91 protein-coding genes, 5 pseudogenes and 1 riboswitch (1 of these 97 cut by a window edge) are annotated in these 115,343 nt (G+C 49.6%); of the genes and pseudogenes, 20 read left to right on the top strand and 76 right to left on the bottom strand.

Annotated elements, in window-relative coordinates; genetic code table 11:
• Positions 1-60: 60 nt before the first annotated feature.
• Entirely contained in the window at positions 61-642 is a 582-nt protein-coding gene (locus BN1247_RS09250) for an LOG family protein (protein ID WP_054950124.1), read from the top strand.
• 240 nt (positions 643-882) lie between these two features.
• Here the strand turns inward: BN1247_RS09250 and BN1247_RS09255 are convergent, their stop codons facing one another.
• The 4 genes from BN1247_RS09255 to BN1247_RS09270 form a co-directional block, all read right to left on the bottom strand.
• Positions 883-1,269, bottom strand: coding sequence for an OsmC family protein (locus tag BN1247_RS09255; protein WP_054950125.1), 387 nt, complete (start codon positions 1,267-1,269; stop codon positions 883-885).
• Positions 1,270-1,672: 403 nt separating this feature from the next.
• On the bottom strand, positions 1,673-3,178 hold the full coding sequence (locus BN1247_RS09260; RefSeq protein WP_054950126.1) for a sodium:solute symporter family protein: 1,506 nt from the start codon (positions 3,176-3,178) through the stop codon (positions 1,673-1,675).
• Positions 3,179-3,300: 122 nt separating this feature from the next.
• Positions 3,301-3,549 (bottom strand): hypothetical protein, encoded by a 249-nt coding sequence (locus BN1247_RS09265; RefSeq protein WP_390622040.1) that lies wholly within the window; start codon positions 3,547-3,549, stop codon positions 3,301-3,303.
• A gap of 220 nt (positions 3,550-3,769) precedes the next feature.
• Positions 3,770-6,271 (bottom strand): NEW3 domain-containing protein, encoded by a 2,502-nt coding sequence (locus BN1247_RS09270; protein WP_054950128.1) that lies wholly within the window; start codon positions 6,269-6,271, stop codon positions 3,770-3,772.
• 531 nt (positions 6,272-6,802) lie between these two features.
• On the opposite strand from BN1247_RS09270, the gene BN1247_RS09275 reads away from it, so the two are divergent.
• From BN1247_RS09275 to argH, 5 genes and pseudogenes are all read left to right on the top strand, one after another.
• Positions 6,803-7,915 (top strand): extracellular solute-binding protein, encoded by a 1,113-nt coding sequence (locus BN1247_RS09275; protein WP_054950129.1) that lies wholly within the window; start codon positions 6,803-6,805, stop codon positions 7,913-7,915.
• Positions 7,916-7,938: 23 nt separating this feature from the next.
• Positions 7,939-8,856: pseudogene (locus BN1247_RS09280) on the top strand (ABC transporter ATP-binding protein); the annotation flags it as partial.
• Positions 8,857-9,090: 234 nt separating this feature from the next.
• The gene (locus BN1247_RS18570) at positions 9,091-9,237 is read left to right on the top strand and encodes a hypothetical protein (RefSeq protein ID WP_390622068.1); all 147 of its coding nucleotides are present in this window, start codon (positions 9,091-9,093) and stop codon (positions 9,235-9,237) included.
• Between the two features lie 5 nt (positions 9,238-9,242).
• On the top strand, positions 9,243-10,973 hold the full coding sequence (locus tag BN1247_RS09285; RefSeq protein WP_054951587.1) for an ABC transporter permease: 1,731 nt from the start codon (positions 9,243-9,245) through the stop codon (positions 10,971-10,973).
• Between the two features lie 123 nt (positions 10,974-11,096).
• Positions 11,097-12,623, top strand: a complete 1,527-nt coding sequence (gene argH, locus BN1247_RS09290) for an argininosuccinate lyase (RefSeq protein ID WP_054950131.1) — start codon at positions 11,097-11,099, stop codon at positions 12,621-12,623.
• A gap of 308 nt (positions 12,624-12,931) precedes the next feature.
• Here the strand turns inward: argH and BN1247_RS09295 are convergent, their stop codons facing one another.
• A complete protein-coding gene (locus BN1247_RS09295; protein WP_054951588.1) occupies positions 12,932-14,218 on the bottom strand; it encodes a YjiH family protein in 1,287 nt (428 codons plus the stop codon).
• 322 nt (positions 14,219-14,540) lie between these two features.
• On the opposite strand from BN1247_RS09295, the gene BN1247_RS09300 reads away from it, so the two are divergent.
• Positions 14,541-16,802 carry a GDYXXLXY domain-containing protein gene (locus BN1247_RS09300; protein ID WP_054950132.1) on the top strand — a complete coding sequence of 754 codons (2,262 nt, stop codon included), beginning with the start codon at positions 14,541-14,543 and terminating at the stop codon, positions 16,800-16,802.
• 185 nt (positions 16,803-16,987) lie between these two features.
• On the opposite strand, the gene BN1247_RS09305 is transcribed toward BN1247_RS09300, so the two are convergent.
• The 11 genes from BN1247_RS09305 to BN1247_RS09355 form a co-directional block, all read right to left on the bottom strand.
• Entirely contained in the window at positions 16,988-17,716 is a 729-nt protein-coding gene (locus tag BN1247_RS09305; protein ID WP_054950133.1) for a sensor histidine kinase, read from the bottom strand.
• Between the two features lie 17 nt (positions 17,717-17,733).
• A complete protein-coding gene (locus tag BN1247_RS09310; protein ID WP_074011312.1) occupies positions 17,734-18,105 on the bottom strand; it encodes a response regulator in 372 nt (123 codons plus the stop codon).
• A 29-nt stretch (positions 18,106-18,134) separates the two neighbouring features.
• Complete coding sequence (locus BN1247_RS09315) at positions 18,135-21,548, bottom strand: hypothetical protein (protein ID WP_054950135.1); 3,414 nt, start codon at positions 21,546-21,548, stop codon at positions 18,135-18,137.
• A complete protein-coding gene (locus BN1247_RS09320) occupies positions 21,548-22,966 on the bottom strand; it encodes a glycosyltransferase family 2 protein (RefSeq protein WP_390622041.1) in 1,419 nt (472 codons plus the stop codon). The genes BN1247_RS09315 and BN1247_RS09320 overlap by 1 nt, the downstream gene beginning before the upstream one ends.
• Before the next feature lie 41 nt (positions 22,967-23,007).
• On the bottom strand, positions 23,008-24,003 hold the full coding sequence (locus BN1247_RS09325; protein WP_054950136.1) for a HEAT repeat domain-containing protein: 996 nt from the start codon (positions 24,001-24,003) through the stop codon (positions 23,008-23,010).
• On the bottom strand, positions 24,003-25,616 hold the full coding sequence (locus BN1247_RS09330) for a GGDEF domain-containing response regulator (RefSeq protein ID WP_054950137.1): 1,614 nt from the start codon (positions 25,614-25,616) through the stop codon (positions 24,003-24,005). Before BN1247_RS09330 ends, BN1247_RS09325 begins: the two co-directional genes overlap by 1 nt.
• Positions 25,617-25,939: 323 nt before the next feature.
• Complete coding sequence (locus BN1247_RS09335) at positions 25,940-27,292, bottom strand: GGDEF domain-containing protein (protein WP_054950138.1); 1,353 nt, start codon at positions 27,290-27,292, stop codon at positions 25,940-25,942.
• A gap of 121 nt (positions 27,293-27,413) precedes the next feature.
• Positions 27,414-28,565: a dihydrodipicolinate synthase family protein gene (locus BN1247_RS09340; RefSeq protein WP_054950139.1), complete on the bottom strand. Its 1,152-nt coding sequence runs from the start codon at positions 28,563-28,565 to the stop codon at positions 27,414-27,416.
• 3 nt (positions 28,566-28,568) lie between these two features.
• Positions 28,569-29,585, bottom strand: a complete 1,017-nt coding sequence (locus BN1247_RS09345; protein ID WP_054950140.1) for an NAD-dependent epimerase/dehydratase family protein — start codon at positions 29,583-29,585, stop codon at positions 28,569-28,571.
• Positions 29,586-29,880: 295 nt separating this feature from the next.
• Positions 29,881-30,438, bottom strand: coding sequence for a dCTP deaminase (gene dcd / locus BN1247_RS09350; RefSeq protein WP_054950141.1), 558 nt, complete (start codon positions 30,436-30,438; stop codon positions 29,881-29,883).
• Between the two features lie 27 nt (positions 30,439-30,465).
• Positions 30,466-30,813: a DUF3139 domain-containing protein gene (locus tag BN1247_RS09355; RefSeq protein WP_054950142.1), complete on the bottom strand. Its 348-nt coding sequence runs from the start codon at positions 30,811-30,813 to the stop codon at positions 30,466-30,468.
• Between the two features lie 240 nt (positions 30,814-31,053).
• Here BN1247_RS09355 and BN1247_RS09360 point away from each other — a divergent pair, with 240 nt between their 5' ends.
• Positions 31,054-31,755: a GerMN domain-containing protein gene (locus BN1247_RS09360; RefSeq protein WP_054950143.1), complete on the top strand. Its 702-nt coding sequence runs from the start codon at positions 31,054-31,056 to the stop codon at positions 31,753-31,755.
• 89 nt (positions 31,756-31,844) lie between these two features.
• Here BN1247_RS09360 and BN1247_RS09365 read toward each other — a convergent pair whose 3' ends face one another.
• Entirely contained in the window at positions 31,845-33,134 is a 1,290-nt protein-coding gene (locus BN1247_RS09365) for a homocysteine synthase (RefSeq protein WP_054950144.1), read from the bottom strand.
• Between the two features lie 142 nt (positions 33,135-33,276).
• Positions 33,277-33,384, bottom strand: a riboswitch (SAM riboswitch).
• Between the two features lie 128 nt (positions 33,385-33,512).
• On the bottom strand, positions 33,513-34,325 hold the full coding sequence (locus BN1247_RS09370; RefSeq protein WP_147675214.1) for a helix-hairpin-helix domain-containing protein: 813 nt from the start codon (positions 34,323-34,325) through the stop codon (positions 33,513-33,515).
• A gap of 111 nt (positions 34,326-34,436) precedes the next feature.
• On the opposite strand from BN1247_RS09370, the pseudogene comER reads away from it, so the two are divergent.
• A pseudogene (gene comER, locus BN1247_RS09375) lies at positions 34,437-35,282 on the top strand (late competence protein ComER); the annotation flags it as partial.
• A 100-nt stretch (positions 35,283-35,382) separates the two neighbouring features.
• Here the strand turns inward: comER and leuS are convergent.
• Positions 35,383-37,962: a leucine--tRNA ligase gene (gene leuS / locus BN1247_RS09380; protein WP_054950146.1), complete on the bottom strand. Its 2,580-nt coding sequence runs from the start codon at positions 37,960-37,962 to the stop codon at positions 35,383-35,385.
• Between the two features lie 499 nt (positions 37,963-38,461).
• On the opposite strand from leuS, the gene BN1247_RS09385 reads away from it, so the two are divergent.
• A complete protein-coding gene (locus BN1247_RS09385) occupies positions 38,462-39,508 on the top strand; it encodes a helix-turn-helix transcriptional regulator (RefSeq protein ID WP_054950147.1) in 1,047 nt (348 codons plus the stop codon).
• A 120-nt stretch (positions 39,509-39,628) separates the two neighbouring features.
• Here the strand turns inward: BN1247_RS09385 and BN1247_RS09390 are convergent, their stop codons facing one another.
• The 48 genes and pseudogenes from BN1247_RS09390 to BN1247_RS09620 form a co-directional block, all read right to left on the bottom strand.
• Positions 39,629-41,800 (bottom strand): S9 family peptidase, encoded by a 2,172-nt coding sequence (locus BN1247_RS09390; RefSeq protein WP_082416040.1) that lies wholly within the window; start codon positions 41,798-41,800, stop codon positions 39,629-39,631.
• Positions 41,801-42,124: 324 nt separating this feature from the next.
• Complete coding sequence (locus BN1247_RS09395) at positions 42,125-42,901, bottom strand: enoyl-CoA hydratase/isomerase family protein (RefSeq protein WP_054950148.1); 777 nt, start codon at positions 42,899-42,901, stop codon at positions 42,125-42,127.
• Positions 42,902-42,939: 38 nt separating this feature from the next.
• On the bottom strand, positions 42,940-43,935 hold the full coding sequence (locus BN1247_RS09400; RefSeq protein WP_054950149.1) for an NAD(P)-dependent oxidoreductase: 996 nt from the start codon (positions 43,933-43,935) through the stop codon (positions 42,940-42,942).
• Between the two features lie 232 nt (positions 43,936-44,167).
• A complete protein-coding gene (locus BN1247_RS09405; protein WP_054950150.1) occupies positions 44,168-45,361 on the bottom strand; it encodes a thiolase family protein in 1,194 nt (397 codons plus the stop codon).
• A 123-nt stretch (positions 45,362-45,484) separates the two neighbouring features.
• On the bottom strand, positions 45,485-46,636 hold the full coding sequence (locus BN1247_RS09410) for an acyl-CoA dehydrogenase family protein (protein WP_054950151.1): 1,152 nt from the start codon (positions 46,634-46,636) through the stop codon (positions 45,485-45,487).
• An 18-nt stretch (positions 46,637-46,654) separates the two neighbouring features.
• Complete coding sequence (locus BN1247_RS09415) at positions 46,655-47,509, bottom strand: 3-hydroxyacyl-CoA dehydrogenase (RefSeq protein WP_261796064.1); 855 nt, start codon at positions 47,507-47,509, stop codon at positions 46,655-46,657.
• Positions 47,510-47,839: 330 nt separating this feature from the next.
• On the bottom strand, positions 47,840-48,493 hold the full coding sequence (locus BN1247_RS09420; protein WP_054951592.1) for a 3-oxoacid CoA-transferase subunit B: 654 nt from the start codon (positions 48,491-48,493) through the stop codon (positions 47,840-47,842).
• A gap of 4 nt (positions 48,494-48,497) precedes the next feature.
• Complete coding sequence (locus BN1247_RS09425; protein WP_054951593.1) at positions 48,498-49,193, bottom strand: CoA transferase subunit A; 696 nt, start codon at positions 49,191-49,193, stop codon at positions 48,498-48,500.
• Positions 49,194-49,489: 296 nt separating this feature from the next.
• On the bottom strand, positions 49,490-51,625 hold the full coding sequence (locus BN1247_RS09430) for a sigma-54-dependent Fis family transcriptional regulator (protein WP_054950152.1): 2,136 nt from the start codon (positions 51,623-51,625) through the stop codon (positions 49,490-49,492).
• A gap of 218 nt (positions 51,626-51,843) precedes the next feature.
• Complete coding sequence (locus tag BN1247_RS09435; protein WP_054950153.1) at positions 51,844-52,380, bottom strand: sodium:solute symporter family transporter; 537 nt, start codon at positions 52,378-52,380, stop codon at positions 51,844-51,846.
• A 274-nt stretch (positions 52,381-52,654) separates the two neighbouring features.
• Positions 52,655-53,857, bottom strand: a complete 1,203-nt coding sequence (locus BN1247_RS09440; protein WP_054950154.1) for an ornithine--oxo-acid transaminase — start codon at positions 53,855-53,857, stop codon at positions 52,655-52,657.
• 138 nt (positions 53,858-53,995) lie between these two features.
• Positions 53,996-55,474: an aldehyde dehydrogenase family protein gene (locus BN1247_RS09445; protein ID WP_054950155.1), complete on the bottom strand. Its 1,479-nt coding sequence runs from the start codon at positions 55,472-55,474 to the stop codon at positions 53,996-53,998.
• A gap of 321 nt (positions 55,475-55,795) precedes the next feature.
• The gene (locus BN1247_RS09450; RefSeq protein ID WP_054950156.1) at positions 55,796-57,799 is read right to left on the bottom strand and encodes a TRAP transporter permease; all 2,004 of its coding nucleotides are present in this window, start codon (positions 57,797-57,799) and stop codon (positions 55,796-55,798) included.
• A gap of 91 nt (positions 57,800-57,890) precedes the next feature.
• The gene (locus BN1247_RS09455) at positions 57,891-58,898 is read right to left on the bottom strand and encodes a TAXI family TRAP transporter solute-binding subunit (protein ID WP_054950157.1); all 1,008 of its coding nucleotides are present in this window, start codon (positions 58,896-58,898) and stop codon (positions 57,891-57,893) included.
• Positions 58,899-59,084: 186 nt separating this feature from the next.
• The gene (locus tag BN1247_RS09460) at positions 59,085-60,509 is read right to left on the bottom strand and encodes an aspartate aminotransferase family protein (RefSeq protein ID WP_054950158.1); all 1,425 of its coding nucleotides are present in this window, start codon (positions 60,507-60,509) and stop codon (positions 59,085-59,087) included.
• Positions 60,510-60,666: 157 nt separating this feature from the next.
• Positions 60,667-61,527, bottom strand: a complete 861-nt coding sequence (locus tag BN1247_RS09465) for a MurR/RpiR family transcriptional regulator (RefSeq protein ID WP_074011108.1) — start codon at positions 61,525-61,527, stop codon at positions 60,667-60,669.
• Between the two features lie 371 nt (positions 61,528-61,898).
• Positions 61,899-62,966, bottom strand: a complete 1,068-nt coding sequence (locus BN1247_RS09470; protein ID WP_054950160.1) for a class I fructose-bisphosphate aldolase — start codon at positions 62,964-62,966, stop codon at positions 61,899-61,901.
• A 107-nt stretch (positions 62,967-63,073) separates the two neighbouring features.
• Entirely contained in the window at positions 63,074-63,607 is a 534-nt protein-coding gene (locus tag BN1247_RS09475; RefSeq protein WP_054950161.1) for a gamma carbonic anhydrase family protein, read from the bottom strand.
• A 55-nt stretch (positions 63,608-63,662) separates the two neighbouring features.
• Positions 63,663-64,352 carry a DUF1266 domain-containing protein gene (locus BN1247_RS09480; RefSeq protein WP_054950162.1) on the bottom strand — a complete coding sequence of 230 codons (690 nt, stop codon included), beginning with the start codon at positions 64,350-64,352 and terminating at the stop codon, positions 63,663-63,665.
• 12 nt (positions 64,353-64,364) lie between these two features.
• Positions 64,365-65,783, bottom strand: coding sequence for a tetratricopeptide repeat protein (locus BN1247_RS09485; protein WP_054950163.1), 1,419 nt, complete (start codon positions 65,781-65,783; stop codon positions 64,365-64,367).
• Positions 65,780-67,486 carry a molecular chaperone HscC gene (locus BN1247_RS09490; protein WP_054950164.1) on the bottom strand — a complete coding sequence of 569 codons (1,707 nt, stop codon included), beginning with the start codon at positions 67,484-67,486 and terminating at the stop codon, positions 65,780-65,782. The genes BN1247_RS09485 and BN1247_RS09490 overlap by 4 nt, the downstream gene beginning before the upstream one ends.
• A 330-nt stretch (positions 67,487-67,816) precedes the next feature.
• Positions 67,817-68,353: a GNAT family N-acetyltransferase gene (locus tag BN1247_RS09495; RefSeq protein WP_054950165.1), complete on the bottom strand. Its 537-nt coding sequence runs from the start codon at positions 68,351-68,353 to the stop codon at positions 67,817-67,819.
• A 55-nt stretch (positions 68,354-68,408) separates the two neighbouring features.
• Complete coding sequence (locus BN1247_RS09500) at positions 68,409-68,594, bottom strand: hypothetical protein (protein WP_054950166.1); 186 nt, start codon at positions 68,592-68,594, stop codon at positions 68,409-68,411.
• A gap of 47 nt (positions 68,595-68,641) precedes the next feature.
• The gene (locus tag BN1247_RS09505) at positions 68,642-71,935 is read right to left on the bottom strand and encodes a glycoside hydrolase family 2 TIM barrel-domain containing protein (protein WP_054950167.1); all 3,294 of its coding nucleotides are present in this window, start codon (positions 71,933-71,935) and stop codon (positions 68,642-68,644) included.
• A 92-nt stretch (positions 71,936-72,027) separates the two neighbouring features.
• A complete protein-coding gene (locus tag BN1247_RS09510) occupies positions 72,028-72,921 on the bottom strand; it encodes a response regulator transcription factor (RefSeq protein ID WP_054950168.1) in 894 nt (297 codons plus the stop codon).
• Positions 72,914-74,725 (bottom strand): sensor histidine kinase, encoded by a 1,812-nt coding sequence (locus tag BN1247_RS09515; protein ID WP_054950169.1) that lies wholly within the window; start codon positions 74,723-74,725, stop codon positions 72,914-72,916. Before BN1247_RS09515 ends, BN1247_RS09510 begins: the two co-directional genes overlap by 8 nt.
• Before the next feature lie 17 nt (positions 74,726-74,742).
• A complete protein-coding gene (locus tag BN1247_RS09520; protein ID WP_054950170.1) occupies positions 74,743-76,071 on the bottom strand; it encodes a right-handed parallel beta-helix repeat-containing protein in 1,329 nt (442 codons plus the stop codon).
• A 158-nt stretch (positions 76,072-76,229) separates the two neighbouring features.
• Positions 76,230-77,114 carry a carbohydrate ABC transporter permease gene (locus BN1247_RS09525; protein WP_054950171.1) on the bottom strand — a complete coding sequence of 295 codons (885 nt, stop codon included), beginning with the start codon at positions 77,112-77,114 and terminating at the stop codon, positions 76,230-76,232.
• A gap of 21 nt (positions 77,115-77,135) precedes the next feature.
• The gene (locus tag BN1247_RS09530; RefSeq protein ID WP_054951594.1) at positions 77,136-78,029 is read right to left on the bottom strand and encodes an ABC transporter permease; all 894 of its coding nucleotides are present in this window, start codon (positions 78,027-78,029) and stop codon (positions 77,136-77,138) included.
• A gap of 112 nt (positions 78,030-78,141) precedes the next feature.
• Positions 78,142-79,815, bottom strand: coding sequence for an extracellular solute-binding protein (locus BN1247_RS09535; RefSeq protein ID WP_054950172.1), 1,674 nt, complete (start codon positions 79,813-79,815; stop codon positions 78,142-78,144).
• A gap of 388 nt (positions 79,816-80,203) precedes the next feature.
• Entirely contained in the window at positions 80,204-80,731 is a 528-nt protein-coding gene (locus tag BN1247_RS09540) for a GNAT family N-acetyltransferase (RefSeq protein ID WP_054950173.1), read from the bottom strand.
• A gap of 299 nt (positions 80,732-81,030) precedes the next feature.
• Entirely contained in the window at positions 81,031-82,416 is a 1,386-nt protein-coding gene (locus tag BN1247_RS09545; protein ID WP_054950174.1) for an extracellular solute-binding protein, read from the bottom strand.
• Between the two features lie 93 nt (positions 82,417-82,509).
• A complete protein-coding gene (locus BN1247_RS09550) occupies positions 82,510-83,382 on the bottom strand; it encodes a carbohydrate ABC transporter permease (protein WP_054950175.1) in 873 nt (290 codons plus the stop codon).
• A gap of 16 nt (positions 83,383-83,398) precedes the next feature.
• Entirely contained in the window at positions 83,399-84,337 is a 939-nt protein-coding gene (locus BN1247_RS09555) for a carbohydrate ABC transporter permease (protein ID WP_054951595.1), read from the bottom strand.
• A 434-nt stretch (positions 84,338-84,771) separates the two neighbouring features.
• Positions 84,772-85,800, bottom strand: a complete 1,029-nt coding sequence (locus BN1247_RS09560) for a serine hydrolase domain-containing protein (protein WP_054950176.1) — start codon at positions 85,798-85,800, stop codon at positions 84,772-84,774.
• A 572-nt stretch (positions 85,801-86,372) separates the two neighbouring features.
• Positions 86,373-90,389 (bottom strand): discoidin domain-containing protein, encoded by a 4,017-nt coding sequence (locus BN1247_RS09565; protein WP_054950177.1) that lies wholly within the window; start codon positions 90,387-90,389, stop codon positions 86,373-86,375.
• Between the two features lie 145 nt (positions 90,390-90,534).
• Positions 90,535-92,040, bottom strand: coding sequence for an N-acetylglucosamine-specific PTS transporter subunit IIBC (gene nagE, locus BN1247_RS09570; RefSeq protein ID WP_054950178.1), 1,506 nt, complete (start codon positions 92,038-92,040; stop codon positions 90,535-90,537).
• 357 nt (positions 92,041-92,397) lie between these two features.
• Positions 92,398-93,216 (bottom strand): PRD domain-containing protein, encoded by an 819-nt coding sequence (locus BN1247_RS09575; RefSeq protein ID WP_054950179.1) that lies wholly within the window; start codon positions 93,214-93,216, stop codon positions 92,398-92,400.
• A gap of 181 nt (positions 93,217-93,397) precedes the next feature.
• Positions 93,398-93,883 carry a PTS sugar transporter subunit IIA gene (locus BN1247_RS09580; protein ID WP_054950180.1) on the bottom strand — a complete coding sequence of 162 codons (486 nt, stop codon included), beginning with the start codon at positions 93,881-93,883 and terminating at the stop codon, positions 93,398-93,400.
• A gap of 297 nt (positions 93,884-94,180) precedes the next feature.
• A complete protein-coding gene (locus BN1247_RS09585) occupies positions 94,181-95,080 on the bottom strand; it encodes a 3-hydroxyacyl-CoA dehydrogenase (RefSeq protein WP_054950181.1) in 900 nt (299 codons plus the stop codon).
• Between the two features lie 576 nt (positions 95,081-95,656).
• On the bottom strand, positions 95,657-96,178 hold the full coding sequence (locus BN1247_RS09590) for a hypothetical protein (RefSeq protein WP_054950182.1): 522 nt from the start codon (positions 96,176-96,178) through the stop codon (positions 95,657-95,659).
• Entirely contained in the window at positions 96,168-96,737 is a 570-nt protein-coding gene (locus BN1247_RS09595) for a pre-toxin TG domain-containing protein (protein WP_054950183.1), read from the bottom strand. Before BN1247_RS09595 ends, BN1247_RS09590 begins: the two co-directional genes overlap by 11 nt.
• A gap of 250 nt (positions 96,738-96,987) precedes the next feature.
• Entirely contained in the window at positions 96,988-97,329 is a 342-nt protein-coding gene (locus tag BN1247_RS09600; RefSeq protein WP_054950184.1) for a hypothetical protein, read from the bottom strand.
• 65 nt (positions 97,330-97,394) lie between these two features.
• On the bottom strand, positions 97,395-97,973 hold the full coding sequence (locus tag BN1247_RS09605; protein ID WP_054950185.1) for a suppressor of fused domain protein: 579 nt from the start codon (positions 97,971-97,973) through the stop codon (positions 97,395-97,397).
• A gap of 72 nt (positions 97,974-98,045) precedes the next feature.
• Positions 98,046-98,150: pseudogene (locus BN1247_RS17130) on the bottom strand (GH-E family nuclease); the annotation flags it as partial.
• 45 nt (positions 98,151-98,195) lie between these two features.
• Positions 98,196-98,621, bottom strand: coding sequence for a hypothetical protein (locus BN1247_RS09610; RefSeq protein ID WP_054950186.1), 426 nt, complete (start codon positions 98,619-98,621; stop codon positions 98,196-98,198).
• Positions 98,622-99,208: 587 nt separating this feature from the next.
• Positions 99,209-99,580: a Rossmann-fold NAD(P)-binding domain-containing protein gene (locus tag BN1247_RS09615; protein WP_054950187.1), complete on the bottom strand. Its 372-nt coding sequence runs from the start codon at positions 99,578-99,580 to the stop codon at positions 99,209-99,211.
• A 379-nt stretch (positions 99,581-99,959) separates the two neighbouring features.
• A complete protein-coding gene (locus tag BN1247_RS09620; protein ID WP_054950188.1) occupies positions 99,960-101,033 on the bottom strand; it encodes a sodium/glutamate symporter family protein in 1,074 nt (357 codons plus the stop codon).
• A 690-nt stretch (positions 101,034-101,723) separates the two neighbouring features.
• Here BN1247_RS09620 and BN1247_RS09625 point away from each other — a divergent pair.
• The gene (locus BN1247_RS09625) at positions 101,724-102,134 is read left to right on the top strand and encodes a helix-turn-helix domain-containing protein (protein ID WP_054950189.1); all 411 of its coding nucleotides are present in this window, start codon (positions 101,724-101,726) and stop codon (positions 102,132-102,134) included.
• Positions 102,135-102,318: 184 nt separating this feature from the next.
• Here BN1247_RS09625 and BN1247_RS09630 read toward each other — a convergent pair whose 3' ends face one another.
• Complete coding sequence (locus BN1247_RS09630) at positions 102,319-102,531, bottom strand: helix-turn-helix transcriptional regulator (RefSeq protein ID WP_054950190.1); 213 nt, start codon at positions 102,529-102,531, stop codon at positions 102,319-102,321.
• 296 nt (positions 102,532-102,827) lie between these two features.
• Here BN1247_RS09630 and BN1247_RS09635 point away from each other — a divergent pair, with 296 nt between their 5' ends.
• The 3 genes from BN1247_RS09635 (at position 102,828) to BN1247_RS09645 (ending at position 105,053) form a co-directional block, all read left to right on the top strand.
• Positions 102,828-103,142, top strand: a complete 315-nt coding sequence (locus tag BN1247_RS09635; protein ID WP_222705239.1) for a helix-turn-helix domain-containing protein — start codon at positions 102,828-102,830, stop codon at positions 103,140-103,142.
• A 163-nt stretch (positions 103,143-103,305) separates the two neighbouring features.
• Positions 103,306-103,488 (top strand): antitoxin VbhA family protein, encoded by a 183-nt coding sequence (locus tag BN1247_RS09640; RefSeq protein WP_054950191.1) that lies wholly within the window; start codon positions 103,306-103,308, stop codon positions 103,486-103,488.
• 239 nt (positions 103,489-103,727) lie between these two features.
• Positions 103,728-105,053, top strand: coding sequence for a tetratricopeptide repeat protein (locus BN1247_RS09645; RefSeq protein WP_054950192.1), 1,326 nt, complete (start codon positions 103,728-103,730; stop codon positions 105,051-105,053).
• Positions 105,054-105,502: 449 nt separating this feature from the next.
• Here BN1247_RS09645 and BN1247_RS09650 read toward each other — a convergent pair whose 3' ends face one another.
• On the bottom strand, positions 105,503-105,970 hold the full coding sequence (locus tag BN1247_RS09650; RefSeq protein WP_231633234.1) for a hypothetical protein: 468 nt from the start codon (positions 105,968-105,970) through the stop codon (positions 105,503-105,505).
• Positions 105,971-105,999: 29 nt separating this feature from the next.
• Here BN1247_RS09650 and BN1247_RS17715 point away from each other — a divergent pair.
• Positions 106,000-106,335 (top strand): annotated as a pseudogene (locus BN1247_RS17715) (transposase); the annotation flags it as partial.
• A gap of 169 nt (positions 106,336-106,504) precedes the next feature.
• On the opposite strand, the gene BN1247_RS18575 reads toward BN1247_RS17715, so the two are convergent.
• On the bottom strand, positions 106,505-106,930 hold the full coding sequence (locus BN1247_RS18575) for a TipC family immunity protein (protein WP_147675218.1): 426 nt from the start codon (positions 106,928-106,930) through the stop codon (positions 106,505-106,507).
• On the opposite strand from BN1247_RS18575, the gene BN1247_RS09660 reads away from it, so the two are divergent.
• From BN1247_RS09660 to BN1247_RS17720, 3 genes are all read left to right on the top strand, one after another.
• On the top strand, positions 106,876-107,583 hold the full coding sequence (locus tag BN1247_RS09660) for a tetratricopeptide repeat protein (protein ID WP_054950195.1): 708 nt from the start codon (positions 106,876-106,878) through the stop codon (positions 107,581-107,583). The two genes, BN1247_RS18575 and BN1247_RS09660, sit on opposite strands and share 55 nt — an antisense overlap.
• 5 nt (positions 107,584-107,588) lie before the next feature.
• Complete coding sequence (locus BN1247_RS18405) at positions 107,589-107,714, top strand: hypothetical protein (protein ID WP_261796035.1); 126 nt, start codon at positions 107,589-107,591, stop codon at positions 107,712-107,714.
• Positions 107,715-108,116: 402 nt separating this feature from the next.
• Positions 108,117-108,515, top strand: a complete 399-nt coding sequence (locus BN1247_RS17720; protein ID WP_187119761.1) for a hypothetical protein — start codon at positions 108,117-108,119, stop codon at positions 108,513-108,515.
• Between the two features lie 299 nt (positions 108,516-108,814).
• Here BN1247_RS17720 and BN1247_RS09670 read toward each other — a convergent pair whose 3' ends face one another.
• Together BN1247_RS09670 and BN1247_RS09675 are read right to left on the bottom strand one after the other, a co-directional pair.
• The gene (locus BN1247_RS09670) at positions 108,815-109,963 is read right to left on the bottom strand and encodes a DUF6119 family protein (protein ID WP_054950197.1); all 1,149 of its coding nucleotides are present in this window, start codon (positions 109,961-109,963) and stop codon (positions 108,815-108,817) included.
• Positions 109,964-110,034: 71 nt separating this feature from the next.
• Positions 110,035-111,738: pseudogene (locus BN1247_RS09675) on the bottom strand (type I restriction endonuclease subunit R); the annotation flags it as partial.
• Positions 111,739-111,981: 243 nt separating this feature from the next.
• Here BN1247_RS09675 and BN1247_RS09680 point away from each other — a divergent pair.
• Together BN1247_RS09680 and BN1247_RS09685 are read left to right on the top strand one after the other, a co-directional pair.
• Entirely contained in the window at positions 111,982-113,004 is a 1,023-nt protein-coding gene (locus BN1247_RS09680) for an Rpn family recombination-promoting nuclease/putative transposase (RefSeq protein WP_054950198.1), read from the top strand.
• 242 nt (positions 113,005-113,246) lie between these two features.
• Positions 113,247-113,618 carry a hypothetical protein gene (locus BN1247_RS09685; RefSeq protein WP_054950199.1) on the top strand — a complete coding sequence of 124 codons (372 nt, stop codon included), beginning with the start codon at positions 113,247-113,249 and terminating at the stop codon, positions 113,616-113,618.
• 98 nt (positions 113,619-113,716) lie between these two features.
• Here BN1247_RS09685 and BN1247_RS09690 read toward each other — a convergent pair whose 3' ends face one another.
• From BN1247_RS09690 to BN1247_RS09700, 4 genes are all read right to left on the bottom strand, one after another.
• On the bottom strand, positions 113,717-114,133 hold the full coding sequence (locus BN1247_RS09690) for an OsmC family protein (protein ID WP_054950200.1): 417 nt from the start codon (positions 114,131-114,133) through the stop codon (positions 113,717-113,719).
• A gap of 150 nt (positions 114,134-114,283) precedes the next feature.
• The gene (locus BN1247_RS09695) at positions 114,284-114,727 is read right to left on the bottom strand and encodes an 8-oxo-dGTP diphosphatase (protein WP_390622042.1); all 444 of its coding nucleotides are present in this window, start codon (positions 114,725-114,727) and stop codon (positions 114,284-114,286) included.
• 124 nt (positions 114,728-114,851) lie between these two features.
• Positions 114,852-115,058 carry a hypothetical protein gene (locus BN1247_RS17725; protein WP_147675221.1) on the bottom strand — a complete coding sequence of 69 codons (207 nt, stop codon included), beginning with the start codon at positions 115,056-115,058 and terminating at the stop codon, positions 114,852-114,854.
• 165 nt (positions 115,059-115,223) lie between these two features.
• Positions 115,224-115,343 carry the final stretch of an IS3 family transposase gene (locus BN1247_RS09700; RefSeq protein WP_054948914.1) on the bottom strand. 807 nt of this gene lie beyond the right edge of the window, so 120 of the gene's 927 nt are visible here — the last part of the coding sequence; the start codon falls outside the window, past its right edge; it ends in the stop codon at positions 115,224-115,226.

Genomic DNA, 115,343 nt, shown 5'->3' on the forward strand with positions numbered 1-115,343 from the left:
CGTGTGTGGTGGACGTTTAATTTACTACGCGTATGTGATTGGAGATAGGAGTTGTTGAGAGTGAAACGCATATGTGTATTTTCTGGTTCCAATGTAGGCAATAAAGCGGAATACGAGCAACTGGCGGTCGCCCTCGGGAATGAAATCGCGACGCGCCAATACGGACTCGTTTACGGTGGCTCCCAAGTTGGGCTCATGGGGCGCCTCGCGAATGCAGTACTTACCCAAGGTGGTGAAGTGATCGGCGTCATGCCGCGGGGCTTGTTTCGCGGCGAAATCGTGCACGACCAATTAACTGAACTCATCGAAGTAACGACGATGCACGAACGAAAAGCAAAAATGAGCGAATTAGCCGATGCGTTCATCGCTTTACCTGGTGGCTACGGCACATTCGAGGAACTATTCGAAGCAATTTGCTGGTCCCAAATCGGCATTCACCAAAAACCGATTGGCCTGTTAAATATCGCCGGCTTTTACGATCCGCTCGTGCAGATGGTTTCACAAGCAGTGGCGGCAGAGTTCATCCATCCGGAACACGCCAAACTTTTCGTCGTCGCCGCCGAGCCACAGTCACTAATCGAAAAAATGCTTCACTTCCAGCGGCCACAGCAAGTGAACAAATGGCGTGAGTTGGACGATTGACGGCGATTAACGACGATTGACGGCATGGTCAGCCAGTGCTCTGTGCCCTATTCATTATGACGTTGTACAGAGTACTGTGCCCTCCACTTCTTTACCAAATCCGCCCTCATCCCCCAAAAAAATAGTTCCACCCTACATAAGAGTGGAACAGGCTGTTTCCCGACTCCAGCTTATCTTCGCGATCTTTACATCGGCGCGACACGGCACTTCTACGTCGCACGTACGCATGACGCTTCCCCATCACGCTGAAACGACTTCGCACGTCTCCGTCACGACGATCCTGCCACTCACCGACTGCACCATCGCACAATTTTTTTTCGCCACTTCCATCGCCTTAACGACTTTCTCCTGCTTTAACTGTTCACCTTTGACGACGAAGTGGAGGTGGATCTTCTCAATGCGGTTTGCTTCCGCTTCGTTCCGCGCAACGTCGACCGACACGTGAATGTCACTCACCGACAGTCGCATTTTCTCTAATACTTTTCTTAACACGCCGGCGCTACAACCGGCGATCGACGCTGCCATTAGTTGAAAAGGGCGGAAACCGTACGCCTCGTCCCCCGAAATCGCCAATTCCCCGAATCCCGTCTCCGTCACAAACCCGTTTTCCTTCATCCTCAACTTCACGTAAGCACCACTCCTACAGTCTACAGTTGGTTGCTTCTTGCGGACAGTGACCTTTAAAAGGGCTAACTGCGAACACTGTCACCAGACGTCAAACGATTAAGCAACACCTTAGAAATAGACACACAACGTGGCCTATCATTCGGATGCGACTTAACCTCCTGTCGGTACAATTATACGAAACCGCGACGCTGACGTAAACGATAAAACACTTACACGGAATGTCACCACGAAGGAACAGTTGAAATCGCTACCGTCATGTGTTGACTGTAAACATACGCTAAACATACGCAGCAAATCGTAAGATGATAGGCGACGTCGACAGCTTTCCGCTACATTAGTTACGGCTGGTACTGATTCCGCTCGCAACTACGTGTAGCCTAAAGTTGGGGGGATTATTAAAAAACTATCGCTCCCCATCCATCGTGACTAACGCGTGCACGTGCCGCTGTTGCTCGCGGGACACCGATACGAGATACGAACCGACGACACAAATGAGCACATTCAACAGCAATCCCAAGATACCGCCGTGAATTCCGGCGAACGTCTTAATTTTGGCGATCGTCATAAATCCGGCGAGCGCTCCCCCCGCTAACATCCCCCAAAAGACCGGTCCCGCCGCCAGTCGCTTCCAATATAGACCTAAAATGAAAGCAGGGGCAACTTGAATGAGCAATTCGAGCTTTAACACGAAGATATCGTACAGCGTCGCCGGCGGGTACCACGCAATCACAAGTAACACGGCGACAGCGACCACGCCCGTTACTTTACCGACCATAATTTTTCGCTTTTCTGAAGCGTCAGGGTTAATAAAGCGCGCATACACATCTTTCGAAATCATCGACGAAAAACTGAGCAGCGCCGAATCGGCTGTCGAGACAATTGCGGCAATGATCCCGCCAAACAGGAGCACCATCATCCAGTAGAAAAAGCCGTTAATTCCGGCAACTTTGTTCGCAATTAAGCCGACGAGTTGTTCTGACCCCTCTTGATCCAACCCAGGAAAGAGGACGATGCCGATTAGCCCGACCAAAAATACTAAACCAGTCGTAATGAGCGGCATCCACGCCATGCGAGCAAAAGAGCGTTTCAACGTGCGCTCGCTTTCCGCCGAGTAAATGCGCTGGATCGCGTGCGGGTACATCGCCGCACCGAAGCCGACAAGGAGCAACATACTGAGCCAGTTGACGGAAGCCTCGAGCGGTGGCACACTCGCTTTTTGCGGTTCGTGTGCGACGATGTACGACGTGACGCTGCTGAAGTCACCGCCAACTAAGTACAAACCGCCCACGAGCAAGACAAAGATACCGACGAGCAACGCGATCCCTTGCATCACGTCTGTTAAAGCGACCGCGCGCATGCCACCCATCCACTCATACGCGAGCATGACGAGCACAAAGGCGACGACGGCAATTTGGTACGGAATCGTATTCCCCGTTAACCCCGAAATGCCCTGGCCGATCGCGACGAGCTGTTCGAGCAAGTAATTGCCGAGCCCCCACAACATGAAAAAGATTGCGAGAATCGAAACGCCTTTAGATCGGAAGCGGTGGTCGAGCCATTCCGTCGGCGTGACAAACTGCCGCTTTTTTGAAATGACGTACAGTCGCGGCGCAAACAGCAAATAAATTCCGATAATTATTGTCATAAAAGTGACCGACTGCCACCAGGAGAAGCCCATCCGATAAGCAGTTGGCGCATAGCCGACGACGTTGTTTCCGCTGTACTGCGTCGCAAATAACGTAAAAAAGAGCGCGATAATGCCGAGATTTTTACCGGCTAAGTAATAATTCGTCATACTTTCGTGGAGATCTGACTGCCCCCGCCCCGAGAAAAAACCGATGAGCAACATCACGACGGCGTAAGCAACCAATATCATAATGGCGTCGATGCCTGAAAACGCGAGTTCCATTCTATTCACACCTTCTTGCTTTACTAGTGTAAGTATTGTTGGTAAGTCTAATTGATGTAAATTTGCTTGATGATCATTCGCATACTAGATTTGTCACTAGATTTGACAGCAAAAATGTCCTGTCAGTTTCCGGTTTCTTCTTCGTCTTCGACGATGTGCCACTGCGTTAAGCAGAGCCAACTTAAATAAGCGGATAAAACGACTGAAAAAACGATCGAAATAAACGCCCAGTACGGAAAACCGAGAATAAGTGGTTCAATCGTTCCCGTCGGCAAATACCACGGCACACCTGCAAGCAAAATGAGAGCGAGTACGATCCAAATCCACTTCTTGCGGATCGGTTCTTTTATTTTACGACTAGACACAACCATCCTCCTTACATTAATCACACAATGATTTCATCTATTTTAGCAGAGTGTCGCCTTAAAGTGCAACAGTACCGCCAGAAAATGTCCGGATCACGTCTCCAGAAAGCGTCCGTATAGTGTCTAATGTGAGTATTCGACAAAAAAGCGGATAGGGAACCTTCCCCATCCGCTTTTCATTAAATCTTACTTCATAGCATCTTCATTGTATCTACATTCATCGTCCTTACTGCACATGCGGGTAACTAATCAAGTTAACGAACATGCGATAGCCACCAGGAATTTGGCTTTGAATTTGTCGGTACCACACTAAGCTCGTATAGACGTAACTGCCTTCCCCGTAATTGGCGGTGAGCAATCCACCGGTAAACGGCTCTTCGCCGGGATCGGCCATCGACAACAGCGGTGTGTACGCCTTATCCCAACTCGACGGGAAGTAAAGTCCGCGCTCTTGGACCCAGCCGTTAAAGTCGGCTTCCGCAATCGCATTAGGAGCGTGGAAAACAGGGTGTTCTGGCGCCAAAATCGTCACCGGTGCTGTTTCATCGGTCACGCGCCACTGGATTGACGGTTCGCCAGGTTGCAGCGGGAACGGGGACAACTGTGGCGACCAGTTGTCTCCCGGTTTATGGTATTGCATGACGACGTGACCGCCCCGTTTGACATAGTCGAGCAAACGATCGTTGTGCGCCCGCAAATCGTCGCGACTTAAATAAGCGCGAATGCCGACGACGATCGTATCGTAGCGTGACAGATCGCCACTTGCAAGATCCCTCTCGGAGAGGAGTGTAACGTCCATGCCCGCTTGCTTAAGCGCCTCAGCTACGCCGTCAAAGCCGCTGTCTACGTAGCCTACTTTTAACCCTTCCACCATCTTCAGCGGGAAAGCCTCGACAGTTACTTGGCTGTCTCTCAACCAATAGCTCCTCCCGATGTGATCGTACTGAATGGGTTGCACTTGCGCAGAAAAACTGCTGCCCTTCGCATTGTGCGCCGTCACGTCGATTGTATACGTCCCGGGCGTCGTGTCTGCTGTTGGCGTGAGGACAAAGCGCACATCCTTTTGCTCCCCTTGCTTCTTGAACGCGACATTTATTCGCTCCGGTGCGACACGCCAACCGTCGGGCGCATTGACCGCGATATAGCCGTCGTTTCGTCCGTTCACATAGTTCGTCACTCGCGCCTGTACGGAAAGTGACTCACCGTTTTTCTCCGAGTTGAACATCGTTTTCTCGGGGGTGAGCTGTAAACCGAAGTCCGGTAATACGGCGACCGTATTCGCGGGATTGACTTGTTCGGCGATGCGCACACCTTTTAACGAATAACTGACTGTCGCCCGTAAAACCGCATCGTCGTAGGGGCGGAAAAACGAGGCATCCTTCGCCACTTTCACTCTAAAGGAAAGCTGTCGTTTTTCACCAGGCTTCACCCGGGCAATTTTTTTGACACGTGTCACTTCCCACCCTTTCGGTACGATCGGCTTAACTTGCACATTCGTTAATGCGTAGGCACCTTTATTGTGAACCGTAAACGTGACGTCTGTTTCCGCGCCACGCGTCAGTTGCATGTTTTTTGGCTGTAAGGTGAGCTGTACATCGGATGCGACAGCACTTGCCCGTTGCAGCTGTTGCTCTTTCACTAGCAGTCGATGCATTAGGTCTACCCGCGTATCCTCAGGCAATTGCCGGCGGTCTTTGTCGACGGCCTTCAACAAAGCTCGCGTCTCTTGCAATGCCTTTCGCCCCTGCTTAACGATGTTGTCTTTATTCGGATAAGCCGCAACGACGCGATCCAACTGTCGTTGATACGCCGGGAGCGCCTTTTTCCACTTCTTACTAGACAACCCTTTCCCATAGTCGGCAAAATCGTACGGCAACGCGTCAAAGATCGTTCGTTCGCGACCCGAGTTGACGACACTGTCAGCCAAATAGAGCGACACATAGTAGTCTTCTACCGGTAGATCGCGACCCATGCCTTGGCTTTTGTGTAAGTAGCGCGAGTCCTCGCCCAGTTGCGGATACGTCTTTCCGTAGACGGCATCGACGGTACCAATATTAAAGCGCAACGTTTCTTCTTCCTTCGTTCCCGGTAAGTACAGTTTGCGCGGTTGCCAAGGGCTTAGTCCTTCCGCCAACTGTTCCGGAAATACAGCTGGATCTGCCGCATCGCGAAACGCGCGCACCGTCAGTTGATTCATGGCGCGATGATGGCCGTGCTGGGATGGGACATCCCTAAATGACGGATACAATATGTCTGGCCGCTGTTCGCGGATCTCGCGAACGAGCCGTTCGTAAGTCACTTCCTCGCCCCATTTTTCTAGCGTTTCTTCCGGGGATTTGGAGAATCCGAAATCGTAAATGGCATCATCCAGCTCACGACTCAGTTGCGACAAATGGATGTTCGTCACTTTCGACGCTTCTTGCAACTCGAGTGAGCGAACGATTCCTAAGCCGTTCCCTAACTCGTTGCCGATCTCGTTTTGCCCACCTTCGCCGCGGTTGGCAATCACGCTGCTCGTACGTACCCCTTTTCCGAGGGAAAGGTACGCTAACAGGGCACTAAACTCGTCGTCTGGGTGCGCGCCCGTATTCATAAAGCTCACAATGGTGTCAAGGGGCCGCACGACTTTCCATAGCTCAACTTCTTCATTCGTCGATGCACGCTTACCTGTATCGTCCCTGTTCATCTCGGCTTTCACGACGTTTGCGCTTTCAACGGAAGACGACATCGACCACCACGAGCTAGCGACAAGTAAACACACCACAAGACATAGTGATACGACTGTTTTAAATTTCATCGTTCTACCCAAATTTAACCCCTCCGCTGCGTGCTAGTTTAATGTGGGCGTTATGTATCCCTATACAACTATATAAAAGTGAAACACCACGGTGTCTACTGTCTCATACTAGCATGTGCATACCCTTAAAAAAAGCGCTTCCACGTTATATTTAATGACTTAGGTCAGGCCCAATGACTTAGGTCATCCCTAATTCTTCATATCATTTTCGCAACATTACGCAAAACCTAACAGTGAACATAATGAAAAAAGACGTAAAAGTCCTTTACCTTTTCCGGGAAACCGATTACAATAACGAATACCGATCATCAGGCAACTCTCCCCGTTAACCCCACATATTTGTACGAGTAAGCTCGGCGACCTCGCCAGCGTCATAGGAGGTGTCGTACGCGTGTTACAAGCACACGACAGTGTGTGAAAAGGAATCGTATAAAAAGGAATCGTATAAAGGGGGCATTTTCCTTGAAAACAGTCAAATGGGTCGTGCTGCCACTCGTGCTCGTCTTAGTTTTTGGCAGCTTACTGGGGTGCATGGCACCGAGCGATCACAGCGGTCAAGCAGACAAAAGAGGTACAGAAACAGGTTCGAAAGGAAAAGGAACGAAGGAATTAGAGGAAAAAGTCGTCGTCTACTCCCCACACGGCAAAGATATATTGAGCGACTTCGAAAAACAATTTACAGAGGCGCACCCAGGCGTAAAAGTCGAGTGGCTCGATATAGGTTCCCAAGAAATTCTCGATCGGGTGCGCTCGGAAAAAGATAACCCGCAAGCAGACATTTGGTGGGGGGCGCCTTCGGTAATGTTTGACCAAGCAAAAGAAGAAGGGCTGTTAGAGCCTTACAAACCTTCCTACGCAAGTGCGCTAGCGGAAGAGTTTCACGCACCCGACTTCTCTTGGAGTGGGACGAGCCAAACGCCGGAAGTCATTATGTACAACTCCAAACAACTATCTGCGGAAGAAGTGCCACAGGACTGGGACGATTTATTAGATGCGAAATGGAAAGATAAAATCGTCATCCGCTACCCACTCGCTTCCGGTACGATGCGCACGATTTACTCAGCGATGATCTGGCGAACGTATAAAGACACGAACGACCCACAAGAAGGCTACGAATGGCTGCAAGCGTTAGACAAAAACACGCGGGAGTACTCGGCCAACCCGGAAATGATGTACACGAAAATCGCCCGCGGCGAAGGAGTCCTCACGGTGTGGAACATGCCAGACACGGTCATGTTGAAAGAAGAGAAAAACTACCCGTTCGACTTCGTCATCCCTAAAAGTGGCACGCCAGTGTTGACGGAAGGGATCGCTCTCCTCAAAGGGGCGAAACACCCCGAGGCGGCGAAGGCCTTTTACGAATTCGTCAACACGCCGGAAGCTACTAAGTTGCTTGCAGAAAAATATTACCGCATCCCAACCCGGAACGACGTCACCGATCTGCCAAAGTGGATTACCGAAACCGAAATTAAACCGATGGCTATCGATTGGGCGACATTTCAGGACAAAGAAGACGAATGGATGGACTATTGGGATACGAAAATTAAAAGCGGCAGCAAGGAAGTGAAGGAGTAATTGATCGATCGGAGTGAACACGTATGAGTTCTGTTCAACTAACAGATGTCGTCAAACAATTTGGTACAGTCACCGCCGTCGACCGGCTAAATTTAAGTATTGAGAACGGCGAATTTTTTACTTTACTCGGTCCGAGCGGCTGCGGTAAAACGACGACCTTGCGAATGGTGGCCGGTTTTTACTATCCTACGGCCGGCCGCGTCTTCTTTAACGCGCGGGACATGACGTTAGTACCACCTAACAAGCGCAATACGGGCATGGTTTTTCAAAACTATGCCCTCTTTCCACACATGACCGTGTTTGAAAATGTCGCCTTTGGATTGAAAGTGCGCAACGTCAGTAAGCATGAACTTAAGCGACGGGTGTACGAAGCGCTAGAGATGGTTCGCCTCAGTGCATACGGCGCAAGGCGCATCGGACAGTTGAGCGGCGGCCAGCAACAACGGGTGGCGTTGGCACGCGCCCTCGTCATCCGCCCCGATATTTTGTTGCTCGACGAACCGCTATCGAATTTAGATGCGCGTTTGCGCGACGAAATGCGCGGTGAAATTCAAAGCTTACAGCGGGAACTCGGCATTACGACGATTTACGTCACCCACGATCAAGTGGAGGCGCTTACGATGAGCGATCGCATGGCCGTGTTTAACGAAGGGGTGTGTCAACAAATCGGCACGCCGTCCGACATATACAATTACCCGCGCAACGCGTTCATCGCGCGCTTCGTCGGGGAAACAAGCTTACTGCCCTGCACGATTACCGATGTATCCGCTGACCGCGTCACCGTGCGTACCGACAGTGGACATACGTTAATCGTCCTTCGCTCAGGCGAAACGATTGGCGACGTCGACTTGCAGCCCGGGAACGACAACGTTTCCTTGTCGATCCGTCCGGAAGCGGTAGAGCTAGCGTTTAGAAACGGTGAAGGGACGATAGAGCTGACGAATAAGTCGGTGGACGAGGAACGGCCGAAGGGGCTTGCGAATGAGTCGGTTGGGAGAGGACTGGCAAACGACGCAAACGGAGGCACAGTGAGCGAACATGTGGTACGAGGAAACTCGCGTTATAGAAATACGTCGAACGCGAACACGTCTAACGATAATACATCGTACGGGCATCCGTCACTCGCGAATACCGTACAAGGGCGCGTGAAACGCGTTCAGTTTACAGGCTCGGCGGTGAACTGCATCGTCGAACTAGACGGCGGTGCCTCTCTCCGCGCGATGATGTTGAACTGTCGGCATTCGGTTGCGCAAGTGAAAGAGGGTGACACGACGTGGTTTCAAATTCCGAGCACAGGGCTGCGTCTCATTCCAAACAGTTAAAGCTCCTGCCACAGCTCGACCCTGGACGCCCTCCCGTTTGGAACTATTTATGTTCTGATCGCGCGCTCACGTACGTCTTGCTCCTGCCCGTCTTATACGTACTCGTCGCTTTCGTCCTCTACCCTTCGTTTAAAACGTTGTGGGAAAGTTTCTTTACGAAGGATGGCGCGTTTGGCCTGACGAATTATGCCCATTTTTTCGGTGCAGAAACGGGAACGTATTTAGAAGCGCTCTGGAATAGCGTGTACATCTCCGTCTTGAGTGTCATCTTCAGCGCTTGCGTCGGTGTCCCCCTCGCCTTCATTTTTAACCGGTATCAATTTCCGGGGCGCTCTTTTTTTGCGACTGCGGCGATCATGCCGATCGTCCTACCTTCCCTCGTCGGGGTGATGTCCTTCATGTTTTTATACGGGGAAACCGGACTAATCCCGAGTGCCTTAAAAGATTTGTTTCACCTCGATAACGTGCCGTTCAGCATTGGCGGCGTTTCCGGTATTTTACTCGTCCACACGTATACGATGTACGTGTACTTTTACATGACGGTCTCTGCGACGATTAACAACATTGACCCTGCACTAGAGGAGGCGGCATACAATTTGGGCGCCAACCGGGTCACCGTCTTTTTTAAAGTGACGTTACCTTTACTCACGCCTGCACTCGTCGCCGGCTCACTGCTCGTATTTATGACCTCGATGGCGTCGTTTAGCGCACCGTTTATGCTCGCCGGCGGGTACCGCGTGCTCAGTTTGCAAATATATTTTGCCAAAATGAACGGCGACTTGGAGATGGCAGCGGCACAATCGGTCGTCCTTTCGGTCATCTCGATCAGCTTTCTGCTGTTCATGCGCTGGTATCAAGGCTTGCGCGACTACCAAGTGACGACCAAAGGGGTAAGCGGCCACCGCAGCGAAGTGTCCAATCCGTGGCTGAAGTGGAGTCTCGTCACATTCGGCATCGTCTTGCTCGTCGTGCTGCTCCTTCCGCACCTAACGATCATCGTATTGTCACTCGTTCCCGAAGGTACGTGGACGTGGCAAACGTATCCGACTGTGTTTAACTTCGACAACTACCGCTCGTTAATGGAAGACCCGACCATTTGGGAACCAGTCAAAAATAGTTTGTGGATGGCGACTATAGCCACCGTCTGTAACTTCCTATTCGGGCTGCTCGTCTCCTATTTGTTAGTGAAGCGTAAATTTGTCGGTAAGAACGCCGTCGACATACTGGTCATGCTGCCGTGGGCACTTCCAGCAACCGTCGTAGCGATGAATTTGATTTTCGCCTTTAACACGAAAACGCCCTTCGCCCTCGGCAACGTATTAGTCGGTACCTTTTGGATTTTGCCACTCGCCTACTTCGTCCGCCACATCCCACTCGTCGTCCGTTCGACGAACGCCGCGCTCGAGCAAGTCGACGATTCGCTCGAAGAGGCAGCCCGCAATTTAGGTGCCAAATGGTTTTACACCTTTCGACGCGTCATTTTTCCGCTCATCTTGCCCGGATTAATGGCAGGAACGTTGCTCGCGTTCGTCACGGCGGTCGGTGAGTTCGTGTCATCCGTGTTGCTGTATACGATTTCTAACCGCCCGATCTCGATTGAAATTATGAACCAATTGCGGATGTCTAATTTAGGTCAGGCTTCTGCCTATGCGGTGTACCAAATAGTGTTAATCGCTGCAGTACTATTCATTTCCAACAAATTTTTTGGCGTCAAGGGCGAGCAACCTCTGTTATAAAGATATAAAAAAGACTTTGTGTGGACAGACGACGATGAAGGGAACCAAGTGTAGGGACACGAAGTAACGCGTTCATGCCCTTCACTTTTTATAAAAAAACACTTCTTTAGAAAGGATGATTCAATGGCTCCCGACCGAAATCCCAACCGAGACTCCACCGCAGGTGAAGGGGCAACATTTCCCGGGAAAACATATGCGGAGCACGTACTCAAACACGTCTTTAACGACCAGCGCGACCATTTATTCGCAGCCATGTTTGCTGTACACCGCGCCCACGTGTTAATGCTCGGCACACGCGGCCTCATCTCCCGCGCCCATACGACCAAATTGCTCCAAGCGATTGAAGAAGTTGCGACAAACCCGCAGGCCGCCTGGCAATACGACCCGCAATACGAAGATTTATTTTTCATGGTAGAAGCTAAGATTACGGAGAAAGTCGGTCCAGAAGTCGCTGGAAATATGCACATCGGGCGCAGTCGTAACGATTTAGGCGTTGCGATGTACCGCCTCGTTTTACGGGAAAAACTGCTACACGTCATCGACAGTGTCCTTCAATTGCGGGAAGCACTCTTACAAAAAGCACACGAACACATACACACTGTCATGCCCGCCTATACGCATACACAGCCTGCCCAACCGACGACGTTTGGACACTACACACTGGCGATGTTCGACGTGCTCACACGGGACACAGAGAGGCTCAAACACGCCTTTCTAACCGTCAATCAAAGCCCGCTCGGCGCTGCCGCCCTAACGACGACCGGATTCCCCATCTCCCGAGAACAAGTAAAAGCGTTACTCGGCTTCGACGGACTCGTCGAAAATTCGTACGATGCCATCGGCGGCGCCGACTATTTACTTGAGACAGCAACTTCCGTTGCAACATTAATGACGAATATCGGTCGCTGGGTACAAGATCTGCTCCTTTTTTGTACCCGCGAGTTCGCCGCGGTTCGCGTCGCCGACCCGTATGTACAAATAAGCAGTATTATGCCGCAAAAGCGCAACCCGGTCTCCCTCGAACATTCGCGCGCCCTAGCCAGTAGCGCCATCGCCGACGCGCAAGGGGTTGTGACGATGGTGCACAATACGCCCTTCGGGGACATTGTCGACACAGAGGATGATTTACAACCACACCTTTACCGCGCCATGCATAAAGCGGTGCGCGTCTTATCGCTCCTGAATGTCGTCGTGCGCACGTTACACATCGACAAAGCGCTACTCGCAAAACGGGCGAAAGAAGGCTTTATTACGATTACGGAGTTGGCGGACACACTCGTTCGCAACTACAGCATTCCCTTTCGTAGTGCCCACCACATCACGAGTGCCGTCGCTAAGGAAGCGTGTGCCCGCGGATTAGAAATGTATGAGTTAACTCCCGTCCATTTGACACCGATCTTCGAAAAGTTCGGGTACGGTGACGTTGCCATGACATCGACCGAATTGGCCCGCCTAAGCGACCCGGCCTATTTCGTGCATGTGCGAAACCGACCAGGCGGACCAAATGCGAAAGAAGTGAAACGCATGCTCACCCAACGTAGGCAATCGTGGGAAAAGGACACCGCGTTTTGGAAACAGAAAAAAATTGAGCTCGCTGAGGCCGCAACGTCGTTGCAACAGCGTGTACGATCGCTTATTCGCTCACGCTAGCGGGGCTCGGCCGGGTATGGACACGGTCTTCATACGATCGCAGATTCGTAATTTATGCCAATATTCATAATCGACAGGGTGCTGTCAGTTACATTGCATAACTGTTAGGATAAAAAAAGAAACACGCGTTCACTTCACAGATACAGCCACGAACACGTGTTTCTTGTAAACTTTATAGACCGATTGACCGTAAGATAGATGCGAAGACCTATCATAAAACGTATATTAGGGGTCTACCGTAAGACAGGGTCTACCGTAAGACGTAATATTGGTCGACGGTTAGTTAAGAATTGTTCGTTTAAGACGCCCTATAGTAAAAGGTACGCCATCAGGACGATGATCGGCAATGTAAGGAGCGTCCGTTCAAAAAAGATAATAACTAAGTCCTTAAAGTTGACCGGAATTTTCGACCCGAGCAACAATGCACCCACTTCCGACATGTAAATGAGCTGGGTCACCGACAAACAGGCGATGACGAACAAAGTAAATTCGTTCGCAATCGTCTTCTTAGCGATGACGACGGGCAGAAACATGTCGGCAAACCCGACGATGACCGTTTGTGCAGCAGCCGACGCTTCCGGGACATTTAAGAGCGATAAGATCGGAATAAACACCGCCCCAATAAACTTAAAAACCGGTGTGTGCTCGGCAATAATGTTTGCTAATGCCGCCAACGCCATCACGAACGGTAGCACCCCGACCCACATGTCGACCACGTTGCGCATCCCTTTTTGGGCGACGGTCGCCACACTGCTCTGCTTGGCGCGCGACGCGGCTTGGCGCATCCCCCATTGAAACAAAGACATATTTTCTGGTACGACTTCGGAGTTTTGTTGGCTCGCCGCTTCGTAATACGTGTCCGGCTTGCGCGACAACGGCGGAATGCGCGGCATAATTAAAGCGGCGATGACCCCTGCAACGACGATGGTCAAGTAAAACGGCACAAACAAATGCTCCAACCCGACGTAACCGATAATGACGATACTGAACGTAATCGATACGAGTGAGAACGTCGTGCCGATCACCGCTGCTTCCCGCTGCGTATAGTACCCTTCCTCATACTGCTTGCTCGTAAGCAAGACGCCGACCGTGCCGTCTCCGAGCCACGATGTCAAACAGTCGATCGCCGACCGCCCTGGTAACGTAAACAGCGGCCGCATCACTTTCGTCATTAACACCCCGACTAACTCCAAGAGACCAAAGTCGAGTAACAGCGGTAATAATGAGCCGGCAAATAAAAAGATAACCGTTAAAAACGTCACAAGGCCAAATGCGTCGTCTGCCCAAAAGATTTCTGGACCGATTTGAAACAATGTCGTCAGCGCAAAAAACATCCCTAACACGCGTGCCGTCAACCAAAACGGTCCGACGTCAAACAGCCCTTTTAAATAGGCGTTGTTCGCGATGAACGACGGTTTAGCTACCTTCGCAATTAACGATAACATTCCCGTGACGAGCAAAAAAAAGACCGAAATGTACGGGAGCGTCTCCGCGATCGTCCCTTCGACCCAATTCGCTACCAAGGCGACTGGAATAGAGACGTCCCCTTTCCATGAAATAGGGATCATAAATAAGAAAATCCCAAGCATTGACATGACGATAAACTTAGTAACATTTTTTGCTGTATAGTCTTTAGCGACAGCAAGTGTACGACTGTCCGCACTGTGTAACGGCTGTGCGTTGTTGTCCATTTTCCTCCCCCAGATCCAAACGAATCTAAGTGTATACGAATCGATTTCGTATCACCTTACATCAATATGCATAATTATACACACTCTCACTGCAGCTGACAACTGTGTTTATTTACCTTTTTTATTCATACTAGCAAAAAACAAAGAAAGCACTTTCATTTAAACGCACCGTATGTTAGACTATGATAAATCCTACAAATAGATTCAAAATAAGGAGGAAAGGTGAATGGAGGAAAGGCGCGCACATACGACTTACTTGTTAGGTTTAATTTTTTTAGTCGCCGCCATTATTTATTTTTTTGCTACGAACTGGCCGCTTATGGATCGTCCGACGAAGATTTTATTGAGTTTGCTGTTGATCGTATGCGGCTACCTTGCTGCATGGGTGTATGAGCGAACGAACGACATGCGTTATTTGTCCCGCTGGTGGCTCGTCTTTGCTACCATTTCTTTCGGGGTAAGCGTTGCCTTGCTCGGACAAATGTACAACTCGCACGCTGACTCGTATGTCTTGTTTTTAATCTGGTTAGTACCGGCATTAGTTATGGCGCTATGGACGCGATACACACCCTTTTATTGGTTGTCCTTACTACTGCTGGAGTGCACGATATGGCTAAAAGTATATCCGAGCGGCTTCTTCTTTATTTACGACATCTGGGAAGACACGTACATATTTAGTGCCATTGTGTTGTTTCATTTATTGCTTTATTATGGCAGTCAGCGGGTACAGTTACAGCACATATCGCACGTTTTGTTAGCGGTCGCACAGTTGAGTATCGTTAGCCGCTTGGTGAAGCATCCATTTTATGACGTGTTAGCGAACTGGGAGGGGTCTTTCGCTACTCCTGATCAATTCGCCCAAACGATTTTTCCGCTGTTCCACCTATTATACATCGCTGTCATGGTTCTCATCGCACGTCATTTGTTCCGTACGAAAAACTTCCATCCGCTCGTGTTCGCGGTTCACCTCTTATTTTTCGATGTTTATGTCGTTTACAACGTGTTTTATATATTTTACCAATTTTTTGGTGACTCGCTGTTTCTACGTATACTTATGCTTGTCGTACTGTTTACGTTGAGTCGGTTTAGTTTAAAGGTACTTAACCGAACGAAGTCGACTAAGTCGCAAGGACAGTCGAACAAATGGGTGAACGCGACGTACTATTTTTTCGTCACTGTATTTTCTTTGCTTGGAACGATCGTGGCACTGCTTATAATAGCTGCATTTATTTTGTTGTTTTTAGGTGCGGACAATTTATCGATGTTTTTCTTGCTGCTCGGGATTGTGTCGATCAGCGGTTCGTTACTTATTACGCACCCGTTGCTGACGGTTGTAAGGGCAACACTCGCCGCAAGCGGCAGTTGCTTATTGTATCTGTACGCACTAGAATTTTCTGTTATCTCCTATCTCGTAACCGTCGTCATCTTCGCTGCCTTTTCCTTGGCGATACTCAAATACAAATGGGCAGTGATCTTTTACGTTGCCAATCAATGGACACTGATCAAGTTTATTTATTCTCTTTTTATAACAATCAATGTGCCGCTCGTAATCGCCGATCTGTGTGTCATCGCGTTAGTCGCTTGGAACGTATTCATTTGTTACAAATTCCACACGATGAGTTTACGTTTAGTCGCTTACGTCCTCTCAGTTGCCATGTTATTTGATCTCGCATTCTTGTCTTTCCAACCGTCGCTATGGCTCACCGTTGTTTACCGTTTGCTCGCTGTCGCTTTTTTATTGTGGCAACTGTATAAACCGTTCACCGCGTCACGCATGTTACGTTGGTTTACTTGGGCAGCGCTCGCCACGTTTATTATGTGGATGTACTACGAATACTTATGGTCGCTACTGCATAAATCGCTCACTTTACTTTTGCTTAGTGCGATTTGCTTTGCCCTCTTTTTCATCTTGAACAAAAAGAAAAATACCGCCGTAACTGTAGCGCGCATCCGTTGGTGGGGAATCGTTGCTGTACTTGTCGCACAACTTGTCTTCGTCGGGGTGACCGTTTACCAGAAAGAAACTTTACTAAAAGAAGGAACAAGCATCGCATTGAAATTAGCGCCGGTCGATCCCCGTTCCATGTTCCAAGGTGACTATGTCAACTTAAGCTACGACTTAGGGAGAGCCCTACCCTACTTTAATGAAAATGGCGCCGTTCACGTCATGTTAACAGCGGACGATGCACAATCTGTGCGTTACAACGGCGAGTATATTCCCCTGTATACAGGATCGGCAATCATTCCGCGTGCGAAGTGGCGCAAAGGTTACAATGTGCGTGCAGAGCGACAGGGCGGCGACGATGACGATGCGCCGATTTTCCTACGCGGGGAAATAAAGCACGGACAACTCGTTTTAGGGATCGAGCATTTCTTTGTTCCGGAAGGGACAGGGCGTAAGTGGGAGCAAATGAACGTCGCGATTGTCAAAGTGGCAAAAAACGGGGATGCACTTTTAGAAACGTTAGTAAGGTATCCGCTGCCGTAGCGGAAAAGGAAAAAATGATCGACAAAAGCGCTCGCTCTCCGAATTCAAGGGGGGGCGGGCGCTTCTTTCTTTCGGTACAATGTTGTTTTTTCGTAAAAATCACGCGTATGACGCGTGTATCACAGTGATGAACTTTTCCGCGATTTATCGCGATAAGTTTTTGACAGGCGTTTTTTTAAGTCGGTTTAAATTGGTAGTTTCACCGTGAACGTACTTCCCTTGCCCCATTCAGACTTAACGTCGATTCTACCACCGTGGGCGGCGACAATTTCACGCGCAATAGCCAAACCGAGGCCGGTGCCAGCAATCCCTTTATGTGCGGCATCGGCGACGCGATAATATTTGCGGAATAGGAGTGGGAATACGTGCGGTGGAATCCCGATTCCTTCATCGGCTACGTCGACGCACATATGACGATCGTCCTTGTACAGTCGCACCAAAACGCGCCCGCCGTCGGGAGAGTACTTGATCGCGTTACTGAGTAAATTGTATAACACTTGCTTGATCTTAGAGGGATCGGCTGTTACGTTCGCATCTTCCGTTCTTCGCTCGAGCAGTAGCGTATGCCGATTCGTGTACAAATTTAACGGTGTCATGGCCTCTGTGACAATATCCGCCATGTCGATGCGCTGCTTTTGTACTATCGGTTTTGCTGCCTCTATCTGCTCGACGTCGAGTTGTTCGACGTCGAGCAAATCGTTCACGAGTTGGACGAGACGGTGTACCTCTTTATAAATCGCTGCGAGGTACTTCTGCTGCCTTTGCGCAGGTAGCGATTGATGCAACATTAACTCGGTCAACCCTAACACACCCGTGAGCGGCGTCTTTAATTCGTGGCCGAGCGTATGCATTAGGTCGAGCTTTACACGGTACAGTTCTTCTTTATACGTGGACTGATCAGTGTAACGTGCCATTTTTACGCATATTCCTTTCATTCACCTGATGATAACATTCTCCCGATTTGCTGCAGTAGTTTTAGCGGACTAAACGGTTTAGGCAGAAAAAAATCGACGCCGTACGCAAGAGCCCGCTGTCGGTGTTGCGGCGTGTGCTCGGCGCTAATCATAATGACTTGCGGTGTATTGCGGCTGGACTGCGCTTTAATTTTCGCGAGTGCGTCGAAACCGTTCATGTCTGGCAACACGTAATCGAGTAGCACGAGGTCGTACGCCTCTCGTTCAATTGCCGCTAAAAAAGCCTCCTTGCCACTGGCGACGTCGATCGCGTAACCGGCGTCTGTAAGCATGTCGCGCATCAGCATTTGTAAAACCTCTTCGTCTTCTACTACTAAAATTTTTGCCAAAGGCACGATTACCCCCTTTATATCAGTTGTTAATGCTTGGCGAATTCCCGCTGCACGATCGCGTATGATTGCTTCAACCGCTCATGGGACGACGGTGCTTCCCACGCCGGCCATTTGTACGGCTTCGCGGTACGGAGCGGCAACGTATCGCCGTCGATTGCCGGCAAGCTATCGGTGACGTTAACGATGCGCTCGAGGTCTTTAGCCTTGCCGTCTTTCGTCGGCTTGTACGTCACCGCCGCGATTTTGAAACCACCCGTTTTTTGTGACGCGCCAATGCCTTTTTGCCAGAAATCGCCCATAATTTCGCCGCGGCTCGGGTCTTTCACGTTAAGTAGTGCCCACGGCAGGCGAATTTCGACGATGTCGTTCTTCTCGCTGATGATAAAGTCACTGAGGGAATGGAACGATGCCGCTTGCGGATCGCCGTTACCGTGCTGCAATTTCCCCGTCTCTACCGCTTGAAACGGAATAAAGCGGTTTTCCGGTGCAATGTACAATTTACGGCTAATTGCGAGCCGAATCGGGTTGAACGCGTCACTATGTTTGTCGGTGGCTGCGCGCTGCCGGGGAATCATTTTTAACTCCTCGCCGTAATGGTAATAAAACGAATCGTAATGGCTGTGTACGAGGAGGCGACTTTCTTTCGTCCCGTTTAAGTGAAGTATGAAGTCGACTCCGCTATCGGTCTTTAGGTTCGTCTGAAACGGCAACTCGTTACTCCCTTGCCCGGGAATCGTATCGAACAAGCGGAGCGTGTGGCTCTTTTTCGGATCGTATCCTTTTAGCGAACGATAGTCGAGGCGCAAGTACAAGTAAGCCTCGTCACTCGTCGCATACAAGCGCTCAAGCGTGCGCATGTCGTCGGCGCCGTCGCCTAAAGCAGCGAGGGGACGACTCTTTTTCTCGTGCAACGGTTCAAGCGATTGCTCCTCCCAATCGTCTGCCTTTCCGTCTAGTCGGATCTTAAGTTTGTCCGTCCCCGGGTCAAAACTGAGCAGTCCGTAATGCTGTTCACTCGTTTGCTTGTTAGACCAAAGTGGGCGCCGGTCGGCGTTGTCGTAATCCATCGTGTTCCACGTGCGTTTAAACCACTCGTCTTGCCACGAAAAAATCAGTCCACCGGCTAGCCCTTCTTGAACGATCGTGCGAAACTGCTTGGCCACCATTTCCCCTTGTTCTTTTTCCGTGAGCCCACCTTGATCCATCCCGTGTACGCTTTTGTGCGTGATACCGCGCGACGACGGGACACCAAATTCGGCGACGAGGATCGGCATGCGGTGCGCGCGGTGTAAGTCGCGCAAGTAGCCGGCGTAATTGTTCTTCTCGCCTTCTTTGTCTACGAAATTTGTGTAAGCCGGGTCGACATTTAAATTGTCTGGATAGTACGGATACACGTGGTACGACGCAAATTGACCGGCTAAGTGACGCTTCGTCGGCGCGATCACATGCGGATCGACACTCACTAAGTCTTCCTTGTCGTGCGGTTCATACGGGTGCTCCAGTAAATCTGTCGTCACCCAGTTCGTAAAACTGATGGGCCGTTGCCAGCGATACCTCTCGGTCTCGTAAGCTGCGGCCGCCTCCATGCGCGCTGCCACCCAGCTTTCAAACGGATGCGCGCCGTGCGCCCTAAAATACTTACCTTGAAAGTCAGCCATCCCGCGATGTTTTTTGATCGTTGCCTGGACGACGTCTGGATCCCACTCAATCCCTAAAATCCAGCCGAGGACGTACGGCGATACGTCCGCCGTATACTTGCCGCTCGCGTACCCTTTGCGCACGGGTAAATCTGCCTTGCCGTGTACGACGTCGATCGTCTCTTGGATCGCTTGGTCTACCTGCTTCACGACATTGTCGGCATAGGCGTCTTTGGCGGCGAGCAGCGGCTCTTCATCGACCCACACGCCGTGGAACAAGTAGAGCGGTGCTGCAGCCTGTTCATTGTACGCCTTAAGTGCCTCGTAAAATTCAGGGGGGTGGAGCGTATACACTCGCACCGCGTTGGCGTTCATCGCGCCAATTTGCTTAAACCAGCGTAAGTACTCTTCTTTCGTAATCGCCATTTCGCCGGGAAAGTGACCAGGCTTGGCAATCCCCATGTTGACCCCTTTAATTAACAGCTCCTCCCACTTACCATTTTTGTAAACTTGCAGCTTTTCCTTGCCAACGGTGCCCGCAAGGGAGAGACCATCTACTTTTTTGATCTGAAAGGTCTTAGTCGTTTCCTTCGCTGTAGCCCCGGCGTGATCGTGCGCCGCAACGGTCCGCGCCTCGTGCGTTTCGGCCAAAATCGCCTGCATCATCGGTACGTACACTTTCCAATAAAACGCCTCTTGCCCGACTTCGTCACTCGCGGCAAGCCATTTTTTTACGGTAGTGATCCCGGTGTACGCGTGCACCTCGGGAACGTTCTCCCCACCCGCAAAATCTCCAGCAAAATAATATGTATGTGTGCCGCGGACAACCGCTGGCGCGGTCGTTGGAAGGCCGTGCTGACGCAATTTTTGTTTGCCGCTTTCCTTTGTGTCGATGACATACTCGGCGAGCACTTCTTTCTCTTTCTCTTTCTCTTCCTCTTTCTCTGCACCTGTGCCATCTGTGTCATCTGTGTCGAGCGGCTCGACCACGTCAAACCACCCGTGGTAGCGTACCTCTTCGTCTAAGCCAAACGCGTCTCGCCCTTTTTCTGTAAAACGAAGTTTTATGTCACCTTCGGCTAAGTCGCGTGCGGTGAGGACGACGATGTCATCCCGTTCGCTGACAAACAGCGCGCCTTTCCCTTGGTACGCCCACTTCTCGCCCGTCTGTGCTTCGTATTTGTCGACGACCCATGCGGGAACTTTTCCGCCACGGGCGAGTTCATCGTAATAACGGCCGATCCACCCGCTCCACTTCACGCCGAGCAAGTTATACATCGTCTCTTTAGCCGTTTGTTCGGTCGGGTTGCCAAACGAATTAAATTCGGCGACGACCGTCGTCCCATTTGCTGCCGCTTCGGCAATCGCCGCCGCTTCGCGCCGCTCCAGTCCGCCGTAAATGAGCGCGGAACGCTTTCCGCTTTTCGTTCCATCGCGCTGCTCGTCCGCATAGACGCCGTAAGCGTCGGCTAAGTAAATCAAATCTTGTTCGTCAAACACTTGAGGTAGCTCTTTAATTTTGTAATCGCCGTTGCTTTTAGGGTGGTAGCCGTAATAGTCACTTTCTCCGTCATACGGTTTCCCCGTCTCGCGCTGCACGAACTTTTCGTTATTCAACACCCACGCAAACCCTTTATGTCGCTCTTGCCCGCGTTCTGGCACGGTTTTGTCTACAATCGCCACATTTAGGCCACGTTCTGGAGATAATAACCAAACAATTTTCGGGAGGAAAAATAACGCCGCGACAATCGCGGCGACTCCCACAAACCAGATCAGCCCGCGGTAATTGCTCCATCTTCCCATTACTGTGATACTCCTTTTCGCGTCATTTTTCCCCACGACCGCTTGCGGCTCAGCAACTGTCCGAACGCTTCCACGCGCCAAAAGACGGTGAACAGACGGTACCAAAACGGTTCAGACAACGAATACACCGTAAGAGACGCCATATCTCTAATGCGTGGGTATTTGCGCAGGCTCCACTCTTCTAGCAATACGGCACCGACTGACAACAGCGCCCCGTACAAAAACGTCAACAAAAATAGTAAGAGTGAAAAAGTCATGTACACGCCACCGAGAAACGGTCCGATGAGCATGATCAAGTAGCCAGCTAACTCGACGAGCGGTCCGAGCAATTCGAGAAAGACGTAGTACGGCAGTGAAAGCATGCCGACGGCGCCGTATGTCGGATTGAAAATCATCCGCTTGTGACACCACAAACTTTCAAACAGACCGCGATGCCAGCGGTTGCGCTGTTTGCGCAACACGGCGAGCGATTCCGGCGCCTCTGTCCAACAGACGGGGTCGGGGACGAAAACGATGCGCTTCTTTAACTTATTTTTGCGAATGTGGCGATGTAAACGCACGATCAGTTCCATATCTTCCCCGACTGTATCGGTACGGTACCCGCCGACGTCTTTCACCGTCTGCTTGTGGAACACGCCGAACGCACCGGAGACGATCATCAAAATGTTAAAGCGACTGAGGCCTACTCTTCCGACGAGAAACGCGCGTAAGTATTCGATCACTTGCATGACGACGAGCGGCCGTTTACTTAAAGCAACTTTCACAATTTCCCCGCGTTCGATGTGACAGCCGTTCGCGATGCGCACGCTGCCACCGCTAACGACTACTTCGTCCTCTGCGTCGATAAACGGCTTCATCACTTTTAAAAAGGCGTCGCGCTCGATGATCGAGTCCCCGTCGAGCGAACAAAAATATGGGTAGTGGGAAAAGTTGATCCCCGCGTTTAACGCATCTGCCTTGCCGCCGTTCTCTTTGTCGAGCACGTATAAATGGTCGAGTAACTTTGAGCGGTACACTTTCTGCACTAGTTTCGTTTCCAGATGTCGTTCATAAGGAATTGTCGTTTCTACGAGATGAAACGCATCGATCAGTTTTTGCAGTGTACCGTCGTCGGAACCGTCGTTAATGACGATCACTTCGTACGTCGGATACGATGTGCTCAGTAAAGAACGGACGCTCGCAACAATCCCTTTTTCTTCATTATACGCTGGAACGAGAATCGATACGGGTTTCGTCTCCGTCGCTGTCGACATCTCCCGGTAGACGGATGGCTTGTGTACGCGCGACTCGCGCTTCAGCTGTACCGCGGCGACGACGAACATGACGAGGTAAAATAAAATATTAAACGCTGTCAAAACTAAAGCGACATAACCAAGTATTTTAATGCCGTAGACGAACGCGCTAACGAACGCTTCCACTTCTGTCCTCTCCCATCTTTTCTTCCAGTTAAATGATACGGTTAAACCGTTAAACGCTGCCGCGCTTCGCGAGATTCTTCAGCTTGACGCTGATTGGTGCGCGCTCGCGCATCCAACACGTCTGTCGCCACTTGCCGTACGTGCCAACACGCGTCATTCGCAAGGCGATTGAGTAACAACTGGCTTTCTTTATCGTTCACGGTCGCTAATAATTTAGCCGCAAACAGACGCTCTTCCCACACTTCCGAACGGACCGCGCGGGTCACGATGCGCACATCCGGTAAGTACTCTAACTTACTTAGCGCCTTTAACGCTCGAATTCGCGTTTCGGCGTCCTCTGCTTGCGCAAAAGCGATTAACCGCTCCGCGTGCGTCAGCCGCTTTTGTGCACCGATGACATCGATGAGGGCATAGCGTACGCGCGACGTATAGTGGGCACTATCTTCTAACAGGCGGGTGAATAGCGGTTCCTGTAACCGATTAAAGATCGTCTGATAATAAAACGACGGCAATTCGTGCGGTAACGTTTGCAAATACGTCAACAACTTTTCTTGCTGTGCATCTGCCGCGATTTTTAACAGTTGAATCGCTTCCGCTTCGGTTTGTTTGCGCCGCTCCCAAAGTGTCGCCAGTTCTTCGCTTAGAGTCGACATACGAAGCTGTTCGATTCCGTACAGCGCATTCATGCGGGTCCCCCAATTGGAACTGCGCAAACATTTACGGTAGTAGTCCGTTAAATGACCTTCGGCAAAACGGGTTACCCGCTCGAAATCGTCGCCTTTGAGTACAGCGCTATAGCTGATCAAAATTTCCGCGAGTCCGTCGTAAGTGTCTGCCGACTGCAACACTTTTTCATTCAGCGGTTCGCCAGTCGTTATGTGCGTAAAAACGCGGCCTCGATGTGCTGCTTTAAACTGCTCTTTTTGTGCCGTGCGACGATTATTGTGCCATTTTTTAACGATAAGGCCGACGAATAATAGGACGAGGGCACCCGACAGCACAAAAATGATGTTTACGAGCAATAACACGGTATCCATCACTTTTCTCCTCCCGCTGCTTGTTTTAGCCATTGCCCACTACGGGCGATTAACCGTTCAATGCGCGCCTCCAATTCAACTAAATGAAACGGTTTGACCATGTAATCGTCGGCGCCGAGTTTTAGGGCGCGAGCGATGTCCCTTTCACTCTGTCGCTTGGAGAGCATCGTCACGATATATTTTTGTGAGGCATACTGCTGCCGTAGCCGGTGAAGCACTTCTAATCCGTCCATGCGCGGCATGATCCCGTCTAAAACGACGAGGAACAAACCAGGTTCTTTGTGCCACGGGTCGTTGAAAAACTGCTCACCGTCGCGAAACGCACGCATGTCCACTTCGAACGGCGGGCACTCCCAACGAGCGAAATGTTCGCTAAGAATCGCACGTACGATGTCGTCATCGTCGACGAATGCGAGGTGTAACCGCTGTTTCGCTTGCTTGAGTGGCTGTTCCCAATTGAGAACAAATTGGCAGCCCTTTCCGTTTTCTTTAGCACAGTATAGGGCGTAATCGACAAGGTTCAACCACTCTTCTTTGTCCCGCACCTCACCTTCTGCTTCCACGATCCCTGCAGAAAATGTCACCGGGAACGGTTCGCTCGGCGCGGCCTCGACTTCGGTCGCGAATGCCGCAACCATTTGCTCCACGAGTGCACTCGCTCGTTCGGACGGTGTGTCCGGGAGCAAAAGGACGAATTCGTCGCCGCCGTAACGGTACGTATGCTCGGGAAACGGATGGTGCGTACGAATCACGTGAGTGAGTCTTTTTAACACTGTATCGTCGATCGCGTGCCCGTAATCGTCGTTTATTCGCTTGAAGCGATCAATGTCGAGCATGACGAGCGAAAAGCTGTTTTGGCTATTTACGAAGTGTTCCAGCTCCTGTAGTAAATATTTGCGGTTGTGAACGCCGGTCAACTCGTCGTGCCACGCGTGCGTCGCAAAGGTGCGCTTTTTCGCCAGCTGCTTTTCCAGTCGCACAATCAATTCACTATCGTCCACCGGTAGGCGAATGAGTTCGTCGGCTCCCGCCTCGTAGCAAGCGATGCGAAAAGGGCTATCCGTCCGTTCACTGACGACGACCACCGGTGTTAAGTAGTTTTTCGCTTGTTCGGCAAGCGTGCGAATGCGCTTTAATTCATCGTCTGCACTAACTCCTGCGGTGACGATCACTAAGTCCGGTTTTATCGTATAGAAAAGTTCTTGCGCCTCCGCCTCACACACCGCCGAGGCGACGATCCATCCTTGTTCCGACAACAGTTGCTGTAAGGTCGCCTCTTCCCCGACTGCCAGCAGTGTCGGTTTTAAATCGAGACAGGACGGTTCACCAGTCGCAAGTACCTCTTCATCGAACTGGGCGACGTAAGCGGTTACATCTTTTAACAGGACGTTAATTTGTGTATTCGTAAATTCTCTGTGACCGTTTTCATCGAGCTGCGCAAGCAACGGGGATAAATACGTCGACAGTGTGCCTAGCCCGATAGATCCGGCCGTCCCGTGAATAGAGTGTAAAAAGCGATACACTTCTCGTTCATCGATTACTGTCGGGCGGTTCATCCACTTACACACTTGCTCCTTAATCCGTCTTATGAACATATTTTGGTACTTATTCATAATTATGACATCCCCTTTGTAAAAAAGTGACGGTACCTTTCGCGGAACGATTTGCTACCGATAAGTGTTTTTCCCTCGGTAATACGTAGAAAAAGTACCCTCGCTATTTTTTACATTAAATATGCTTATATAATGATTTGCTTGTCTTATATTTTACCGGACGGTGATCGTCCCGCTCAAGAGATAAATATTAATAAACTGTGTCTAACATATTGCAAATTGGTAGCGGATACATAACTAATAGTGATTATCACTCAAAACAGTGAAAAAAGGCAGGAAAATCTCCCGCCATTCTTCCGTCTTCGTTACAGCTATTTTTTTGCCTACCGCTCTTCATCAAACATGACGAAGCGGTAAACTTGTCGCGGACGGCCTTTTGCCGCTAACTTCTCCTCCCCGACGATTTCGACGAGCCCAGCGTCGAGCCACTGTAGTAAAATGCGGTGTGTACTGCGAATTGTCACCCCTAGCACGGGCGCCAACTCGTGTGCCGTATATTCGACCGTGCCAAAACGCGTCGCTTGCGCCAACAGCTTGCGCATATACGTCGCGCTCATCCCTGCTTGCTCCGCTTTTTCCAACAATTTTTCATCGGTTACGGACAACTCGTACACGACTTGCGGCCCCATTTCGACGGGGCCGATGACGCACTTGTCTTCGCGCACGATGAAGCAGACGTCGCCACCCGCTTCTTTCGCCTGCCGCAACGCGATGCGCGCATGTGTCCCCGCTTCGTTCGCCGACTTGCCAAAGCCGATGCCGACGCTGAGGGTGTGACCGAACGACTTTTTACTTTCCTGTAGCAGTGGAATAAACTTATACCCACGCGTCTCGCGTTCAAAAATGCCGCGCGTCGTGAAAAATAAGTACTCGTCCCCGCCGAGGCTCGTCAAATGCCCTTCTAACGACTTCACGTAATCGAGGAACATACCGTGCAAGTCGAGCTTTAGCTTCTGCACGTCGTGTTCAGACGCGCTGTTGGCGACTAAGCGGCTAAATTGATCGACATTAATGAGCCCGACGACGATTTGTGCTTCTTTACTGCGCCGCGTCTCTGTCGACAACAGTGCCCGCTCCAGGGCGCCAATGATATCTTGATGAGTCGGCGTGACGTACTCGTTCGGAATGTTTTGGGCGGTGAGCGCTTCCGCCACAGCCTCATCGCCTGTCAACACGGCGACACCGTTTGCATCCTTTACCGCCTGTGCCTGTTGCCCGTGAAAGTGCACGAGCTCCTCCGGAGAAGCGAGTAGTGACCCGGGAAAGAACACTGTCTCCACAGCTGCCTCTCCCAACTCGAGGAGCGCCCGCTCAACTTCTCGCTCGGTGAGGCAGTCGATCGACAGCTTTTGTAGTCCACTCCGCTTTTGCAGACGGTAAAGCGCACTGTACAATCCCGCCCCCGATAGCGGCACATAGTGAACGGGAACGCTAACATCCAGCCGCGCCGTCGCTTGCCGAAAGGCGCGATAGGCGGCAAACATCATCACTTCCACTTGCGGCGCGAGCTCTGCGACGATGACCGGTATTTCCTCTTCACAAGTGTACGTGCAGACGATCGGCCGAAAGTTGGGAAAGGACTTTAAGGCGGCCAAAATCTTCTCGGCGATTACCGTAGTGCCGATAACTCCGATCGCGATTCCTTTCTCTTGCACGGTCCGATTTTGTTCCGCCATAACATCTCCCCCAATCGATCGCTCAAAACAACATTAAACATACTGTCGTATCTAGCATGCGGCATTCAGTAAACCCATGCAGGACATCCATGCAGTACAACGCCGTTAACCCGCTTCGCCGTTAAGCAAGCCACTCTGACAAATGCTTCGCCACGAACGCATCGTCGTTTAAATGCGGGTACGCCCGGTAGACTCGGTCAATTTCTTCCAATTGCCCTTCGGACAACTGTTCGTCGCGATTTAAACACCACAATCCTTCCAGTAGCCCTTGCCGCCTTAGCACTTCGTGAATGCCGGGAATACAGCCGGCGAAATCGTGTGCCGGGTCGAAAAAGGCGGCATTCGCATCCGTCACTTCGATACCGCGCAGGAGTAGTTCACGTACATCTACATCGCGTGAGTCCGCAGTACGCGTGTCCGCCGCGCATCTATGCGCCGTACGTGCATCCGCCACGTGCACGTCCGCCGTCCGCCCATCGGTCGTCTGATCGTCTCGCACGCGCTTAATCTCCTCTAACAACTGCACCGCTTTTTCCGTCCAGACGGCCCAATGGCCGAGTAACCCGCCGACGATCCGCTTCTCGACCGTCTCTCCGCCGACGTCGAAGCGATACGTCGTGAGTAGATCGGCGACGATGTTGTCATCGTTTCCAGTGTACAAAGCAATTTCATCGCGGCGCGACGATTCACAGACGGCGCGCACGACGTCGAGCGTCTGGTAGCGGTTGAACGGCGCCATTTTAATCGCCATGACGTTCGGAATGTCGGCAAAAGCTTTCCAAAACTCGTAACTGAGCCGTCGCCCGCCGACCGACGGTTGCAAGTAAAAACCGAATATGGGAATGACGTCCGCAATTTTTTCTAGCCGTTCCAGCAGTGCTGCTTCGGTCCAGTCGGCGAGACCACCCATGCTCACTAACCCGAGGTGGTAGCCTAAATCAGCGGCAATTTTCGCTTCCGCCAACGCTTGCTCCGTCGGACCACAAATACCGGCGACGCGAATAAACGGGCGCTCTAGCTGTGCGTCGTCGATCGTCTCCGCCGCAAGGCGCAATACCGGTTCAAACAAACCGATGCCGGGATCGCGGATTTCGAACTGCGTCGTATGCACGCCGACAGCCACCCCGCCAGCACCGCTCGCCATGTAATAGCGGGTTAAGGCGCGTTGCCGCCGTTCGTCGAGGGTACGGTCTTCGTGCAGTGCGAGGGGGTGAGCCGGAATGACGACACCTTCGTGTAACGCTTGTAGCAAATCTGAACGTAAACCTTTCATCGTTTAAAACGCTCCTTGTCTTTCTTGGAAATGGGTCGGTTTATCGTGTGTCGGGCCGTCAGCTTGCACCCATGCGGCGACCCAGTCGATCATCTGGCGGAGCGTAACCCGCGGATAACCGAACAGCTGGTGTGCCTTAGACGCGTTGTTTAAGAGGGCTGTCTCCTGCTCTTCATTGACGAAGTGAGGTTTCGTTCCGAAGTGGTTGCCGAATTGTTCCGCCAACCAGCGAACAGAAATCGTTTCCGGTCCAGCGATGTTTAACACACACGGCGGCGTGTCGGCTACGGTTAACGCCCGCAGCGCCATTTCGTTCGCATCTCCTTGCCAAATGACATTGACGTGTCCCATACTGAGGTCGATCGGTTGCCCGGATTTGACGGCTTTAGCCACTTCTAATAAGACGCCGTAACGCAAGTCGATGGCGTAGTTGAGGCGGAATATCGTCAGTGGCGTGCCGTATTTACGTGAAAAGTGTTCAAAGATACGCTCCCGCCCTAAGCAAGACTGTGCGTATTCGCCGATCGGCCCCGTCGGGTCGTCTTCCGTCGCACCGCCTTGTTTCACCGGTGTGAGCGGATAAACGTTTCCGGTAGAAAAGGCGACGATGCGGGAGTTCTTGTACTTTTCCGCGATTTTTCCCGGTAAGTACGTGTTCATCGCCCAGCTAAAATGTTCGTTGCCAGTCGTGCCAAATTTGTTGCCAGCCATATAAATCACATTTTTTACGTCGGGTAGAGCGGCAAGTTGTTCGTCGTCGAGTAAATCTCCCATAATCGCTTCAATGCCGCGCGCTTCCAACTTTTTCATTTCACTGTCATCCGAAAAACGGGACATCCCGATGACGCGCTTGGCGACTCCTGCCTCCTGAAACGCTTTCTTCGCTAACACCGCAAGACTCGGGCCCATTTTTCCACCGGCACCTAAAATGAGAAGATCACCGTCTAATGTCGCGAGATCGGCGACGAGTGCCGCAGACGGTTCCGTTAAGACTTCTTCTAATTGTTGTAAAGATTTCATGCGATAACCCCTCTCCATCGACCGCCATTTTTAAAAAGTGGTCCCCACTTTCACGCGGTCACCCCCATTGTAAGCAGCCAGCCATTAAGAGACAAGTCCATTAACTGTCTTTAAATCGATTCAAACTGAAAGCTGTTCGTTTATCCACAGCAACTGTCATTCTTCTTGCTGATCAATTGGTTCGTGACCGTTAAAAGGGCAGTTGTCACAAGGAACAATTGATCACAAAAAAACCGCCTTTCGGCACGACATGCAAACTGTGCAAACCGTGCAAAGCGGTGCTAATGAACATAACCTAAACGCGCGGCAACGTAATACCTTGCTGGTTTTGATATTTTCCCTGCTTTTGTTTATAAGAAATTTCGCAATGTTCGTCGCCCTCTAAAAATAACACTTGACATAATCCTTCGTTAGCATAAATTTTAGCCGGTAACGGGGTCGTGTTGGAAATTTCTAACGTCACATGGCCTTCCCAGCCAGGTTCGAACGGGGTGACGTTCGTGATGATCCCGCAGCGCGCATACGTCGATTTCCCGACGCAGATCGCCAGCACGTTTGTCGGAATGCGAAAGTACTCCACTGAACGCGCTAAGGCAAACGAATTCGGTGGGATAATCGCTACGTCGCCTTTAAAATCGATAAACGAATCAGAACTAATTTCTTTCGGATCGATCACTGAACATAACGCGTTATGAAAAATTTTAAATTCATCAGCAACGCGCAAGTCATACCCGTAACTGCTTAGACCGAAACTGATCGCTTCCCCTTTACCGACGTTGCGGTCGATAAACGGATCGATCATTTTATAGTCGCGCGCCATCGTACGAATCCATTTGTCCGATTTAATGCTCACAGTGTCTTCCCCCAAATGATTAAACTTTTACTCTTTATGCTTAAAGCTCGCTCGTTTGTTCACTGACGTATCTTCAATCCCTTTTTGCGAGATTTTGTCGTCTTTGCGCCAGTATAAGTAGTGTACGTCCGGTTCATCGCGAAAAACGACTTCGACGTGGTAACCTTTCGCTATTTTATCGTTGTAACCAGCTTCTACTTTGAGGAGCTCATCTTTTTTATACGATTTTTCCTTCGTTAAATATGTGGTAACTTCCTTCTCTAACGCACTTAATTCTGTCGGGTCGCCATTCAACATAAAATAAAAGCCGTACCCAAACACCGCAACTACCGTAATCCCTACTAGGACGACGGAGATAACGACACTTTTTTTCAAGCTATTTCAACCCTTTCCGCACGCGTACTAAAGGCGGGCGAGAAACAAGTTACTCACCCAAGCCTCTGTTACTTGCCGCTCAGCACCCTCTGACATTATTATACCGATTTTTTATCAATTTGCACACGCAATCTAGAAACTTTAGCGCCAACGGATCCCATCCGTTAGCCCCTAATAGTAAAAACCACCACTAATTGTTATTATAATAAGTACCATCTTACACTTAGGAGGCGCTCGTTCTTGAAAAAAATTGTCAAATTCGTGTTCGCGTTATCGCTCGTCGCACTCGTCTTAGCTGCATGTAGCGCACCGACGGGAACTGATCCTGGGAACAGCGTGAACGAAGACGAAGCAAACCGTCAGGAAGAAACGACGGGGGATCGTACGGGAAAAACAGAAACTAATCGTACAGAGAAAAATGAAAGTAATCGTGTGAAGGAAAACGAAAGTAACCGTACGGAAAAGGACAAAAGTAACGGAGAATCGACTAGTTTAGAAAAAAATGCGACTAAAGCAGCCGTCAAACGCGGGGTCACTTTGTACTTTTCGGACGATCAGTTGATGGAAATGTACGGAGAAAAGCGGCAAATCGAAGCAAAGACAGAGGATGACCTGCCGAAAGCGGCTCTTACAGCGTGGCTTCGAGGTCCCGAGCACGAGCAGTTAACGAGTATTCTGCCGTCAGATGTCACCGTGCTAGACGTTGCCATTGAAGGTGAAACGGCGACAGTCAATTTGTCTAAAGCGATCCAAAACGCGAACCTCGGCTCGGGTGGCGAGCAGTTCGTGTTGGACCAAGTCGCATTAATTATGCTGCAGTTTGGCGCATCGCACACGCAACTTCTCATTGATGGACAAATCGAACAAACGTTAGCGGGTCATATGACAATCTCCGAGCCATACAAGGCACCAGATCCGGCTCAATTTAAAATCGTCGAATAGAGGATGTTTAAGAAACCCCGCTCCACGTGACATGGTGAAGCGGGGTTTCTTTTACCTAAATGCCGACTGCTTTCGCTAATGCTGACTGCTTACGCTTGGCTCCGGTTTAGCGCTTGATCCAAATCGGCAATAATGTCATCGACATCTTCGATGCCGATCGAGAGGCGCACCATTTCCGGCGATACGCCGCTTGCCGCTTGTTCTTCCGGTGTCAGCTGCTGGTGCGTCGTGCTCGCCGGGTGAATGATGAGCGACTTCGCATCGCCGACGTTCGCCAGGTGGTAAAACAACGCCACGTTGTCGATCAACTTCTTACCGGCTTCTAAGCCACCGTCGATGCCAAACGTCAGGATGGCGCCTTGCCCTTTCGGCAAGTATTTTTGTGCTTTCTCGTAGTTTGGATCGCTTGGCAGGCCGGGGTAATTTACCCAGGCAACGCGATCGTGGGCGGCGAGGAACTGCGCAACTTTGAGCGCGTTGGCGCTATGGCGTTCCATGCGCAAATGCAGCGTCTCTAACCCTTGTAAGAATAAAAACGAGTTAAACGGCGACACGGCTGCGCCTAAATCGCGCATTAACTGCACACGCGCCTTAATAATGTAGGCGAGCGAGCCAGCGGCTTCGGTGTATACGAGTCCGTGGTAACTCGGATCCGGTTCTGTCAGTTCGGGGAATTTGCCATTCGTCCAATCAAACTTACCGGAATCGACGATCACCCCGCCGATCGACGTGCCGTGCCCGCCGATGTACTTCGTCGCCGAGTGGACGACGATATCGGCGCCAAACTCGATCGGCCGCAGTAAGTACGGCGAAGGAAACGTGTTGTCGACGATGAAAGGAATGCCGCTCTCGTGAGCGATCGCCGCTACCGCTTCGACGTCTAGTACGTCAATCTTCGGGTTGCCGATCGCCTCCGCGTAGACGAGCCGCGTGTTGGCGGTAATGGCGCGCCGGAAGTTTTCCGGGTCCGACGGGTCGACTAAGCGCACCTTAATCCCTAACCGCGGCAACGTATGCACGAACAAGTTGTACGTGCCGCCGTACAAGCTGCTCGCGGACACGACTTCATCGCCTTGTTTGGCGATGTTTAAAATGGCGTACGTAATCGCCGCTTGCCCCGACGCCGTCGCCAGCGCGGCTGCGCCTCCTTCAAGGGCGGCAATACGCTGCTCAAACTTGTCGTGGGTCGGATTCATAATGCGCGTATAAATGTTGCCCGGTTCTTTCAAGGCGAACAAATTAGCCGCGTGCTCCGTATCGTTGAATACGTAGGAAGACGTTTGGTAAATCGGTACGGCGAGAGCGTTAGTCGCCGGATCAGGTTGTTGCCCGGCGTGCACCGCCAGTGTGTCAAATTTGTACTGTTTTTGCTCACTCATCGTCAGGTTCCTCCCCCATTATAGAAAACATGTTAGAAAAATAAAAAACTCCTCCGTATTAACTGTTCGCTCAAAAAGGGACAGCGTATCCCAGGTTTTTGAACGACATTTAAGGAAGAGTTACGAAACGTACATTTAACCTTCCCCATCTCCCAGGATCACTTCCTGCAGGAATTGGCACCTCACTGCAAAAATCGCAGCAGGTTGCCGGGTTTCATAGGGCCAGTCCCTCCACCACTCTCGATAAGGATTGCGTACAATATGTTATTCTCGCGTTTCATCGATTGTTAACATTATAAGGATACCTTTCCGATTCGTCAACTGTATTTTGTTTTTTGATTAGTACCCACTACCAGCGGTCGTAGCCGTTGAATCTCACTAATTGACTGTCAGTTGATCACGGATATTTTCTAACGTTTTTGCCCCGATTCCGCTCACGCGCGTCAAGTCGTCCACCGATTTGAACGGCCCGTTCGTCTCTCGGTCTTTCACGATGGCTGCAGCCTTCGCGGGGCCGATGCCGGTAATCGTCTGTAGCTCTGCTTCGGTCGCGCGATTAATGTTCACTTTACTTGTTGCCGTCGCACCTTGTCCCGGTGCTTTGCCCTTGCCATCGTTCCCGCCTTGCCCTACCGCCCCGTCTAAGTAACCACCCGCCGGCGTCGATTCTTCCTCCCCTTTCCTCGGGACGTAGACAGCCATCCCGTCTACCAAAAAATCAGCTAAATTGAGTCGTTCCATGTCGGCTTCCTCCGTCGCCCCGCCCGCCGCCTTTAGCGCATCGTGAATGCGCTGTTCCGACGACAACCGATAGATGCCCGGTTTTTTTACCGCACCTTTCACGTCGATGACGACCTCCGACTGCCCCGACTCGGCTTCGCCTTTTGCCTCCCCCACCGCTCCATGCGCCGCCTCGCGACCGTTACTGTCGGGTCCTGTAACTAACCCTTGCTGTTGCAGTTGCTCTGCAGTAGCCGACAGTGGAGATCCTTTATCTTCTCCTGTCCCTGCGCCTGCAAATAAGGTGTAGTAACCGACGGTACTAACGAGTAGTCCGGCACTCACCGCCAGTGCGATCAGCAGCTTTTTCTCACGACTTGTCCACATGTCGAACATCGCCAACCCTCTCCCCTCTGTCCCTCCCCTTTCTCCTACCTTCTTCTCTCTTTCGCACGCTTGAATGTCGTACAATTGTCGCTACCTCTATTGTGTCAGAAAAGAGCGACGACAGCAAGCGCGTTTCTATACTGTGGTGGGTGGTAGGAAGTATAGACGCGTCATAAGCTAACACTAGCAACTCATTCACTTGGGGGGATTCGTTTGACAACGGTAGGATTTATCGGGGTTGGCAGCATGGGGAAACTGTTAGTAGAAGCGTTACTTAAAGCGGGTGCGTTAGAGCCATCTGACGTCGTTGTCAGCAACCGTACCGTGCGCAAAGCGGAACGGTTTGCCGAACATTATCCCGGCATGCGCGTCGCGCCAAACAACGTCGACCTCGCCAAAGAATGCGATGTGATCGTACTTTGTGTGAAACCGCTCGAATACGGTTCTGTGCTTGCAGAACTTAAGCCGTACGTAGCGGATAACCAACTCGTCATTTCGATTACGAGCCCAGTACTATTAAGCGACATCGAGCAAAAAATAAGCGCAAAAGTCGTAAAAGTGATCCCGAGTGTGACGAATTTTGCCCTTACTGGCACATCGCTCGTCATGTACGGCAGTCGCCTCGAACCACGGGAACGCCAAAACGTATCGCGCCTATTCGGTTACATTAGCCGTCCGGTCGAAATCGACGAACGCGATGTGCGCGTTGCCTCCGACTTAGCCAGCTGTGCCCCGGCGTTTCTCAGTTTTCTCATGCAGCGACTCGTCGAAGAGGCGACTGCAGTAGCCGGCATATCTACGGAAACGGCAGCGCTAATTGTCGGTGAGATGATTCGCGGCGTCGGTCAACTCGTGACAGATGGTGGTTTCACCCTCACGTCTCTCCAAGAGCGGGTCGCTGTCCCCGGTGGGGTGACGCGCGAAGGGATTGACTTACTCGAACGGGAGGTTGGAACTGTTTTTGCCCAGCTGTTACAACTGACACAGCAAAAACACGCACATGACATTAGCGCCGTGAAACAGGTGCTAGCTGACGTATGAATAGCTGATCGTATGGATAACGACGTAAAAAACCTTACCACAGCCGATGAACGGTGCGGTAAGGTTTTCCATTACACATTAAGTAAGCGGGGATCGGCCTCTACTTGGCGACGATGTTCACCAGTTTTTTCGGCACGACGATCACTTTGCGCACCGTTTTACCTGCGAGCTGTTCCTTTATTTTTGCTTCGGCCAGCGCCATCTCTTCCACTTCTTGGCGCTCGGCCGCCGCAGGTATGACGAGTTTGCCGCGTACTTTTCCGTTAATTTGTACCGCGATCTCCACCTCGTCTACCGCGAGCGCCGCTTCGTCGTACGCGGGCCAATTTTGCTCGTGTACGCTGTCTGTATGACCGATCACTTGCCACAGCTCCTCGGCGATGTGGGGCGTAAACGGCGCTAACAACATGACGACGTGTTTGACTGCTTCGCGCAGTGTGCCCCGGTCTGCCGTTTCCGGATAGCTGTTGATCGCGTTGACGAGCTCCATGACGGCACTAATCGCCGTATTGAAATGGTACCGTTCGCCGACGTCTTCCGTCACTTTTTTAACCGTGTAGTGCATCGTCCGGTGCAGCGCCTTGCTGTCCGGGCACGCATTCGCACGCACTGCTGCCTGCTCCGTACCGAACAAATCGCGGTTGCGGTACACCATGCGCCAGACGCGATTTAAGAAGCGGTATGCCCCTTCGACACCCGCGTCGTTCCACTCTAAGTCGCGCTCCGGCGGCGCAGCGAACAAAATAAACAACCGCCCCGTGTCTGCCCCGTATTTTTCCACGATTTCGTTCGGACTGACGACGTTCCCTTTCGACTTGGACATTTTTGCGCCGTCTTTGAGCACCATGCCTTGTGTCAACAAGCTTTGGAACGGCTCTTCTACCGACACCATTCCGGCATCGTACAGCACTTTTGTAAAAAAGCGCGAGTACAACATGTGCAAAATGGCGTGTTCCACCCCGCCGATGTACTCGTCGACCGCCATCCATTGGTCCGCCTTCTCTTTGGCAAAAGGCAGCTCCGTGTTATGTGGGTCAGCGAAGCGCAAAAAGTACCACGACGAGTCGATAAACGTATCCATCGTATCGGTCTCGCGCCGCGCCTTACCGCCACACTGTGGACACGTCGTCTGTGCATAGGTCGGGGACGTCGTCAGCGGGTTGCTATGGCCGTCGAACTGCACGTCTTCTGGCAACAGTACCGGCAATTGTTCTTTCGGCACGGGTACGACGCCACACGAGTCACAGTAAACGATCGGAATCGGTGCGCCCCAGTAGCGCTGCCGCGACACGAGCCAGTCGCGCAAGCGGTAACTGATCGTCTGTTTCCCTTTTCCTTCCGCTACTAATGTAGCACTAATTTTTTCCATCGCGTCACGGTTTGGCAACCCGTTGAAATCGCCCGAGTTGACGAGTACGCCGTCTTCAACGAACGCCTCAGTGAGCGGTTCAGGAAGCGGCTCAATCGTACGCTCGATCACCTTTTTCACCGGCAGTCCGTACGTTGTCGCAAAGGCAAAGTCCCGTTCGTCGTGTGCAGGAACGCCCATCACTGCACCAGTCCCGTAATCCATTAGTACGTAGTTGGCCACCCATACCGGAATGCGTTCACCAGTTAGCGGGTGGACGGCGTATGAGCCAGTGAAGTAGCCAATTTTTTCTGCCTCGGCAGACGTGCGGTCAATTTCCGACTTCGTGCGCAACTCGGCGATGAAGTCGCGAATTTTTTGTTCGTTCTGTTTACCGCGGATGAGCCGCTCGACGAGCGGGTGTTCCGGGGCAACGACCATGTAAGTGACGCCGAACAGTGTGTCGGGACGGGTCGTAAACACCGACACCGTCGGCACGTCGCCCGCATCGCTTGTGGAGGCAGACGCATCAACGGCGTCTACTACGTTTGCTCCTTCGCCAACGTCTGCCCCTGCTACCTTAGCCACTTCCGCATCTGATCCTTTCGTCCCCGCCAAATCGGGCAACGTAAACGTCACTTCGGTTCCGTAGCTGCGGCCGATCCAGTTGCGCTGCATCAGCTTCACTTTTTCTGGCCAGCCGTCGAGCCGGTCGAGGTCGTCGAGCAAGCGGTCGGCGTATTCTGTAATGCGGAAAAACCACTGCTCCAACTCTTTTTTCTCCACGACCGATTCACAGCGCCAGCAGAGTCCGTCTTCGACTTGCTCGTTCGCCAGCACCGTATGACAGCTAGGGCACCAGTTGACCGCCGCTTTTTTGCGATACGCCAAGCCGCGCTCGTAAAAGAGCAAAAACAGCCATTGCGTAAATTTATAGTAGTCTGGCTCACACGTCGTTATTTCGCGGGCCCAATCGTAGCTGACTCCCAATTGCTTTTGCTGCGCACGCATTTGCGCAATATTGTCCAACGTCCACTTCGCCGGTTGCGCCTTATTTTGAATGGCCGCGTTCTCCGCTGGCATTCCGAAAGCGTCCCACCCCATCGGATGTAGTACTCGGTAGCCGTTCATCCGCTTGAAGCGGGCGACGACATCGCCGATCGAATAGACGCGCATGTGTCCCATGTGCAGTTTTCCCGACGGATACGGGAACTGCTCCAACGCGTAAAATTTCGGACGGTCACTCGCCTCGCGCGTCCGATCGACCCCTTTTTCTTCCCAAAACGCCTGCCATTTGTGTTCAATTGCTTTCGGGTTGTATTGTTCGTTCATTCCATCTTCCTCCTTAAACGACGCTTGGCACCAAACGCCACTACACCACCTGTAAATATAAAAAAACCCCCCGTCCCATAGTGAACCACACTAGGGACGGGAGGTTCCTAACGTCTCCCGCGGTACCACCCTACTTAGTACCTGTAAACGACAAATACTCACTTCCGATCCGTTAACGAGGATTACTCGGCAGAAAGGTGCCATCCCTTTCCGCAACTTTCAAGGCGAGTTCGACTGCTCGTTCCATCGGCTCGCAGCATCCGCCGACTTTCTGCAGGAACGTGTACACTCTACTACTCCTCGACTGCGCTATTACGGCTATCCGATTATTACTACCGATTATATGCAATGTCGCCAAGCAATGTCAACTACATCTGTAGTATTTCCAACGGATGTAAACGCAATACCACCGTTTTTTTTCACAGTTGCGGCGAGAGAAGTGTGGTATGTTTAAAGAAGTGTCAGCCGTATCGTTGAGTTGAAAGGAGGAGCAGTCACTATGGCCAAAGTAAAAAGTAAAAAAGAAGAGAAGAAAATCGTCACGTTGATTCGCATGATCAACTTAATCCAACAATCCCCCGGCATTCGTCCAAAAGAGCTCGCCGAACGGCTCGACATTAACGAACGCCAAGTGTACCGTTACAAAAGCGACTTAGAAGCAGCCAACATACCGATCAAAAGTGACGGCTACGGCAAAGGCTATACATATACGAGCAACTTCGCCATGTTTCCGCTCGATCTCACCGAAAAAGAACTCGTCGCTTTTACCGTCTTTCCAATGGCGATCCAACAGTTAGGAGACCAAGTGCCAAAAGATTGGTTGCTCGCCTATGAAAAAATCGCCGCGGCGATTACGAAGGGGAAAGAGACGACAAGGGAAGCGTGGCACAAACTGAGTGAGCACATTTTGCTCGGGACGACGGTGCAACCGCCGACGGAAGAAGACACTTCAGAGGAAATTCACGACGAGTCGGGTACATACGGCATTTCCGAAAAAACGTCTAACAATTTAGCTGACCTATTAATCGCCATCGGCGAGCAGCGCACGATTGAAATCGTCTACCATACGTACAGCCGCAACACGATCAACCGGCGGAAAGTCGACCCGTACTTCATCATTCCACGCAACAACCGCCTGTACGTCATCGGGTACTGTCACTTAAAGGACGCCGTGCGCACGTTTCGATTCAACCGCTTCCGCGAAATGAAGTTGACGGAGGAAACGTTCGATCGCGGAAATTTTGACTTGCACAAGTACTTGGCAAACGTGTGGGTGATTGACAAACAAGACGACAACGTCCGCTTCGTCGTCTGGTTCAGTCCAAAAATCGCCCGTTACGTGCTCGAGGCAGAAGTATCGGTGAAGCCGAAAATTACGATTGACGAAGATGACGATAGCGTGCTGATGGAAGTGACCGTCTCGAGCGGCGATGAATTTTTGCGTTGGTTGTTACAATTCGGCCCCGAAGCAGAAATTATCGAACCTCCGTCCTACCGCGAAAAAATGCGCCACTACGCGCAAAAGTGGCAACAAATGTACAGCTGATACTGGGCCCTTAATACGCAGACCGTGAATGATGGCGGTCATACATGCGGCACACCCTTCAGCGCAAGGTGTGCCGCTTACGTTGAAAGCCTAGCAGTTAGATCGGTGCAAGCCTAGTTTTTATTGTATGTCTGATCCACGACCGACACCTTGGGCTTGTACGACAGCATCCTTTTCTTTACCAGAAGCATTTTCACTCAAATATTGAGTAAACCAGTCGGCAATGTAGTTCAAGCGGGCGACGCGCAAGGACGGCTCGCCGCTGCGCGACAGTTCGTGATTCGCCTCCGGAAAGCGAACGAACTTCACTGGTTTACGCTGCAGCTTCAAGGCGACGAACAGCTGCTCTGCCTGTTCAATCGGACAGCGGTAATCTTTTTCCCCGTGTAAAATGAGGAGCGGTGTCTGTACGTTTTTCGCCAACCGCAGCGGGGAATGGTGCCACATTTTTTCCGGATCAGCAAAAAAGTCGGCTTTCAACTCCCACTCGGAAAAGTAGTAGCCGATATCGCTCGTTCCGAAAAAGCTGAGCCAATTGCTTATGCTGCGCTGCGTCACTGCCGCTTTAAAGCGATCGGTGTGCCCGACGATCCAGTTCGTCATAAATCCGCCGTAACTGCCACCCGTTACGCCCAACCGATCCGCATCGATAAAATCGTATGTCGCGAGGGCGAAATCGACGGCCGCCATTAAGTCCGTGTAATCGCCACCGCCGTAATCGCCACGGCAGGCGTCGACAAACGCTTGCCCGTACCCTTCACTGCCGCGCGGGTTTACGTAAAGAACAGCAAATCCTTTCGCCGCCAGCAGCTGAAATTCGTGGAAAAACGAATGGGCATACATCGCGTGCGGTCCACCGTGAATTTCAAGAATGAGCGGATATTTTTTTCCTTGTTCAAAGCCGACTGGCTTTATGAGCCAACCGTGAATCTGCTTCCCGTCTTCCGCTTTATACGAAAGTGGCTCCGGCTGTGAAAGAGTAATATTTTCCAGTAAGGGCGCATTTGCTGCCGTTAAACGGCGCACTCTCGGCAGCGGGCGATTGAACGCGTCACTCGCAACCTCTTGGCGATTGTGGTCGTCACTCTCTTGATGGCCGTGCCCGTCGCTAGACACGCAAGAAGAAATGTCCAAATAATACAGATCTCCCGGCGTCTGCCAGTCGCTCACCGCGACGACCGCAGCGGTACGCGTATTGTCCATCGCCAAACCGTACACGTGGCGCTCCCCGCCGTAAACGAGGCGAACGTCCCCATCCACATGGACGAAGTATACGCCGGTGTTCCCGCAATCACTCGCCAAAATGTAAACGCCGTCCCCAGTAGGTGACCATAAAGCGCCTGCAAATGGGTGCCCGGAACGTAGATCGCTAATTGCCACGTCTGCCGTTACGACATCCCAATCCATCGTCAGGCACGTCTTTTCCTTAGTCGCCAGATCGAGCAGCCACACCCTCTGTAAGGTCGCGCTTCTGTATTCGAGTTGGTGGCCAAAACAAGCGAGGCGCTTACCGTCCGGCGCCCACGACGGGCTGTGGAACACGCCACTGCCGTCCGTAAGTTGCGTCAGCTTGTCGTCGGCTAACGAGTAAATAAACACGTCGGAAACGAACGTCTGATCCGGATCGTCACTGCAGTTGGCACAACAGGCGATCGCCTTTCCATCCGGTGACCAACTTCCCCCACTGTAGTGAAAGGCGCCTTCCGTCAGCTGTCGCAAACCCTTTCCGTCAACGTTAATGACGGCTAACTGCTCGTATTTTTCATCAAGAAAACCTTTTCCGTCCGCTTTGTATCTCAACCGTTCAATGACGAGAGGTTGCAATTTTTTCTTGCTGTCCACCTGATTATTTGTCGCATCGTCTGTCGTAGTTCCTACCGCCGCCTCCTCTACTTCACAGTCGGTCACTCGCTCTTCTGGACCGAGCGAGGTTGTAAATAAGAGCGATTGCCCATCCGGCGACCAGACAGGATTGCCTACCCCATTTTTACAAAACGTCAACTGGCGCGCCTCTCCGCCGTTCGCCGCCAGCAACCAAATTTGCTGTTGCCCCGAACGGTCTGATAGAAAGGCGAGCGTTTCGCCATCGGGTGACCATTTCGGCGACGTATCGTGCCCTTTGCCAAACGTCCACTGCACCGGCTCGCCGTCTGGCACTTGTTGGACAAAAAGGTGCGAGCGATAACGCCGTTCGTTGTCGATCATTTTTTGCACATAGGCAACTTTTGTACCGTCGGACGAAAGATCCGATTCGCCGACGAACGACAATTCGTACAAGTCTTCCGCGGTCATACCGCGCTTACTATAAGACAAAACAAGCACTCCTTTTTTAATAGATTACACACATTTACTCTTAGTAACGTTAATCCGTAGCTGTTCTCCTTCAAAATTTGCGTCAAATTTAAAGTCGGGTCGCATGAGAATGACTAGGCTCTATTTTATATTTTATCAATGCGAACGGTCGTTGTCTCGAGAGACACAATAAACGGCGCCATCAGCAGGTGGTGGGCGAATTATTTTTCTCGCTGATATAAAAAAACGAGGCAAACAGCGTATTTTCCCGCTACACCGTTTACCCCTTAAAAACTACTTTCCTTTAAACTACTTCCCTTTAAACTACTTCCCTTTAAACTGCGGTTGGCGTTTTTCAAGAAACGCCAGTGTGCCCTCCTGTTTATCTTCCGATCCCATTAAAATCGTTTGCGACAGTTTTTCTAAGTAGAGTGCTGTTTCCATGTCAAGATCTGTACCGCGGTTGACGGCTGTCTTGGCCAAACGTACGGCAAGCGGTGCCTTCGCGCTAATCTTACGCGCAAATTCAGCAGCGACCTCGCGTAGTTGCTCTAGCGGTACGGCGCGGCTGACGAGGCCGACCGCCACCGCTTCTTCCGCAGTGACGATCGCCCCGGTCAGTATCATCTCCATCGCGCGTCCTTTGCCGACGATGCGCGCTAGCCGCTGTGTCCCACCTGCTCCTGGCATGATCCCTAAGTTTAATTCCGGCAAACCTAGTTTTGCGTGCGATGCAGCGACGCGGATGTCGCAAGCGAGAGCCAACTCCAAGCCGCCACCGAACGCATAGCCGTTAATAGCTGCAATTGTCGCTTTGTCGTACGCTTCAATGTAGCGGTACGTCGCGGTCATGTTCGGCGCGAGCGCTTCAAGCATCGTCCGTTCGTTAAGCTGGGCGATGTCGGCACCGGCAGCGAATGACTTCTCACCCGCGCCAGTAAATATGACCACCCGCACCTGATCGTCCGTGCGCCACACGTCGAGCGCCTGTTCAATTTCCTGCAACGTCTGTAAATCGAGTGCGTTGCGTACGTCGGGTCGGTTAATCGTAATCGTGCCAACACCGTCCGCTACTTCCGTCACAATGTGTGAAAAATCCATCGTTACCTCCCACTATTAATTAGGTTTATCTCCCACTATTAATTAGGTTTTTTTTGATCCGATAAAACGTGCGGATTGGCGATGTACTCCGGCTTCTCACCGCGCAAGGTGCGAAGCACGTTCCGCGCCACCGTCGTCGCGGTAATGTAATTCGCTTCTTCCGTTATTCCGCCGATGTGCGGCGTGACGACGACGTTAGGCATGGTTAACAGTGGCAAGTCGGGGGGCGGCGGCTCCGGATCAAACACGTCCAGCCCCGCTCCGGCAATCGTCCCGTTATTAAGCGCTTCAATTAAATCGTCTGTATGTAGGACTGCGCCGCGAGCCGTATTGATCAAATAAGCCGTCGTCTTCATCAACGAAAAATGTTCGCGGCCAAAAAAGTGTCGCGTCTCGTCCGTTAACGGAATGTGCAGCGACACGACGTCAGCTTCTTGCAACAGCACGGTCAAGTCTGTCGTTAACCGTACGTCAAACGCAGCGGCAGCCCGTTCTTTATCCTGATCTATACGCCTTACGTAAGCAACGACCTCCATGTCTAAGCCGCGGCGACACCGTTTCGCCAATTCGCGCGCGATTTGTCCAAACCCTACCAATCCGATTGTTTTCCCGCGCAGTTCGTGTGTCAAAATGACGTTGCGCGCTGCGAAATCGCCGAGCGCCATTTTTGCTTGAAACGGTTTAATTTGCCGCGCGAGCGCCAGCATTAAAGCAAGCGCCTGTTCGGCAGTCGAAACGGCATTCACACTCGGGGCGTGTAGCACCGGAATGCGGTACGCACTCGCAGTGGCGACATCGATATTGTCCAACCCGACACCAGCGCCGGAAATGACTTTCAATCGTGGGTTGGCGGCAATAATTTCTCGCGTCAAACGGGCCGGCGCACGTAAGACAACCCCATCCACTTGGCGCACCATCTGTTGCAAATGTTCCGCCTCTAAGTTGTCCGTGCGCACGACATCCGCTCCTGCCTGTAAAATCGCTTCCCCTGCCTGGTGGTACATCGGCAATATTTGCAGAATTTTTGCTCGCATACGCGTTTCTCCTCATACCTTAGATCCAAACGGCACAACCCATAACGCCAAATACTACGTACATGCGTGAAAGGAACCGTATGTGCTGTGCTACGTGATCGGAATCGTATGTGCTCCGTGATAGGGATCGTATGTGTTCTGTGATAGGGATCGTATGTGTTCTGTGAAAGGAACCGTATGTGTTCCATGATAGAAATTGTATGTGCTGCATCAATTTCAACGTTTTCTACTACTACGACTCTAATCGCTCGACAATGCACGAGATACCTTGCCCCCCGCCGATACAAAGCGTCACTAAACCGTAACGCACCTCGCGCCGCGCCATTTCATAAACGAGCTTCGTTAGCAAAATTGCGCCCGTCGCACCGATCGGGTGACCTAAAGCGATCGCCCCGCCGTTCACATTCAGTTTGCGGCGGTCGATACCGAGTTCGCGCACGACAGCGAGCGCTTGTGCCGCAAACGCTTCGTTCAATTCAATTAAGTCGATGTCGTCTATCGTAAGCCCAGCCATTTTTAACGCTTTTTCCGTCGCGGGCACCGGTCCGATGCCCATAATGTCAGGGCGTACGCCGGCTGCTGCCTGAGCGACGATGCGCGCTTTCGGCTGAAGCCCGCACTTGTCAGCCGCATCGCGCGACATGAGGACGAGGGCACTAGCGCCGTCGTTGCGGCCACTGGCGTTGCCAGCTGTCACCGTTCCCCCTTGTTTGAAAACGGCGGGCAGCTGTGCCAACTTTTCCAGCGACGTGCGGCGCGGGTGCTCGTCCGTGTCGAATGAGACCGTTTCTTTTCGCCGCCGGACCTCGTAAGAAACGATCTCCGGCGCAAACCTTCCCTCCCGGATAGCGGCAGCTGCCTTTTCTTGGCTTTCTAAGGCGAATTCATCTTGCTCACTGCGGCTAATGCCGTATTGCTCCGCCAAGTTTTCCGCCGTCAGCCCCATTGTCAAGTTGCCGTACTGTTCCATCGGCTGAGCGCGCGGTTGACTCTCCGTATTCGGATCGACGATATCTCCGTTACCGGCGACTAACCCGTAGCGAGCGCCGCGAATGTAGTACGGCGCCGTACTCATACTTTCCGCCCCACCGGCAATGACCGTGTCGGCTAACCCGCACTGAATTTGCTGCACCGCGTTGTGTACGGCTTGTAGCCCTGAACCGCATTGACGGTGTACGGTGTAACCGGGGATTTCTACCGGTAGCCCCGCGCGTAACGCTGCGAGCCGCGCCAAATTAGGCGAGTCGGAACTTTGTTTCGCATGGCCAAATACGACTTCGTCGACTGCCGTCGCCTCCACGCCCGTGCGCGCCAAAATTTCGCCGATAACGTGTGCCGCTAAATGATCGACTTCCACGTCGCGTAACGTGCCGCCCATGCGTCCTATTGCCGTGCGCACCCCGTCAACGACAACTACTTCTTTCATTCACTGTCACTTCCTTCTCATGCGCTCATGCGTGATCGTCTACGAATGCTACACTTCTTTCGTCCCTTTCGTCTGACGAGGACACCCATAAATGTTCATGTCCTGCCCACGCCACCTACGCTTCTACTTGCCGTACAACTTGCGCAGCTGATTTGCGATAATATTTTTCTGAATTTGGTTCGTTCCCTCGTAAATTTTCGTAATACGCGCATCGCGGTAGTACCGTTCGATCGGGTAGTCGCGCATGTAGCCGATGCCGCCGTGCACTTGTACCGCCAAGTCGGCGACGCGGTTGTACACTTCTGAGCCATACAGTTTTGCCATCGCCGCCTCTTTAATGACGTTCTCCTTTTGGTCGACCAACCACGCGACGCGATACGTCAAGGCGCGCAACGTTTCGATGTCGAGCGCCATGTCCGCTAACATGTGCTGCACCGCTTGATGTTCAAAAATCGGCTTGCCAAACTGCACCCGTTCGAGCGCATACGCCATGCTCATGTCGAGCAACTTTTGTGCCGAACCGAGGTTGCGCGCCGCGAGACCTGCTCGCCCGTTCGATAAAATTTTCAACGCGTTGATATAACCTTCCCCTTCTTTACCGAGTACGTTTTCCGCGGGCACCTCCAAGTCTTCAAAAAACAACTCCGCGGAATGCGAACCGCGCAGCCCCATTTTTCGTTCAACCGCACCGAGTTTGAAGCCGGGGAAGTCTTTTTCCACGATAAACGACGTAATACCCTTCGGCCCTTTACTCGCATCGGTCACCGCCATGACGGTAAAAATATAGCCGTCGACTGCGTTCGTAATGTAATGTTTTGAGCCGTTAATCACGTATTTGTCGCCTTTTTTCACCGCGTTCGTCTTTAAATTGTACGCTTGTGAGCCGGCGCTCGGTTCGGTGAGGGCAAAACCGCCGATCCACTCCCCAGACGCCATGCGCGGCAAATAACGGCGCTTCTGTTCCTCAGTACCCATTTCGACGATGCCGACCGAACCGATGCCAGTGTGTGCGCCGACGAGGGTCGTGTACCCGTTGTGCGTTTTGCCGAGCTCTTCGTAAATCGCACACTTACTCACCATGTCTAACCCGAGCCCGCCGTACGCTTCCGGAATCCCTAATCCGAACAGCCCGAGCTCTTTCGTCATCGCGACGATCGGTTCGGGGATGCGGTCTGTCTCCTCGATTTCCATGGCGACCTCTTCCACTTCGTTTTGCACGAAGTCGCGCACCATCCGCTTCATCTCTTCTAACTCGCTACTTAAGCGAAAATCCATCCGTCGACTCTCCTTTAGTCAATTTCCTTTATAATCGTAAAAACCTTTGCCGCTCTTCCGTCCGAGGCGCCCCGCCTTTACATATTTCACTAACAGCGGCGCCGGGCGGTACTTTTCCCCTAACGTTTGGTGCAAGTACGCCATGTTGCGCAGGCGCGCATCCAGTCCGACCAAATCTGCCAGTTCGAGCGGGCCCATCGGGTGTTTTAGGCCAAGCTTCAACGCTTTGTCGATGTCGGCCGCTGAGGCGATCCCTTCTTGCAACATGAGCATCGCTTCATTGCCGATGAGACAGTTAATGCGACTCGTCACGAACCCGGGAAACTCGTTTACCTCGACCGTCTCTTTGCCCATCTTCGCCCCGACCGCCTGAGCCACTGCGACCGCCTCGTCCGTCGTGTCGAGACCGCGGACGATTTCGATCAACTTCATTTTGTGTACCGGGTTAAAAAAGTGCATCGCCAACACTTTCCCAGGTCGTTTCGTCGCCGCCCCAATTTCCGTCGGACTCATCGTCGACGTGTTCGTCGCCAACACGGCGTGCGGCGGACACCGTTCGTCTAATTGCTGAAACACCTTCACTTTTAGCGCCATCTGTTCGAGCACTGCTTCGACCGCCAAGTCGGCATCCGTTGCCGCTGCTGTGAGCGACGGCGTGTAACTGAGCGACGCCTGCGCCAGCTCCACTTGTCCGTCCGTTAAAAAACCACGCGCCGCACTGCGCTGCATTTCTCTCTCAATGTACGTGCGCGACGCCGCTAAAGCTGCCTCGCTCACATCGGTGAGGGCGACGCGATACCCACTGATCGCAGCTGCATAAGCGATGCCGCGCCCCATCGTTCCCGCTCCGACAACCGCAATTTTTTCTACCACTTTTTCCTCCGCCTCCTCTTCCACATTTTTTCCTGCCCTTTCCTCTTCCTCTGCTTCCATCTTTTCCTCTTCCTTTGCTTCCATCTTTTCCTCTTCCTTTGCTTCCACTTCTTCTTCCGCTCCTCCACCACCAGAAGCTGCATCCTTACCCTGTTCCTGTTTTGGTTCCACCTTTGCTCCCGACGTTCCCGAGACTTCGCTTTTACCCTCTACTCGTTCCACGCTTTGTTCTTCACCCCGCTCTTGACGCGTGCCATGCTTGATGCGCGGCCTGCTTGACGCGTGCCATGAACGGTCCACCTATCCACACCACTGCCTCTCTTCCTGGATCTATTCCTCAACCGTTAGCGGCTGCAACCGCTCAGACACGATAAACGACGCCTCCGTCATCGTGCGTAGTTCCTCCACTGTGACCTCAGGCGCGAGCTCCGTCAGCACCATTTGCCCAACGGAAAAAGTGAAGACCGCATACTCGGTAATGACCATTTCCGCCGCGCGCACGCCGCTTGTCGGGTAGGTCAGCTGTTTCACTAATTTAGCGGCCCCCGTCTTCGTACAGTGCGTCATCGTCACAATTAGTTTTTTCGCCCCTGCGACTAAGTCCATCGCCCCGCCGACGCCGAGAATGTTTTCACCGGGGACTGCCCAATTCGCTAGTTTCCCAGCCTCACTGACTTGTAGCGCCCCCATTACTGCGACGTCGATGTGCCCGCCGCGAATCATCCCGAAGGAAAAAGCGCTATCAAAAAGCGACGCGCCGACCGCTTTCGTGATCGGTTGTTTACTGGCGCTAATCAAGTCCATGTCCACCGCGTCTTCCACCGGCGTCGGCCCGATGCCGAGTAAGCCGTTTTCCGATTGCAAGTACACGTTTTGCTCTTGTTTTAAGTAATCGGGGATCATCGTCGGAATACCGACGCCGAGATTGACGACTTGCTGTGCGCGAAGTTCCCGCGCCGCCCGCTTGGCGATCCGTATCCGCATCGGATTAGTTGTCTTTGGCAACGTAATGTCCCCCTTTTTTCTCATACCGTTCGTTCAACACGACGACGTCGACGTACATGTGCGGCGTAACGACGCGGTCGGGCGGAATGGAGCCAGCAGGGACGATCTCTTCTACTTCGGCGATGACGATCTCCGCCGCCGTCGCCATGAGCGGATTGAAATTGCGCGCCGTTTCGCTGTACGTTAAATTGCCCATCGTATCTGCTTGGTGCGCTTTTATGAGCGCGATGCGCGTCTTAATCCCTTTCACAAACATATACGCCTTTCCGTCGATGTCGCGGATCTCTTTCCCTTGCGCGAGCCTCGTCCCGACAGCTGTCGGCGTATAAAAACCGCCGATGCCCGCCCCTCCGGCGCGAATAGCTTCCGCCAATGTCCCTTGCGGCATCAATTCGATCGCTAATTCTCCCTTACTCCACGCTTCGACGGCATGGTAATTCGTCGTAAAGTAAGAGCCAACTGCTTTCTTCAAGTGACCGGACAACAACAGCTTGCCTAAACCTTTACCCGGTTCTCCTAAATTGTTACTGATGACAGTTAAATTTCTTGCCTGCTGTTGTTCACAGAGCGCGTCGATGAGGCTGAATGGCGTCCCGCACAAGCCGAAACCGCCGACGAGTAACGCGTCGCCGTCTTTAACTAGTGCCACCGCCTCCGCCAATGAGCGTAACTTTTCCATCGCTACTGTCAAAGCTGTAACTCCCCCTTCACAAGAATAGTATGCAAGGAACGTGCCAAGGATTAGGTAAGTAACACAGGACGGCTGACTAGCAGGCAGACATGATGGAAAACGGTTACATTTCTGGTCAATCGGAAGAACAGACAATGTAAAAATGCATTATTTGCCCCGTTTACTTGCAAAAAATCATTAAGCTGGATATAAAGTCATTAAGTCGGACGTAAAGTCATTAAGTCCCTAAGTCCTTCCTACATCATAAGATAAGGCGCCAATGGGTATTGCGTCCAACCCATTAACTAATGCAACGGGCGATTGTTGGCGACACCTTGCACGCTACGATGCTCTTGTGCAAATTTCTGATGCTGCTTCAATTTGCGCACGATCGTCGACTGATCGACTTCCAGCACTTCCGCCGCCTTATACGTCGTCCCGTACAAACGCAACGCTTCGTTAATGAGTTGAATTTCCACCAAGTAACGCGCTTGCTTCAGCGGGAGTAACCCTTTGACCCTAATCTGTTCATCCACCCGCGGCTTCGTAAACAACACGTCCGGCAAATCGTCAACCTCAATCGTCTCACCTTTCGTCGTCACGACACACCGTTCGACGACGTTCATCATTTCCCGCACATTACCCGGCCAGTGGTAGGCGAGTAGCTGTTTCAACGCCTCGGGAGAAAACGTTTTTTGCAGCGCATATTTTTCACAAAACTGCTGGCGAAACTTATGAATGAGCGGCAAAAGATCGGCGCGCCGTTCGCGCAACGGCGGGATGACGACCGGTACAACGTTGAGGCGGAAAAATAAGTCTTCGCGAAACGCGCCTTTGTCCACTTTCCGTAACAGATCTTTGTTCGTTGCCGCCACGATGCGCACATCGACTTTTTTTCCTTGCACGCTACCGACGCGGGTGACGATACTATCTTGTAAAAAACGCAACAGTTTTACTTGTAAGTGAAAGGGCAAGTCGGCAATTTCGTCCAACAACACCGTTCCCTTGTGCGCAATTTCGAGCAACCCCGCTTTGCCGTTGCGCCGCGCCCCGGTAAAAGCGCCTGCTGCGTACCCGAACAGTTCTGATTCGATCAACTGCTCGGGGATCGCCCCGCAGTTAATTTTTACAAACGGGCCGTCGCTCCGCCAACTGTTTTCGTGAATATAAGTGGCCACCTCTTCTTTTCCTACGCCCGATTCGCCTAAAATAAGCACAGTCGAATCGACGTTCGCGACGCGCGACGCTAACTCGAGCACGCGCTGCATTTCTTGCGACTCAGCGACGAGACCAAGTTGCCGATCCAACTGAGTGCGTAGCTGTTCTTTGTACTGCTCGGTTAACGTCTTCGTTTTTTGCAGTTCTTCACGCAAGGCATTTAATTCACCCATATCGCGAATGTTGACGACGAAACGAGCCTGCTCCCTGCCAGCGTCCGATTCGATCGGTGTGAGCGTAATACCGAGCACTTGCCCTGTGTCGTTATTTTTTTCAACTGTCGTAACGGTGGCTTCCAAGGCGACTAAATCGGTGAAAGACACTGTAAATCCTTGGTCTAGAAGCAATTCCGACAGCACAGTCCCTTGTAGTTCTGCACCGTACCGTCCCATCATTTTGGCAAAGGCGCGGTTCGTGCGCTCGATAACACCGTTGCTGTTTACGACGAGCATCCCATCGTGAGACGCTTGTAAAATCGTTTCTAACTCGTCTTTCATCGCCTTCACGTGGTGTAGCTCATTCGTCACTTCCTCGATCTCGGAAATATCTTGAAAAACAGCAACTGCACCCTTGATCGCCCCGTCCTGTACAATCGGGGTACGGTTCGTAAAATACGAGCGCTTCCCTACTCTATACTTCTCGCCAAGGCGCGGTTTTCCACTGCGAAGGACGTCCATTAATCCCGTTGGCACTAACACGTCGTTTAAATAGTTGCCGAGCGCTTCGCCGCGCGGTACTTTACTAATTTTTTCTGCTGCTGGATTGAAGGACGTAATCGTGCCGTATTCGTCGATCGCAACAATCCCGTTGTGGGCAAATTCGAACACGGCATCGAGCTCTTTCAGCCGATACTCCGCTTCCGTCGCATAGGCGCGCAAAATAGCGGTCTGCTCGACAATACCGATCACTTGACGCTCCGCAGTGACAACTAAGTTAAGCGCATACACTTGATCCCATATTTGCCTCACTTCGGCGTCGGGTTCGAGATAGCGACAACGCCGCTCGACGCAATGGTGCACAGACACCGTCTGATCCCCAGACCTTGCCAGCTCTTGCAAAATGTAGTCCAGTGTGACGACCCCTTCGACGTGCCCTTGCCGCGATACGTAAGGTACGCCGGGCAACCGCTCATCGCGCATAATCGCCAACGCCTCACCGACTGAGATGTGCGCCGTAAACGTTAGGGACGTCCTTCGCATAATATCGCGCACGCGATGCTTCATCGTATCTCCTCCCGACCGAAAGTATGTATACTGTTTATTGACCGGTTCCTTCACCAATTGAACGCAACGTACTTCTAATCGATGGATCATATGAACCACAGTGACTTCTCATCGACAGACCGCAACAATTTCACACATAAAAAAAACTGCTGAAAATGTAGCATTTCGATTATATCATGAATGCGCTTACTACGTCAGAAATGGTTATTATCGCCTTGTTAAACCGTGACATTCCCCCCAACCGTTCCCCCTCCCCCTTCATCCAACGTCCGCTTTTCCGGAAAGGCCAAACTAAACACAATCCCCGCCAAAATCGCAATAAAAAAAGTGGCTGCCCGCGACGTAAACAAGTCCTCCAACGGCGAACTGATCCAGACGACCGTCGTCACGAATCCGGTAATAATCGTGGCGACGATGCCAGCGCCGGAACACTTTTTCCAGAAGAAGGTCAAAACGATCGCTGCCGAAAACGTACACCCGACGCCGGCCCAGGCCCAGCTGACGACCGTGTACACCAATTTTTCCGACGTTAAGGCGATGAGCAAACCGAGTAGACCAGCACCGATGACCGTCAGACGGGAGGCGCGTACGAGCTGCTTCTCTGTGAGACGCCAACCAAACGACTTGTGCAAAATGTCTTCACTAACCGAACCGGTGAGCACGAGCAGTTGCGAATCGACGGTAGACATTATTGCGGCTAAAATGCCGGCGAGCAACAGGCCGGCAAGCCATTCCGGCATTAAATCGGCAAGCACTTAGAAGTGCACCTCATCCCTCTCAACTATTTCCCATCGATAATGCACTCGCGCCACAGGCATCAATAGATCCGTAAGATCACTCTCTGTGCCCGTGACGCGACTGCAAAATTGGTATAAATTACTTTTTTTATTTAGTATAAACTGCCTTTCCCGTACCCTCCTGTTACTCAAAACTTACACGGCTAGCGTGAAGAACCGCATCGGGACCACATGGTACGCGGCGGTCTAATTTTCCTGCCCTATTAATAGGCAACAGTCATTTCTACTTCGTTTACAACACTTGGCGCACGCGTTCCAACGCCCAATCGATGTCCTCTTTCGTAATCGTCAGCGGCGGCGCAAAACGAATAATCGTGTCGTGCGTCTCTTTACACAACAGGCCGACTTCTTTCAACTTCTCACAGTACGGACGCGCATCTTCGTCGAGCTCGACCCCGACCAACAAGCCACGGCCACGTACGTCGCGAATGTGCGGGTTATCGATCTTTTTCAGCTCGTTCAGCAAATACTCGCCCATTTTTGCCGCATTTTCAATTAAGTTTTCCTCTTCAAGTACGGCGAGCGCTTCTAAAGCGATGGCACAGCCGAGTGGGTTGCCGCCGAACGTCGAGCCGTGGGATCCGACATTCCACACCTTAAAAATATGTTCGTTCGCCGCGACTGCCGACACTGGAAAGACGCCGCCACCGAGCGCTTTCCCCATAATGTACAAGTCAGGTTCGACCCCTTCCCAGTCACACGCGAACTTGCGCCCCGTCCGGCCGAGTCCGGTCTGAATCTCGTCGGCGGCAAATAAGACATTATTCTCGCGGCAAACATCGTACGCCTCGCGCAAATACCCTTCCCGCGGAATGATGATACCGCCTTCGCCTTGAATCGGCTCGAGTAAAAACCCAGCAGTATGCGGCGTAATCGCCTGTTTTAGCGCTTCCAAATCGCCGTAAGGAATAATTTTAAAGCCCGGTGTCAGTGGGCCGAAGCCGCGCTTGTACTCCGCCTCCGCCGAAAAGGAAATAACCGTCGTCGTCCGCCCGTGGAAGTTACCGGCACAGACGATAATCTCCGCTTGGTTTTCTGGTACGCCTTTCTCAAAATAAGCCCAGCGACGCATCGCCTTTACCGCCGTCTCTACCGCTTCGGCGCCAGCGTTCATCGGCAGGATCATATCTTTGTTTGTGAACGCTGTCAATTTGCGAAAGAACTTCCCTAAATTCTCATTGTAAAAAGCGCGGGACGTCAGCGTAATTTTGTCCGCTTGCGCTTTCAGCGCACCGATGATGCGCGGGTGGCGGTGCCCCATGCTTAACGCCGAATAGGCACTAAGCATATCCATATAGCGCTTCCCTTCTACGTCCTCCACCCAGACGCCTTCCCCTTTCGCCAAGACGACGGGCAATGGACAATCGATACGCGCCCCTAACTTTTCGTTGTCACGAATAATACTTTGCGTCATCGTCGTGTTCGCTTGCGTCATTTATACTCCCCCTCATTTCGTTAATGGCCATCATGTCACATGCTGGCACCTTCAATTAAAACTGTTTCCTTGAAAACGACACGTTTATTCGCCCATGTCAGCCATTATTCTCCCGTATCCGCCTCTGTCCATATAGCGCTAATTGTTGTCGATTTGTGCCCGCTGTAACGTGCCACTGTAATCGACGTAAATGCTCTTCCATTCCGTAAATACATCTAAGGCGGCCACACCGGAATCGCGGTGTCCGTTTCCGGTCCCTTTCGTCCCGCCGAAGGGCAAGTGAATTTCGGCCCCCGTCGTACCGGCGTTAATATACACAATCCCTGTGTCGAGATCGCGCATCGCCGCAAACACTTGATTCACATCGCGCGTAAAGATCGCACTGGACAAGCCGTAAATGACCCCGTTGTTTACTTCGATCGCTTCTTCGAGACTACCGACCGGGATGATTGAGATAACCGGTCCGAAAATTTCCTCCTGCGCAATGCGCATCGTCGGTGCGACGTCCGTAAACAGTGTGGGCTGATAAAAATTCCCCTGTGCCAACTTACCGTCGGCCGCGATTTCACCGCCGCATAACAGACGCGCCCCTTCTTCCTTACCAATCTTGACGTAGCCGTGGATTTTGTTTAACGCCGAGCGGTTAATGACCGGTCCGACATCGACCGTTTCGTCGAGTCCGTCCCCGAGAGTCAACGTTTTAATCCGTTCCAGCAACAGCGACTCTAACTTCTCTTGCACCGCCCGGTGGACGATGACGCGGCTCGTCGCGGTACACCGTTGTCCGCTCGTACCGTAACCGCCCCAGACGATGCCGTCTACGGCTAACTCCAAGTCGGCGTCGTCCATGACGATAATCGCGTTTTTGCCGCCCATCTCCAACGAGACGCGCTTCAGCTGCTGGCCGCCTTTCGCTGCCACGTTGCGCCCGACTTCCGTCGAACCGGTGAACGAAATGACGTCGATGTCCGGATGGGCGAGCATCGCTTCCCCGACAACTTCCCCTGATCCACAGACGAGGTTAACCACTCCCGCCGGCAATCCAGCTTCGCTCAATATTTCGACTAGTTTTTGCGCCATAAACGGCGTTTCCGTCGCCGGTTTCCACACGACCGCATTGCCCGCGACGATCGCTGGGAAGATTTTCCACGTCGCAATCGCAATCGGGAAGTTCCACGGCGTAATTAAGCCGGCCACACCGAGTGGCGCACGCACGCTCATCGCAAATTTGTTCGGCAGTTCGGCGGGAGTCGTTTCCCCGAACAAGCGCCGCCCTTCTCCGGCCATGTAAAAGGCCATATCGATACCTTCCTGCACCTCACCGCGCGCTTCCGAAATCACTTTGCCCATTTCCTTCGTTAACGTTTGTGCGAGCTCTTCCTTTTTCTCCCGCAACAACGCTCCGATTGCAAACAGCGTCTCTGCCCGCTTCGGTGCTGGCACGAGGCACCACTCTTTTTGTGCTTTCACCGCTGCGGCCACGGCTCGGTTTACATCTTCCTCACTCGACTGGGCGACTTGTCCAAGCACTTCGCCTGTCGCCGGATTAATGACGTCGCGGAAGCGTTCTGTTTCTGACGGCAGCCACACACCGTCGATATAGTTGACACATTTCATATCCTATGGTCCCCCTCTATGGTATAAATCGCTAATACAAAACGGCAAGAAGTCAAGAAGCGCCGAGCGCTACCACATAATGCGTATGCAAAAGCCGTGCCAGTGATGCCATACCGTGCGGTGACTAAAGCGATCGCGACTCACAACTTGACGCTAAGTTGAAGTAAAGGCAGTTTAGCAAGCGTTTAGATAGCGCTCTCAATTTGTGGCCCTTTTTGGTGTTGTACGGTTTTATCAAAGTGCAGTGCATCTTTGCATTGTTTGATGCAATTTTGCATTGCGGACAGACGTTCCTAATTTGTACATCATATAATTTTTACATCACATTGACACTTGCTGCTGTGCGGCTACCGTCGGCACATCCGGCTTCCGGCGTTTTTGTATAAACCATATGACGGCGACTAGCAACAGCGCAATCAGATCGGTATACAAGTCTTTGGCGATAAACATTAAACCGGCGCCGAACATGACGATTCGTTCCCACCCGTGCGATATGCGGATGAAGTATCCGATCACCGAGCTACTAATTGCCGTCATCCCGACCGCAGTCGTGAGCAACGACCAGACGATCCACCCGTCGACGTCGACGAGGACGATCATCGGATTGTACACGAAGGCGAACGGCACAATAAACGCGGCAATCGCTAGCTTAACCGCCATCACGCCCGATTGAAACGGATTCGCACGCGCGATGCCTGCCCCCGCATATGCGGCCAAACAGACGGGGGGCGTAATGTCGGCGATAATGCCGAAATAAAACACGAACAAGTGCACCGCCATCGGTGCCACTCCGAATTCGTTAATGAGCGCCGGCGCCGCAACAGTGGCCGTCACGACGTAATTCGCTGTCGTCGGCAAGCCCATCCCGAGGACGAGACAAGCGATTGCCGTAAAGACGAGCGCCAAAATTAACTGTCCGTTCGCCAGGGCGATAATACCTGAAGCAAATTTGTTGCCGAGCCCGGTAATGCCGACGACGCCGGCAATAATTCCGGCACAGCCGACGGCCGCGATGACAGGTAAGGCGATGCGCGCTCCCTCCTCAAACATCGCGATCGTGGCACGCAAAGACATGCGGGTCTCTTTTTTCAGTAAACTGACTGCAAATGCCGTGACAATCCCCATCAACGCCGCTTTCTGCGCGGTGAAACCGGACAATAACGTCAAAATAATAATGATTAGCGGTAGGATTAAGTAGCCTTTTTTTAGTGCTAATTCTTTCAAACTCGGCAGCATATGTTTCGGAAGCCCGATCACACCTTGCTTTTTCGCTTCGAGGTGCGTACCGATAAAGATGCCAGAAAAATATAGCACTGCTGGAATGGCCGCCGCCAACATAATCGCGGAATACGTCACATTCAAGTACTCAACCATGATGAACGCCGCGGCACCCATAATCGGCGGCATGAGCTGGCCACCAGTAGACGCCGACGCCTCAGTCGCCGCCGCGAACTCCGGTTTAAACCCCGCTTTTTTCATCATCGGGATCGTAAACGAACCCGAGGCGACCGTGTTCCCGACTGAACTCCCTGAAATCATCCCCTGGAAGGCGCTTGCGATGACAGCCGCTTTGGCTGTTCCTCCCGTAAAACGGCCTGTCGCGGCAAAGGCAATGTCGTTAAAAAACTGGCCGATTCCGGAGCGAACGAGCACCGTGCCAAAAAACAAAAAAAGGAAGATAAACTTGGCCGATATTTGTACCGGTGTCCCAAATACCCCGTTTTCGCGAAACCACAAATCGGTCATAATCTTATCAAACGTAAAGCCTTGGTGCGATAAAATTTCCGTCGGTATGTAATTGCCGAGTAACGTGTACAAAATGGCGATCGAAGCGACAACGACGATCGGAATACCGACTGTCCGACGTGTCGCCTCCAGTAAAAGTAACACCCCGACAATAGCTACTATAATCGCTTGGAGCGGGTAATCTTGAGTGCGCGCAGCTAATATTTCGTCAAAGTATAAGATCTTGTAGTACCCGACGAATATTGCCGAAAACGCTAACAACACATCATACCAAGGAACACCTTTTTGCTTCTGTTGCCACCCTTTTTTTGCCGGATATAGTAAAAAGATAAGACCTAGTGCGGTCCCGACGTGGATCGCCCCTTGTATTTGCGTCTGAAATACACCGCGGTATCCAGTATAGAGATGGAATAACGTGAGGTATACGGCGAGGAACATGACAACCCACGACCACTTGCCGATCTGCTTGCGATAGCCGCTCTCCCGGTCGTACTTTTCCAATAAAGCTTGGGGGTTCACATTCCCTTCGGTGTCCTTATTAGCGTCGGGTACGACATGTTCTTGTTTGTTTTCTGCCATCCTGTCACCGCCTTGGAATAATTTGAATAGGGGCGGACCGTCACACCGCCCCCTTCCGTCACATCTTTTAACGTATGGATAAGGCTAACCTTTACTTCGTTACATCGTCCAGACTGTTAATCCCCGTCGCTTCCCGCGTGACGATTTGGATGACCTCAGGGTAAACGTGCCCGATGAACGCAAAGTTTTTCACGGGTTTTTTGAATTCCGCCTTCCCGTTTAAGGCGTTGTGAGCCGGAACGTGCACCGTCATGCCGATATCTTGCGCCCCGTCGCCAATGCTCTTTAAGTTTTCAAGGGAGGCCCCCGTTTCCGTGTTCGTCACGTTTACACCGTCAATGTGCTTGTTCCACAACCCGGCAATTTCCCCACCGAGGGGGTAATACGTCCCGCCTTGACTACCGGTGCCAAGGGTGAACTCCTTTTTCCGCTCTTTCGCATCAGCCTTTACTTCCGCTACCTCTGCATCGACTTTAAGCCCTTGCTCTTCAAAGTAACGCTTCGAACCCGGGTGAATCGGAAGCCCTTCTAACCCGTTGAGCGCGTTTTCCAGCGTCATTTCTTTCGCTTGTGCGTGTGTGTTTTCACCCGCTTTTTCATACATCGTCTTCGTCAGTTCATAAGCGAGTTCTTCGTCAATCGTATCGGTGTTCACGACCATGATCGCGTAGGCGGTCACCGTTTGCACGTCTTCTTTTAAAAAGTCATAGCTGTCTTTCGGGATGATATACTTCCTGTAGGCACTTTTTTCCTCAATTTTTTTGATCGCTTCATCGGATAACCCTAACAACTTCACGTCTTTCGCCGACGCTTGCAAATCAGTGATCGAACCTGCTGGCAACCCTAAGACACCGACTGAAATATCGATATTGCCGTCTTTCAACCCGTCCATCGCGTCGCCAAACGCTTCCTGAAACTTCTCGTAATCGCCCTCTTTCAAACCGTAAGCTTCGAAGATGAGTTTTGACACGGACTGCGTTTCACTCGCCGGCGGTCCGACGGCAATCTTCTTTCCGCCACCCCCAAAAATGTTACACGCGGATAGTACCATCACTAATGCAACACAAAGTGCGATTACTGATACAATTTTTCGCTTCATCTCGTTTCCTCCTCTTAACGTGTCTCTTGCACTTTTGATTACGAACCACGCGCTTTTCCCGTTTCGTTACGAAAGCGACTGTCACAACGCGCGGGCAGCAGAAGTGCCCGCGCCATGTCGACTAGTACCGTGGCAAAAGATTCCCGGCCAGCTGTTTAGGACACCGTTGTGACGCCTCGTCTCCGTTCACTTGCTACTTCGCCCTCGCAACAGCACCCTGTCGATCGCCCGCTCGTGGGCGTCGACCGTGTATTGAATGTCCGCGCTGCTGTGTGCGAGCGAAAGCGAATAGCGGTTGAGCGGCTTGCAGTAAACGCCTACGTTCAGTAGCTCCTCATCGATTGCCCGGCGCAGCGCGGTGTCGGCGTGCCACATGTCACGGCAGTTGGCGACTGGTCGCTCCGTCAACACGATGTTAAAAATGCTCCCCATCCCGCACGTTTGCATCGGGATATCGCGCCTCGCGTAAACGTCTTCCAACCCTTTGCGCAACTGATTTGTATGAGCGAATAACTGCTCTAACTGCCCGGGCTGTTCTAACAAGTCAATCGTCGCTAGTCCCGCTGCTAGTATGAGTGGGTGACCGTTGTACGTGCCGCTGTGGAATAAGACGTCACTAGCACTACCGTCTCGTACACCGAGCTGTACGCCGTCCTCCCTTCCCGCTGTCAAAATGTCTTGCCCCTCGCGCGGGTCACATTGCGCCATCAGCTCGCGCTTACCTCCGACGGCTCCGATCGGAAAACCGCCGCCGAGCACCTTTCCTAACGCGGTAAGGTCGGGAGTGACTCCGTACACTTGCTGCGCCCCGCCGAGGGCGACGCGAAACCCTGTCTTCACCTCGTCGAAAATGAGCACAATCCCCAATTGCTCCGTAACGGTGCGTAAACCGCGCAAAAATGCTGGCTCCGCGGGAATAAACCCACCCTCGACAGGTTCCAAAATAACTGCAGCGACATCATTGGCGTTTTCTTGCAAAAGGCGTGCCGTCGCCTCTAGGTCGTTAAACGGTAACGCGAGCGTCTCTCTTTGCACATAGTCGGGAATCCCTTTCGATGCCGCCACTGCGTGTGGTCGCCGCCGCTCTCCCCCTCGCTCGCGCTCCGGATGGACACTGAATAGCACTTGATCGTATCCCCCATGATAATGGCCCTCGAACTTTGCGAGCTTCCGTCTGCCTGTATGCGCCATCGCCAAGCGAATCGCGAACTGCGTCGCCTCCATCCCGGAATTCGTAAAGCGCACGCGCTCGATCCCGGCATAGTGGGCGATTAACTTCTCTGCCATCGCCGTCTCCAACTCACACGGGGCACCAAATACGAATGTCCCGGCAGCCGCTATGTGTTGTTCGACCGCCGCAAGCACTCGCGGGTGACCGTGCCCCAACATGAGCGCGCCATAACAAAGTGCGTAATCGATGTATGCGTTACCATCGACATCGAACAGCCTGCTACCACTCCCCCGCTTCATGACGATTGGATGCGGTGGAAAATACTTAATGTTCGCCGTCACACCCCCTGGAATGACCTTACACGCCTTTTGAAAAAGCTGAGCAGAACGTTCGCGCATCCGCGAAACAGCTAGTGACGAATGACCGTCAGCGCCCAACATGACCAGACCCCCACATGAATGTAATGTAGTCACCACTTTTTGAAAGCGGTTACCTAAAGTATATTCTGGTAACATCAATTTTGCAATGATTATTTCAAAAAGAGGCGTCATATAAAATTTTTATTTCAGTTTGTAGGGGAATATCCTTGTAGGCGACTCAATTTTTTTTGTAAAAGACGTGGAAGTGATCCCAAATATCTTCCAGTTCACGAAGTCGTCCGTGAAAATCGTCGATTTTTTGCTTGCCGACGTACGCGATTAACGCATTAATTAAACTGAGTGGCGCGGCAAACGAATCGATAAACGTCGGCATGCTGCTCTGCGCATAAAAGGCAACGTCAGCGTAAGGAACGAGCGGAGACAGCACGTGATCCGTAATGACGAGGACTGTCGCGCCCTTTCCTTTCGCGTAAGAGACGATGTCGACAGTACTTTGCACATAGCGGGAAAAACTAATGCCAACAACGACATCCGTCTCGTCTAACGCATATAACTGCTCGTAAGTCGAATGAACGGACTGGACATGCTTCGTGTTCCCTAAGATGATGTCCAAGTAATATTGCAGAAAAACTGCTAAGGACACGGCGCTGCGACTCGCGACGATGTACACCTTTTTCGCGTTTAAAAGCGCTTCCGCGGCACGCCGAAACGACTGTACATCTAGTTGTTCCATCGTCGTACGCAGGTTGGCGAGGTCGTCTTGCAACACTTCGTAGATGACTTTTTCTTCCTCGCTATACACATCGACAGACATCTCCAGTCGTTCAACCGTCGTCAGTTGCCTTTCGAGCGATTCGACGAGCTGTTGCTGTAATTCCGGATAGCCGGAAAAGCCGAGGAAGGTCGCAAAGCGAACGACCGTCGCTTCACTCACTCCCGCCTTGTGCGCTAATTTACCGACCGTAAAAAAAGGCACGCTGTACGGGTTTTGCAAAATATACTGCGCAATTTTTACGTGTGATTTACTCATTTGCGGCATTTTCTCGGCAATCTGTTGATCAATGTGAGACTTGGTCACTTTTTAAGCGAACGGGTTAACCGCTAACAATTGACATCGATTGAACACGTACGCCGCCCCTCCTTTCCTGGGATTATATGTTATCGTAGAACTCCCTTGTCATTAAAGGTACATATTATTGTACAATTAGATAACTCGAATCACAACCTTTTTTCACAAAATGCTTACACAAAAAAAGCACCGCACAACTGCGACGGCCCGATCGGGATCGATCGTCACAGCTGTGCGGTGCGACAGGGTGGGCTTCGACAACGCCTAGTGGTGACGGGAGAAACTAGGCGAGACTAACGATGTTTGTACGGTACTGTCCGCGAGGGCGAAACAGTTGATAGGTCGCGAACACGTTGAGTGGGCTCCGTTTCAAAGCCCTTCTAACTAACGGTGACGTCGTCGCACAAATAGACGTCTTGAATCGCGTGCAATAGCTTGACCCCTTCTTCCAGCGGCCGTTGAAACGCCTTCCGCCCCGAGATGAGCCCCATCCCGCCGGCGCGCTTATTTATGACTGCTGTGCGCACTGCGTCGGCAAAATCGTTTTTACCGGAGGCGCCGCCGGAATTGATTAAGCCGATCCGCCCCATGTAGCTGTTCGCCACTTGGTAGCGGGTCAAGTCGATCGGGTGGTCAGTCGCAAGCTCCGTGTAAATGCGTTCGTCGCGTTTCCCGTAACTACTGTCACCCGCGTTAAGCGCCTTATAACCCCCGTTCACTGTCGGCAGCTTTTGTTTTACGATGTCGGCTTCGATCGTCACCCCGAGGTGGTTCGCTTGCCCCGTAAGGTCGGCGGCCGTATGGTAGTCGGTCCCGTCAACTTTAAACGCGTCGTTACGCAAATAGCACCACAAAATCGTAAACATCCCGAGCTCGTGCGCGTACTGAAACGCCTCACTCACTTCTTGCAACTGCCGATCCGACTGCTCTGAGCCGAAATAAATCGTCGCCCCAATCCCAGCCGCCCCCATCTCGAAGCACTGCTTCACGTCGGCAAACATAATTTGGTCATAGCTGTTCGGGTACGTCAACAATTCGTTGTGGTTTATTTTCACGACGAACGGTATTTTGTGCGCATATTTGCGGGCGACGCTTCCTAACACGCCGTATGTAGAAGCGACCGCATTACACCCACCTTCGAGCGCAAGTTTGACGATGTTCTCCGGGTCGAAGTACGCCGGGTTAGCGGCAAAAGAAGCACCGGCCGCATGTTCAATCCCTTGGTCGACGGGCAAAATCGACACATAGCCACTTCCGCCGAGCCGCCCGTTGTTGAACAGCCACTGTAAATTGCCTAACACGCGGTTGTTGCGGTCTGAGACGGCAAACACGTCATCGACAACATTCGGCGACGGCAACGTGAGCATCTGCTTCGAAATCGTCGTACATTTGTGCCCCAGTAAGTCGTCTGCTTCTGTCCCTAAATACTCGCGAATCGATTCAATCATTCGTAACACCTCCGATTTTTGTTAAGCGTGTTGCTGGAGTAAAATCGCTTTGCAGCAGCTTACGCAATGTCGAGCCCCTACTCTCACGCGACAATGGCTTCTCACTGCTAATCTAAAATGCTTTCTTCGCGAATGCTTTCTTCGCGGTAGTGCTTTCCTTTTTGCACGTAATGATCAGTCGTTAACCGTAACATTTCCAAATCTTTCTCCGTCAATTCCCGTACGACCCGTCCCGGACGCCCCATGACGAGAGTACGCGGCGGGATCACCTTTCCTTCCGTAATTAACGTCCCGGCACCGATGAGCGCCTGTTCCCCGATCACTGCGCCATTCAAGACGATTGATCCCATCCCGACGAGCGCCCCGTCATGCACCGTACAGCCGTGGACGATGACGTTATGCCCGATCGATACGTCCCTGCCGAGCGCAACAGGGTAATCGGCATCGACGTGCACCGTGCACCCGTCCTGCACGTTCACCCGCTCGCCGATGACGATCGGCGCGTTATCCCCGCGGACGACGGTGTTGAACCAAATAGTTGCCTCGGCCGCCACAGAGACGTTGCCGATTAGCTGTACGCCGGGTGCGACATACGCGGTCGGATCGACGGTTGGCGTGTATCCGCCAAATGTATGGATCAAGCGATCACTCCTTCCGTATTTTAATTTACAATACATTCATCCTTAATTCAATTTACTATAGATCCAACAGATCATGATTCCACTCGATTTGATACACCGCTGATTCGGGGTAATGAAAGAGCGCTTCGATATACCTCATTTTTTCATCAGCGAGTGCCAGCTGTTCCTCCGACCGGGAGGAAAAATAGAAACAACCTAAAAAATAGGCATGAAAATACTCGTGCCAATTATGATACGATTGCTGAATGAACGTAGCCGTTTCCAACATTAAACCCCGCGCTTCTTTTTTAGATAAATAGCCAAGCGCGCGCCCGATCCGGCACAAATAAATGCTACGTGCCCAATCGTAGGCGTCGAGTCCCGCATACGAGGTCGCATGCACACTACTGTTAGCTATAAGTGGTATTCGGTCCTCAGGATTGGTTAACGACAACGACTGCATCGTTCGCCTTCTTGCCGCGTCGGAGAATACAGCATGTTCATTACAGATTCGATTGCACTCTTCCCGATCCCCCTGTTCGATCAACCAACGAACTTTCGTATGTATTTGCCACGGCTCTTTAATGCCCCATTTGCCAAGCTCCTTCCCAAAAAACCTTCTACCGAGAATACCGTCTCTAATGAAAGTAAACTCGTGATCAGTAAAATAGTATCTATACGACTCGTGATCGATACAGATCGACGATAGACACCGAAAGTAACGTTCGAGTTGCCTCTCTTTTTTCCACTGGAACAGACGCACCATACAAGCACCTCCTCACGAAAAGATCCGTTTAAAAATTGAGGTTCGCCTATGGATAAACACACGATATACTCTCCACAATTCCCACGCGATCGGTAAACATATCATCACCCAGTATTTGAATGTCATCGAGTGATACGAAGTCAACAAAATATAAATTGCAAATAGGATGTAAATCCACGCACGCCGCATAAATATCATCGTATACCAAATGGATTTTCTCAGTATCATCTTTCGTTTTTTCGAGCGATCGAGCGTCGCAAGCCATCTACAATCCCGATTATAAATACGGGCGCTATAGGAGTTGTATTCTAGTCGTCCTATTCCCAACTCTTCCGCCCTGTCAATCCAACCGCGTGCCATTTTCATATCGTTCACCGTTACCGCACACTTCAAGAGTAAGTGAATCGCATCTGCATGTTCTGGTTCCGTTTCTAGCAACCGTTCACCGTCCGCCATCGCTTTCGCGTAATCCCCGCGACGGTAATAAAGGTGTCCGCGGTACAGTAAACCGTCCGCATCGTCCGGATTAACAGCGAGCAAGTCGTTAAATGACTGCCAAGCGCGTTCATCGTCACCCGTCCGCAAGTAATACACCCCTTGCAAGTGCAACAAGTCCGGGTCGCGCGCATACACACGCGAAGCGTTTTCTAGCGCATCTTTCGCAGCCGCAAAATCGCTCGTCGACAATGCCTGTCGCGCTTCTTCCCGCAAGTGCAAAAACGCTTCGAAATCAACGCCTTCGGTCGGTTGGAAATGATTGTACCGCATCGCCCAATTACCATTTATCCCCTCAAGTAAAAACCGAATCGTCTCCTCATCGTACAGAAGGTCTAGTTGGGAATCACTCCAACGGAACGTCCGATCGAGCAATTTCCAAACGTCCCATGGCAAAAAGCGGTGCACTTGCAAAAAGTCGACCAGACGATCTTGCAACACCTCGCTGTAGTTCAAGTCCCAGACGACCGAAGCGTTCAACAGTTCTTCCCAGTTTTTAGGGTCAATACGTGCAAAAAAATCGTCATACAGCACCGCCACTTTCTGCATGAACCCTTCAATCGGGTGTTCGGTCGGATGCTCGGTCGGGTGCTCGGTCGCCTCTGTAGCCCCGCTTTGTTCCCAGCTACTTGGCAACGTCCCGCTCGCTTCCTGATCGCTAGCGCTGTGCAGCGTCGTAGCATCTTCTTCCTCACCACGACGCAACCCTTCAGCCGCATCCTGCTCGTCCTCGACCGATGACGTTTCGGTTTCCCAAGAGTCTACGACATTGTACCCTCTTTTCGCCCCTTCGATCGCCTCGTCATACGCTTCCCGCAAGCGCTGGTAGCCTTTAGGGTCATCTTCGGGACGATACAACTTTAATTTCTTCGCATAAGCTTTTTTAATCGCCTTGACATCGTTTGTCGGCGCAGTCTCCAATATGTCCCAAATCATTGCAGAAAACCGTTCCATTCTTCCATGCTCGCCAACTGTTCTTTCAACGCAGTTGCCGCTTTTTTAATATCTTTATCGTTTTGCGTGCTGAGCACACTTTCGAACTGCTGTAAGAGAAAGCCGATGTATTCACGCTTCTCCCCGATCAGCTCCTCGTAGAGGCGTTCACCTTTAGCTAACAGTAATCTATTTTCGGTGCGATCGCGCGGGTGGATCTTAATGTCCTTCAGTTCTAGCAACCTCGCTTCAATCTCCTCTTTCGTTAGATTTCCGGGATTTTTTTCAATGACGATTCTTTCTTTCTCTCCTGTCGAGAGAATAATCACTTCCACTTCGAGAATACCGTTAATGTCGTACGTATAGCGGATGTCGACTTCTTGCTCCCCGGCAGGTGCAGGGGGTACTTTCACTTCAAGTTCTCCCAGTTTGACGTTGTTGACTACGCGGCGACTTTCCCCTTGATACACCTCTATGAGAATCCTTTTTTGATTGTTGTGCAGCGTATGAAATCGTTCCACGCGACTCACTGGAATCGGCGTGTTCCGTTCAATGATCGGTTCGAAGTACCCCGACTCAAACTTGCCGTTCCCCAGTTTTTTCGTCGTATCCGTCCCTAACGTATACGGACACACGTCGGTCAATATAACTTCATCCAACGCCTCATTTCGCTCTTTCAATGCCACTTGAATCGCTGCACCTAGAGCGACGGTTTCATCGGGGTTAATGTTGGCGTACGGCATTTGCCCAAACATTTTTGCGATAACAGCTCGAATGAGCGGCATGCGTGTCGCTCCACCGATTAAAATGACAGCATCCAAGTCGCGCGGCGACAACTCCGCATCGCGCAGTGCCCGTTCAATCGGATAGCGCAAACGCAACAAGAGCGAGCTCGCTAACTTCTCGAACTCCTTGCGCGAAAGGCGTGTCTCATACATGTCGCCGTCGACTGTCGCTCGCATCACCGCGGAAGGTTCTGCACCGAGAACGAGTTTACAGTGTTCCGCTTGCTTGAAAATAGCCGCACGCGTCTTGGAGTCTAGTGTGTCACCGTCGATCTTATGTGACGAGATAAAATGAGACACGAGCAGCTCCGTAAAATCTTCTCCTCCGAGGTAGTTATCTCCGGCGATCGACTGGACGTCCATCACCCCTTCGAACAACTCCAGCACCGACACGTCGAACGTGCCGCCACCTAAGTCAAAGACGAGAAACTGCGTCTCTTCTTCCGCTTGGTACAGCCCGTACGCCATCGCCGCTGCTGTCGGTTCACTAATGAGCCGTTCAACCTTAAGACCAGCAATTTCCGCTGCTCGTTTCGTCGCCTTACGCTGTGTGTCGTTGAAATAAGCGGGCACGCTAATGACCGCTTCTGTCACTGTTTCACCCAAATGCGCTTCCGCATCCATTTTTAATGCCTTAATGACGAATGAAGACAGCTCCTCCGGAGTAAACGTGTATTTCCCCAACTGATACGTCTTTTCCGTACCCATAAACCGTTTGAACGTTGCGGCGGTAACGAGCGGATGGGTTAAGAGTCGCTCTCTTGCCACTTGTCCGACCAAAATCTCTCCGTTGTCGTCGACGCTGACGACCGAAGGCGTCAAGTGTTCGCCGAGTACGTTAGGGATAATCACTGCGCGGTCTTCTGCCCAATAGGCAACCAAACTGTTCGTCGTTCCTAAGTCAATGCCGATCGTTGCCATTCATTGACTCCTCTCTCTAAAAATGTAGCTTTTCGTCTGCTACTCTCGCTCCTACTGCTACTAAATAATCCTACTATAAAAAGTGATTTCGAAAAAGATCGCGACATTTTTCGCAGAATCGCTGAATCGTCACACTCGCCGCGAAGTCGCCGCAGCCAACTTAAACGATACTTACATCTCTCTGTTCAAAACGCGCGAAATAAAGTTGCTTCCTACCCAAGTGGTCTGCTGCCCGAGACGCCTGCAGCTTGAGTTGACCTAAGCTTGAGTTGCCGGGCACCCTTGAGCAACTAAACAGCAATCCGCATAAGGAAATCTCCATGATACGAGCTATGCTTGCCACTCTTCGCGCAAGACCCCCATGCGAATCGAATCGTAGTAAACACCGTTGTAATACCGCACTTTACGCATGCGGCCTTCTAACTGCATCCCTATTTTCTCGGCCGCCCTCACCATGCGCGCGTTTCCCGACCACGTGGTTAACCCGACGCGGGCAATGTCGGGGAACCTGTTAAACATTTCCTCGATCCAAAGCGTCAACGCTTCGCTGCCGTAACCGTGGCTCCAATAGTGAGGATTGTAAATGACGATCCCGACTTCAAGCCATTTCGTTTCTTTGCATTCCCAATAGTAGCTGACGCTACCGATCGGTTTTCCGTCCGCCTCGATGACGAGTCGCGCTGCATCGTCCGCCATATGTCGCTGCCAGCCTTCCCGAAACGAGTTGTCGTCCATCGGCTCGTGCGGGAAATACGGTGCGTCCCACTTCTTCCATTCCGGGTCTTTCTCTCCGTATATGTACTCCCAAAGAGTTGGTAAATCTTCTTCCCTCACTTGGCGCAAGGTGACCTTTTCCCCCGTTAACAAATCGCATCACACACTCCCTCATATTGAAACTTGTATGATCTCACTGATGTCACTTTCATACGCCACCTCCCGCCGATTCCTTCATCTCTATATCGTTCATGTCGTCTTCGAAAGCCTCTCTATTCCCGTCCGCATCGTTCCCACCGATATAGTTTGTATGCCCGAGGTCGAGCAAATACGTGAGTAACGTGTGAATCGCCTGCTCCAAATCGACGGTGACGACATCGAAGCGACAATCCAACGGTTCGACATTTGGCGTAGCAATGTCATGAATGTGTCATTTAGCGTTCATCGCACGTTTTTATATAACTCACTTTCGTCCGTTTCCACCCTAGAAAACGGTGTGAGCACGACCTTAAAGGCAAAGCTTTCCGCAGTGAGCTTATGTTCCGGAAGTTGAGCCGGCCCACAACTGTTACTGCCTAGGCCATTTTGCTTGTAGTCAATATTGACGAGTAAGCTGTCCTTCGCCTCTAACTCGTGTGCGTGTTTCGCCTTGGCCAGCTGCTCGGCATCGTAGCGGCTCACGCTGAAATTGACGCCTTCTGGGCATGCGACAAACAATCCTTGCGCGATGCCGTTCGTCAGCGACGCCCACTTCACATCTGTCCGGTTGCCGTTTTCTTGCGGCTTCACGTACGGGGTGAACATCTCGTCGACCGTTTTCGTGTACACGCCGAGTGTCGCCGCTTGCCTGCTGTCGCTGTACGATTCACCCGGCCCGCGACCGAACCAGCGGACGCGATCGTACATGGCACCGACTTCTAACTGCAAACCGATCTTCGGCAGCATGTCGGGTATTTTTTTGTCGACCCCGTTCGTCGCAAAGTCACCGCTCACCGCCAGCGCAATGACGTCGTCGGCCGTGATCGTGTACGCGTAGCAGCAATTGTAGCTCCAGAAGCGGTTCGGCGGCGCAATGCGCGTATGAATCGTTACCGTCACGCAATCGCCCTGCTGTGCCCAAGTAAAGCTCGTGACACTTTCTTGCAACAGGTGTAAGAAGTCTTCTGTCCGCCACCGCTCTTCGACGTACATATCGTTGTCGATCGGCGCCCGCCAGAAGTTGAGCGACGTCCCTCTCGTTATGAGGCGCTCACCCGCGTAATCGACCTGTTGTAACGTCCCGAACACTTTATTGAACGTCACGCGCGTGTTTTCTGTGAAGATGTGTAACGCGTGGGCCTCTTCCTCCGTCCGCAATAGAGCGTGCCGTGGCGAAGTGACGATTACTCGCTCCACTTGCTGCGACGTCTCCGTCACTTCTGCTAACGCCCCGGTCGGCAAAGCCTCTCCATCAGCCTTTTCATCAACCTTTCCACCTCTTGTTACTAGATTCGCCTGTTCGCCCCCTGTTCCGCACGCGTTCGCCCGCCCCTGTCCTTCGCCTGCTTCGCCGCTCAGCACAAACTGCGCGAATGTGATTTCGTGTCCGAAAGCGGCCCAGTTCGTCTCCCGATTCAAAATAAAGCGTACATCGAGGATAAGTTGTGGATGATCGTTAGCAACTTCTGAATACCGTTGCTGGCTAAGGACGTCCGCATAAGGCAGAGCCACTTCACCCGTCCCTCCCGCGCGAATCGTCGGCAGCGCCATGCTACCGCTCGTTAAGACTCCCCCCGCCACATCTTTCAACGTCCACACGAGCGATACGTGGTCGAGCGTTAACACATCGTACAAGTTCTCGACCGCAAACCGCCCCTCGCGGGCGTTCACCTCGTGCATTTTAATCGGTTCAATCACTTTTTTGTACTCGATTAAACCGGGCGACGGTTGGCGGTTCGGGAAGATGAGCCCGTCGATACAAAAGTTCCCGTCATGCGGCTCTTCGCCGAAATCCCCTCCGTAAGCGTCATAGTCCGTACCGTCTGCCGTTTGTCGCTTGATGCCGTGGTCGTACCACTCCCAGACGAAACCGCCGTGTACTTTATCATATTTGTAAAAGACGTCTTGGTACTCCTTTAGCCCGCCGGGACCGTTCCCCATCGCATGGGCATACTCGCACAACATGTACGGCTTCGTTTTCGTCTCATCTTCCGCGATGTCAACGATTTTTTCGATCGGCGCATACATTTCACTATGTACGTCGGCCACCTCCGGCACGTCATTCGCGCGGTCTTGTTCGTAATGGACCGGACGCGTCGGATCGATCCGTTTACACGCTGCCGCCATCTTACGGAAATTGTCGCCGAAACCGGCTTCGTTGCCAAGTGACCACATAATGACCGAAGGTGAATTTTTATCCCGTTCGACCATGCGCACCGCGCGCTCCACATAAGCGTCCGACCAGTCTGTGCGGTCAGATAAGTAATTTTTGTGCCCCGCCTCTTCGAAGCCGTGGTTTTCTAAGTCCGCCTCGTCGATCACGTACAGGCCGTACGCGTCGCAGTACTCGTAAAACGTCGGGTCATTCGGGTAATGCGCCGTCCGCACCGCGTTAATGTTGTGCCGTTTCATCATTTTTATATCGTCCACCATTTGCTCTTGCGGCACGTAGCGGCCGTACTCCGGATGGTAGTCGTGCCGGTTAACCCCTTTGAACAGCACCGGTTTCCCGTTCACGAGCATGCGATGCCCCTTAATCTCGATCGTGCGGAAACCGATTTTTTTCGGTACGACTTCTACGACATCGCCATCCGCATTGAGCAGCTTAATCAACAAAATGTACAAGTTCGGGTCTTCCGCCGACCACAACTTCGGCTTCGCCACCGGGATACGGAAATGTACTGTCTCTTCTCCTCGGGCAGCGACGTGAACCGTCTGCGCATTGTCCGTAAGGGGCACCGATCGTCGCGTCGCACCATCGCGCAATTCCACTTGCAGTACATAGTCGGCAATGCCTTCGTCGCGATCGTTCGAAACCGTTATGCGCGTATCGAGCCAAGCGTCTTCATAATTGTCGTCGAGCGGCGTTTCAACCTTAAAATCCCACACGCGCACCGCGCTTTCCCGCACGAGCGCCACGTCGCGGAAAATTCCGCTCAACCACCACATGTCCTGATCCTCTAAGTAACTGCCGTCCGACCACTTGTACACGCGCACCGTTAAGTCGTTTTCGCCGCATCGCACGTACGGGGTAATGTCGAACTCACTCGTCATCCGGCTCACCTGACTATAGCCGACGCGCGCCCCGTTAACCCACACGTGAAAGGCACTGTCCACCCCTTGGAAGCGCAACGTAACCTTCTCTTCTAACCACGCGTCAGACAAGTTAAACGTGCGTTTATAAATGCCGGTCGGGTTTTTTGTCGGCACGTACGGCGGATTGAGCGGAAACGGATACACGATATTCGTATACTGCATTTGGCCGTAGCCAGCCGTCTCCCAACTGCGCGGCACTTGAATCGTATCCCACGCACTCGCGTCGAAATCGGTTGCGAAAAAGTGTTCCGGCGACAATTCCGGCGCCTCCAGGAACAAAAACTTCCAATGGCCGTTTAACGTTTTATACCCTTTTGTGTACTTCTTTTGAAAGCTTAACGCGCGCTCGACTGAGTCATAGGCAAAATAGTATGCCCGACTCGGTAAACGCCCCCTACTTAACAGTTGCGGGTTTTCCCAGTCATTGTTGTTGTGGGCCATTGCTTCACACTCTCCCTCGGTACAGTCTCAATTCTAGTATAGCGATTCCTTCACCGATTAAAAGCTGATCCACTCCACAAATTAACAACAACTCATTTTCCACCCACATATTCTCGTGGCGTCATACCAGTATGCTTTTTAAAAAATCGATAGAAATAATTCTCGGAAACAAATCCGATCGCCTGCGACACGTCGTAAATCGTTAAATCGCCTTCGCAGAGTAATTGTTTGGCCTTTTCCAGTCGCGCTTCTTGCACATACTCCGCTAACCCCTGGCCCGTCAACTGTTTGTACAGGCGGGATAAATAATACGGATTGTAGTTTAACGCCTCGCCGATCGCTGTTAGCGACAAATCGTCCCCTAAATGGTTACCGATATACTCATGGATGCGCTGGACAATGTCTCGCGCGTGAGAAACCTCAAGGACTTGCCTCTCCGGAGACTCGATCGGATCTGAACACTCATCCGGAATGTCTGGAAGGTGTAATGGACGATGCCGTGTCGCGCAGTTGCCGCGAAGCACGGGGCGCATACACTTCTCCTGTAACAGCGGCCACGACGTTCGCCACTGCTTCTTGGCTACAGAGAGGAAACGGGCAATTCGGTTCATGTCGGCGACTTCAGTAAGCGCGGTGGAGACAGCTTCGGCAATCGCTTCATACCCTTCTGTCTTTAAAATATAATTGCTCGCGCCTCCCCGTAACGCCTGCTGCGCATAAGAAAAATCGTCGTACGCCGAAAGAAAAACGAATCGGCAGTGCGGCCACCGCGACGTCACTTCTCGCTGTAATTGCAAACCGCTCATACGCGGCATGCGGATATCGGAAAGTACAACGTCACAAGCGACTTCCTCCAACACATTTAACGCTTCGCTACCCGAATAAGCGCCGTACACTTCGACATTTAGCGTTTTTAGTTCTTTAAAATAGGCAACCAGTCCGTCCACGATCACCTTTTCGTTATCGACAATTAATAACTTATACATGATTGTCCCCCTGACAAAGCGGGAACCGCATAAGTACTTCCAGTCCCCCGAGCTCCCCGCGCGACAACTGAATACCGTACGCATTCCCGTATTTCAACTGTAAGCGCCGATGCACATTGAGTAGCCCCGTCGTTTCCGCTACATCCGTGGAGGCGCGCGACGTTGACTGATCCGCGCGCGCCACCAACGCCTCCTTCAACCGCTGCAATGTCGCTTCGTCTAACTGGTCGCCGTTATCCGCCACGCACACCGTGACGCAACCGTCCGCTGCCCACACGTCAATAAGTAGCATGCCGTCACCGTCTTTCCCTTCCAAACCGTGCACATACGCATTTTCGATAATCGGTTGTACGATCAATCTAGGAACTTTAAACTTTAATAGTGATACCGGAAGTTCACTGCATCTGACGTCAATATGCGGAAAGCGGATGGATTGAATACCGATGTACGCGTTTGCAAACAAAAACTCCTTTTCCAACGCGACCTCATCTTCGCCGTTCCGCGTTATCAATCGAAAAAACGTCCCCATGTGCAGCACTAACTGTTCGGCGCTTTTCATCTCTCCTTGCCTAATTAACGTAAGTAAAATAAACAAACTGTTGTATAAAAAATGGGGATTGATTTGCGACTGGAGCTGCTTTAATTCCGACCGTTGGGAACGCGTCTTCTGTTCCGACACTTCGTCGATCAACGTTTGAATTTGACTGGCCATCGTATTAAATTGCTTAAACACATCGTAAAATTCATCTCGGTATTTTTGCTGGAGGCGGAACGCCAAATTGCCTTTCCCTACTTGACGCAACGCGCGCACCAACCGTTTCAGCGGGCGATCGACGAGTAGAAAAATGCCGTATGAAAAAAGGACAACGACGATGAAAGAGACGCCGATGAGCATCCAATGCGACGTACGATACTGATTGAGGATCGCGAGCGCCTCTTTTTCTGCGACATAGTGGATGAGTGTCACCCCGAGAGAAGGGGATCGTTCAAAATAAAGGAGGTATGCGTGTTTATTGATGACAAGCCGCTCCTGCCCAGACAAAACGTCGGCATTAGAGGGGTGCGCCAGAAATTGGCGAATGTGGGCGAGTGTGTCGTCTTCTGGCTTCGCACGAATGGCCCACCCTTCCTGCTCGTGCAATAAAATGGACTGGGAAGTGGCAAAGTTCGACAGTTGGGCGAGCGCCTTTTCTAGTAGGGGTAGCGAAAGCTCGACCTTCAGTGCAAAAGACATGCCCACACCGGATGTCGGGTAAGCAATACTTAAAGACAGCTCGTTATTCCGATGGTTCAGTGGAGAGCCGGATGACCTTGCACTGCGGGTGACCTCCCCTGACTCGCCATGCGGAGTCTCTTCCCCGAGGCGATTCGCCCAGATCGTCCGCCCGATCTTCGGAAAATAAATGCTAATCTCCTTCACATACGGACTCGAACTTTTCAAAATCGATAACTTGCTCATAATGCGGCGAATCACTTGGGATCGCTCGTAGTCACTCATTGTCTCAGGCATCGTACCCGCTTTCCGAAAATCGTCGTCTTTCACGAGATACTCTTGTTCTACGCGCATAATACGCGCGATTTCTGTTTCTAGCGACTGCAAATAAAAATGCACGTTGGTCGCGTGCGACTGCAACAACTCGTCGCGCACGATTTTTTCTCCCGACAGATTCACCAACAGACCGATGGCACTAATCGGGATGACGACTAACAAGAAGGCAACGACAATTTTGGAAAATAGGGTAAAATTACGCTCACAAACCCGCTCACAAACCCGCTCGCCAACCTGCCGTAAAGGCGTGCGCATCTCCTCCATCCCTTTTTTTATGACACTTCAGACGGATCAGTCGCTGTCACATTGTCGCGTACACAGACGCGCGACGGGTCACCCTCGATGACAATCGGTATCCCTCCGCTGTCTAAGATCGTATTATCGATGACTGTGTTGCCGCTCGAAGGGTAGTCGTCAAAATGGACTCCAGAACATTCACTGCTTCGAATCGTGTTATTATCGATGTGAATGTTCAAATATTTTCTACGCCCATCCGGGTAGTCTGGGGTACTGCCCTCAAAATAAGAAGCTAGTACGTAAATGGCGTCATTCCAACTATCTTCAATCGTATTGCCCTCAATCGTCATCCCGTCCATACCAGTAATATACATCGCCTGTTGATACGGGTCATCTGTACCGGCTTTCGGATACGCCTCTCGATCTTGAAGCACCTTATTGTTGCGAACGGCGACATCGTGATGGAGGCTAGCTCGACCTTCGACAAATATCCCATTACAGCCATATAAATCATTTTTGGCGTAACCTCGGATCGTATTGTTTTCGATAACCCCGTCGGATACACTGCGAAAACCGATGCCGGTACAATACGAATGTTCAACCACGTTATTGCGCGCGAAAATATGTCGGTGAGGCGGACTGGTCGGCGTTTGAATCGTATGGCCGACTTCGATCCCGTAATCGGCGGCTTCCCGCACCGTATTGCCGTCAATCGTAATGTTAGTCGACTGTTTTTCATCTTGAAACATGAAGTAGATGCCGTTCTGGTTGAGCGTTTTCTGGACGGTATTGCGCACCACTTGCACATTGTCGTTACGCTGTAACCCTAAGATCGCATTGGAACCGCTGTTCGTAATGAAGGTGTCGTGAACGCTGCCGTCGTTCACATTGTAGAGGACAATCGACCCGCCGGCTGAATTGATCGCTTCAATATCGAAAATTTCAAACCCTGTCACCCATGCCAAACTGAGTGTATGGGCGAACGGATCGTTAATTTTATCTGGGCGCTGAGAGTTTTGCCCATCGAGGGTCATCCGAGATACTTTCACGTTTTGCGCGCGCTCAGCTGTCAACATATGAAAGCCGGCACTCGATCCGTCTGGCAATTTTGCTTTTATGCGAAAAACGGTTTCCCCTATCCCCTCCCCTTTCAAGTGGACATTCGACTGTAACACGAGTGGTTGTTCGAGAATATACTCACCCGCCGGAACGAAAACCGTACCGCCTCCCGCCGCACTCACCTTATCGATCTCCTGCTGAATCGAAGCGGGTGTCAGCGCAACTTTTCGCCTTTTCATTATGAGGAAAAAAACGAGCACCAACAATAGCACGATAAGCGCTACCAACGCGATGATCCACGCCATCGATCACACGCCTCCTCTTAACCTTATGATTTGTCCCTATGACTTGACCCTGTGAATTGTTCTCTAGTACACGGTATACCGACACAGTTTTCATTATGCCTATGTCATTACATGATTCCTTTTTGCACGTTGCCTTGATCACGCCCACATACTTTACCTTATTCTTTTACGCTTCCTAACACTAACCCTTTAACGAAATACTTTTGTAAGAACGGGTAGACGAGTAAAATCGGTAAAGCGGTCATAAATATTTGCGCAGCCCGTCCCGTCTGGTCCGACACGACGTTTGCCGTCGCTTGACTTTCGAGCTGCATATTGCGCAAATCGTCGACCGTTACCGTAATCGACTGCAAATACGTGGCCAACGGGTAGTCCGCCGGATTTTTCATATAGAGCAAACCGTCAAACCACGAGTTCCAATGTCCGACCATCGTAAACAACGTGATCGTCGCTAACGCAGGTAGTGATAGTGGTAAGTAAATACGCCACAGCACCGTCCATTGATTCGCCCCGTCGACGCGTGCCGACTCCTCTAGTTCCTTCGGTAAGCCGCGAAAAAAGTTTAACAAAAGCACGATGTTGAACACGTTGACTGCACCCGGAACGACTAACGCCCAGATCGTATCTAACAAACCGGTCTGTTTCACGACCAAATAACTCGGGATGAGTCCCCCGTTAAACAAAATCGTAAAGACGAAAAACCACACGTAAACGGTACGCCCGGGGAAACGGTGTTTTTCCTTGGAAAGCGGGTAAGCGGTAAGGATACATAACAAGATGCTAAGTGACGTCCCTAAGACTAATCGTTCGACAGAGATAAAAAACGACCGCATAAATTGGCCCTTTTCTAGTACTACTTTGTAAGACTCTAAATTAAAGTCGACTGGCCACACACTCACGTGGCCAGCAGAGGCCGCACCAGCGGAACTGAGCGAAACGGCGAGCAAATGGACAATCGGTAGAACACAAACGAGTCCCAACGCGATCAAAAACATATAGTTAACGATTAAAAAAACTTTGCGCGGCCAAGACAAGCTACGCATCGTCATCTCCCCTCAATCGTATTAAAAGATGCGATAATTGGCAAAACGGTGTGCGAACCAGTAAGATGTAGAGATAAGCACTAACGAAATAGCCGATTTGAAGAGACCGATTGCCGTTGAAATGCTGTACTGCGCATTGACGATGCCGACGCGGTACACGAGCGTATCGATAATATCGCCTGTTTCATATGTGACGGGGCTGTACAAGTTAAAAATTTGGTCAAAACCTGCGTTCAACACGTTACCTAAACTGAGCGTCGCCAACAGCATAATGATCGGAAACATGCCGGGCAACGTAATGTGTACCGTTTGCTTCCAACGGGAGGCACCGTCGACGACCGCCGCTTCGTACAACGACGGATTGATCGACGTAATGGCCGCGAGGTAAATAATCGTATTAAAGCCGAATTCCTTCCATATGTCACTAACGATTATCGTGAACGGAAACCACTGGTTATCCCCCAAAAAGAAAATCGGTTCCACCCCGAACAGGCCGAGTAGCTGGTTGACTATCCCGTTGGAAGGGGAGAGGATCCCTTTGAGAATGCCAGCTAAAATGACCCAAGATAAAAAATGGGGTAAATAAATGAGTGTCTGTACACCTCGTTTGAGGAAAGAAATCCTCACTTCGTTCAATAGTAAAGCAATGACGATCGGCACGGCTAAGTTGCCGACGATTTTAAGCGTGGCAATGACGAGTGTATTTCGTAGTACGAGCGGAAACTCCGGCATCATAAACACGTATTTAAAATTGTCCAGCCCCACCCACGGCGAACCGAAAAACCCTTGAAAGCCGGAGAACTTCTTGAAGGCGATCATAATGCCGAACATCGGGTAGTAGCTGTAAATGAGCACGAGAACGACTGCAGGAAGAAGCATTAAATGGAACATATAGTACCGCTTGAAATGGTTCATAAGTCGCACACCATCTCACCTCCCTTCGTCGCTACCTTTCCGTAAGACGCCGATCTCCCCAGTTCGGGTCGTATAGAGCGGGTGGATCAACATAACCGTTCGACGGGCGGGATTATTTCTGTTCCGCTAACCAATCGTTCACTTCTTTCGTCATTTGTTCCCCGCCGAGTTTTTTCCAATCGGCCACGAACGTGTCGAAGTGGTCGAGCGGCGCTTCGCCCATAATAATTTTCGTGTACACTTCTTCCGACATTTGATCCAACGACGCCTTTTTTTCCACCATCGTCTGCGAGGGCACCCCGTAAAATTCAGAGACAATCTTGTCGTCCATGTTATCTTTTTTAATGATGTCAAAGGCGTCAAACTGGCGCGCTGTCCCCCACCCTTTCACTAAATCGCCGTCGTTGTACGCCTTAATGTTGTCGTAACCAGCTTTTTGTTCACTGTTCAACTGCGACGTATCGCCGGAAGCGAGGGCTGCGCGCACGGCATCGAGGTTGTCGGGGATGTCTTTCGTCGTGGGCCAAGATTGCACGAGCGGATATTTGAAATACTCGACTCCGTCTGGGCTCGTTCCGTATTTGCTAGAATCAGCCGTCTCACCCCACAGCTTTTCCTGAAAGACATTTAACAGTTTCACGACGACCTCTGGGTGTGCGTATCCTTTTTTTACGACGATAAAATTGTCCACATCCTGCCGTACCGCCTGTACCGCAGGCTTCTTTCCATCCACCGCCACGGCAGAAAACGGTTTCATATGATCTAACGCCTTATTTTTCGAAACGTCCATCGGATAGTAGGACGCCCAGTTAGCACCGTAAAACATCCCCACTTTATCGTTAACGATATCCTCCCCGAGCTTATCCCAGCCCTTCACTGCCCACTCGCGGTCAATTAAACCGGCTTGGTACATCTCCCGCAATTTGGCTAGCGCTTCCTTTACTTCCGGCTGAATGCTTCCGTAAACAATTTTCCCCGCAGCGTCTTTCACCCACATTCCAGGATACGCGTTGAATCCGGCAAACCAGCCACCCAAATCGCCAATTCCGCCGTTCGTTATTTGTGGCCCTTGGCTAATGCCGAGGCCAAACGTATCTTTTTTACCGCTACCGTTAGGATCTTTTTGCACGAACGCTTCGGCAATTTTCACGACATCGTCGATCGACTTCGGCGCGTCGAGTCCAACTTCTTTTAACCAATCGGTGCGAATCCAGAGCACATCGTTTTGCACGATCGAGCCGCTTAACGTTGGAATCGCTAACAATTTTCCGTCAAAAGTAGCCGCGCGCAACCCGCGCCCTTCGTCTTGATTCATCAACTCTTTCGTAAACGGAGCCGCGTACTGATCAAACACATCGCTTAAATCTTCCAGTTGATCTGCTTCCGCCAGTTGCTTTAACTGGGCACCGTTTACTTGTAAGACGTCGGGCAACTCATCTCCTGAAGCGATAATGACATTTAATTTTTTCGTGTACTCATCTGGCTTAGCCGTCGTCCAGTCGTAAACGACTTTGACGCCGAGTGTTTTCTCAAACTCACGCGTCCACACATTACTGTCGAGATCGTCTCCCGAATCGTAACGCCAACTCGTCTCTAACGCCCGCGCCGCGTGCACTTTGAGCATTGGCTCATACTTGCCAAACGGGTCTCCCGCCTTTGCGCGAGGCGCCACCTTCTCCACCTGTGACGGATCGGTCGTCCCTGTGCCACTGCAAGCCGTCAACACGAGTAACAACACCGCAAAAACAGTGACGCCAACATTCGCCGTCCACTGCTTCCAACCCACTCCCTTCACCCTCCTCAAGCGTCATTTTGACATCGTTCGCTTCTCGCTTACAATATATCATGGGTAAGTGCACGCCACTACTACCCGATTTGTACACTGACTATCTTTTTTATACTACTTTTCAATCATACGGTTCTTAACGGTCGCGACGTATCAAGCGCTACATAGTGTGCACACGCAAGAGGTAATAGCATCAACAGCATCTAAACAACGACCACCACAATCCGACAGCACGCGAACAAAATCTAGCCAGCAATGCAACTCTCGCTGCATAAGACGATGCGCATGCATAGAACGAACGACAGACATGCGTCGCATAAAGAAATAGAAACTAACCTTAAAGCTAACCTAAAAAAAGAGCTCTCTTTCGCGACCAGCTCTTTTTTTGTTACAATTTCTTCACCATATGTATATCTTTCGATTCTAACGCAAACAATTCTGGATCCACATCCTCCGTGACTTCACTGCCCAAACTCCCGTAAAAGTTGACGGCCGATTCCGTTTCCGTCGAGGAAATGTATACATACTTGGCGCCCCGTCTAGCCGCTTCCTTACATAACGCCTCCATTATTTTCCTACCAATCCCTCGCCGGCGATACGCTCTAGAGACATACATGAGATCAACTTGTAGTTGATCGTTATTTTTTCCTCTAAATTTGTGCGCGAGCACACCAAACCCGACCAAGCGCTCGTGATCAAAAGCGCCGATCGCTTTGCCTCCGTTTTCAATTTCACGCTTGCAGCGGTTGATGAGAGACATTAATTCCGCTTCTTCCCAAGTCGGACACTCGTGCCCCGCCTTAATCTCTTGCATTTCCCCTTCACGCATTTCATAAATGCGTTCAATCCATTCGGACCGATCGATGTCTCTTATTTTGTCGGCTTCCTTAAGTTCTAACTCTCGGAATGTAATCATCTATATGGCCCCCTATTCTATAATCGTTTATGCCGCCATCTGCATAGTCGTCCGGGGTGCAACACGCCCCAGCGCCTGTCCCGTACCTTGCGGTTTCTCTATACAGACGATGCGCGTCTCTGAAAATCGAACATACAATTGATAGTTTTCTTTTTACGTCGCTTCGATCACTTTTTATTGTACGTCGCCGAATAGGCGGATGTAAAGATCTCGATGGACATCGCCCGTCACCACTTCGATGAGAGGAGATTCCCTCCTCCTATCTGGGGACAAACACTTCTTTTTTTCATTGAGCCCACTTACTTTTGATTTTTCGACCACTCAACAGCTTCTTGTTGCATCTTACTTAACAACTTTTTTATGTCTGGTGCTTTACCGCTGGCAGCATCGCTTATAAACCCGTTAATTTGCGGAACCATCTTACTGTTGTAAAACGGGTTCGCCTCGTCCATTAACGTCGGATTAGCGTGCTCGGCAATTTCCATTGCCTTCTTGGTGTACACATCCTTTGAATCAGTAAAGTCCGCCTCTTTTAACGTCGGAGTCATGAGGAAATTTTCATAGTTATGCCTTTGTGTCTCATACCCCGCTAAAAACTTCATAACTTCCCAAGCAGAATCGACATCTTTCACGTCTTTTGCCATAATGACTGGATCCATCGCAACCCAACCTTCTCCGTTAGGGCCTAAGTTAAGTACAGGCACGAATCGCTCGATTAGCTCTGTATTGCCGGAACTGCGATATTCAGTAAAGGCAGAACCGCCACCGTTGTCTAAGGCAATCGCCACGTCATTATTTTCAAGGCCAAAGTTTTCTATCCCCTGTCCGTTAACGAAAGCTTTTGGCGCGTATTTGGCGGCTTCCTCCAACCATGCTAGTACTTTCTTCATCTCGGGTGTGTCGATTTTCCATTCAATATTTTTTAGGTCATCGAGTGACCCAATCCCGCCATCCACCTTGTAAGCATACGATAGGGCAACAAACGTCGATTGATTAATATTGTTGCCGCTAAACCAGAGACCGTAGTTCTTTTTACCGGTCTTCGGATTTTTACCAGTCATTCGTTTCGCCTTTTCTAGTACTTCTTCCGGAGTCGGATGATCGGACAAATATTCGACTCCCCAATCGTCAAAAATCTTTTTATCGTACACGATCGCACGTTTTCCGAGGACAGTCGGGAGACCAAACTGTTTCGTCCCATCAAGTGACCGCGTGCTGTAAGAATTCTCCCACAGTCCTTTTAAATAAATATCCGGATTAAAATCTTTATCTTGCTCGATTAAATCGTCAATATCTCGCAAAAGCCCCTGTTGATAAAACTGTGAAGCAAAAGCACCACCTGTATACAGCACGTCGACATCTTTGGACAACAATAGTGCCTTCTGTTTAGCCTGTGCATTCTCCCACGGAATTTGTGTGACCTCGAGTTTTATGTTCGGGTACATTTGATTAAACGTTTCTTTGACAAATGTATTAAATCCGATTGATTTTGCCCCTGTCAACGCGTCAATTCCGTCATCCAATTGCCAACCGGCCAAGGCTACTCTAACTGTGCCAGAGATATCAGACACTTTGTCAACTTTCTTAGAATTACGGTTTCTATCAGCGACCGGATCAGTCGATGAACACGCTATTAACGAAACTAGTAAGACAGCGATGATCCCGACAACAGTGCACTTTTTCATTTCGCTCTCCCCATTTCGAATGATAAATTAATTACAAACATCTCCTTAAACACACGATAAATGCAAATAGACTGTTTCACCTCCTCCATGGCATTAGTACTTAATACCCGTTTGGGCAATGCTCTCGACAATGTAACGTTGCAAAAAGATATAAACAATCATTACCGGAAGCAAGCTTACAGTCGTGGCCGCCATTATGACAGAAGGTAGGTTGTTGAGTCCCTGATTGTAAGTAAACATCGCTAAACCTAATTGAATCGTATATTTGCTCGGGTCGTTTAATACGAGTAGTGGCCAGAGCAAATCGTTCCATACCGCTAAAAACTGTAAAATAATCATCGTGGCAACAATCGGTTGACACAACGGAAAATAAATGCGCCAAAAAACTGTACGTTCTCGTGCCCCGTCAATAATTGCCGCTTCGCGTAAACTCGAAGGCAGTTGGTCAATAAACTGCTTGGTAAGAAAAGTCCCGAACGCATAGTTTAAAGCGGGCAAATAAAACGCCCAGTACGTATCGAGTAATTTAAGTTTGGCAAACAGTAAATACTGCGGGATCATCGTCATTTCAAACGGGATCATCATCGTACTTAACGCCAAAATGAGTACGAACGTCGCGCCTTTAAAATGTAGTTTCGATAGGGCGTAACCGGAGAGCAACGCCGACACAATACTTACGACAATGACACCGAAAGCAATGACCGTAGAGTTTATCATGTAACGAAGCATGTCGATGTTCATAAACGCCATTTCATATGTTCGCAACGAAAATTCCTGCGGCCAAAAACGAATCGGGTACGGTATGTTCAACCGAGCGTCCCAGTCGAAACTCGTCGTGACCATCCAAATAAACGGAATAACAATAATGAGTGAACCTAGCGATAACACAGTTAACAACAATTTATTTGTGAATGATCTGGTTTTTCTTATCGAGGGCGTTCTTACATAACACTTCACATTTTCCATAGCGGTGCCTCCTCGCTCAATCCATCTGGCGCCTTTTATTGATGATTAACATCGCGACTGTTAGAATTAAAATAATGAAGAACAGTAAATACGAAGCTGCCGTTGCAATCCCCATTTCCGAAGATAAAAATGCGTTTCGATAAATATACAGAACCGCAGTCATTAACGTACCGGACGGGTTGCCAGCAGTACCTCCGATGAGCCACACATCGGTAAATCGCTTCATGGCGCCGATGATCCCGATAACGACCATGAATAAAAAAATCGGGCGCAAATACGGAATCGTTATGTACCACCATTTTTTTACCCCGCCTGCACCGTCAACTTCCGCCGCCTCGTACAAATTGCGTGGCACACTTTGCAATGCAGCAAAAAATATAATCGTATTGTATCCGAGTGCTCCCCATAAGCTCATCATGACGATACTGTTTTTTGAAAAACGCGGGTCAATGAACCAACCGATCGGTTCGATACCAATTAAACCGAGCGCATAGTTTAAAAGGCCACCTTCTTCGGGATAAAAAAGAAAAGAAAATAATATGCTCGTCGCAACTGCTGACACGACATTCGGAAGGAAGAAAACGCTTTTAAAAAAGTTTTTGCATCTATTCCATGGCAAACTGTTAATTAAGGTAGCTAAAATAAACGACAAAGCAATCCCTAACGCAACCGAGAAAACGCCCATATACATCGTGTTATACATCGATTTCCAAAAAACTTCGTCAGCCAAAACTAGCTTGTAATTATCTAACCCGACCCACGTACCCGTAACCCCGTTCGTATTTTGAAAACTGAGCAGTAAAGCTGCAACCATAGGGTACAAAGCGAAGACAAACACTCCGATTAAGAGGGGTGTGACAAACAAATAGCCGCTCCAATCATTACGGGAAAAGAATCTTTTTTTTCGCCGTGAAACAGATGAAACTGATTGTTGCAGTTGAGGTTCCATTGACAGAGCCACCTTTCTTTTCTCTCTTTAACATCTCATACCATTGTACCAACGACATAAAATGCGCTTAAGCTAAGACTGAAGCGAGTTGCAACAAGCTAGTACGCCCGATCCCTCCATATGTATGCCCTTTCAAAGGGTGATAAAGTTTGCTATAAATTGAAAGCATGCTGTTGGGTAAAGATTATCACAAACTACTATCCAATGTAAAGGGTTTTTTTTTCGTTGTTTATGGATTAGGTGAAGAGCTCGTTCAAAGTGATGTGAAAAAGGACGATCAGTGACCGTGTTTTACTACTAACCTCAATGGGTTTGATCAATCGGTTCCGGTCTTCTTTTGCGAAATAACAAAAAGGACAGTGCGATGACTGTCCTTTAGTACCATTCGTTTTTTCGCGCGAGGCCCCTCTCCATGTCGCGGGACTACGAGGATACACGTCTCATTTGTGGGGAAATAAGCATGCCTCTACCGTTTGGCTCACCTTGTAAGCACCGATGCTTTTATTTGATGCGACAACTGACTTCGTACCTGACGCTGGATAAAACGACGAATGAAAACTGACCCCCGGGTCATACCCCATCACGTGGTACTTAAAGATGTCATCATCTTTTTTTCTGATCCAAACCCCATACCCGTAATACTCGTTACCTTCCTCGTGAATGTGCGGCGTTAACAGAACATCGGTGAGTTCTTCACTGAGCAACTTACGGTCGACTAGCGCCTCCCATAACTTCACCATCTCCGGAGCCGTGACGAATGCGCCGCCATCTGCCCCGCCTTTGACTGGTATCGCGTAACTATTCGTTCGCCATGTCCCATCTTTTTCATCGATGTAGCCAAGTGCCGTGTTACCCGGCAGCCGATCTAACGAGAAATACCCGGATTGTGCCATTCCGCTCGGTTCAAACACATTTTTATCAATATAATCAGAAAACGATAGACCTGTATGCTCCTCGATAATTAATCCCAAAATGATATATCCCGCATTATTGTAGTGGAACCTTTCCCCCGGTTTAAACATCATCGGTGCGTTGGCAAACAGCGGCAGAAAGTCTTGCAACTTGCGGATCGCGTACATCGGCCGTTCTTTCCATAAGTCTTCATAATCATCCATGACATCTTCGTCAAAATAGTCCGGGATACCCGAGCTATGCGTTAATAAGTGATGAATCGTCACATCACCCGCGAAGGTCGGAAATTCAATATGTAAACAATCGCTTAATTGGCTTTGAAAGGAAATGATCCCTCGCTCAACTAACTGACAGATCCCGATCGCCGTAAATAACTTACAACCGGAAGCGATACCAAATCGAGTCGTTATATTGTTCGAAATACGCTCTGCACGATTCGCATAGCCAAACGTCACTTTCGCGATTGATTCGTTATGATCTTTAACAAGCACTACTCCCGAGAAATTCGTATCTGTAGCAACTTTAGCAACCTCTTCGACAATATTTTGATGCAACATCAATCGCCCCCATCTTATTAGAGTGACATAACACTATGCCCCATCCCCCATTTTTAACACTTGTCACCCTTATATAAAGTTTATAAACGGATTATACCATACCATTTTATTCATTGAGTTGTTTTATTCACAGTATACAATAATCTAAAGGAAGAGAATTTAGCTGGTTATATATCGACCCAGAGCAGACGGAGACGATCTATAATGCACACGAACAACAGATTAAACAAATGGCGCTGACGTTTTAAGTTGCTAAGGCGGAGGAGTTCCAAGCATAAGTAGTGTTACACGACCCTCCGCCTAAACGTCTCGGCTTTCATAATGACCTTGACGATGTAATCATACGTCTTTTCCGGGGAAAATGTTTACTTCGGAAAGCAAGTAACTTTCTACGTACCGGTTCCGGCCATACTACCCTCTTCTCAAAATCACGCGGTGAGATCGAGCGAAGAAGTTCTTCCGTTGCCTTCCGATCTCCCGACTTATAAGCTGCCTGACTTATAAGCTGCTTGGCTTTGAATAAGCCGATGATCTTGCTATCGGACTCGACTCCTAAGGCAATTGAAGGGGGCTTATTGCCACTTCAAAAGCAACCATTCCGCATCTTCCCTCAGCGCATCATACGCCTTCTCCGAAATCAATTCTTTTTTCTTCTGCTGGTCGAGCATCTCTGTAAACTTCTTCGTATGCTTGACGACTTTCGCTACCTCCCCTTTTTCCTCAAAACGACTGACAGTGGTTATGTGAGCCGATAAGGCACTCGCGGCTCCGTGGTTCTTAAACTCACCCTCCGCCTCGAAACGCTCCACACTCGCCTTTATTTTATCGGCACTCATAGCGATCGATTTCTTGAAGAAAGCGACCTTCTTTGCCAGTTGGCTGTTTAACAGGTGATACTCGAAGCCAATGTCTTGCCTCGCCAAGTATGTTTGCAACTCTTCCAGCGCAGCGGATAGCTCAGCCCGTTCAAACTCACCGCCCAGTTCGGCAGGTACGTCTTGCAGCAAACGTTCCGCCTCTCGGATCGACCTTTTTGCAGCGGCAAAATGGTACGCTTCAATCTCATAGATGCTGTACCCGTACTTCGTCGCCCGTTTAGACATTGCCACCTTTAAAAACTTAGCATTCTTGGCGTGGACGTCCTGCAAACCGATCACGTCAATGTTTCCTTTTTTTGGGTCGTGCCTGTGGGTATACACCTTTTCAAACGTTTTCCCGTCATTGGAAAGGAATACATCATATTTTTCCGCACGGGCCGTTTCCCAATAAATTTTTACCGTGTCCAAATCGTACCGATCGTCTAACTCGACCATGACCCATTGGTTGTCTTTCTCTTCTTCGGAAATACCTTTGTACTGCGATCCCCACCGCGTGCCAAAATCGCCATCCGTGAGGTGAGACGCTTTTTGGGCATCGTTGTATTCCGAAGAGGCCGTCACTTTTTGTCCGCGAGCCACATTGCGCGGAACGACGATCGATCGTTTAAAATCGTCCAGTCGGTCGTTGAGCTGCCCCGTCAATACGTCGTAAGTGAATAAATCTTTATCTGCTTCGGATAAAAATGTTTTTAACTCGTCTTTAGCCGCTACTAACTGCTCTCTTTCCTTGGCACCACCTGCTTCTTGCGGAACGAGATCGAGCAATTCCTCAGCTTCGTCGATTAGCTTTTCTCCATCTTTGAAGTCGACCGCGCCAAAAGCTTCTAACTGAAAGATACTGTAGCCATACTGAGTTGCCCTTTCCGACATCGCGACTTTCAAATACTTCACATTGGCGTCCAACGGAATCGTGTCCAGCAGCCCGTGCCCGGGATCGTACGTGTGGTTATACACTTCCTCAAACGTTTCCCCGTCGGTGGAAACGAGTAGCTTGTACTTTTTCGCTCGCGCCGCTTCCCAGTGAAGCTTCACTTCGTGTAATTGATACGGTTGGTCAAATTCGACTAGCACCCATTGATTGTCTTTCTCCTCTTCGGAGATGCCTTTGTACTGCGACCCCCAGCGAGTCCCGAAATTGCCGTCGGTGATGTGTGCCACTTTTTGCGTCTGGTCGTATTCCGAGGAAGCAGTCACTTTTTGTCGGTAAGCGACATTCTTTTTTAAGCTGTTCGTAAGCGCCTGATTCATTAAGGTGATGTTGTCGATCTCACCTTTGACTCCTTTTCCGATTTGTTCTAAAGGTAACACGAAGGATGTGGAGTCATTCGCGCGCCCTCCCAACTTGTTCACTTGCTTAGCAGTTGACACTTTTTTCCCGTCGACGTACAACGCGGTTTCTTTGTTGTCACCAATCAACAGGACGTGATGCCACTTGTTCTCCGGAAGGGCATAATCGTGACGAAACGTATAATTTTCGAACTTGGTTTTGCTATTTTCCGATGTCGGCTCATTTCTTTCGTAGCCCAACTTCCCCGTCTCGTCGACAGTTAAATAGAAGGCGCCATCTTTGCCGGAAAAAAGTGTCGCGTCGTCACGGGAACCTTCATCTAACTTAATGTCAAAGGCCACACTGTACGGGTACCCAATCCCCGAAACCGGCAGTTCCAAGTAGCTATTCCCATCGAGTTGGAACGTTTTTCCACCGCGGCTGTCGACAATCTTGCCGCCTTTTAGTTTCGCATCGTAGCCGTTACTTGTTACATCTTTCACGATCCCTTTGTTCACGGATTCAAAATCGTATTTAAGCACGATCGGCGTCTTCGATTCGACAAACCTGGCCGGATTGGACAAAGGCGTTTTGTTTTGCACCGCTTTGACGCGTTTCATAAATTGATCGGCCGTTTGCCCCGCCGTTTTTTCCCCGTACCACGTTTTTTCCGACACGAGCATAACGGCATCTTTCATCCGGTCAAAAATGTCATAGCTCGATAGCCCTCCTGTGTAGGCGGTTAAATCGTTCCACAATGCGAACTCAGCGCCTTTCGTTTGCGGATGAGCAAAAGGCATCGTCGCACCACCTTTTCCTCCCATTCGATAGGCGGACCAAAAATTGTTGACCTCCCAGGTATCGTATTTGTCCTTTATATCTAAGTAATCGGGAAAACCTGCATTGCCGAGGGGCACGATATATAAGTCGCCTCCGGCAGTATTGATCACATCGTAACCTAACGCGTACATTTCTTTCACGTCTGACCAGTAGGGCGCCCAAATGTTCATCGTCGCTTCACTGCTCACTGGTGTATCGCCGTCAAAACCGTTTTTTCCGAGGGAACCCCACAGCCTCGTTTCATAACCTTTCCCGTTGACGTAGTTGATGAAGTGGTCCGTATAATGACGCATCTGTTCCGAATACGCTTTATCGTATTCGTCTGTTCCGATATGGAATTTCGTGCTTTGCACGACACGGTTCTCGTCCTTGGGGCTTGTCCCAAGAAACTCATCAAAGAGCGATTCGATAAACGGGTAAACGAGAGCCCGTTTTTCCGGTGTGGTGATGTCTAGCGCTCCGCGCTTCAACATCATGTCCGCGTTCACTGCTCGAAAACTTTCCGCGTGATACGGCGTATCAATTTCGGTGACGACGTCAATGCCGTATTTTTTCATCTCCTTTTGAAACACAATGTATTCTTCTTGCGGGTAATAGCCGTCTTTCGCATTGATTTCTGGGTACTGTTTACTTTCTACGCGAAAGGCTTCGTAGTTTGCCCCCGCCCGAAAGTCGTTAATGTGCATTTGCAGCTCATTCAGTTTAAACCACGCCATATATTCAGCCATCTCTTGCACATACTGGAGCGGGATGTACATTCTACCGACGTCCAACATGCCGGATCGTACCTCGTACTTCGGATAGTCCCGGGCGATGCCCTTCGGGAGGGTTAGTTTATCTTTCGATTGGTACAAAATTTGCGTGATCGACATGCCACCGTAATTGATTCCTTGAGGCTTAGGGGCACTAACGACAATTTGATCCGTTATGTCGAGGGTGTATCCTTCGTTCCCTAAATGCTTTTGCGAAGGGTTGATCGTTAAGTAAATGTCCCCTTTTTTTGGCTTAGCGCCAACCGCGACCGGAATGTCCTTGTCCAACATTTTTTTAAAATAGTTCCTTATGAGGTTAGCTTCGTCCACGATCGAATCAGCTGCGGATCGGTCGACAACGAGACGGGATTTTTTAGACAGCTTGAATTCCCCACGATGACCTTTCCATTCCCGTAAGCCGGGGATGACATTCGGAATGGGATTATCGCCGGATTTGGCACTGTGCTTACCTTTCACTTTCACTGGAATGTCCTCAGCGGATACAGCGACGTCTTTGCTATCCCCTTTGTTCGTCACTTTGTATAAAACGTTTACATTCATGTCACTAATCGGCTGGTAAAAGCTTAAATCTCGCGCAATAATTTGTTGATTGTCTGAGCCGAATAAGGATACTTCATACTGCGGATCGGGAGAAGCAGGTAGAATGACGGATTTTCCGTCTGGGGAAATTTCTGGTTGCTTGTCACTGATGAAATCGAGAACGTCTTGGGCACTTTGGAATGTGTGATCGGCATTTTTCGCTGTTGCTGCTGTAACCGGGAGTACACTCGTCACGAGGAGACAGGCGATTAGGACTAGGAGAAAGATGTGTTGCCGTTGTGCGACTTTCATCGTGGGCACCCTCCACTTATTGATTTTTTTGCGGTCAGCGGCAATGTTAGCCCCCTGCGACAGATTGCCACGTGTCACCGGGGGCTGCCGCTGATCTGTTACCGACAGTTAACGCTCCCTACGTCGTCTTATTGCTTCTTAAACCTTAACTACGCATCTTAATGATTTCATCGGCAACGAACTGCACTTGTGTCCCTACGATGACTTGAATGCTATGTTTGCCGACAACATTAATGCCTGGTACGCCTGTGTTTCTAATTTGTTGTTGGTCGACAGCATCCATGTCGTTCACTTCAACTCTTAGCCGCGTCGTACAATTGTCGACAGACACGACGTTCGCATCTCCGCCCAAGGCGGCATAAATTTCTGCAGCTAGTTGTGCCGTTTTGTCACCTGTTGCACTGCCCGCTGCTGGCGCGCGACTTGCATCTGCACCCGCTGTGGCTCCTGCTCCTACGCCTGCTCCTGCAACGGTCCCATTGTCATCTACGGTATCTGGTTCACGCCCCGGTGTCGCTAGGTCGAACTTAACGATTAGAAAGCGGAACAGGAAGTAGTAGATGACCGCAAACACGAGCCCTTGCACGATTAACATATAGGGTTGGTTCGCCATTGGCAATCGCGAACTGAGCACGAAGTCGACGAAGCCGGCGCTAAAGCCAAATCCTGCTGTCCAGTGAAAGAGGGCGGCGATCGCTAAGGACAAACCGGTCAAGATGGCATGCACGACATACAAGGCCGGTGCTAAGAACATGAAGGAAAACTCGAGCGGCTCAGTTACACCGGTAAAGAAAGCCGCGAAGCCTGCCGCTAACATTAATGAAGCTGCTTGTTTTTTCCGCTTTGATTTCGCCGTATGGTACATCGCCAGCGCGGCAGCAGGTAAACCAAACATCATGATCGGGAAGTAGCCGGCCTGATACATTCCGGTAATCCCTTTGACCCCTTCATTGGCCCAGAAGTTACCGATATCGTTAATGCCTGCGACGTCAAACCAAAAGACAGAGTTAAGTGCATGGTGTAACCCGGTCGGAATGAGCAGTCGGTTGAAGAAACCGTATAACCCGGCACCGACGGCACCTAGTTTACTAATCGACGTACCGAAAGTGACTAACCAAGTATAAATGACTGGCCAGACGAAAAACAGCACGACAGATGCGGCTAACATCGCCACCGAAGACATAATCGGCACGAGTCGTTTCCCGCTAAAGAAAGCTAACGCATCCGGGAGCCTGACATGACTGAACCTATTGTACATATTGGCGGCGATAATACCAGATAGAATCCCGATAAACGCATTACCGATTTTTGCAAAGGCTGGATCGACCGCTTCTGGTTTAATGCCTTGCAACAACGCGACGGTGTCAGTCGAAAGAAGCGTTGTCACAACGAGGAAAGCTACTAAACCACTAAGTGCGGCTGAACCGTCCCTTTCTTTTGCCATCCCCAACGCAACCCCGACGGCAAACAAAATAGGGATATTGTCAATAATGGCTGACCCTGCTTTGATCATGAACGCGGCAAACGCACTGCCCGACCCCCAACCTGACGGGTCAATCCAATAACCGATACCCATTAACACGGCCGCAGCTGGCAAAACGGCAACCGGCAGCATTAATGAACGACCGAGTCGCTGAAAATACTTCATCATTTTGAAGTACCTCCTACTTTAAATTTTTTAACAAATAAGGGAAAGCAGATACATTGCAAGATTATCCGTCGTAAGCCCGACACACGTGGCTGGCTTTCGCACGTCCGACGACAAACTATTTTGGTGAGATCCCTTTCAAAATCACATTGTTCCTCACCCACCTTCGTGTTGATCGATCCCTGTACTGTGTTCAAGCGTTGTTTCTGTACGATGTTCTTAACCGTGATCTGAGCGATCGACCCGTACACTTTACCTGTCATTAGTTCCGTACGGTATTTCCACCATGTTCCCAAGCAATGTTCTTTGCGCGTTCTTTTCGCGTACCCGAAGGACGTGTACTTAGGTCACTTCGGTCACTTACGGTTGTCTTAATCTTTCGATGTGTAGCGTAATATAGCCCAACTCTTGCTCCGGCAGATCGACGCCGTAAGCTGACAGCAGATGCTTTTTTACTTCGAGCGCACACTCGTAAGCAAGAGGGAATTTCTTCTTAATCATATCCATCATTTCATCGTCGAGCGTATGCAGTTCGTAATGCTTCATTCTCTCCAAGGCAAAGCGCAAATGCGTAATGAGACGCTGGTAAGCAATGTCGTCTTCTTCAATCGTAATGTTCAAAAAGTGCTTGATCGTTTGCACCATGTCCCGAATGATCGTCGTCTGCCGAATCGTCTCGCGAAAATCGCCCGCTTGCGGCTTCATCGTATGAATGTGCAGAGCGATAAAAGCCGCTTCATCGACCGGCATGGCGACGCGACACTTTTCTTCGATGTGCCGAATCGCCCATAGCCCAATCTCGAATTCCTTTTTGTATAAAATTTTAATTTCGTGTAACAACTTATTTTTTAGACTAATACCTTGCTTTTCTCGTTCAATTGCAAAGGAAAGGTGGTCCGTGAGCACAAGGTGGATATGTTCCGACAGCTTCGTTCCGAGCGTCTCCTCAGCATACGAAATAATTTCTTCCGAAATCGTAAAATGCTCAACCGGGATGCGGCTCAAAAGTTGCTGCAGCTTCTCGTTCTCCCGCATGACGAAAATCTTTTCGATTTTGTGTGCGCTAACGACGTCATTTTTTCGTTTGTTAAACGCAATTCCGGCTCCAATGGCAATTTTCTCCTGATCACCGTCCATGACGACGACCGCGTTGTTATTCAAGATCTTCTTTATTTTCATTGGAACCACCACCTTTTTTTGCTGTACGCTAAACGCCACCGACGTTCAGTCGTACGATTGTTGCTCACGTAACCTTTTACATTCCAAAACTGTTCCTATTGTTAACTATTCATATTGCTAACTGCTCATTTTCCTCTGTTCTGTTGCTAACTGCCCATTCCTGACTGCTCTAAGCGATGCACTATTTGGCAGAAGTTGCAATAACCGTCTCGCCCGCGACACCTTTCTTGTCCCCGGTAAACGTGTACTGCTTACCAGTCTCTTGGCCATTCGTAATGACGATCGGCGTAATGGTGCTTTCCGCGTTTGTACGAATATATTCCCAATCGACGGCCATCAGTCGCTGTCCGGCAGAAACGTCATCGCCCTTCTGTACGAGGACGTCAAACCCTTTTCCTTCTAAAGCGACCGTCTCTAAACCGACGTGAACGAGAACTTCCGTGCCGTCCTTGCTACGAATGCCGATCGCGTGCTGCGTGTCCGCGACTAAAATGACGGTCCCGTCGACTGGGGCGCATATGTCGCCACCTTCTGGAATGACAGCAACGCCTTCGCCCATCATTTTTTGACTGAAGACGGGATCGGGCACTTCCTCGAGCGGAATAACCTCTCCGTTAACTGGCGCATATATTTTTAGGGTTTCCTTTTTAAACAGATTGAATAACATGTCTCTTAGCTCCTCTCGTTTCATTCGTCGGTGTCACACGAAACTTATGGTGTCGTGATCCGATTGGATTGGCAATTAAAAAAGGCATGGCGGGAAAGAAAAGGCGCTTAAGACCTTCTCATTTACCACCATGCCTGATCAAGTCAGTAACATGTGATGCAATATGATGTTGTTAAATCAAGCATAGCATTCACTAACCGAAAAAGCAACCTCATTGCGGCTTCTTGCTCGTTTCGCCATATTTGTTAACTCGTTCAGCGAATTGATCCGCGCCGAGTGGGCAGTATATTGTATGATCTAGTTTTTCAAAAAGTCTGGCTGGGCAAAACTCGGGTTCGGGTAGGTATAAAATCCTTCTCCTGTTTCCCGGCCGAGCTTCCCTTGGTCGATGTACTCCGTCTTCATTAACTCAGCCAGTTTTGCAAACTCTTCATTACCTGTCGCCTTCGCCTTGGCCTGCACGATATTATATGCGGTCTCGATACCGACAATGTCCAAAATACCAAACGGACCGAACGGAGCCCCCGTGGCGATCATCCACGTCTTATCGATCGTCTCCGGGTCAGAAACCTCGCGCAACAACAGCAGCTGCGCAGATTCCAACAAGGGAACTAGTAACGAATTCAATATATAACCGGACTGCTCTTTGTACAACGGCAAGGCAACCATGCCGATCGCCCGGGAAAATGCCATCACGTCGTCAAACACGTTCATATCCGTTCCCGGGTGTTTCATTACTTCAGCCGTATTGTTGACCCAAATATTGTTCGCGAAATGTAACGCCAAAAACTTTTCCGGTCGACCTGTCGCCTCCGCAAATTGGCTCGGCAGTAACGTCGAAGAGTTTGTGGCAAAAACGGTCTTTTCCGGCGCTAATTTCCCTAGTTTTGTGTAAAAATCCTTCTTAATTTGCACAACTTCCGGAATCGCTTCAATGACGAGATCTGCTTCTGCAACCGATTTTGCCAAATCGCTACTGAAGGAGATCCGATTGTAGGCCGCGTCGAGTTCTTCTTCGGTCGCTCCTAAATCTTTTTCATAAGGGTGCTTCAATCGGTTAATTCTTTCTTTAGCACCTAGCAACGCTTCGTCATTAATGTCGTATACAGTAACATCGAATCCTTTGAAAGCCGTTTGAAACGCAATTTGACTGCCTAACACACCGCTGCCGGCAACAGTAACATGTTTGTAGTCCATGGGAATTTTCCCCCTTATACTTTTTGGTGTGTGCTTGTGCTGTTCCGGTGAATAGAACCACGTGTTCGGTGAATAAAACCACGTGTCCGGTGAATAGAACCACGCGAATATAGTTAATACGTTTCCTTTTCCTGTTAATTTTAGAAAGGTAAACGTATTTTTAGCTTAAATTGTTGTATATGTCTCTGTCAAGACACTGGAGATCTACTCTACCGTCTTCCCTGCAATACTTACGCAGTTTGTCACACTTTTGACCTTATGGCCACATGATATGAAATAATTTCAAATAATTGTTATTTTATGATATATAGTTGGAAAGACCAATCACTAACAGCACGAAAAAAAAGAGCTTCTTAGATGAAAATTAAACAATTGCAAATGTCGCTGTCACTCTCGAAGTATTAAAGGGACAGTTCGATAAAACTATCGTTACCATCTTTATGGATCCGGAAAAAAGAACGTGATTTGTGTGACTAAGGGTAAGGACTCTGGTACGTGGCACGGCATTAAATAAGACCCGCTATCTGTGGCCACGTTTTCTGCCAAGAACTAGAGCCAACAGTAAAATGTATCTATTTAAAACTCGCGAATCACTTCAAGAGTTTTAAATACAGAGGGTGGATTTGCTTTAGACGCATAAAAAAGCGGACTCTCCAAGTTAGACATTTTAAATACTTGTCCCCCCTGGAAATCTACAAAATTCTTTAGCTGACTTAATAATTCCGGGGTATACACCTTGTCAAAGGACTCACTCGGAAAGGTCAACATTAAATAAGTAGGGTCATCATCGCTTTCTCTACAAATATACACATTATAATCAAATGCAGCCGTTGTAAAATCTTCAGGAAGACTATAAATCTCTAACGAATTAATCTCCTCCTTCCTTTCAAGAGATTTTAGAAGTCTTTTTTCGGCTCTGTTTATAGTCAATATTTTCCCACTACGAAATGATTCCCCCGATATCCCTAAATAATTTGGAGGAAAATTTATTGAAGCAGCCAAATCGATGCAATAGTTATAAAAATTCAACCATGACTGGGTATCTGATGGCTCTATTTCTCCGTATAATACAATTGATGTTGTTAGTTTATCTTCCATTTTTTAATACATCTTTTAATTTCTTTAAGGATTCTTTATTACCAATCTTGGGAATTCTTCCATTATCCCTTAACCAAGTATCCCCGCTCTCAATAATCCTCAACCGCTGCCCATCTTGCCTACTCGGGCTATCCGGCGAGGTCGGTCGATTCTGCCACGCCTGCTTAAGAACGGAAGATAAGCGTTTCGCGTATTTCTTTATGGACTCATTCACCTTGCGCTTCGGCATCGTACCTTTCTTCTTTAGGTGATCGCCCATCTTAGAAATTCGGGATAAATTTTTCTTTACCTTTTTAAGTCCTTTAGCTGTTTTTAGAAGCTTAACGCTACCAGCAGCACCGCGGCCCGCCTTGCCCAATTTGGCAAGCTTTAACCATTTCGCTGGGGGTATTACCGCTAAAAGCGACATGCCGACGGATTCCCACCACTCAGCTTCGGACAATTTTTCGCCTGTACGCGGGTCCTTACCTTCAAATGCGCGATAAAAATCGTTGACCCCAGTTATTTCCCCTGCCGCGTTAATGACGTCTTCGACAGTTAGTCCGTCGGTTCCTGCCACTTCCGTCGTGACATTAATCGGGTGGATCTCTCGGATTTGTCGGATGAAAGGGGTAACCTCATGATCGTATAAATACTGGTTAACGTTTGCAATCTGCTAAGTCTGTTACGAGATCTCTACCTCATATCTTAAGTTAGTCGTACAGTTTGTTACAATTAACCTAGGATATGATAGAATTAAACAAATGGACGAATACTCCGATAGAGAATTCGTCCCTATATTTAGTCATACCCTGTCATGACCAAATTTACTAAAAATCGTCGGGATCCGCCCATTCAAAATCGTCTTCAGTTAATTCCTGGCGTTCATTTAGCATTTCCATGAAGTATTTTAGTGTGTTTTCCAATGCCTCTTCTACAGTTGCACCATGACCAGCCTCCCCATCGGGCGAACCATCTTCTAAGTTCTTTAGTATAAGATTGGTATAACCCGTAAAAATACCATCAGTAGATTCAATTATTTTAACCTTAAACTTCGAAAAGGGGGTTTTTTGTAATTCCCATACATCAAATTCCGCTACACACCTCTCAACACGCGCTATACCCTTGACATTAACATGTATGTTGTCTTCGTCGTAAACGCTATAATTCATTAGCAACATCCCCTGTTTAAAATTATCCCGATTCTGCCGCATGGGAATTCATTAAAAATAAAAAATCACAGAACAGAACCACGCTCAATATCAAATATATCTATTTGTTCATCCTCAAATAAAGACTCTAATTGATCCGTTCCATTTTCTTTTGCAAATAAATACTCCTTCTCTGAAATCGGAACTGCCAATAACCATACTACCAATTTATTTGGAAAATCAATCCGCTTTAGCGACTCATCCCATAAAAAAGGAGGCGCGAACATAACATGCTCCATCTCACTATTCTTGTAATACATGTTGATCACACCTCTAAAGATCGTGCCTGGAGCGCACGAATATCCCGAGTTTATAATGTTGAAAGCACAAGTTGATAACACGTTAGGGAAATATTCGGCTTTCGTAGCATAAGCTCCAACGATCTCTATTTGTAAAGGTTTTTCTTCAACGACATAATTAATCGAGTGATCCGATAAACCGATTGTCGAAAACGATGTGATCCCCTCATATGGTCTATTGACAGCAGATAAAATGTCTACACTCGAATTATCGTCATTATCCCAATACCTGTATACTTTCAGTTCACCTCCAAAAGCCTGCGATGCCATTTTTGCAATCGTCTTACTCTCATTTGAAATGCTCATCGATTTACTCCTCCGGGATGATGTCTTTATTTGCGCGCTCAATATCCTATTTCAGATACTATGAAGGGTATTTTAATTCTTTATTTGAGTATACCCTTTATGACTTCTATTCGATGATGGAAGTTCCGGACGATAATGATTTGGATCATTATGCTCGTCCAGAAATTTCTTTCTCGATTCTTGTTAGAAGAACGGACTACTTATGCTATAATTCACAGGCGTCTATAATTTTCCAATAGAAAAAACTAACTTATCAAAATCAGTATCGAAGCCGTAGTCATTACAACTATAAATCAACTCGTTACCCTTTTGCTCAAGTAACATTCCTGACGAATATGATTGCGAACTCCTACCGTACTCTCCCTCCCATATATTGTAAAAACTAAGAAGTCCATTTTTAGTATAACATTTTATCACTGATTCCTTTGGTGCCGTATCTTCCCAAAGACTAATGGACTTATAAAGATTGCCCATTACCTCAATGCCTTGATCTGTCCTTAACCATATCCCTTGTCGACGGGGAGAATTTTTGCATATAAACCTTACTTTCACCTCTTGGCCATTTGATACCGGTTGAGCTTCCCATAGAATGACATTATTTCTCCCCCTTTCGAAAAATGCGTTATTTAAAATTCGTTCATAGTACATTTTTCTATTCTCCTTCCGGTCGCGGTCCTTTATAATGTCTGTGAGGGTCAATTTCAGCGTAAGATGTCATAAATGCGGCGGGGGAAATGAGCGGAGTTAACGATTTGTATCGCAGCTTTGATGGTAGGGATCCGCGTTCGGGTAAGTAACTTTCACCAGAAGAATGGTGGGAAGTCGGCTGGTCGATCTTGACGATCTTCCCACCTTCGAAATGGTTGAAGCTAGGCAAAATGGGCAAAGCGGGATCCGATCGGTAACATTGTTTTCAACTCCTTATGGCTGGGTGCTAATGTTAAATAGCTAAACGAACATTGAACAAATGGTTTTCTTCACACAACAACCGAGGGTGCTTCGTTGTACCAATGCACCACTTGCTTTCTCGTGCCTGATCGTGTGGCAAGCCCAATTGGTATCGCTATCAAACGGATCACGCTGATCACGAGTTTACTAGTCCGCGCTATGTATATGGCTCCTCGCATTAAGTAACTGGTTAGTGTTTGTTTTCTTGGTAGTCTCACGATTATGCTGTACATTTTACTATAGTCATAAAACGTTTAAAAGGGGAAATTGGAAAATGATTATTAAATTTATGTGTTGCCATTTTGCATCCCTTTTAAAAAATCCGTTAGGGGGAGCATAACAACAGCCCGCCTAACGGTCAACACGATGAGTGCCGACGCGCGCGGCAACCCGTATTTGTCCGGGGCACTGCCGACCCACTTCATGCCAGCGATGTTGACTCTACCGCCGACATACCCGGGCATGCCGTTAATACGTCCTCGCTCCCCTTCACTGTCCAAATCGCCCCAACGAAGCACCACCTTCGGCGGAAGCACGTAATCCCCCGCCACATGCAGTGCCAACACGTGTGCCAAATCAGCCATTACCGCACGCATCGACATACCGCCACAGCGGATGACGTCGCTTTGCGATAGGTACAATAACTCATGGGCAAACATTGATCTTCCTCCTCGTATGAACCTTATAATTCTGGTGACGAACGACTCTCTACTCCCGGATCAACAACTCTCCTGACGAACGTCGACTATATTTAGGGTATACTTAGGGAATCTTTCGAAATATGGGCGGCTGCTTAACCCTAGTTAGTCCACCAACTGTGTGTTGCATGGATGCGTCACATGTATGCACCGCAACAACTTTCGACTGCATGGCGTCCGTTGATCATCGGGCAACCGTTGCTGGCGCCATTGACCGTTGATCGTCATCATACCTAGTTGTAGTTGATAGCATCATTGATAACGCATATTAATGACGACCTTCGCGGGTTCGAGTGACCACAGCCGGTGCCGACAGCCAAAACTCACCCAGTACCTTCGTTCAGTTAGCGACTGTACGACTCACCTTCCGTACGACCGGACTCACCCAATACCCCGTCACCCGCGCCAACACACATAACCCGATCCCCACCGCCAAAAACACGAGGCCAACCGGCAACGCCCCGTACGTCGCCCCGACGATGAGAAATTCAAGCGCCAACCCTTGAATGCGCTGAAACGTCGCCCGATCGACCGCCGCTGCCCAGCGCGTCTTGCCGAGCAACAGCTGCACGATTAAACCCCCGACCATCGCCAGCGGGAACAACGGCATCCCCGCAATCCACTGGCCGATCACAACTTGCATCCCCCAACCGATCAAAATCGCTAGCGAAATTAGTGCCGCATGAAAGGCAAATGACTCAATGGCATCTTTATTGAGCGTCACCTTCGCCCCGACAGACTGCTTGTCCCGCGGCAGAAGGTCGCCTGCTTGTGTCACCTTCAGCTCCTGCACATTTTTTACGACCGACGTGTACCCTTTACGCACCCCGTAGTTAATGAGGATCATGCCGACGACAATACCGACGAGTAGGCCAACCGTCGCCGACGTCATCCCGAGCGGCCCTCCGTCCGACCAACCGAGCGTGTCGAACACGTCGACCATCCCACCGGCCGTCCCGTGCCCGCCGGAAAACCCGATTTCCACAATGGATCCAAACATCCCGTTCACGTCCCACAACGGCGTGAGTAGTAGCGCCGTAAGGATAAACGGGATCGACACTTGCAGACACTCACCGATATACCCGAAATAAAGCTGTGGCATAATGATATTGCCAACCTTTTTCGGATTGGGCACCGTCATCCCCATCAGCATCGGCGCAAACACAACGGTGATGAGCGCCCCCGGCAGTGCCCCCCAACTTTCCGTCATCTCGGCGGGCAACACCCCTAATCCGTACGGCCCGAGCACGAGCCCTAACGTTCCCGCGATAAGGGCAGCGGAAATGAAAAACTTCTGAAACAGCTTCACCTTCACGCGCAAAACCACCCCGACGAGCAACAACACCCCTAACACCGCCACGTAAAACAACAGCGTCTCTACGTTGGCGGACGTGATTTTTTCCGATGGAAACACGAAAAGATTCCTCCCAATAAGTGATGATGTTTCCTTAAAATGAGCGCGCCAACTGAACGTCCACACGTCTCTGTTTATAGACCCCTTTGTGATCGTGGTTTTGTTAACGATCCTTGAACGTTGCAGCCTTTGCTTGCACGCTGTTTTCAACCCCGTTACCAAACTTGATAAACCGTTAACCCGTTGATAGGTTGACCTGCAATATGCAACGAACGCTTTGCCTTTCTGACCTTACCGATTGCAGTGACTCATTATCGTGACACATCGCTATGACAGATCATGCCCACAGATCACTGCTTTAATTTGTGATTTCCGATTTGCTACTTATCGCTCTACCCATCGCATCCCCCCTTTCCCTTGATCCACGGCTAACCATTTCCAATGAGTCATTCGTTGTTCATGAAAGATTCCTGTTACAACGCACCAGTTTGTTTAGTTCAGCAACACACCAATCGTCGACTTTTGTTAAGTAAAAAAGCGCGACGTGGCACTGTAACGCGTGTGCCGTTTTTATACAAAACGTATAAAAACAAACGTTTAACCCATACTTTTTATACATATAGAGTAAGTAGTGGTTCTATATTAATTCTTCGTTATGTATAAGTCAAGCTATATTTGTACTTTTTGTATATTTTTCTCATCACGTTTATTCCATTGTCTACAATACGAAGAAAGAGGAGGTAGATTTAGATGGAACTTGGCGATAGATTACGATTATTGCGGGAAAGACAAGGCTTAACCCAGCTCGCTCTCGCAAACAAGTTACACCTCCCAAATCAAAATATTTCTAACTACGAGCGTGGTTTCAGACAACCAGATTATGAAACCCTTCAGTTATTGGCCGATTTTTTTGATGTTACGATTGACTATTTAATTACTGGTCAAGAAGACAAAAGGACTTGTACAGTTTCCGTTGCTGATCAAGTGGTCGAACTTACGGTAAACGAGTATAAGTTACTCCTCGAAATGAAAAAACATCCGGAATTTGAAGCATTGCTTCACGAACTTTCCAAGGAGCCTGAACGCAATATTAATAGGCTCATTAGAATGTGGGCTTTTATTAAATCCGAATTGGAAATGGATCAGCGAGAAGAAGGATAACCGTTTAACCCTGTACTCGTTATCCCCCCTTACTTCATCGACCGTTGTTGCTATTGTTTACTTAACTATGTATAAATTGTTTTTTATGAAAGCCATATTTATTTCAATCTATAACTAACCATTTCCAATGAGTCATTTGTTTTTCATGACAGTCCGCTACTACAAACGCACCAGTCTGTTCAGTTCAGCGACACACCAATCGTCGACTTTTCGTTAAATAAAAAAGTGCGACGTGGCATTCTAACGCGTGTGCCACTTTTTTTGCCGTTTCCTTACCCGGAGTTTTGCTGCCGCTTTCAATTTGCGAGTAGTAACTGCGGGAGATTCCGGCAAGGCAAGCGACGTGTTGTTGGGTTAGGCCTTTGGACTTGCGTGTGTCGATAAGCCATTGGCGCATGGGAGAGCCTCCTCTTCTCACTGTGTGGTATAGAATCGAATGACCAATTATTGGTTATGATAGGATAGAGCACTAGAGCACCTTATACAATCGTGATCGAAACCGTAAATAATAAATCCTAACGCATTTAGTCGAATTGATAGACGCGTATTCTTTAGATACTAACTACGTGTGGTCAACTTACGTTTATTATATTGAATCATACTCAATTCTCCAACACATAAGTTGGATTAAATTCATAAATTACATCGCATCAGTCTTTCCGATATGATTAAAGATGAATATCATTCAAGTTGGTGACTCCAGTGATTGAAGTTGGAAAACGAATTAAAGAGTTACGCGAACAAGCAGGTCTTTCTGGCCGTATGCTGGCTAAACTAGCTAAACTTGATCCGTCACAAATTTCAAAAATCGAAAACGGTGCAGCCAAACCATCTTTAGATGCGTTGGATCGGATATGTCAGACGTTAGACATTACAATTTCGGAATTTTTTTCTACAGAATCTGATCCTCTGCCTCCCGACCTAGTTCAACTATTGAAGACAACTAAGCAACTGACACCGGAACAGAGAAAGTTGTTAAACGAACTTTTAAGGTCGTTTGAAAAGTAATGTTAGATGAATCTTAGAGGGAATGCGGATAAATGTGGGAATTTATAAAGGTGCAATGTGATGAAAACGAATAGCCGCAAACATTTTTAGCTCGCCACAAAAAGAACGAAATGACAATGGCGCGGTTTGAATAATTATGTTATTCATAAAGGATGATGAAGAAATGAATAAATATTGTGTTGCCAATACTACAAAAGCCGAAAGAGAAAGATTTGTTGCTAATGCTGAAGCGATTAACGCTCTCGGAGCTGAACCATTAACGAAAGAAAATCGGGCTTTATTACAAAGCTATATTGATGGTGAAAATGAAATTGATGAAGTGTTGCAAATGGTTATTCTTAAATAAAAAAATGAAGGAGTGATAAAAAAATGAAAGCTATAGTCGATTTAAAGGAGCTAGAAGCGTTTTTAATCTATTTAGTGAAGACCTATCCTAACAATTAAGCGTATTTCTCTATATTCCTGCCATCTAAAAGGACACAACAAAAAACCTCAAAAATTTTTCCGTTCCTAGCAGGAATTTCCCATTCCTCGTCGAATGATTCTACTAACCGATATTTCTACCAGAGAATGGGGGTTATTGAAATGGGGATCGATCCGATCACGCTGGGAGCACTCATCCGTAAACGCCGCAAAGACATGGGGCTGACATTGAACGATCTGGCAAGTGACAGCATTTCCGTTCCGACGATCAGCAACATCGAGCGCGGCATCACGGGCAATCTCGCCAGTGAGAAGGTCGCCTACATCCGTGAAAAACTTGAATTAACGGACGAACTGGTTGAAAAAATGCTGAAGACAACAGAAGAGGAGGACGAGCGCCTCGCGAGAGAAATCGCTAACGTGAGGTACTTAGCCGGGCTAAATTTACTTAGTGAAGCGCGCCAAGCAGTAAGCGCTTTAGAAAACGATGACAAGTTAGGCGATTACCCTCGTTACGCGACGACAACCCAACTGCTGAAGGGGATCGTCTTGCGCAAACAGGGGCAGTACGAGAGAGCTAAGAATGCGTTCCAGCAGGTATTGCGCCTCCTACGCGAAGATCCGCTAGATGAGCCGAACAACCTCGCTGCCGAAGCGTACTTTAATTTGTCCATTATCGCGGCATTGGACGATCAGGATTACGGGAAAGCAATTGAGTATGCGGAGATGGCGCTCGACGTGTTCCAGAATGATGGCGATGAACTGCAGCTAGAAGGACATGTGCTGTACAATATCGCAAACTATCACTTCCATCTGGAACAGTATGGCCAAGCCTACAAATATGCCATCGATGCGAGACCGAAATGCGAACAACACCATGACACGAAGACCTTCCTATTGACGTTCAATATCGAAGGGTTGACGCTTTCTGCACAGCATTTGTACAGCCGGGCAGCAAAAGTATTTCGGAAGGCGATTAACTTGTCGCGATCGTATTACGCCGATCCGTGGCTTGGCAGCATTCTCTATCTTAACTTGGGTGACACGCTATACCGTGAGAAAGCGTATGAGCAATCGTTGCAATGTTACGATATTTCCTATAGGCTTTGTAAAGAAACGAAAGACGAGCATCAACGCGCCACACTTTATTATTCTTACGGCGAGGTCTATCTCGCAATGGGGGAATACGAACGGGCAACAGAATTCGCGGATAAATCCTTCGAGCTTGCGAAAAAGTTTCACTTCACTTCAGAGTATTTACCGCTTCTGTTGCTGAAGGCGAATATTGCCCTAGAACAAGGCTCTACTAAAGTAACAACTCTGTGCGAAGAAGGGATTCGCCTTGCTGAAAAAAGCCAGTTGTTCAACAAAATGAAGGACTTTCATTTCGTTTTGGCGAATTACTACGAGAGGTCAGGCAACAAAGAAGCATTTCATCAACAAACGCAACATATGTATCAGGTAGAATCTTTAATTCGCGGGAGGTAAACGTTGTGAAAAAAATCATCGCTTCAGTCGTCGTAATTGCCGTCTTAGTCTTGCCCATGACTGCGTTTGCCGGTACGAGAGCCCCAATTGTGATGTCGCACAGCATCGGGGTAGATACTCCACAGGAGTATAAGCTCCCAGACAACAAGTAGCGTAGAAGTAACGTTGAATAAAATATCCACATGCTAATTAATTCCGCAGCATGAGAGGGTTAATGGACATATTGGCTTAATACATTATTTAACGCTCAACACCTTTATGTCCTACAACTTGTGATCCGTAAAGCGAACAGTGTATTAGTCGTTCGCTTTACGGTTTTTTCTGTGGCCTTGACTACAGAAGGTGTTTCACACCTCTCCGTCGAATCCTTCTACTAACAATACTTTTGGCTCATTGTAAAATGGAATGCAACAAAAGAAAAAAAGACAAGCCACGGTTATAACATCCAATTAGTATTCGGGACTGGATAAATCCGTGACATCGCAGTTATTTAACAAAATTTTTTTTAGAAAGGATAAAGCTTCCACGGTGACCACTAATTCACCTTTTGGTGATAGACAAAAATGGTGACCAGACCAGTTTTTAAAGGTCTCCCCTTCAATATCTACCGTACCAAGAGGGATAAATCTTCGAAAGGGAGGGAGTTCCCTATCCGGATATAGTTCATGAAATGCATCGGACGTTGTAATCAAGCAATCCTCTAATCGATAATCTCTAAAGGTACTCTCTACCAATTTTTCCTCTAATTGTTTCGAAATTATGAAACATGGAGCTGACTCAAGAAGGTCGTCCCCGAGCCACCCTTCAAATTCATAATGTAAATAGTTTACCTTATCAGATACGCCTTGCACTGCACCATCTTTAACTGTTCCATATACTGTCTTCTCTCCATGTCCACCCGCTACTTCAGGTTCCAAAAAGTACAAGTTCATTTACAGTTAATAGGCAACAAATCATCCGCTTGGCAGGGTTGGATCTCAAAGAGAATAGCTCAGGCAAGAAGAAGGGGAAAACGGGTATTAGTAAACGAGGACGTGCAAGGTTACGTGCCCTGCTATTCCGATGGGTTCTCCCGATGGTCGCTAAAAATGCCGAGTTTAAAGCGATGCATCGTTACTACACGACACGTCGTCACAATCCCCTGAAAAAGAAGTAATCGCTTATTGCCTTGTGCTGCAAACTGATCAAAGTTCTGCATACGCTCGGTACGAGGCAGATTGCGTATGATGCGAAGGATGTTCTGGGTCCAGTGCGCCAGCAACAGTTACAGATGGCTGCTTAAAACGAATTAGCCAATCGTCGTGTGACCTTAAGTTTTTCCGTAGTATCATAGCATAATGACTGGGGGAATATGGAACTTAGTGGAGGAAGTCATTTGTCCGTGTATTAATCAATAATCTAAAACATTTAGGAGAATATAAACCCCAATACCATTAATATTGTATTAACAATCACTGCTTTACGATTGTTAACTCCCCTATATTGCTAAGATCAAATTTCGATTTGCCTTTGTTTTCCTTAAACCATTTGGCTAACAACGTATCGTACAGCATGTAATGCCGATATTCCTCTATTGTACGCTTCGTGATGCCGTGTTTCTTAAGGAATTTTGTAACTTCATACGGCCTTTCGATAATAATGCCATCCCCATTGGCATTTTCAGTGTAGATTTTAATTGGTAATTCCTTCAACTCCTTATTATTAGCATGATACTCAACGTTTAACTGCACACTTATCCTTTTAGTAACTTCTTTATTATAACTTAGGAATATTTTCCTTTTGCTTTTGTAGAAATATATATTATAACTATCCCCTAGGACATGTGCTGTACAATATCGCAAGCTTTTACTTCCATTCGGAGCAGTACGGTCAGGCATACAAATATGCCATCGACGCACGCGCAAAATGCGAACAGATGCACGACATGAGGGTTTTTCTATTTACGTATAACCTAGAAGCACGGACACTCTCAGAACAGCACCTTTACGACAAGGGCGTGGAAGTTTTTAAGAAAGCGATTAACTTGTCCCGTACACGCTACCCAGACCCATGGCTTGGAAGTATCTTGTATCTCAATCTAGGCGACACGCACTACCGTGACAAAGCGTACGAGCAAGCGCTACAGTGTTACGATATCGCATACAGACTGTGCAAAGAAACAAAAGACGAGCAACAGCGCGCCACTCTTTATTATTCGTACGGTGAGGTCTATCTTGCAATGGGAGATGTAGAAAAGGCGACTGATTATGCAGATAAAGCTTTCGAGCATAAGAAGAAGTTCCGCTACAACTCGGAGTATTTGCCGCTTCTGTTACTAAAAGCGAACATTGCGCTGGAACAAAACTCTTCCGAGGTCGCATCCATCTGCGAAGAAGGTAATCGACTAGCGGAAACAAGTAAGTTGTTCTCCAAAAAGAAGGACTTTCACTTCGTTTTGGCGAATTACTATAAGCGGACAGGCAACCGAGAAGCATTTCATCAGGAAACGAAACATATGTATGATATAGAATCATTAATTCGCAGGAGGTAAACGTTGTGAAAAAAATTATCGCCTCAGTCGTCGTAATTGCTGTCTTAGTCTTACCCATGACTGCGTTTGCCGGTGGGAGAATGCCTGTTGTGGAGAATCACCAAGCGTATGTGCATATAGACAGCAAGTAGCGAATTGAATAGGACGACCTTGCAAAAATAATGCACTGAGATTTTTTGAGCATTATCGTGTACATCTTTCCGTGTACAGCAACTTTACGTTCAAAGAAATAATAATCCGATGGGCGGACATGTATTAGCAGTCAGCTTATCGGATTATTTTTGGATAGAAGGGAATTTGACATTGGTGTGTGAATCTCCCTCTCAGTATTAGAACTATTTATCAATAATCATGCTTACTAAAAACTACACAGCAAAAGTTAAACAACTTCTCTGACTGCAGAAGGAGTTTCACACCTCCCCGTCGAATCCTTCTACTAACAATACTTTTTTACCAAAAATTTTTTTGGGGTCATTGACAGGGAGATCAATCCGATCACGCTTGGTTCACTTATTCGTAAGCATCGTAAGGACATGGGGCTGACATTGAACGATTTAGCAAGTGACAGCATTTCCGTCCCAACAATCAGCAATATCGGGCGCGGCATTACGGGCAACCTAGCCAGTAAGAAAGTGGCTTACATCCGTGAAAAACTCGTGTTAACCGACGAAAAAGTACATCAGCTGCTAAAGAACACCAAAGAGGAGAACGAACGCTTCGCACAAAAAATCGCCAACGTTAGATACCTAGTTGAGCTAAACCTGCTAAGTGAAGCGCGTCAAGAGATAAGCGCTTTACAAGCTGACGACAAGTTAGGCGATTATCGGCGTTACACGACGACGATACGTCTCTCACTCTTTGTAACTCAACACCACCTTTGGGATATACCTTGCATTTATCACTTGACGTCTCCATTCGTTAATTTTCATTAAGAATATTAATGACTTGAAATCAGCCAAATTATTAACGTCACTTTTTCTATCCAAAATCAACCATATGCAGATACATTTTGGTACAATAGATTTGGAATCAATCTCAATGCACCTTCTGTTATCCTGAAGATACTTCACAGCGGCTAATGATTGATCGATAACATAATTCAATTTTTGTGGTGTGCCTATTTTCACAAAGTACAATGTTTCATCTTTATATAGATCCGTGATCTCAAGTTTAAATTTATCATATTTTGTAATATCCCTATCAAGATTTCGGTATCCGACACCTTTAGCAATCACTTCATTAAAATACCTCTCTGCATACCACTTTTTTTCTCTTCCTCACTCAATTTACTCTTCCATACTTTATATTCCTTTGAGTTGAAATTAAATTCTTTTCTGACCTCAAATTCAATGTTGGAAACACTATTGATTAAGTAATCAACATAATTATCATTGAATTTAACCCATTTATCATCCTGTAAAAAATAATTATCCTCATCTATATAATCGATGAAATATTTTAACCTCCTTGTGAATCCTTTGTTACTTTCATCGACAGCTTTGATTTTTATATCATTGATTGATTCGACTGATAGTTCTATACCTGCCCTCGAAATAACCTCTGTTAAATCTTCTATTGATCCGTCCACGTCAATTTCAAAGTTCCTCCTACCATTTAAAAATAATGAGTATTCTTTAAGGAATACAAATTCTACACCCGATAAATCCTGTGTTTCTATATTCAATATCAAGTTGTTGTTGATCAAATTATCAACTAACCGTTTATCCAGCTCCTGTATTTCTTTTTTGTCCTGTACTTCAACGGCATACGGAATAGCGAATCGTGGCTCCTTCTTTAATTCTGATTCCAAGGCCTCTATGAATTCTGGTAGATCTGTTGGCCGCATATCCTTAATGTTAAATGTTACCGAATTACCACAATCTATCTTCTTCCCCCATTTTTGGTCTGTCGTCTTTCCCTTAAGAAAGTTTATCGCTTCGCCGCTATCTACCTCTATGGAAGTATTACTCTGATACGTGACAATGCTTTTTCTCCTAGAGCCCCCAAATAATCTCGAATTCTTCATGTCGATATGATTGTCGTCAATTAGCCGAGTGCCAATTTCAATGCCAAAATCCAGCTCACAAAACTCCTTTAAGTAAAAATGAGTTTTTCCCAAACTAATGACATAACAATAATCATCACATGTGATTACTAATGCTCCAAAATAGTTTTGATTTGCTAGTTCATTACTCCCACTAAAGAAATCTTTATATAAATCTGCCCACCATATAGACGATGAGCTCTTCGCAAAGTAAAAACACATTGAAACACCATTTAATTTTTTATCACTTGAACGCTCTAAACCTACGGAACTAAACTTTTCGGCTAGGTCTATCTCTCTTTCTTTCTTTATCTTGTAAAGGTTGAACTTGTACATTGATGATCCTCTCCTTTAATTTATTGAGTGGCAGGATAGGATTCCTGCCACACCCTCAATGCAGACTAACCCTACACCCCCTCACTCGCCATCAATTCCGCCTGCTTCACCACCGTCTCTACCGCTTTCTTCTGCAAGTCCGGTGGGTAGCCGTACTCCTTCAACAGCCGGCGTACTGTGATGCGCATTTTGGCGCGGGACGATTCGCGGAGGTTCCAGTCGATGCTCATGTTCGCTTTGACCGCCTTCGTCAGTTCGTGGGCGATCAGGCGCAGTTTTTCATCGCTCATCACTTCTTGCGCCGATTCGTTCGTCGCGAGAGCGTCGTAGAAGGCGATTTCTTCGTCGCTCAGACCCGCTTCTTCGCCCCGCTTGTAGGCGGCGTTCATTTCTTTCGCTAACTCGATCAGTTCTTCGATTACTTTGGACGTTTCGATGGTGCGCTTATTGTATTTGTTGATCGCGTCTTCGAGTAGCTCGGAAAATTTCTTTGCCTGCACGAGGTTGCGCCGCTGAATGTGTTTCACTTTCCCTTTTAGCAGACGGTTGAGTAGTTCAACGGCGACGTTTTTGTTCGGCAAGGCGCGCACTTCGTCCAAAAACTGGTCCGACAAGATGGACAGGTCGGGCTTGTCCAAGCCGAGTGAGCCGTAGACGTCGACGACTTTTTCGGAGATGATCGAGTTGGACAGCAGTTGGTTAATTTGCGACTCGACTTGGTACAGTGTTTGTTTATCTTTTTTGCCTGCGGGCAGCAGTTTGACGATGCCGCTTTTGACCGCTTTAAAAAAGCCGATTTCTTCGTTCAGTTCTTCCGCTTCGGGCGTGGTGGCGCACAAGGCGTACGCTTTCGCCAGTTCGGTCACGAGGCGGAGGAACTCTTTCTTTTCTTCTTCGCCGCGGCCGATGACGAAGTCGACGGTTTCGACGATCGCTTGCATCCGTTCGGTCGGTTTGTCGGACTGGAACTTTCTGTAGTCGTGCCGGTAGAGCATGTCTTGGACGATTTCGAGTTTTTCCAGCATAAGGTCGACGGCGACCGATGTGTCGATGCCAGCGTTCGCTTTGTCGCTGTCGGTGTACTGTTTGAGCGCCTCTTTTAACATGTCGGCGATGCCGATGTAGTCGACGACGAGGCCACCCGGTTTGTCGCGAAAGACGCGGTTGACGCGGGCAATTGCCTGCATGAGGTTGTGGCCACGCATCGGTTTGTCGATGTACATCGTGTGCAGTGACGGGACGTCGAAGCCGGTGAGCCACATGTCGCGCACGATGACGAGTTTGAGCGGGTCGTCGTTGTCTTTCATCCGCTTGGCGAGTAGTTCCCGCCTCTTTTTGTTGCCGATGTACAGTTGCCAATCCGCCGGGTCGCTGGCGTTGCCGGTCATGACGATTTTGATGACGCCTTTTTTGTCGTCGTCGGAATGCCAGTCGGGGCGGAGAGCAACGATTTCTTTGTACAGGTCGATGGCGATGCGCCGCGACATGACGACGATCATTCCTTTGCCGAAGAGCGCTTCTTGCCTTTTTTCAAAATGGGCGACGATGTCGCGGGCGAGTGTGTGGACGCGGTCTTTTGCCCCGGCGAGCGCTTCCAAGCGCGACCACTTCGACTTCAGCTTTTCCCGCTGCATCGACTCTTGGTCTTCCGTTATTTCTTCGTAATCGTCGTCGATGGTGATGTCTTTCGGCATCGCCAACTTGACGATGCGGCTTTCGTAGTAAATTTTTACAGTGGCTCCGTCGGCAACCGCTTGCGTCATGTCGTACACGTCGGTCAGCGAACATTAGTTTTGATCCATTGATTCGTCTCTGCTTTTGTTTTGTGGATGGTGCTTAAATAAGAGGAAGGTTTAAGTACCATTTATGAAAGTAAATTGAAAGCCAATACAGGAACATATGTTTGCATTTAGACTCCTGTTGTGGTAAGCTCATTATATGGAATTGGTAGATATGTTCGATAGATGATGCAAACATTCACGCGAGTCGTGGTATAATATTGGAGAGGGTTGAGGGTTGTGGCTGGAGCTAGAGAGGGCTGTAAGAAGGATCGGGTCAATCGCGAACACGACGCTGGTTATCGCCGCATACTCTCGGTCAAACGAGTCTTTCTCGATTTTTTACGCGACTTCGTGACACGCGATTTGATGGCTCACATTGATCAAACGACGCTGCAAATAGTTCAGCAATCGTTTGTGTTACCGGATTTCAGTGGGAAAGAAGCCGATCTCGTCTATTCGACACTCATCGGTGAACCGAAAATGGTTCTGTACGTTTTAACGGAATTGCAATCGACCGTCGATTATCTCATGCCGTTTCGCCTTCACTTGTACATGACGGAAATTTGGCGCGAAGCTTACAAAAACACAGATAGAAAAGTCTCAAGGCGCAAGAACTACCCCCTTCCCACTGTATTACCGATTGTTTTGTACAACGGCAAGCGACAATGGACGGCTGCGCGGGAATTTCGGGGAAAAGTACCTGGCGCCCACTATCTAACGAATAAAGCACTAAACTTTGACTACGTGTTGGTCGATGTCCAACGACTCCCGGATGAGGCGTTGTTAAAGCTAAACCACGTCATTGCTGCGATGTTCTTCCTTGACCGCGAATTAGACCTCAAAGAATTCGCCGAGAGGTTTAATCGGCTCGCACCTAAAATATCTCGCTGGTCACAGCAAGACCGCGACTTGCTACTCGGATGGCTTAAACACATCGTCATCAAGCGGCTGCCGCGAGAGGATCGGCCGATTACCGAGAAAATCATTTTATCGCTGATGGAGGGATCAATGATGGAGTCTGCTTTAGCGAAAGGGATTGAGAAGTCGATTAGAGATTATATTGCCCGAGGAAGGAAAGCAGGATTGAAAGCGGGAAGGACCGAAGGTGTTCAAGAAGGTGCCCGAAAAAAAGGACTTGAAATTGCCCAACGATTGCTTCAGCAAGGCATGACTACAGATCAAGTCGCTGACCTAACGGGGCTGTCTCTTGCGGATGTGGACGATTTGAAGAAAAATCAACGGCTGCTTACCGACAGCTAACGACAGCAACGGGCGGCGATCTTTGACGGTACCGTATGTCTGACTACGGGATGCTTTCTCTCCTTGTTCGTGTAGTCACGCGAATTTGTTGGCTATGATTTTTCCTAACATGTAAACAGTCACGTTTAAAATGGCGGAATATATGGACGACTATCAACCGATTTGATATCATTATGACTAATGATCCCATGTCGATCAAGCTCACTTGAAGAAAAATGAAGGTCAAGAAAGGAGGGATTAGCGTGAGCGATAAAATAGACTTGATTCTTGTCGAGCTGCAAAAACTGAATGCACGTGTGTCCACCGTTGAGTCCCATTTAACAGGAATGAAGCCACTGATCGACGACATCAAGCCACTTAAGGACGACGTTGCTGCGATGAAGCCGCTGATCGATGACATCAAGCCGCTCAAGGACGACGTTGCTGCGATGAAGCCGCTAGTTGAGCAGATTCCTGCTATTGGACAAGCTGTGTTTGAAACGGCGGATCGGTTAGACGAGTTGCGTGTAGAAATTAAGTATGCTATTGAGAATACTAACGAAAACCGCCTTCAAATTTACAGAGTCAAACAACAAATGAAGATTGTTATGGAAGAGTTATCTTCCGAATCGTAAATTCGTTGCCAAATGAGAGCGGCGATTCATTTCTTATTCATTTCTTTATTAAGTATGCTGTCACATGAACAGAAGACAATCGCCGCTATATCTTCACATCACTCGTATTTTTGTCCGTTAATCTCAAAACTCGTCGTCACTTCGGCGTTTAGCGATTGAGATACCGTACAGTATTTGTCGCGGGAAAGGTCTACCGCGCGCCGCACTTTTGCTTCCGGAAGGTCTCCCGTTAGTTTGTAGTGGATATTCACGTGGGTAAAACGTTTCGGATACTCTTCCGCACGCTCCCCGGAAACCTCCATCTCAAACGATTCGACATTAAGCCGCATCCGCCGCAAAATATCGACGATATCGATCCCGGAGCAAGCACCCGTCGCGGCCAAAAGCGCCTCGGTCGGTCGAGGACCCCGATTCTCGCCCCCCACTTCTTCAGAAGCGTCGAGCGTTAGATGATGGCCGGATTCAGTGATCGCTTCGAAGTTCATTTTCCCATGCCATTTCAAATTCGTTTTCATCGTGACGTGCAACCTCTTTCCTTAAATATTTTATTTGCATGATTTGCAACTAACGTGGTCGTTTACTGGATCGCTACTGTCGTCCATATGTGTCATATGCCCCTATTATACCCTCTAGCGGTATTATTAGCAAAAAAAGATCACCACACATTACAACTTCTTCACACTTTCTTTCACCGTCTTCTTCGCTCCTTCATCCCACACTTCATAAATCTCAAACGTCCCTTCTTCAAAAAACAGCGGGAACCTCCGCTTAAACCACCCTTGCATCGGCAGATTCATTGCTTCGGAAATCGGCACCCACTTAAGCTCTCCTTCCGGAGGAAATGGCAACAACTCTCCTTCGAACGATGTCGCTAAATAATTGAACACCATGTAGCGGAAGTTTTTTTGCGGGTCGACGTATTCGTCCAGACCTTTATAGACGAGATCCTTCACGCGCAGCCCCGTCTCTTCCCACTTTTCCCGGGCCGCCGCTTCTGTCAAACTCTCCGGAAACTCCACTTTCCCACCCGGTCCGAGATACCCCGGAAATCCGAGCTCACTCGGTCGGTTGACGAGTAGTACCTTGTCCCCGTCCTGTACGAGACACATCGTATACATGGCAACGTGTATGTGTCAAGCTTTACTCGACGACCTTACAGGATCAAGGATTTAAAGACCTAAATATATCATTCCCTAACGTTCACTTGTTGTTCGCCCTTGAGGAATTAACTCTTCAAGGACGGCGATTAACCACCTTATCCAAATACCCAATACCACTTGAAGTTGATGCGGCACCTACTTGAATCCTGCCAACTTGAACCCCAATGTGATCCGACTTACCTATTCGCCTCGCATGGCGTTTTAGTTTTTGTGTCACTTGGCGGTTGGGCCAGACAGTTAATAATGCCTGTCTCCGGATAAACCCCTTAAAACTGGACATACATAACTACAAGCTCACGTTATCTCTGGTTCTCGCTTCCTTTCGTCAATAGAAGTGTAGTCGCTTCAGACCTTCCGTCAAGGGTAAAGGCTACGCCCTCGCTTTCGCTCGCCCTTGACGTCACGTCTTACAGCGGCTGTTGGCTTGGAAGACGAAAGGGAAGGATCAGAGTCGAACGGCTTTCGTGCGCAACGAAGATGTTTGATGCGCATGGAAAAACTGCGCGGGGCTCATGTCCCCAATACTACCGTGTATGCGGCGGTTGTTATAAAAGTCCATAAAGCC

It is taken from the genome of Numidum massiliense (genome assembly GCF_001375555.1).
In the GTDB taxonomy this organism is placed as follows: domain Bacteria; phylum Bacillota; class Bacilli; order Thermoactinomycetales; family Novibacillaceae; genus Numidum; species Numidum massiliense.

Bases quoted from the DNA above. Each gene is read 5' to 3' on its own strand.
- BN1247_RS09260 (WP_054950126.1), bottom strand. From the start codon at position 3,178: ATGGAACTCGCGTTTTCAGGCATCGACGCCATTATGATATTGGTTGCT.
- BN1247_RS09265 (WP_390622040.1), bottom strand. From the start codon at position 3,549: ATGGTTGTGTCTAGTCGTAAAATAAAAGAACCGATCCGCAAGAAGTGG.
- BN1247_RS09270 (WP_054950128.1), bottom strand. From the start codon at position 6,271: ATGTCGTCTTCCGTTGAAAGCGCAAACGTCGTGAAAGCCGAGATGAAC.
- argH (WP_054950131.1), top strand. From the start codon at position 11,097: ATGGCTCCCGACCGAAATCCCAACCGAGACTCCACCGCAGGTGAAGGG.
- BN1247_RS09295 (WP_054951588.1), bottom strand. From the start codon at position 14,218: ATGTCAATGCTTGGGATTTTCTTATTTATGATCCCTATTTCATGGAAA.
- BN1247_RS09300 (WP_054950132.1), top strand. From the start codon at position 14,541: ATGGAGGAAAGGCGCGCACATACGACTTACTTGTTAGGTTTAATTTTT.
- BN1247_RS09305 (WP_054950133.1), bottom strand. From the start codon at position 17,716: ATGGCACGTTACACTGATCAGTCCACGTATAAAGAAGAACTGTACCGT.
- BN1247_RS09315 (WP_054950135.1), bottom strand. From the start codon at position 21,548: ATGGGAAGATGGAGCAATTACCGCGGGCTGATCTGGTTTGTGGGAGTC.
- BN1247_RS09325 (WP_054950136.1), bottom strand. From the start codon at position 24,003: ATGGATACCGTGTTATTGCTCGTAAACATCATTTTTGTGCTGTCGGGT.
- BN1247_RS09330 (WP_054950137.1), bottom strand. From the start codon at position 25,616: ATGAATAAGTACCAAAATATGTTCATAAGACGGATTAAGGAGCAAGTG.
- BN1247_RS09335 (WP_054950138.1), bottom strand. From the start codon at position 27,292: ATGGCGGAACAAAATCGGACCGTGCAAGAGAAAGGAATCGCGATCGGA.
- BN1247_RS09340 (WP_054950139.1), bottom strand. From the start codon at position 28,565: ATGAAAGGTTTACGTTCAGATTTGCTACAAGCGTTACACGAAGGTGTC.
- BN1247_RS09345 (WP_054950140.1), bottom strand. From the start codon at position 29,585: ATGAAATCTTTACAACAATTAGAAGAAGTCTTAACGGAACCGTCTGCG.
- BN1247_RS09365 (WP_054950144.1), bottom strand. From the start codon at position 33,134: ATGAGTGAGCAAAAACAGTACAAATTTGACACACTGGCGGTGCACGCC.
- leuS (WP_054950146.1), bottom strand. From the start codon at position 37,962: ATGAACGAACAATACAACCCGAAAGCAATTGAACACAAATGGCAGGCG.
- BN1247_RS09385 (WP_054950147.1), top strand. From the start codon at position 38,462: ATGGCCAAAGTAAAAAGTAAAAAAGAAGAGAAGAAAATCGTCACGTTG.
- BN1247_RS09390 (WP_082416040.1), bottom strand. From the start codon at position 41,800: ATGACCGCGGAAGACTTGTACGAATTGTCGTTCGTCGGCGAATCGGAT.
- BN1247_RS09395 (WP_054950148.1), bottom strand. From the start codon at position 42,901: ATGGATTTTTCACACATTGTGACGGAAGTAGCGGACGGTGTTGGCACG.
- BN1247_RS09400 (WP_054950149.1), bottom strand. From the start codon at position 43,935: ATGCGAGCAAAAATTCTGCAAATATTGCCGATGTACCACCAGGCAGGG.
- BN1247_RS09405 (WP_054950150.1), bottom strand. From the start codon at position 45,361: ATGAAAGAAGTAGTTGTCGTTGACGGGGTGCGCACGGCAATAGGACGC.
- BN1247_RS09410 (WP_054950151.1), bottom strand. From the start codon at position 46,636: ATGGATTTTCGCTTAAGTAGCGAGTTAGAAGAGATGAAGCGGATGGTG.
- BN1247_RS09420 (WP_054951592.1), bottom strand. From the start codon at position 48,493: ATGCGGATACGGATCGCCAAGCGGGCGGCGCGGGAACTTCGCGCACAG.
- BN1247_RS09425 (WP_054951593.1), bottom strand. From the start codon at position 49,193: ATGGAAAAGTTACGCTCATTGGCGGAGGCGGTGGCACTAGTTAAAGAC.
- BN1247_RS09430 (WP_054950152.1), bottom strand. From the start codon at position 51,625: ATGAAGCATCGCGTGCGCGATATTATGCGAAGGACGTCCCTAACGTTT.
- BN1247_RS09440 (WP_054950154.1), bottom strand. From the start codon at position 53,857: ATGACGCAAGCGAACACGACGATGACGCAAAGTATTATTCGTGACAAC.
- BN1247_RS09445 (WP_054950155.1), bottom strand. From the start codon at position 55,474: ATGAAATGTGTCAACTATATCGACGGTGTGTGGCTGCCGTCAGAAACA.
- BN1247_RS09450 (WP_054950156.1), bottom strand. From the start codon at position 57,799: ATGGCAGAAAACAAACAAGAACATGTCGTACCCGACGCTAATAAGGAC.
- BN1247_RS09455 (WP_054950157.1), bottom strand. From the start codon at position 58,898: ATGAAGCGAAAAATTGTATCAGTAATCGCACTTTGTGTTGCATTAGTG.
- BN1247_RS09460 (WP_054950158.1), bottom strand. From the start codon at position 60,509: ATGTTGGGCGCTGACGGTCATTCGTCACTAGCTGTTTCGCGGATGCGC.
- BN1247_RS09470 (WP_054950160.1), bottom strand. From the start codon at position 62,966: ATGATTGAATCGATTCGCGAGTATTTAGGGACAGAAGCAGACGACTTA.
- BN1247_RS09480 (WP_054950162.1), bottom strand. From the start codon at position 64,352: ATGGTGCGTCTGTTCCAGTGGAAAAAAGAGAGGCAACTCGAACGTTAC.
- BN1247_RS09485 (WP_054950163.1), bottom strand. From the start codon at position 65,783: ATGATTTGGGACATATTGGAGACTGCGCCGACAAACGATGTCAAGGCG.
- BN1247_RS09490 (WP_054950164.1), bottom strand. From the start codon at position 67,486: ATGGCAACGATCGGCATTGACTTAGGAACGACGAACAGTTTGGTTGCC.
- BN1247_RS09505 (WP_054950167.1), bottom strand. From the start codon at position 71,935: ATGGCCCACAACAACAATGACTGGGAAAACCCGCAACTGTTAAGTAGG.
- BN1247_RS09510 (WP_054950168.1), bottom strand. From the start codon at position 72,921: ATGTATAAGTTATTAATTGTCGATAACGAAAAGGTGATCGTGGACGGA.
- BN1247_RS09515 (WP_054950169.1), bottom strand. From the start codon at position 74,725: ATGCGCACGCCTTTACGGCAGGTTGGCGAGCGGGTTTGTGAGCGGGTT.
- BN1247_RS09520 (WP_054950170.1), bottom strand. From the start codon at position 76,071: ATGGCGTGGATCATCGCGTTGGTAGCGCTTATCGTGCTATTGTTGGTG.
- BN1247_RS09525 (WP_054950171.1), bottom strand. From the start codon at position 77,114: ATGCGTAGCTTGTCTTGGCCGCGCAAAGTTTTTTTAATCGTTAACTAT.
- BN1247_RS09530 (WP_054951594.1), bottom strand. From the start codon at position 78,029: ATGAACCATTTCAAGCGGTACTATATGTTCCATTTAATGCTTCTTCCT.
- BN1247_RS09540 (WP_054950173.1), bottom strand. From the start codon at position 80,731: ATGATTACATTCCGAGAGTTAGAACTTAAGGAAGCCGACAAAATAAGA.
- BN1247_RS09545 (WP_054950174.1), bottom strand. From the start codon at position 82,416: ATGAAAAAGTGCACTGTTGTCGGGATCATCGCTGTCTTACTAGTTTCG.
- BN1247_RS09550 (WP_054950175.1), bottom strand. From the start codon at position 83,382: ATGGAAAATGTGAAGTGTTATGTAAGAACGCCCTCGATAAGAAAAACC.
- BN1247_RS09560 (WP_054950176.1), bottom strand. From the start codon at position 85,800: ATGTTGCATCAAAATATTGTCGAAGAGGTTGCTAAAGTTGCTACAGAT.
- BN1247_RS09565 (WP_054950177.1), bottom strand. From the start codon at position 90,389: ATGAAAGTCGCACAACGGCAACACATCTTTCTCCTAGTCCTAATCGCC.
- nagE (WP_054950178.1), bottom strand. From the start codon at position 92,040: ATGATGAAGTATTTTCAGCGACTCGGTCGTTCATTAATGCTGCCGGTT.
- BN1247_RS09575 (WP_054950179.1), bottom strand. From the start codon at position 93,216: ATGAAAATAAAGAAGATCTTGAATAACAACGCGGTCGTCGTCATGGAC.
- BN1247_RS09580 (WP_054950180.1), bottom strand. From the start codon at position 93,883: ATGTTATTCAATCTGTTTAAAAAGGAAACCCTAAAAATATATGCGCCA.
- BN1247_RS09585 (WP_054950181.1), bottom strand. From the start codon at position 95,080: ATGGACTACAAACATGTTACTGTTGCCGGCAGCGGTGTGTTAGGCAGT.
- BN1247_RS09590 (WP_054950182.1), bottom strand. From the start codon at position 96,178: ATGGAAGATAAACTAACAACATCAATTGTATTATACGGAGAAATAGAG.
- BN1247_RS09600 (WP_054950184.1), bottom strand. From the start codon at position 97,329: ATGAATTATAGCGTTTACGACGAAGACAACATACATGTTAATGTCAAG.
- BN1247_RS09605 (WP_054950185.1), bottom strand. From the start codon at position 97,973: ATGAGCATTTCAAATGAGAGTAAGACGATTGCAAAAATGGCATCGCAG.
- BN1247_RS09610 (WP_054950186.1), bottom strand. From the start codon at position 98,621: ATGTACTATGAACGAATTTTAAATAACGCATTTTTCGAAAGGGGGAGA.
- BN1247_RS09615 (WP_054950187.1), bottom strand. From the start codon at position 99,580: ATGTTTGCCCATGAGTTATTGTACCTATCGCAAAGCGACGTCATCCGC.
- BN1247_RS09625 (WP_054950189.1), top strand. From the start codon at position 101,724: ATGGAACTTGGCGATAGATTACGATTATTGCGGGAAAGACAAGGCTTA.
- BN1247_RS09630 (WP_054950190.1), bottom strand. From the start codon at position 102,531: ATGCGCCAATGGCTTATCGACACACGCAAGTCCAAAGGCCTAACCCAA.
- BN1247_RS09640 (WP_054950191.1), top strand. From the start codon at position 103,306: ATGAATAAATATTGTGTTGCCAATACTACAAAAGCCGAAAGAGAAAGA.
- BN1247_RS09645 (WP_054950192.1), top strand. From the start codon at position 103,728: ATGGGGATCGATCCGATCACGCTGGGAGCACTCATCCGTAAACGCCGC.
- BN1247_RS18575 (WP_147675218.1), bottom strand. From the start codon at position 106,930: ATGCCTGACCGTACTGCTCCGAATGGAAGTAAAAGCTTGCGATATTGT.
- BN1247_RS17720 (WP_187119761.1), top strand. From the start codon at position 108,117: ATGGGGCTGACATTGAACGATTTAGCAAGTGACAGCATTTCCGTCCCA.
- BN1247_RS09670 (WP_054950197.1), bottom strand. From the start codon at position 109,963: ATGTACAAGTTCAACCTTTACAAGATAAAGAAAGAAAGAGAGATAGAC.
- BN1247_RS09690 (WP_054950200.1), bottom strand. From the start codon at position 114,133: ATGAAAACGAATTTGAAATGGCATGGGAAAATGAACTTCGAAGCGATC.
- BN1247_RS09695 (WP_390622042.1), bottom strand. From the start codon at position 114,727: ATGTGTCTCGTACAGGACGGGGACAAGGTACTACTCGTCAACCGACCG.
- BN1247_RS17725 (WP_147675221.1), bottom strand. From the start codon at position 115,058: ATGTCCAGTTTTAAGGGGTTTATCCGGAGACAGGCATTATTAACTGTC.